Here is a 114,051-nt window from a genome sequence, read left to right as displayed (position 1 = left end):
GGTTATGAGGATCCGGCGCTCCGCATCGCGTGTGGTGTGCGCATGTTCCTGCACGCGGCGCGCGCGTATCCGCTGCTGGCGCGCTTCATTTGCGCGGCCGGCCTGCATTCCGCGGGGCCGAGCAGCCGGGCTCGCTCGCCTGGCCGGCCACCGGTGTCGTGGCGACGCCGTTCTCGGCCGGCAAGACGCGCGGCCTCGTGATCGCTGCGTCCGGGCCCGACCATTCGGTGCGGGCCGCGGCGGCCGGGCGCGTGGTGTACGCCGGATCCGGCGTCAAGGCCTACGGGCCGCTCGTGATCCTGAAGCATGAGAACGGGCTCATCACGGCCTACGGACACAACGGCAAGCTGCTCGTCAACGAAGGCGACGCGGTGCGCCAGGGCCAGCCGGTCGCCGAAATGGGCACCGACGCGAGCGGCCGTTCGACGTTCGAGTTCGAAGTCCGCCAGAACGGCAAGGTCGTCGATCCGATGAACTTCCTGCCGCGCAACGGCGGCTGATCGTCCGCTTCATCCCGTGTGCGCCGGGCGGCGCACACGCTCCCGCCTTCATCCTTTCCTGAGCGTCACCGCACCGGACGGTCTCGCGTGATTGCCGAGCCAGCGAATACCCATTGCGAGCGCCACCGCGCCCAGCGCGATCAGCGAACACTGAATCGCGACCGGCAGGTAGCCGTGCGGCCGCGGATCGACGAACGGGTAGGGGTACCAGTTCTCGAATGAGCCGCGCACGAGCGTATAGCCGAGATAGACGATCGGGAAGGCGAGCCACGCGAACGCGCTGCGCCGCGGGATCGGCAGGCGCGGCTCCACGTACAGCCAGTCGCACAGCACGACGAGCGGCACGATCCGGTGCAGCACCCAGTTGTTGAACGCCGGCGTGACGTGGTGCAGCGCATCGAGCCGCGCGAGCAGGAGTTCGTAGACGATTGCGGTGATCAATACATACAGCACCGCGGCGCCGCGCATCGATTCGTAGCGGGCCGAGCCGGGGCGCGCGATGCGCCAGAGCCCGACGGCGAGCATCGCGGCCGCGTAGAGGCTGCTCAGTTGCGTGAAGTAGCTGAGGTAGTTGCCGAGATGAAAGCCCGGCAGGTGCCAGTAGTCGGCGACGCTGTGCAGCGTGGTGGATACCGCGAGCAACGCGGCGGTCAGCCGATAGGCCGCAACGAAGAACGCCTTGCTCATGATGCCCGCGCGCCGTCGCACCAAAGCTTCATCGTGCCACAGCCGTTCTGGCGCGCGATGCGGACTTTCCATATGAAGCCCCGCTCGGCGCGGGTGGGCAATTCGTCGGATATTTGCGCGCGTCGTGCAAAACCGGACGCCCGTGCGGCTACAATCGGGGCAGTTTTGCCGGGCGCCGGCCGGTGGCTGCATGCGCTCCTCCCCGCATACAACACGAGACGAAGCATGAGAAACATCCTCGCGAAACAGACGCGCTACAGCTCGCCCGCGATCTTCTTCCACTGGGCCGTCTTCCTGCTGGTGGCGCTGGCCTACCTGGCCATCGAGATCCGCGGGCCGAAAGGCAGCGACAGCCGGGTGTTCTGGATGAACGTGCATCTCACCGCGGGCACGCTCGTGCTCGTGCTGTCGGTGCTGCGCGTGCTGTGGCGAGCCGTCAGCCGTGTGCCGCAGGCCATTCCGCAAGCGGCGCTGCTGCGCTGGCTGTCGAAGCTCGCGCATGTCGCGCTCTACGTGTTCATCATCGCGCAGCCGCTGCTCGGCATCATGATGATCAACCTGGGCGGCAAGCCGGTGTCGCTCGACTGGCTCGGCATCTCGTTCACGCTGTTCGGCCCCGACAAGGCGCTGCGGCCGACGATCAAGGAAGCGCACGAGCTGATCGGCAATGCGTTCTACTTCGTGATCGGCCTGCACGCGCTGGCCGCGCTTTACCATCATTTCATCCGGCGCGACGACGTGCTGCGGCGCATGGCGCCCTGAACGCCACGTTCCGCAAGCATGCAGCAGGCGGGGGCGCTTGGTTGTGTTGACAACCATGCGCCCCCGGTTCGTTTACCGCCATCCGCGCTGGCCATCGCGTTGAACATTCTGTAACATCTCGGCTGTTTTTACATTCCGCTTACTCGTTGCCGAGCATGCTGCACCGACATCGTCACCTGACCGCCTGGCTTGGCGTGCTCGCGATCTGGTTCGCGATCGCGGCGCCGCTGGTGTCGCAGTGGCGCGTCGCGCAGGCGGCCACGCCCGACGCAATCGTCTGCAGTACGGAGCATGGCGCGCACCCGTCGCCCGACGCGGGCCGCATGCACGATCATGCGCTGCATCTCGATGCGTGCGGCTACTGCGGTTTCTTCGCGCACAGCCCCGCGATCGGCGCGCCAGCCGCCGCGGCACTCGCTTCCATTCCCGTCGTTTCCGTTTCCGCCGTCGCGTCGCCTGCCGTCGCGGCGCGCGCCGACCGCTATCCGCGCGCATACCCGCGCGCCCCGCCCGAGCGCGCCTGACGCGCTGTTTCCGTTCCATTCATCGCCGATATCCGTGCGGCCCGTCGAGGCCGCGTGGAGGGCGTCACTCGGGCTTTCGATCATGACCATTTTCCAGTTGCGTACGCCGCGGGCGTCACGCAATGCCGGTGCGCGGCGCATGCCGCGCGTGCTGAAACTCACCGTTCCCGCGCTCGCTGTCGGCGCATTGGCCGCGAGCGCCGCGGCCGCCGAAACGGCGCGCGCATCCGGCGCGCCGACCGGCGAGACGGCCGCGCCGCTGCCGGCCATCGAAGTTGTTGCATCGCCGCTGTCGACGCCGCTCGTCGTCGTCACGGATCCGAAGACGCCGCGTCAGCCGCTGCCCGCCAGCGACGGCGCGGATTACCTGAAAACGATCCCCGGTTTCACGTCGATCCGCAGCGGCGGCACCAACGGCGACCTCGTGCTGCGCGGGATGTTCGGCTCGCGGCTGAACATCCTGGCGAACGGGATGTCGACGCTCGGCGCATGTCCGGGCCGGATGGACGCGCCGACGTCGTATATTGCGCCGGAAAGCTATGACAAGGTCACCGTCGTGAAGGGGCCGCAGACCGTGCTGTACGGTCCCGGCGCATCGGCCGGCACCGTGATGTTCGAGCGCGTGACGCCGCGCTTCGACAAGCCCGGCATGCGCTTCGACGGCAGCCTGGTCGGCGGGTCGTTCGGCCGCAACGACCAGAACATCGACGTGACGGCCGGCACGCCGGACGTCTATGGCCGCGTGACCGCGAACCACGCGCATTCGCAGGACTACAAGGACGGCAACGGCAACACCGTGCCGTCGCAGTGGGACAAGTGGAACGCCGATGCGGCGCTCGGCTGGACGCCGGACGACCATACACGCGTCGAGCTGACCGCCGGCACCGGCGACGGCTATGCGCGCTACGCGGGACGCGGAATGGACGGCGCGCATTTCCGCCGCGAGACGTTCGGCCTGTCGTTCGACAAGCAGCATCTCGGCGACGTGCTCGACCGGATCGAAGCGCGCGTGTACTACAACGAAGCCGATCACGTGATGGACAACTATACGTTGCGGCAACCGGACCCGACCAGCAGCATGCCGATGCGGATGGCGTCGGAAGTGCGGCGGCGCACGTTCGGCGCGCGCGCGGCCGCGACGTTCCGTCTTGCCGACGACTTCAAGCTCGTGACGGGCGTCGATGCGCAATCGAACCGGCTCGACTCGCGCTCGGCGATGGGGCGGCAGAACTACGGCGACAAGCCGTGGGATGCGCAGGCGACGATGTGGAACGCAGGCGTGTTCGGCGAGTTGACGTGGTACGCGAGCGACGTGTCGCGCGTGATCGGCGGCGCGCGCATCGACTATGCGAGCGCACGCGACAAGCGCGCGACGACGAGCGGCATGATGAAGCGCATGCCGAACCCGACCTTCGACGACGATCGCTCGCGCGTGCTGCCGAGCGGTTTCGTCCGCTATGAGCGCGATCTCGCGTCGCTGCCCGTCACGTGGTACGCGGGCGTCGGCCATACGGAGCGCTATCCCGACTACTGGGAGCTGTTTTCCGCGAAGCGCGGGCCGGCCGGTTCGATCAACGCGTTCTCGGCGGTGCAGCCGGAGAAGACCACGCAGCTCGACATCGGCGCGCAATACAAGAGCGAACGGCTCGATGCGTGGGTGTCGGCGTATGCGGGTTATGTTCAGGACTTCATCCTGTTCAACTACGCGGCCGGCATGATGGGCCCGACCACGCAGGCAACCAACGTCAACGCGCAGATCATGGGTGGCGAAGCGGGCGTGTCGTGGAAACCGGTTTCGCCGCTGCGCGTCGAGACGTCGCTCGCGTATGCGTGGGGGCGCAACGTCGCAACCGGCGATCCGTTGCCGCAGATGCCGCCGCTCGAGGCGCGCATCGGGCTCGAGTACACGCGGGGTGCGTGGTCGGCAGGGGGGCTGTGGCGCATCGTTGCGCCGCAGCATCGCTATGCCCTGAACGAGGGCAACGTGGTCGGCAAGGACTTCGGCCCGAGCGCCGGGTTCGGTGTGCTCTCGCTGCATACGCAATACAACGTCAGCAAGACCGTGCAGATCTCGGTCGGCGTCGACAACGTGCTGAACAAGGCCTACACCGAGCACCTGAATCTCGCCGGCAACGCGGGCTTCGGCTATCCGGCGAACGCGCCGGTGATGGAGCCGGGCCGGACCGCGTGGGTGCGCGTGAGTGCGAAGCTGTAACGCATCGCGCGTGTGCATTGCAGCATGCGCACGCATGAACGCGGCCCCGCCCGAACGGGCGGGGCGCGTCAACCGATTAGAGAACCGTGTCTAGTCAGGGCGCAAACGTTCGCGACTCGTGATTCACTCCCGCATTCGACGCACACGGTGGTCGCGATGCTGGCGATGCATAGTGCGTGTCGATCCGGCTTCATTCGCACCGGCAGCACAATAATCAGGAGAACATGCATGGCCAATACGATGCGTTCCAGGGTGGTGGCAGGGGCAGTGGCATGCGCGATGAGCATCGCGCCGTTCGCGGGGACGACTGTGGCAATGACGCTCGCGACGACGCACGCGGCGATGGCGGCGACCGCGCCCGCCGATAGCTACGCGGCGACGCGTTATCCGATCATCCTCGTGCACGGGCTCACCGGTACCGACAAGTACGCCGGCGTGCTCGATTATTGGTACGGCATCCAGGCAGACCTGCAGCAGAACGGTGCGACCGTCTACGTCGCGAACCTGTCGGGTTTCCAGAGCGATGACGGCCCGAGCGGGCGCGGCGAACAGTTGCTCGCTTACGTGAAGACGGTGCTTGCGGCGACAGGTGCGACCAAGGTCAATCTCGTCGGCCACAGCCAGGGCGGCCTCTCGTCGCGCTATGTCGCGGCCGTCGCGCCCGATCTCGTCGCGTCGGTGACGACGATCGGCACGCCGCATCGCGGCTCCGAGTTCGCCGACTTCGTGCAGAACGTGCTTGCATACGATCCGACCGGACTTTCGTCATCGGTGATCGCCGCGTTCGTCAATGTGTTCGGGATCCTGACGAGCAGCACCCACAACACGAACCAGGACGCGCTCGCCGCGCTGCAGACGCTGACGACCGCACGCGCTGCCACGTACAACCAGAACTACCCGAGTGCGGGCCTGGGTGCGCCGGGCAGTTGCCAGACCGGCGCGCCGACCGAAACCGTCGGCGGCAACACGCACCTGCTGTACTCGTGGGCCGGCACGGCGATCCAGCCGACACTCTCCGTGTTGGGTGTCACGGGCGCCACGGACACGAGCACCCTTCCAGTCGTCGATCCGGCGAACGCACTCGATCTGTCGACGCTCGCGCTGCTCGGCACGGGCACGGTGATGATCAACCGCGGCTCCGGGCAGAACGACGGGGTCGTGTCGAAGTGCAGTGCGCTGTACGGCAAGGTGCTGAGCACGAGCTACAAATGGAACCATCTCGACGAGATCAACCAGCTGCTCGGCGTGCGCGGCGCGTATGCGGAAGATCCGGTCGCGGTGATCCGCACGCATGCGAACCGTCTGAAGCTGGCGGGCGTGTAATCGATGACGGCACGTGAAGGGCGCGCGCCGCTGGCGCGGCGCGCCGTGGTCTACGGTGTCGTGGGGCTGGCGGCGATTGCCGGTGTGGCGATGTGGAGCGGCGCGGGCTGGCATCGAGGGACTGGCGCCGGCGGCGAGTCGCCGGATGCGGGGGCGGCGGTGGGTAGCGTGGCAGCTTCGCCGCCGCAGGCCGCCGTGCCGGCAAGCGCGGGCCTGCCGCCGGCGCTCGCCGGCTCCAGCGCGCCCCGGTTGCCGCTCGATGCCGGCGGCCATCTCGCGAAGTCGCGCGCGGTGCGCGATTTCTTCGACTACTGCCTGACCGCGCAGAGCGACCTGAGTGCGACCGCGCTCGATGCGTTCGTCGTGCGGGAGATTGCCGCGCAACTCGACGGCACCGTGGCGCAGGCCGAGGCGCTCGACGTATGGCACCGCTATCGCGCGTATCTCGACGCACTCGCGAAGTTGCGCGATGGCGGCGCGGTCGACAAGTCCGACCTCGGCGCGCTGCAGCTCGCGCTCGACCAGCGTGCATCGATTGCATATCGCACGCTCGGTGACTGGAGCCAGCCGTTTTTCGGCGCGGAGCAGTGGCGGCAGCGCTACGACCTCGCGCGGCTGAAGATCACGCAGGATCGGACGCTGACGGATGCGCAGAAGGCCGAACGACTCGCGGCGCTCGAACAGCAGATGCCGGCCGACGAGCGCGCCGCGCAGCAGCGCATCGATAAGCAGCGCGCCGCGATCGACCAGATCGCGCAATTGCAGAAGAGCGGGGCGACGCCCGATGCGATGCGCGCGCAACTGACGCAGACGCTCGGCGCCGAAGCCGCCGCGCGCGTCGCGCAGCTGCAGCAGGACGACGCATCGTGGCAAAGCCGCTATACGGACTATGCGGCGCAGCGTGCGCAGATCGAGTCGGCGGGCCTGTCGCCGCAGGATCGCGACGCGCAGATCGCCGCGCTGCGGCAGCGCGTGTTCACGAAGCCCGGCGAAGCCGTGCGCGCGGCATCGCTCGATCGCGGGGCGGGCAGCGCGCGGTAAGGTGAGAAGCGCGGGCGGCACGGCGCATCAGCGCCGCTATGCCGCGCGCGTGAGGTCCCGCGGCAGGTGTCGCTCGATGGTATTCGCGAGCGTGTCGAACGCGGGGCCGATGCCTTCGTGCGGGACGCACGCATAGCCGAGCAGCAGGCCGCGCCGCGCGGTGTCGAGGCTGCTGTAGTAGCTGGTGAGCGGGCGCACGATCACGCCCGCATCGAACGCGCTCTGCGTGACCGCGCGATCGTCGCAGGCGTCAGGCAGGCCGAGCACGAGATGCAGGCCTGCCTCGTCGCCCATCACGGGCAGCGCGTCGCCGAAGCGCGCGCGGATCGCGTCGATCATCAGTTGCCGGCGCTCGCCGTACAGCGTGCGCATTCGTCTGACGTGCGAAGTCAGGTGGCCGTCCATGATGAATTCGGCGAGCACGGCCTGCTGCATCAGCTGGCCCTCGCGGTACAACTCCGACAGCCCGGTGCGGAACGTGTCGACCAGATGCTCGGGCACGACCATGTAGCCCATCCGCAGCCCCGGGAACAGCATCTTGCCGAGGCTGCCGACGTAGATCACGCGGCCGCCGTCGTCGAGCCCCTGCAGCGACGCGAGCGGGCGGCTGCCGTAGCGGAACTCGCTGTCGTAGTCGTCCTCGATGATCCAGCAGCGGTGCTGGCGCGCGTATTCGAGCAGCATCCGGCGTCGCGCGAGGCTCATCACCATCCCGAGCGGGTACTGATGCGACGGCGTGACGAGCACGAGCCGCGGCGGATGCTGCATGTCGCTGGCGCGCGGGTCTAGCCCTTCCTGGTCGACCGGCACCGGCGTCAGCGTGAGGCCGGCCGCCTGCAATACGCTGCGCACGCCCCAGTAGCACGGCTCCTCGACCCATGCGCGATCGCCGATGTCGGACAGCAGCCGCACCGCGAGATCGATCGACTGGTGGATGCCCGTCGTGATGATCACCTGGTCCGGCGAGCATTTGACCGAGCGCGCGACGCGCAGGTAATCGGCGAGTGCGCGCCGCAACGGCCGGTAGCCGCCGCCCGGCGCATAGGTCAGCAGCTCGGGATTCGCTTCCTTCCACAGCCGCGCCTGCAGGCGGCTCCACGTCCGGCTCGGGAATTCCGACACGTCCGGCACGCCCGGCATGAACGCGCCCCACTGGCGCCGCGACACGCCCGCGTGCTCGATCAGTTGCCGCCCGCGCATCGACAGGCCGCCCTGCGCGTCCGGCAGCGGCGGTTCATCGGCGCTCGACGGCGGCGGCACGGCGCCCGGCACGTGGATCGCGGCGGCGTCCGGCCGCGTGTCGGCCACGTAGGTGCCGCTGCCGGTGGTCGTCAGCACGTAGCCTTCGGCCGTCAGCTGGTCGTACACGTGCAGCACGGTATTGCGCGCGATCGACAGGTCGGCCGCGAGCGTGCGCGAACTCGGCAGCTTCGTTCCTGGCCCCAATTCCCCGGTCAGGATGGCCTGCTGCATCTGCTGCAGCAACTGCCGGTACATCGGCTCGGGCGAGCTGCGGTCGAGGCGGGCGGAGAGCCAGTCGGCGAGGATCACGGTATCCAAAGTGGTCCTACTAGTAATATTGAAATGGTTCCCTATTGTAGAACCGTGGGCGCCGTATAGTGGCTCGCATCTCAAAATCAATTGTCGCGAAGCAAGGGGACAGCCACGATGAAGTCCGATGATGTGATCGTCAGCTTTCGCGGCGTGCGGAAGACCTACGACGGCGAAACGCTGGTCGTCAAATCGCTCGACCTCGATATCCACCGCGGGGAATTCCTGACGCTGCTCGGGCCGTCCGGCTCGGGCAAGACCACCTGCCTGATGATGCTGGCCGGCTTCGAATTCCCGACCGGCGGCGAGATCCGCCTCGACGGCGAGCTGCTGAACAACGTGCCGCCGCACAAGCGCAACATCGGCATGGTGTTCCAGAACTACGCGCTGTTTCCGCACCTGACGGTCGAGCAGAACGTCGCGTATCCGCTGACCGTGCGCAAGCTGCCGGCGGCCGAGCGCGCGGAACGCGTCGCGCACGCGCTGAAGATGGTGCAGATGGAGCGCTTCGCGAAGCGCTACCCGGCGCAGTTGTCGGGCGGCCAGCAGCAGCGCATCGCGCTGGCGCGCGCGCTCGTGTTCGAGCCGAAGCTGGTGCTGATGGACGAGCCGCTCGGCGCGCTCGACAAGCAGCTGCGCGAACACATGCAGTACGAACTGAAGGCGCTGCATGAAAAACTCGGTGTGACCTTCGTGTACGTGACGCACGACCAGGGCGAGGCGCTGACGATGTCCGATCGCGTCGCCGTGTTCGACAAGGGCATCGTGCAGCAGCTCGACACCGTGGACCGCCTGTACGAATCGCCATGCAACGAATTCGTCGCGAACTTCATCGGCGACAGCAACCGGCTGCGCGGCACCATCGCGCGCGTCGACGGCGAATTCTGCGAATTCCGGCTCGACGACGGCACGAAGCTCGTCGGCCGTCACATCGGCGATGCGACCGAGGGTGCGCCGGCCGTCGCGTGCATCCGCCCCGAACGCATGAGCCTCGCCGCGCACGGCGCGAACGGGCACGCGAACGGCGCGGCCGCCAACCAGTTGAGCGGCGAGGCGCGCAGCCTCATCTATTTCGGCGACCACGTGCGCATGCGCTGCGCGCTGCCCGGCCAGGACGAATGCTTCGTGAAGGTGCCGCTCGGCACCGGCGCGCTCGATGCGTTCTCGCCCGGCGCACCGGTCGCGCTCGCGTTCTCGCCCGAACACCTGCGCGTGTTCGCTTGAGCAGGGTTTCCCCCGATTTTCCGTAGCACGTCGTCAACAACAACTGCCCACTTCCACCACGAGAGGAGAGGAACCACCATGAACCGAGCACGCATTACCGCACGGCGCACCGCGCTGGCATTGGCGCTCGCCGTCGTCGGCGCATCGGCATCGGCTGCCGAACTCACGGTCGTCAACTTCGGCGGCGCGAACGGCGACGCACAGAAGGCCGCGTTCAACCAGCCGTTCGAGAAGGCGACCGGCAACAAGGTCACGGCCGTCGAATACAACGGCGAGCAGGCGAAAGTGAAGGCGATGGTCGAGGCGAAGCACGTCAACTGGGACGTGGTCGAAGTCGAATCGGGCGACCTGAACCGCGGCTGCGACGAAGGGCTGTACGAGAAGCTCGACTGGTCGAAGATCGCGAAGAAATCCGACCTGATTCCGGAAGCGCCGCAGGTGTGTGGCGTCGGCTTCTTCGTGTGGTCGACGGCGCTGTCGTACAACGCGGACAAGCTGAAATCGGCGCCTACCGGCTGGGCCGATTTCTGGAACGTGAAGAAATTCCCCGGCAAGCGCGGCATGCGCAAGGGCGCGCGCTACAACCTCGAATTCGCGCTGATGGCCGACGGCGTCGCGCCGAAGGACGTGTACAAGGTGCTCGGCACGAAGGCCGGCCAGGACCGCGCGTTCAAGAAGCTCGACGAGCTGAAGCCGAACATCCAGTGGTGGGAAGCGGGCGCGCAGCCGCCGCAGTTCCTCGTCGCCGGCGACGTCGTGATGTCGACCGCGTACAACGGCCGCATCGACGCCGCGCAGAAGGAAGGCAAGAACCTGAAGGTCGTGTGGAACGGCAGCATCTACGACCTCGACTACTGGGCGATTCCGAAGGGCTCGCCGAACAAGGCGCTGGCCGAGCAGTACATCGCGTACACGCTGACGCCGAAGCCGCAGCAGGGCTATGCGCAGCACATCGCGTACGGCCCGACGAACATCGCGGCGATCAAGTCGCTCGACGCGAAGACGCTCGCGAACCTGCCGAATTCGCCGGCCAACGGCAAGAATGCGGTGCTGGAAGACATCGGTTTCTGGACCGACCACAGCGACGAGCTCGAGCAGCGTTTCGCCGCGTGGGCGACGAAGTAACCGTCGTTCAGGCATCCTGATGCAACCGGCCGCGCGACGCGTCGATCGTGTCGCGCGGCCTTCCGCCGGATCGTGCCCGGCCGGAGAGAACCGTTGAATACGATGACGATCGCGCCTTCCTCGCCGTCGAACGCCGCGCTCAAGCGCGAGCTGAAGGCCGCCGAGGCCCGCAAGCGCACGATGGCACTGCTGCTGGTCGCGCCGCTCGCGATTTTTCTGCTGCTGATTTTCGTCGTGCCGATCGGCACGCTGCTCACGCGCGCGGTGCAGAACCCCGAGATCGCCGCAGCGCTGCCGAACACGGTCCGGGCGCTGTCGGGCTGGGACCGCAAGGCGCCGCCGGCCGACGCCGCGTATGTCGCACTCGCGGCCGACATGACGAAGGTGGCCGACAGCGAGGCGATGGGGGCGCTCGCGCGGCGGCTGAACACCGAGATTCCCGGCTATCGCTCGCTCGTCGCGAAGACGGCGCGCGCGATGCCGCTGAAGGGCGACAACGACGCGGCACTGACGCCCGCGCAGACGCGCGACAAGCTGGTCGAGCTCGATTCGCGCTGGGGCGATGCCGCCTACTGGCAGGCGATCGCGAAGAACGGCAGCGCGTATTCGCCGTTCTACCTGCTCGCCGCGCTCGACCACAAGCAGGACGGCTTCGGCCACATCGTGCAGGCCGACCCCGACCAGTCGATCTATCTCGCGATCTTCGGCCGCACGTTCGTGATCGGCGTCGCCGTCACGCTGTTCGCGCTGCTGCTCGGCTATCCGCTCGCGTACTGGATCTCGACGCTGTCGGAGCGGCGGGCCAACCTCGTGATGATCCTCGTGCTGATTCCGTTCTGGACGTCGGTGCTCGTGCGCGTCGCCGCATGGATCGTGCTGCTGCAGAGCGAAGGGCTCATCAATACGGCGCTGATCGGCAGCGGGCTGATCTCGCATCCGCTGACGCTGCTGTTCAACCGCGTCGGCGTGTACATCTCGATGACGCACATCCTGCTGCCGTTCATGATCCTGCCGCTGTACAGCGTGATGAAATCGATCCCGCCGACCTACCAGCGCGCGGCCGTGTCGCTCGGCAGCCATCCGTTCGCCGCGTTCTGGCGCGTGTACGTGCCGCAGACCTACCCGGGCGTCGGCGCGGGCGCCTTGCTCGTGTTCATTCTCGCGATCGGCTACTACATCACGCCCGCGCTGCTCGGCGGGCCGAACGACCAGATGGTCAGCTACTACGTCGCGTATTTCACGAACGTGACGATCAACTGGGGCATGGCGTGCGCGCTCGGCGGGCTGCTGCTCGCGGCGACGCTCGTGCTGTACGCGGTGTACGGGCGCTTCACGCGCACCAACGTGAGCCTCGGCTGAGCGCCGCGTGCAACGAAACGGGAAGGGGAATCCGACCATGAAACTCGCCAGGCCGCTGTTCGCGCCGCACATGTCGTTCGTCGAGCGCGCGTGGTACGTCGCATTGCGTGTGCTCGTCGTGCTGACGCTGCTGTACCTGATCCTGCCGGTGCTTGCGATCGTGCCGCTGTCGTTTTCGTCGAGCACGTTCCTCGTCTATCCGATCCCGGGTTTCTCGACGCGCTGGTACGAGAACCTGATCGCATCGGACGAATGGCGGATGGCCGCGAAGAACAGCTTCATCGTCGCACCGTCGGCAACCGTCGTCGCGACCGTGCTCGGCACGCTTGCCGCGATCGGTCTCACGAAGGCCGACTTCCGCGGCAAGGGGCTGCTGATGGCCGTGCTGCTGTCGCCGATGATCGTGCCGGTCGTCGTGGTCGGTGTCGGCATGTACCTGTTCTTCGCGCCGCTCGGGCTCGCGAACACCTATACGGGGCTGATCGCCGCGCACGCGGCGCTCGGCGTGCCGTTCGTCGTGACGACGGTGGCGGCAACCCTGCAGGGCTTCAACCAGAACCTCGTGCGCGCGAGCCTGTCGCTCGGCGCGAATCCGGTGTCGACGTTCTTCCGCGTGACGCTGCCGGTGATCGCACCGGGTGTGATGTCCGGCGCGCTGTTCGCGTTCGCGACGTCGTTCGACGAAGTCGTCGTCACGCTGTTCCTCGCGGGCGCGGACCAGACGACGCTGCCGCGCCAGATGTTCACCGGTATCCGCGAGAACATCAGCCCGACGATCGCTGCGCTCGCAACGATCCTGATCATCTTCTCGACGAGCCTGCTGCTGGCGCTCGAATGGCTGCGCGGTCGCAATGCGCGGCGCGCGGTGACCTGACGCGGCGCGCCTGCCGTGCCTGCGTTGCCGCGCGTCCTGCGCGGCCACGCATTTGCTTTCATTTCGCTGACTGACGAGGCGGCCGCCTGCACGTTCGATACGGCTCTGCAACAATACGGGGCGCGGCGGCGCGCGTTCCGTGCGGTGGGTCCGGAACGCCGCCGCGAGTCCAATCCGCGACGCGGCGCAACGCGTCGCTTGTCAGCCGAGCCTCATCTTGTCCGAATTCGCTTCCCCCGCCGGCGCGCATGAGCCGGCCGTCAACTGGCGTGCGATGTCCGCCGTGCTGCTGGCCGTCGCGCTCGCGACGCTCGACACCGCGATCGCGAACACCGCGCTGCCCGCGATCGCCGCCGACCTGCATGCATCGCCGGCCGCGTCCGTCTGGATCATCAACGCGTACCAGCTCGCGATGGTCGCGACGCTGCTGCCGTTCGCGTCGCTCGGCGACATCGTCGGCCACAAGCGCGTGTATGTCGCCGGGCTCGCGGTGTTCACGGTTGCGTCGCTCGGCTGCTCGCTCGCGTCGACGCTGCCGATGCTGACGGCCGCGCGGATCGTGCAGGGCTTCGGCGCGAGCGCGATCATGAGCGTGAACGTCGCGCTGATCCGCGGGCTGTTTCCCGCGCATCGGCTCGGGCGCGGCGTCGGCTTCAACGCGCTCGTGGTCGGCGTGTCGTTCGCGGTGGGGCCGACCATCGCGTCGCTGATCCTGTCGGTCGCCGCATGGCCGTGGCTGTTCGCGGTGAACGTGCCGCTCGGCGTGTTCGCGCTTGCCGTGGCGATTCCGTCGCTGCCGCAGACGGCGCGCGGCAAGCATGCGTTCGATCCGGTCGCGGCGTTGTTCAACGTGATCACGTTCGCGTCGCTGATCTTCGCGCTCGGCGAATTCGCGCAGCGCGGGCCACTTTCCATCGTGTTCGCGGCGGCGGCGGTCGCGCTCACCTTCGGCTGGCTGCTGATCCGTCGTCAGGCCGGGCACCCGGCGCCGATGCTGCCGGTCGACCTGTTTCGCCGGCCGGTGTTCACGCTGTCCGCGCTGACCGCGGTGTGCGCGTTTGCCGCGCAGGGGCTCGCGTTCGTGTCGCTGCCGTTCTATTTCGAAACCGTCCTGCATCGCAATGCGGTCGAGACGGGCTTCCTGATGACGCCGTGGTCGGTCATCGTCGCGCTCGCCGCGCCCATCGCGGGGCGCTTGTCGGATCGCTATCCGCCCGGCCTGCTCGGCGCGATCGGTCTGGCGTTGCTGAGCGCGGGCATGGTGTCGCTCGCCGCGTTGCCGGCGGCGCCCGGCGTCGTCGACATCGGCTGGCGGATGATGCTGTGCGGCGCCGGCTTCGGTTTCTTCCAGTCGCCGAACCTGAAGGCGCTGATGTCGAGCGCACCGCCCGAGCGCAGCGGCGGCGCGAGCGGGATCATCGCGACCGCGCGGCTGATCGGGCAGGCGACGGGCGCGGCGCTCGTCGCGCTGTCGTTCGGGATCGCGGGACGCCACGGGCCGACGCTCGCGCTGATGCTCGGCGCGGGCTTCGCCGGGGCCGCGAGCGTCGCGAGCGGATTGCGGCTCTTTGCGCCGTCGCATCGGGCCGGCGTGCCTGCCGCGTCGGAGCGCGTGGGCGAGCAGGCGACGGAGTAGGGTGGCGCGCGGTTGCGGCGCAAGCCGATGGCCGAACGACCATCGCGGGAAATTTTCGAGCCGGCGCGCAACGAACCCCCGCCACGCGCCGGCCTTCACGCTTCGCTTAGAACCCGCCCGACTTGATCAGCTGGTTGAGGTTCGCGATGTTCAGGCTGCCGAAGCCGGTCGTGTAATCCCAGCCGGTGCCTGCGTTATAGCCATACCCCTGATAGCCGTTGTTTCCCGACACCACGTCGTAGCGCACGAGCGACGGGTTCGACGGAATGTCGGCGTAGAACTTGCCGGCCGGGAAGCCGAGGCCCGTGCCGTTCGCTGCGAGCAGGCGCGCCCAGAGGCCGGTGAAGATCGGCGCGGCGAGGCTCGTGCCGCCGATCTGCTGCAACTGGCCGTAGTTGTAGATGTACGCACCCGTGCTTTGCGCGGCGTCGAACGAGACGTCCGGCAACTGGCGGTTGCTGCCCGATTGCCACGACGGCGCGGGCAGGATCGTGCTGACGCCGCCGCCCGTCGCCCACAGCTTGCCGTTGCCGTCGAGCCCTTCGTTCCACACCGTCTCGCTCGAGAACGCCCCCGACGACGTCGTGTAGAGCGTCGTGCCGCCGATCGCGAGCACGTGCGGCGACGAAGCCGGCCACGATACCGTGTAGTTCGAGCCGTCCGGATAGCCGCGGTTGTTGCACTCGTACACGCCTTCGTCGCCCGACGAAACGGAGAACGTCTGGCCTTGCGCCGCGGCGGTCGTGAAGATCTGTTCCTCGGCGTCGAGCGTGCCGTCCGCGTTCGCATCGGTTTCGCACCAGCCGAGCGATACGTTGATCACCTTCGCGGTGTTGTCCGACACCGCGCGGTTGAACGCCTGCGTGAGGCCCGTGTTGCCGCTCGCATTGAGGTCGGCCATGTAGAACACGAGCTTGCCGACCTGGCCGCCGGCCGAGCCGACGATCGACTGGCTGTCGAGATCCCACTCGCCCTGGCCGTCCTGGTCGTCGGTGTAGCTGCCGCCCGAGCCGTTGGTCTTGATGGTCTGCGTCGACACCGTGCCGTAACCGTTGCTCGACGTGAACTGCTTCAGGTCCTGCAGCGTCTGCGACACGCCGCCGATCGTGATGATGCCGACGGTGACGCCGGCTGCGGTCGGCACGCCGGTTGCGTTGTAGAGGCCCGGGAATTCCTTCGGATAGTGCCCGGTCGCCGTGCCGGCCGCGAGCGCCTGCGGCTTCGACACGTTGCCGATGCGCAGCAGCGGCCGCGCGTGGGCGACGCTCTGCAGCCCGAGCACCGAGCCGACGACGTCGCCGAGCGCGCGCGGCACCTGCGCAGTCGACGTGTTCGCGAAGCCCGAGTGACCCGCGTAGTCGAAGTGCACGAGCGACGTGTTGAATGCGGTCTTCACGGTGGCGGCCGTGCCGCTGGCGGAGACCAGCAGGCGGTTCGGCGCAACCTCGACGTTCACGAAGCCGCTCTTGTGCAGATAGTCGACGACCGACTTCACCTGCGCTTCGGTCGGCGCGTAGTTGGCGAGGAACTGCTCGTGCGTGAGGTACTGGCGGTAATGCGCGCTGCCCGGCCGGTTCACGTCGCGCGCCAGTTGCTTGAGCTGAGCGGCGTTGCGCAGTTTCAGGCTGACGACGACGTTGGTCGTTTCACCGCCTGCCAGTTCGAGCGACGGCGCCGCGCTGCGCGCCATCAACTGCGGGCCGGTCAGAAAGGCCTTCGTATGCGTATCGACCCAATCCGTCGTCGCATGCGCCGCGGCGGCGGCGAACACGAACGGTGCCACGCACGCGAGGCGGCGGGGCGACGGAAGGGGAAGGGCAAACCAGGTGTTCCTTTTCATCGGGAGTCCTTTTTTAGGAGAGGCGACGTTACTGGAACCCCCGGCCCTTGTGGGGCCGCGAGCGGTGACGAGCGTAGGGCGTCGCTGTCGTTCGGGTAGCTGCCATTTTCCATAGCTGTCAGTTCTGACATCGGCACGGGTGCACGCATGTGCTGCGTCATGCGCGTAAGCGATTTGCGGCAGCGGCGAGCGGAACCGGTTCGCGATACGGCCGCGCAGCCATGCGCGACGCTCGCACGCACGAGTCGCTCGTCGCGACGCCGGAACGTGCGCGATCGCGGAGCGGATCTCCGCGTGAACGCATCGCGCGCGACCAGTCGGTGTCGCGTGCCGCGTCGCACTATGTGGTCAAACGCAGCGACACGGCAGGAACGGATTCGCGCGTGCACAAAAATGGGGTCGCTCGACCGCAAACGTTTCCCGAACTGTGGAACGGTGCTTCCGGCAGTCTTGCAGGCGACTTTCGGATCGCATGCGGCAATTGCGGATTAGAGGAAAGGCTCGAATTCGGGGGCGTCCACACACCGGCGCGGCGGACAGCCGGCCCGCGCAAGATCGCGCGGGCGTCGTTCGCGAAATTCCGCCTTGACGTGCGTCGATCAGCGGATATGCTTCAATCCATAACCATCGGGTTATGGATTTGGACATGCAGAACGCACACGACATGCTTTTCAGGACACTTGCCGATCCCACGCGCCGCGCGCTCTTCGAGCGGCTGTGCGCCGACGGCGAGCTGACGGTTGCCGCGCTGACGGCCCATGCGGGCGTCTCGCAGCCCGCCGTCTCGAAGCATCTGGGCGTCCTGAAGCAGGCCGGGCTCGTGAGCGACCGCCACGAAGGCCGGCAGACGCACTACAGCGCGCAGCCTCAAGCGCTGGCCCCGTTGATCGACTGGACGAGCCAGATGGCCGGCTTCTGGCAGACCCGGTTCGATGCCCTCGAAGATCTTCTGAAAAGGATGGATCAGTAATGAACCAGGCCACCACCGAAACGCGCTCCGTCGTCGTCGACCGGGAGCTGCCTCATCCGCCGGAGAAGATCTGGCGCGCGCTCACGCAACCGCACCTGATCGAGGCGTGGCTGATGAAGAGCGACTTCGAGCCCGTCGCGGGCCGTGCCTTCAGCTTCCGTGCGGACTGGGGCTCGGTCGACTGCACGGTCCTGACGATCGAGCCGCCGCATGCGTTGTCCTATACGTGGGCCGCGTACGGCCTCGAAAGCGTCGTCACGTGGACGCTCACGCCGACGCCGCGCGGCACGCACCTGCGGATGGAGCAGGTCGGCTTCCGTCCCGACCAGGAGCAGGCGTACCGCGGCGCGCAGCACGGCTGGGTCCGCTTCTTCGACTCGCTCGAACAGGTGCTGGCACGCCCCGACGAAGGCACGGAGGCCCGCGCATGAGCCCAACCGACCTCACGCCGTCGGAGCGTATCGACGCGCTGATCGCCGGCATCGCCGACTGGCGCGGCAAGACCTTCGCCGACCTGCGCCAGACGATCCTCGACGCGCAGGCGGGCATCGTCGAGGAATGGAAATGGATGGGCAGCCCCGTATGGTCGTGCGACGGGATGATTGCGGTGGCGAACGCGCACAAGGGCAAGGTGAAGCTGACCTTCATGCACGGCGCGCAGTTGCCCGATCCCGACAAGCTCTTTAACGACGGCCTCGACGGCAATGCGCGGCGCGCGATCGATTTCTTCGAAGGCGACAAGCTCGACAAGCGAGCGCTGAAGAATCTGGTGCGCGCGGCGATCGACTACAACCGCACGCATCTGAAGAAGAACACCCGGCGAGTGGGCGCAGGCACGAAGGCGCGGGCCGACAAGGCGGCATGACGCGCCGCACGACCGGTCACGCGGCGTAGCGCAGGCAAAAAAAAGCCCGACACGAGGTCGGGCATCCAAATCGGCCGCAACCGCCCGCGAGGCGGCTGCGGCACCTGCAAGGTGCAGGGCGCTTACGCTGCGAGCAGCGAGCGCAGCACGAACGGCAGGATCCCGCCGTGCTTGTAGTAGTCGACTTCGATCGGCGTATCGATGCGCAGCAGCACCGGCACGCGCTGCGATTCGCCGTTCTTGCGGTGGATCACGAGCGTGACGTCCTGCTGCGGCTTGAAGTCGTCGCCGAGGCCTTCGATGTCATACGTTTCTTCACCGGTGATGCCGAGCGACTGGACGCTGTCCGCGCCCTTGAACTGCAGCGGCAGCACGCCCATGCCGACCAGGTTCGAGCGGTGGATGCGCTCGAAGCTGCGTGCGATCACGGCCTTCACGCCGAGCAGTTGCGTGCCCTTCGCGGCCCAGTCGCGCGACGAGCCCGTGCCGTACTCTTCGCCCGCGAACACGACCGTCGGCGTATCGGCGGCAACGTACTGCATCGCTGCGTCATAGATCGATTGCTGTTCGCCGCTCGGCTGGTGGATCGTCAGGCCGCCTTCGACGCGCGTGCCGTCTGCCTTCGCCGGGATCATCAGGTTCTTGATCCGGACGTTCGCGAACGTGCCGCGCATCATCACGTCGTGGTTGCCGCGGCGCGAGCCGTAGCTGTTGAAGTCGGCCTTCTGCACGCCGTTCTCCTTCAGCCACTTGCCTGCCGGCGAGTCTTCCTTGATCGAGCCTGCCGGGCTGATGTGGTCGGTCGTGACCGAGTCACCGAAGATGCCCAGTGCACGCGCGCCCTTGACCGTCGGGATCGATGCAGCCGGTTCCATCGAGAAGTCGTTGCCGAAGAACGGCGGCTCGGCGATGTACGTCGACTTCGGCCAGTCGTAGACCTGGCCCGATTCGCCCTCGATCTTGCTCCAGAGGTCGCCCTTCTTGGTCAGCTTCGAGTAGTTGTCCTCGAACTTCTTCGGGTCGAGCGCGAACTTGAGCAGCGCGTGGATTTCTTCGCTCGTCGGCCAGATGTCGCCGAGGTAGATGTCGCGGCCGCCCTTGCCCTTGCCGACCGGTTCGGTCATCAGGTCGCGCGTGATGTTGCCGGCGATCGCGTAGGCGACGACCAGCGGCGGCGACGCGAGGAAGTTCGCGCGGATGTTCGGGTGGATCCGCGCTTCGAAGTTACGGTTGCCCGACAGTACGGCCGCCGCGACGATGTCGTTCTTCGTGATCGCTTCGTTCAGCTCCGGCGTCAGGTCGCCCGCGTTGCCGATACAGGTGGTGCAGCCGTAGGCCGCGACTTCGAAACCGAGCTTCGACAGGTAGGGCAGCAGGCCCGTCTTCGTCAGGTACTCGGTGACGATGCGCGATCCCGGCGCGAGCGAGGTCTTGATCTTCGGATCGACCGTGAGGCCGGCCTCGACCGCCTTCTTCGCGAGCAGGCCGGCGGCCAGCAGCACGCTCGGGTTCGACGTGTTCGTGCACGACGTGATCGCGGCGATCAGGATGTCGCCGTTCTTCACGTCGACGCCGTTGCTCGTCGTGTATTGCGTGCCGAGGTCTTCCGCCTTCTTCGCGAAGCCGTTTTCCGCGACCGGCTTCGAGAACAGGTCGGTGAACGTCGACTTGACGTGGCCGATCTCGATGCGGTCCTGCGGGCGCTTCGGGCCGGCCAGCGACGGCGCGACCGTCGTCAGGTCCAGCGTCACGACCTTCGTGTAGTCGATGTCGCCGGCCTTCGGGATGCCGAACAGCTTCTGCGCCTTGAAGTAGTTTTCGAACGCGGCGATTTCGGCCTTCGTGCGGCCCGTGCCTTCGAAGTAGTCGATCGTCTTTTCGTCGACCGGGAAGAAGCCCATCGTCGCGCCGTATTCCGGCGCCATGTTGCCGATCGTCGCGCGGTCCGGCAGCGACAGCGATTTCGTGCCTTCGCCGAAGAACTCGACGAACTTGCCGACGACCTTCTCCTTGCGCAGCATTTCGGTGATCGTCAGCACCAGGTCGGTGGCCGTCACGCCTTCGCGCAGCTTGCCCTTCAGCTCGACGCCGACGACGTCCGGCGTCAGGAAGTACACCGGCTGGCCGAGCATGCCGGCTTCCGCCTCGATGCCGCCCACGCCCCAGCCGACCACGCCGATGCCGTTGATCATCGTCGTGTGGCTGTCGGTGCCGACGAGGGTGTCCGGGTAGTACACGGTGTCGCCGCCGTCCGCCTTCTTGTGGACGCCGCGCGCGAGGTATTCCAGGTTCACCTGGTGGACGATGCCGACGCCCGGCGGCACGACCTTGAACGTGTCGAATGCCTGCATGCCCCACTTCATGAACTGGTAGCGCTCGTTGTTGCGCTGGAATTCCAGTTTCATGTTCAGGTCGAGCGCGTCCTTCTGGCGGAAGTAGTCGATCTGCACCGAGTGGTCGACGACGAGATCGACCGGGACCAGCGGCTCGATCTTCTTCGGGTTCTTGCCGGTACGCTCCGCGACGCCGCGCATGGCCGCGATGTCGGCGAGCAGCGGCACGCCCGTGAAGTCCTGCAGCACCACGCGCGACACCACGAACGGAATCTCGTCGACGCGCTTGTCGTTCGGCTTCCAGTTCGCGAGCTGCTGGATGTGCTCTTCGGTGATTTTCTTGCCGTCGTAGTTGCGCAGCACGGACTCGAGCACGATACGGATCGACACCGGCAGGCGTTCGATCTTCGTCTTCAGTTCCTTGCCGAGCTGCGGCAGCGAGTAGAACTTGCCTTTGCCGGAACCGCTGTCGAATTCCTTGAGGGTCTTGTGGAGATTGTGGGCCATGGTGATTTTCCTGGGTTTAAGGCTAGGAAACAAAGAGTCCTGTATCTGACGGCTATATCACATACAAGTCGACGTACTCATCGACCGGCATCGCTTCGAGCTTTGCCTGGTCCAGCGACACGTCGAGAATCGCTTGTTGCTGCTTGGCCGGGAAGCGGCGGGCAAGGTTGGTCCTGAACTTCTCGACCAGGAGCGGGATGCCTTCGGCCCGGCGCCGCCGGTGGCCGAGCGGGTATTCGACCGCCACCTCGGCAAGCTTCGACCCGTCCGCGAACTCGATCGTCAGTGCATTCGCGATCGAGCGCTTGTCCGGGTCGTGGTAATCCTGCGTGAACTGCGGATCCTCGACGCACACGGTCTTCGCGCGCAGCGCGTCGATGCGGGGATCGGCGGCGGCCGAGTCTTCGTAGTCGGCCGCGGTCAGCCGGCCGTGCAGCAGCGGCACGGCGACCATGTACTGGATGCAGTGGTCGCGGTCGGCCGGATTGGCGAGCGGGCCCTGCTTGTCGATGATGCGGATCGCGGCTGCGTGCGTGCGGATCGTGATCCGGCCGATGTCGTCGGTCGTGCGGCCCGCGGCGGCGAGCTGCGCGTGCAGCTGCAGCGCGGCCTCGGCGGCCGTTTGCGCGTGGAATTCGGCGGGGAACGCGATCTTGAACAGCACGTTTTCCATCACGTACGTGCCGTACGGGCGCTGGAAGCGGAACGGCTTGCCGTCGAACAGCACGTCGTAGAAGCCCCAGGTCTTGGCGGTGAGCGCCGACGGGTAGCCCATTTCACCCGTTTTCGCGATCAGCGCGAGGCGCACCGCGCGGGAGGTTGCATCGCCGGCCGCCCAGGACTTGCGCGAGCCGGTGTTCGGCGCGTGGCGGTAGGTGCGCAGCGCGTGGCCGTCGACGAACGCGTTGGACACTGCGTTGATCAGCTCGTCGCGCGTGAGCCCGAGCAACCGGCCGACGACGGCCGTCGACGCGACCTTCACGAGCAGCACGTGGTCGAGCCCGACCGCATTGAACGAATTCTCGAGCGCGAGGCAGCCCTGGATCTCGTGGGCCTGGATCATCGCGACCAGCACGTCGCGCATCGTGAGCGGCTTCCGGCCGGCCGCGCGGGCCGTGCGGGAAAGCCAGTCGGCCGTCGCCAGGATCCCGCCGAGGTTGTCGGACGGATGACCCCATTCGGCGGCGAGCCAGGTGTCGTTGAAGTCCAGCCAGCGGATCATCGCGCCGATGCCGAAGGCGGCCTGCACGGGATCGAGCTGGAAGGACGTGCCGGGCACCTTCGCGCCGTTCGGCACGATCGTGCCGGGCACGACGGGGCCGAGCAGCTTGGTGCAGGCAGGGTAGGAGAGCGCCTCGAGTCCGCATCCGAGCGTGTCGATCAGGCAATGACGCGCCGTCTCCAGCGCGAGCGCGCTGTCGATGCCGGCATTCAGCACGTAGTCGACGATATCGACGAGTACCGTATCCGGAGCAGGGCGGACGTTGGAGACCGGGGCGGACATCGAGGGGCCGATGGGAACGCGCTTAGTTCGTTGCCGGCTTCAGCTCGTTCGACTGCGTCGGTGCCGGCGTGCCTTGCGCCATTTCCGGCGTCACGCATTCGTCCGCGAGGCGTTCGCCGCCGTTCGCGTCGGAGAACAGCATCGCCTTGCTCGGGATCACGACCAGCTTGAAGCCCGCGGCCGGATCGTAGAACGTGTCGGCGCCCGTCGTCGTGGCCTGACGCGGCAGCTTGTAGTTCTTCTTCGCCCAGTGAACCGTGACGACCTGGTCGCGCTTCATGTCACCGGCGAGGTCGAACGACAGACCTTCCTTGCAGGACCACTTGACTGCGCCGTCCGGTACCGGATCGACCTTCGCCGCGGCACGTGCCTGCGCCTTCTTGCTGCGCGGGATGATGCGCTTGGCCGGCGCCGGGCGCTTGGCCGCTGCCTTCTTCGCGGTCGTCGTGGTCGTACCCTGGGCAAACGCGCTCGGAGCCGACACCAGCATCGTGGCGGACAAGGCGCCGATGGCGGTAGCGATCAGGAGTTTCTTCATGGAGTCAGAACCTTTCGATAATCAGTTGACAAGGGCCGGCAATCTGCGCCGCCGGCCGGTTTGAAACTGCACGCGCCCCGAAAGCGCGCAGCGGCCGCTATTTTCACCTATTTGGCCGCGTGTATATCAGGTTTTCGGGCTCCGTTACGTTTTTTGTCGTTTCGCAAACCTCTATCCGGTTCGCGCCTCGTCGAATGCATGAAACTCGTGTATCGGCGCGGGCAGAACGCGCTTACGGCGCGCCGCCCTCGGCGGCCGGGCCGAACAGCGGCGCGGCCTCGGCCGGCACGGGCTGGCCGGTGGCCCGTGCGCGGCGCAGCACCGACCAGTAATAGCGGTAACTCGCGCGATCGTGCAGCGTATCACCGTGGCGCGTCGGGCCCCAGTCGGCGGCCTGCGCGGCCAGCAGGATCTCGGCGGCCAGCGCGACCTCGTCGGTGCGCGGCGCGAATGCGTCGACGATCGGGCGGATCTGCGCGGGGTGGATGCTCCACATCCGCGTGAACGCGAATTCGTCGCGCGCGCGGCGCGCATCGGCGGCGACGACGCTCATGTCGCGCACCTCGGTCGTCACGTTGTGCGACGGCGTCTTGCCGTGCGCGTGGCAGGCCGCGGCGATTTCCAGCTTCGCGCGGCGCACGAGCGGGTGCTCGAACTGGCCGGGCGAGCGCATCGCGGAATCCGGAATCGCGCCGTGGTGCGCGGAGACGAAATCCATCAGCCCGAAGCTCAGCGTGCCGACCGTCGGCAGCGCGGCGAGGGCGGCCGCCTGCGCGAGCGCGCCGTGCGTCTCGACCAGCACGTCGACGGGAATCGGCTGCGCGATGCCGAGCTCGCGGCGCGTGCCTTCGATGAACGCGGTCATTTCGGCGGCATCGGCGGCGCTGGCGATCTTCGGGAGCGTGATGTAGGCGGGGGCACGCGCCGCACGCAGCACGATGCGTACGTCGTCGCGCCAGTGCGGGTGGGAAAAGTCGTGGATGCGGACGCCGACGCGGCCGAAGCGGTTCTCGTCGCTGCCGAGGATGTCGGTGACGAGTGCCGCATGCGCGGCTTCCTGGCCGACGGCGGCGCCGTCTTCGCAGTCGAGCGTGATGTCGAACACGGGGCCCAGCTCGGCCTGCAGCGCGAGCGACTTGCGCATCAGCTTTTCGCTGCCCGCGTAATGATCGCAGCAGGGCAGGATCGCGGGCGGGGACGCCCCGTCGTACAGCACTTGTGCGGGAGTGAGCGCGGCCATCTCGTCTACGTCAGGGAAGCGGGTCAACGTGGAGAAAATCGGATTCGGGCGCGTTCTGGGCCGGTGCGCGGCAAGCGCGGGGCGGCAAAACGTGCGCGGATCGGATCGGTCGGCCGGGCCGGCGGCATGCCGGCCCGGGCCGAAACCGGGCTGCCCGAGGGCTGCCCGGCGAGTGCCTGATGCTTAGTTCTTCAGCAGGTGGGCGACGCCATCGCGCTCTTCGAGCAGCTCGGCCAGCGTGCCGTCCATCTTCTCGCGCGAGAACGCGTCGATTTCCAGGCCTTCGACGCGCTTGTACTCGCCGTTTTCGCAGGTGACCGGCACGCCGTAGATGATGTCTTCGGGGATGCCGTACGAGCCGTCCGACGGGATGCCCATCGTGACCCACTTGCCGTTCGTGCCGAGGACCCAGTCACGCACGTGGTCGATCGCCGCGTTCGCTGCCGACGCTGCCGACGACAGGCCGCGCGCTTCGATGATCGCCGCGCCGCGCTTGCCGACGGTCGGGATGAACGTGTCGCGGTTCCACACGTCGTCGTTGATCAGCTTCAGCAGCGATTCGCCTTCGGCGGTCGCGAAGCGGAAGTCGGGGTACATCGTCGGCGAGTGGTTGCCCCACACGGCGAGCTTCTCGATCGATGCGACCGGCTTGCCCGACTTCGCCGCGAGTTGCGACAGCGCGCGGTTGTGGTCGAGGCGCAGCATGGCCGTGAAGTTCTTCTTCGGCAGATCCGGCGCCGACTTCATCGCGATGTAGGCGTTCGTGTTCGCCGGGTTGCCGACGACCAGCACCTTCACGTCGCGGCTCGCGACTTCGTTCAGCGCGGCGCCCTGAACCGTGAAGATTTCGGCGTTGGCCGACAGCAGGTCCTTGCGCTCCATGCCCTTCGAGCGCGGACGTGCGCCGACCAGCAGTGCGACGTCGGCATCCTTGAATGCGACCTTCGGATCATCGGTGATCACGACGCCCGCGAGCAGCGGGAACGCGCAATCGTCGAGTTCCATCACGACGCCCTTGACGGCGCCTTGGGCTTGCGGGAGGTCGAGCAGTTGCAGGATGACCGGCTGGTCCTTGCCGAGCAGGTCGCCGTTCGCGATGCGGAACAGCAGGGAGTAAGCGATTTGACCTGCGGCGCCGGTGACGGCAACGCGCTTTGCGGGCTTAGCCATTGAAAATCTCCAGGACGGGTGAAGCGTTGGACACTCGCGAAAACGCCATTCTATGCGCGTTGTGCTGAGTGTTGCATTGAAGCAGGGCGGAGGACTCGCGATGGCAGACGCGGTGAACCTGGAGACGGCCGTGGCACGTAGCCGGGGACGCGCTTTTGCACCCGCGAACCCTTGCTCGACCCGGAGTGTAGGAGCCGTCCGGCTCAAAGTCAAACGGTATCATATGTCTTATATAAGACAGATGTTTTGCGGAAATTGAGTGGACTTAAAAGTGCGGTTTGTGATGAAATGCGCGCCATGACATCGAACCAGGCGAATACCGCGAATCAGACCGGCGCAGGCGGCCCAGGGCAGCCGGGCGCGAGCGATCCCGCACCTTCGCCCGCGGCGGCTCCGTCGCCGACGTTCAGCCCGTTATACCAGCAGATTAAGTCATTGATCACGCAAAGTCTCGAAACCGGCGAGTGGAAGCCGGGCGAGATCATCCCGAGCGAGGTGGAGCTCGCGGCCCGCTACAAGGTCAGCCAGGGCACCGTCCGCAAGGCGATCGACGAGCTGGCCGCCGAAAACCTCGTGGTCCGGCGGCAGGGCAAAGGCACTTTTGTTGCGACGCACAACGAAGATCGCGCGCAGTTCCGCTTCCTGCGGCTGCTGGCCGACGACGGGGCCGAGCATCCGCACGTGAGCCGCCTGCTCGAATGCCGGCGCCTGCGCGCGCCGGCCGAGATCGCGCGGCAACTCGACCTGAAGCCGGCCGATCCGGTCGTGCAGGTGCGCCGCCTGCTGGAGTTCGAGAACGAAGCGACGGTGCTCGACGAGATCTGGCTGCCGGGCGCGATGTTCCGAGGGCTCACGTTCGAGCGGCTGAGCGAGTACAAGGGGCCGCTCTACGCGATGTTCGAGACGGAGTTCGGCACGCGGATGATCCGCGCGACGGAAAAGATCCGCGCGGTCGCGGCGGAGCCGGCGGTGGCCGACCTGCTGCACGTGCCGGCGGGTTTCCCTTTGCTGTCGGTCGAGCGTGTGTCCTATACATACGGAGACCGGCCGGTGGAAGTGCGTCGCGGCTGGTATGTCACAACCGGGTACTACTATCAGAATGACTTGAGTTGACGGTGTATCGGCTCAAGCCGAGTGCGTTCGCGTTCCCCACGTTCGCGAAGCACGTTTCGGGCCGCCTTTGTTCTTGTTCGCGCAACTATCCAGAGCAGACTTTCGCTGCAGCGCGATATAAAAAGGCGCTAAAATCGCGGATTAGTGTGACAACATAGTAGGGGTCTAGCATGACTGATGCAGTAAGAAAGCCGAGGCCGGAATACCGGAACATCGGATTCGGCGATATCACGATGAAATATCGCATGCCGCTGGCAGCGATATTGTCGATTCTCCATCGAGTCAGCGGCGCGCTGCTGTTCTTGTTCCTGCCGTTCCTGCTGTTCCTCTTCGACCAGAGCCTCACGTCCGAGCTCAGCTTCGAAGTCTTCAAGGCTTTCCTCTCCAACATCATCGTCAAGCTGATCGTCCTCGCACTGTCGTGGGCCTTCTTCCACCATTTCTGCGCCGGCATTCGCCACCTGCTGATGGACGTCAACCACGACGCCGTCACGAAGGAAGGCGGCAAGCGGACGGCAGTCGTCGTCTTTGTCGTCTCGATCGCGCTGACGATCGCCATGGCACTCAAACTGTTCGGAGCATTCTAAGAAAATGGCAGCCAATAACCGAATCGGCTCGAAGCGCCTCGTCGTCGGCGCTCATTACGGCCTGCGCGACTGGCTTGCGCAGCGCATCACCGCCACGATCATGGCGGTCTACACGGTCATTCTGCTCGTCCTGTTCTTCGGCGCGCACGATTTCTCGTACGAAGGCTGGGCATCGATCTTCGCCGCGCAATGGATGAAGCTCGCGACCTTCGTGATGCTGCTTTCCCTCTTCTACCACGCATGGGTCGGCGTGCGCGACATCTGGATGGACTACGTGAAGCCCGTCGGTGTGCGCCTGCTGCTGCAATCGCTGACCATCGTCTGGCTGCTCGCATGTGCGGGCTACGCCGCGCAGATTCTCTGGAGAGTGTAAAGAATGGCTGCAATCAAAACTAATCTCCCGCGCCGCAAGTTTGACGTAGTGATCGTCGGCGCGGGCGGCTCCGGCTTGCGCGCGGCGCTGCAACTGTCGCGCGCGGGCCTGTCGGTCGGCGTGCTGTCGAAGGTGTTCCCGACCCGTTCGCACACGGTGGCCGCGCAGGGCGGTATCGGCGCGTCGCTCGGCAACATGAGCGAAGACAACTGGCACTTCCACTTCTACGACACGATCAAGGGCTCCGACTGGCTCGGCGACCAGGACGCGATCGAATTCATGTGCCGTGAAGCGCCGAACGTCGTGTACGAACTCGAGCACTTCGGCATGCCGTTCGACCGTAACGCGGACGGCACGATCTACCAGCGCCCGTTCGGCGGCCACACCGCGAACTACGGCGAGAAGCCGGTTCAGCGCGCCTGCGCGGCCGCCGACCGTACCGGTCACGCGCTGCTGCACACGCTGTACCAGCAGAACGTCGAAGCGAAGACGCAGTTCTTCGTCGAATGGATGGCGCTCGACCTGATCCGCGACGCGGAAGGCGACGTGCTCGGCGTGACGGCCCTCGAGATGGAGACGGGTGACGTCTACATCATGGAAGGCAAGACGACGCTGTTCGCGACGGGCGGCGCAGGCCGGATCTTCGCGGCATCGACCAACGCGTTCATCAACACCGGCGACGGCCTCGGCATGGCTGCGCGTTCGGGCATCGCGCTGCAGGACATGGAGTTCTGGCAGTTCCACCCGACCGGCGTGGCCGGCGCGGGCGTGCTGATCACCGAAGGCGTGCGCGGCGAAGGCGGTATCCTGCGCAACGCGAACGGCGAGCGCTTCATGGAGCGCTACGCGCCGACGCTGAAGGATCTGGCGCCGCGTGACTTCGTGTCGCGTTCGATGGACCAGGAAATCAAGGAAGGCCGCGGCGTGGGTCCGAACAAGGATCACGTGCTGCTCGACCTGTCGCACATCGGCGCCGAGACGATCATGAAGCGTCTGCCGTCGATCCGCGAAATCGCGCTGAAGTTCGCGAACGTCGACGCGATCAAGGAACCGATCCCGGTCGTCCCGACGATCCACTACCAGATGGGCGGCATCCCGACCAACATCCACGGCCAGGTCGTCGGCACGTCGCGCGGTCACAAGGATCCGGTCAACGGCTTCTACGCAGTGGGCGAATGCTCGTGCGTGTCCGTGCACGGCGCGAACCGCCTCGGCACGAACTCGCTGCTGGACCTCGTGGTGTTCGGCCGTGCGGCCGGCAACCACATCGTCGAGCACGTGAAGAACCAGAAGGAACACAAGCCGCTGCCGGCCGATGCGGGCGAATTCTCGCTGGCACGCCTGGCGAAGCTCGACAAGTCGACCTCGGGTGAATACACGCAGGACGTCGCGAACGACATCCGCTCGACGATGCAGAAGCACGCAGGCGTGTTCCGCACGTCGGAACTGCTGAAGGAAGGCGTCGAGCAGATGGCCGGCCTGGCGGCGCGCGTGGAAAACATCCACCTGAAGGACAAGTCGAAGATGTTCAACACCGCGCGCGTCGAAGCGCTCGAGCTGGAGAACCTGATCGAAGTTGCTCGCGCAACGATGGTGTCGGCGGAAGCGCGCAAGGAAAGCCGTGGCGCACACGCCCACAGCGACTACGAACACCGCGACGACGAGAACTGGCTGCGCCACACGCTGTGGTACAGCGAAGGCGATCGCCTCGACTACAAGCCGGTACAAATGAAGCCGCTGACGGTCGAATCCGTGCCGCCGAAGCCGCGCACGTTCTAAGCCGAGTCAAAGGAATCCGAAATGGCAAAACGCATTTTTGAAGTCTACCGCTACGATCCGGACAAGGACGCAGCGCCGCGCATGCAGACGTACGAGCTGGAGCTCGAGCACGAGCGCATGCTGCTCGACGCACTGGTCAAGCTGAAGGCCGTGGACGAGACGCTGTCGTTCCGCCGTTCGTGCCGTGAAGGCGTGTGCGGTTCGGACGCGATGAACATCAACGGCAAGAACGGTCTCGCGTGCCTGACGAACCTGAACGACCTGCCGCAGAAGATCGTGCTGCGTCCGCTGCCGGGCCTGCCCGTCGTGCGTGACCTGATCGTCGACATGACGCACTTCTTCAACCAGTACCACTCGATCAAGCCGTACCTGATCAACGACGCGCCGCCGCCGGAGAAGGAACGCCTCCAGTCGCCGGAAGAGCGCGACGAGCTCGACGGCGTGTACGAGTGCATTCTGTGCGCGAGCTGCTCGACGTCGTGCCCGAGCTTCTGGTGGAACCCGGACAAGTTCGTCGGCCCGGCCGGCCTGCTGCAGGCTTACCGCTTCATCGCGGACAGCCGCGACACGGCCACCGGCGAGCGTCTCGACAACCTGGAAGACCCGTACCGCCTGTTCCGTTGCCACACGATCATGAACTGCGTCGACGTTTGCCCGAAGGGCCTGAACCCGACGAAGGCGATCGGCAAGATCAAGGAACTGATGGTTCGCCGCGCTGTTTAAGGTTGAGATGAGCGATTCGCATCAATCCGACCCGCACCGTCGCGCACGCCTTCGCTGGCGTGCGCGGCGGGGTCTGCTGGAGAACGACATCATTTTCGAGCGTTTCTTCAGCAGATACGAGCATGACCTCACCGATGCAGACGTAGGCGCGTTGTCGCGCCTGCTCGATCTGAGCGACAACGACCTGATGGACTTGCTCCTCGCGCGCAAGGAACCAGAAGGCGACCTAGACAGCCCGGATATTCACCGGCTGTTGGAGATGCTGCGCAACGTGTAACGCCAAGGTGTAACGCGTTGTGCCCGTTATCGAATCCCGTTTCTTTATTTCGATTGAGGATGTGCCATGACTCCGTCTGATGTTAAAGCCACGCTATCGTTCAGCGACAACTCGCCGAGCGTCGAACTGCCGATCTACAAGGGCACGATGGGCCCGGACGTGATCGACATCCGCAAGCTGTACGGCCAGACCGGCAAGTTCACGTACGACCCGGGCTTCATGTCGACGGCAGCTTGTAATTCGGCGATCACGTACATCGACGGCGACAAGGGCGAGCTGCTGTACCGCGGCTACCCGATCGACAACCTCGCGCAAAACGCCGACTTCCTCGAAAGCTGCTACCTGCTGCTGAAGGGCGAACTGCCGAACGCAGCGCAGAAGAAGGAATTCGTCGACACCGTCACGAAGCACACGATGGTGCACGAGCAGATGCACTTCTTCTTCCGTGGCTTCCGTCGCGACGCGCACCCGATGGCGATCCTGGTCGCTGCAGTCGGCGCGCTGTCGGCGTTCTACCACGACTCGCTCGACATCAACGATCCGCGTCACCGTGAAGTGTCGGCGATCCGCATGATCGCGAAGCTGCCGACGCTCGTCGCGATGGCGTACAAGTACAGCATCGGCCAGCCGTTCGTGTATCCGAAGAACTCGCTGTCGTACAGCGCGAACTTCATGCACATGATGTTCTCGAACCCGTGCGAAGAGTACAAGGTCAACGACGTGCTCGTCCGCGCGCTCGACCGTATCCTGATCCTGCACGCCGACCACGAGCAGAACGCATCGACGTCGACCGTCCGCCTGGCCGGCTCGTCGGGCGCGAACCCGTTCGCGTGTATCGCTGCCGGTATCGCCTGTCTGTGGGGCCCGGCGCACGGTGGTGCGAACGAAGCCGCGCTGAACATGCTCGAGCAGATCGGTTCGCCGGACAACATCCCCGAATTCATCAAGCAGGTGAAGGACAAGAATTCGGGCGTGAAGCTGATGGGCTTCGGTCACCGCGTGTACAAGAACTACGACCCGCGTGCGAAGCTGATGCGCGAAACGTGCTACGAAGTGCTGAACGAACTGGGCCTGCACGACGACCCGCTGTTCAAGCTCGCGATGCAGCTCGAGAAGATCGCGCTGGAAGACGAATACTTCGTGTCGCGCAAGCTGTACCCGAACGTCGACTTCTACTCGGGCATCGTCCAGCGCGCGCTGGGCATCCCGACGTCGATGTTCACGTGTATCTTCGCGATGGCACGTACGGTCGGCTGGATCGCACAGTGGAACGAAATGATCGGCGATCCGGAACAGAAGATCGGCCGTCCGCGTCAGCTGTTCATCGGCGATACGCCGCGCGAAGCGAAGCCGCTCAACGCACGTTAAGTCGTGCGCGGCGCGAACGGCCGGCTGGCTGCTCGCGTCGGGCGATCGCAACGCCACGACACCCCGACGGGTCATCCCGTCGGGGTGTTTTCATTTGTGCGGCCGAGGATCGCTCCGGCCCGCGCGGCGTTCCAGCGACGGCGGGCGCGTGTCGAGTGCGGGTGCGTCGTGATCGGGCGCGTGGCCGTGCTGCACGAAGAACTGCCGGTATGCGCCGGGCGTCATCCCGCGTGCGGCGAGGAACTGGCGATTGAAGTTCGCGGCATTCGGAATGCCGCAGCGCGCCGCCACCGTCGCGATCGGCCAGTCGGTGCCGACGAGATGTCGGCACGCGTGCGCGAGCCGCAGCCGCTGCACGTAGCGGCCGACGCTTTCGCCGAGATGCCGGACGAACAGGCGCTGCAAAGTGCGTTCGGACATATGCGCGGTGGCGGCGAGCGCGTCGATGCGCAACGGCTCGTGGAAGTGCCGGTCGATTGCGTCGAGCACGCGGTCGAGGCGTTCGGCTTCGGGGGCGGCTGCGTCGGTTTGGCGTGTCGTGCCGTCGGTGCGCTCGTACGCGTGTGCGGTGGCGAGCGGTTCGCCGCCGGCTTCCGCGAGATCGGCGAGCGTGTCGAGCGCGGCCGCGAGCCGGGTGCGCGGCGACGGATCGAGCAACTGCGGCAGCCGCACGCGCATCGCGCGGGCTGCATCCGCGTCGAAGCGCAGGCCCGGTGCGGCACGCCGCAGCAGCGAGCGCAGCGGTGCGTATTCGGGGCAACAGTCGGCCAGACGCCGCGCCCAGTCGCCGTCGAACCAGATGACGAGCGCGACTTCAGGCGCATCGCGATCGATGCGTGCATTCGACGACCACGTATGCGGCAGGTTGGGCGGCACGAGCACCAGGTCGTCGTCCGCGTAGTGCGCGACGTGATCGCCGATGAAGCGCCGGCCGCGGCTGTTGAGCGTCAGCGTCAGTTCGTATTCGGGATGGCGATGCCATTCGAACGGGATGCGCGCGAGCTGACGGTGATACACGCGGATCGAACAGCCGGGGGCGAACGTCACGTGCTCGTACTGCGGTTTCATTGCGGCCTCCGGGGGAGAGCCGGCATCGCGCCGTGGCATGATCGTGAGCGATCGTCACGACGGAGCGATGCCATGTTTTCACATGTTTGCGTGGGGGTGGCCGACACCGCGCGCGCCTACGATTTCTACGCGCCGCTGTTCGCGGAACTCGGGCTGCGCCTGAAATTCCGCGAGCCGGACGGCTGGTCGGGCTGGATGCCGGCCGACACCGACCGGCCGCTGTTCTTCTTCGGCCACCCGCTCGACGGCCGCGCGCCCGAACCGGGCAATGGCCACACGATCGCGTTCGTTGCGCCGACCCGCGCGCACGTCGATCGCTGCCACGTGCTCGCGCTGCGCCACGGCGGCACCTGCGAAGGGCCGCCGGGCCTGCGGCCGGACTATCACCGCGACTACTACGGCGCGTATTTCCGCGATCCGGACGGCAACAAGCTGTGCGTGGTCTGCCATCATCCGGCGTGACGCTCGGTTGTCCGGATTGTATCGATAGTTGGCCGGATAGTGGTAATCGCGGTCGTGCGCCGGTCGTACGCTGACAGCACATCACGACACCTGTCAGCGAGGAGACCACGATGCAACTGACGATTGACGACCTGCCTGCCGCGATTCGCGACGCGAAAAGGGCGCTGCGCGCCGACCTGCCTGGTCATGCGGCCACGTTCCGTGAGCTGGAGGGCGACATCGCGCGGCAGGTCGATGTGATTCGCCGCGCGCATGCGCATGGTCGTGACGTGATTCCGGTGGTGCCGTTCGCGGACATCGCGAGCGGGGCCGTCGATCCGCACGCGGTTGCCGCGATCCGCACGCATGGCGCGGTCGTGATCCGTGGCGTATTCGATCCGCAGCAGGCGCGCGACTGGAACGACGAGATCGGTGCCTACCTGGAAGCGAACCGCTTCACCGACCGGCTGCACGCACGTGCCGAGGACCGTTATTTCGGCAACCTCGCGTCGGGCAAGCCGCAGATCTACGGCGTCTACTGGTCGAAGCCGCAGGTGGCTGCGCGCCAGTCGCCGGCCCTGACCCAGGCGCGCGTGTTCCTGAACCGGCTGTGGCGGCACGCGGACGGCGGCCGCACGCACTTCGATCCCGACCAGGTGCCGGCCTATGCGGACCGGATTCGTCGCCGCCCGCCCGGCTCGACGTCGCTCGGGCTGTCGCCGCATGTCGACGGCGGTTCGGTCGAACGCTGGCTCGGCGCGAATTTCCGCCGGGTCTACCGTCACGTGCTGGCCGGTCGCTGGCGCGATTACGACCCGTTCGACGCGGCGTTCCGTCCCGACGTCGAGGAGATTCCGTCGTCGGCCGTGTGCTCGATGTTCCGCACCTTCCAGGGCTGGACCGCGCTGACGCCGCAGGGGCCAGGCGACGGCACGCTGCAGTTGATCCCGGTGGCGAACGCGATGGCCTACGTCGTGCTGCGTGCGCTGCAGGACGACGTGGCCGACGACGACCTGTGCGGCGCGCGCCCGGGCCGCGCGCTGTCGATCCGGCCCGAATGGCACGCGCTGCTGCTCGACGCGCTGGTGCCGATCCCGCACATGGAGCCGGGCGATGCGGTGTTCTGGCACGGCGACGTCGTGCACGCGGTCGAGGATGCGCACCGCGGCAGCGGCGACAGCAACGTGATGTACATCGCCGCCGCGCCCGGTTGCGCGAAGAACGACGCGTACCTGCAGCGCCAGCGCGCTGCGTTCCTGCGCGGCGAGAGCCCGCCCGATTTCCCGGCCGATCATTTCGAGGTCGAATTCGACGGACGGGGCGGGGAGGGCGATCTCACGGCGCTCGGCCGTTCGCAGATGGGGTTCGGGGCGGGCGCGTAGCCAGCGTGCCGTCCGTGAAAGCGACGGCTCGCCGGGTGGCGAACGGCGGGCTGCCGAATCCGCTGCGTGTCGAGCGCAATTCGACGCAATCGGCTGTCGGCGCAGCCGAAATCGACGCGAATTGCGCAATTTGGCTTCCGATAATGGTCCGGACACAACGCAGCCGCCCCGTGTGAAGCACGGGTGCGGCGCTGACCATGGAGGAGTCGATGCAATTCACGCAAGCGATCGTTCGCCGCCCCGCGCCGTCCTGTGGCGCGGGCCTGACCACCGCCGAACTCGGCGCGCCCGATTACGACAAGACGCTCACCCAGTTCCACGCGTATTGCGACGCGCTGCGCACGCTCGGCGTCGCGCTGACCGAACTGCCGCCGCTGGAGGCATTCCCCGATTCGCACTTCGTCGAGGACACCGCGGTCGTGACGCCCGAATTCGCGGTGATCACGCGCCCCGGTGCGCCGGCGCGGCGTGGCGAGACGGTGCACATCGAAGCGGCGCTGGCCGCGCATCGCGACCTGCTGCCGATGCAGGCGGGCCGGCTCGACGGCGGTGACGTGATGCAGGTCGGCAAGCGCTTCTACATCGGCCTGACGGGCCGTACCGACGCCGAAGGCATCGCCGCATTCGACTCGCTCGTGTCGCGCTACGGCTATTCCGTCGTCGCGGTGCCGGTGGGCGCCGGCCTGCATCTCAAGTCGGTCGTCAACGCGCTCGGCGACGACACGCTGCTCGTCACCGAAGCGCTGGCCGCGCATCCGGCTTTCGCCGACTATCGCCGGATCGCGATCTCGGCCGCTGACGAATACGCGGGCAACACGCTGCGCGTGAACGGCACGCTGATCACGCCGGCCGGCTACCCGCGCGTGCACGATGCGATCGCGTCGCTGGGGCTGCCGCTGCACGTGATCGATACGAGCGAGTTCCGCAAGATGGACGGCGGCCTGACCTGCCTGTCGCTGCGGTTCTAGCCGATTGGCGCGCGGCCGCTTCGGCCGGATAATGTGGCCCCCGCGCGGAACCGGAGACGTTCCGCGCACCAGCCACGACCCGACCGGAGCGAACGCGGATGACCGACAAGAAGATGCAGCTCGACAAGATCGACCTCCGGATCCTCGACATCCTGCGCACCGACGGGCGGATTTCCTACCGGAAGCTGTCCGAGCTCGTGAACCTCACGCCGCGGCCGTGCCAGGCGCGCGTGGAGCGGCTCGAGGCGCTTGGGGTGATCGAAGGGTACCGCGCGGTGATCAAGGCGCCGCGCGCGACCAAGCCGATCGTCGTGATCGCGCAGATCACGCTGGCCGACCACGGGCGTTCGCAGGCGCCGTTCGAGGACGAAATGCGCGCGAATCCGGCGGTGCTCGATTGCTGGCTCGTCAGCGGCACGTTCGATTTTCTCGTGCGGCTCGCGTGCGAGGATCTCGACGAGTACCGGCGAATCGCGAACCTGTGGCTGGAAAGCCCGCGGTTCCGGATCGAGAAGATCGTGACGACGGCCGAACTGCAGGCGATCAAGCGCAGCGTCGTGTGATGCGGCCGGCCGGGAAGGGCCGGCTCCGACGCGAATGACCCGGCCTGACGATTTGCATTCCGAATCAAATCGTCAGGCCTGAATCCAATCAGGGTGAACACTATGGATGCTTTGCAAGCGGCAGCGGAGACGGCCGCACCGTCCGGAACGACGCTGAAGCGCCGTCTGCAGGGCCGCCACATCGCGATGATCGCGATCGGCGGCTCGATCGGCACGGGGTTGTTCGTCGCGTCGGGGGCGTCGGTCGCGCAGGCGGGGCCGGGCGGGGCGATCGCCGCGTATATCGCGATCGGGCTGATGGTGTACTTCGTCGTCACGGGCCTCGGCGAGATGGCCGCGCTGATGCCGGTATCGGGCTCGTTCGCGATCTACGGCGAGAAGTACGTCGACGAAGGCTTCGGCGTCGCGCTCGGCTGGACCTACTGGTACAGCTGGGCCGTGACGATCGCGATCGAGCTGGTCGCCGCGCAGATCGTGATGCGCTACTGGTTTCCAACCGTACCCGGCATCTGGTGGGGCGCCGGTTTCCTCGTGCTGATCTTCCTGCTGAATACGCTGTCGGTGCGCGGCTTCGGCGAATCGGAATACTGGTTCTCGCTGATCAAGGTCGTCACCGTGGTCGCGTTCATCGCGGCCGGGCTGCTGATCGCGGCCGGCCTGATCGGGAACGGGCATCCGGTCGGCTTGCGCAACTTCACGACGGGCGATGCGCCGTTCGTCGGCGGCGTGCACGCGATGATGAGCGTCGCGCTGATCGCGGGCTTCTCGTTTCTCGGCACCGAGCTGGTCGGGATCACGGCCGGCGAATCGGAAAACCCGCGCAAGACGATCCCGCGTGCGGTCAAGCAGATCTTCTGGCGGATCATGCTGTTCTACGTGTTCGCGATCTTCGTGATCGGGCTGCTGGTGCCGTACACGGATCCGAACCTGCTGAAGAGCGACGTGACCGACATCGGCGTGAGCCCGTTCACGCTGGTGTTCAGCCACGCGGGTTTCCGGCTCGCGGCCGGCGCGATGAATCTCGTGATCCTGACGGCCGTGCTGTCGGCCGGCAATTCCGGGACTTACGCGGCCACGCGGATGCTGTACAACCTCGCGGCGGAAGGGCGCGCGCCGGCGATGTTCGCGACGCTGTCGCCGGGCGGCGTGCCGCGCAACGCGCTGTACGCGACGATGGCCGTCGGCGGGCTGTGCTTCCTCACGTCGTTGACCAACAACCAGAGCATCTATCTGTGGCTGCTGAATACGGTCGGCATCACCGGCTTCATCGCGTGGCTCGGCATCGCGGTCTGCCATTACCGGTTCCGCAAGGGGTTCCTGAAGCAGGGCTACCGGCTCGATCAGCTGCCGTACCGCGCGAAATGGTTCCCGTTCGGGCCGCTGTTCGCGATCGCGATCTGCATCGTGATCTCGCTCGGGCAGGATTACCAGGCGTTCTTCGCGGCCCGCATCGACTGGATGGAAGTGCTGTCGATCTACGTGTGGATTCCGCTGTTCGTCGCGATCTGGTGGGCGTATCGCCGTGCGCGCAAGAGCCGGCTCGTGCGCTACGAGGAGATGGACATCGGGCCGTGGCTGACGCGTTCGGTCGAAGCCGTCGATGCGGCGGCCACGCAGCACGGGCAGTCGCTCTGACTGCCTGGTCCTGAAAGCGCGGTAACGGGCGCCGGATGTGCTTTACGGCCGGCTCCGATACGGCGCCCTGCGCGCGGCGGGTGACGCGCGCAAGCCGCGCTCAGTGAACGGGCTGCAACTGCGCTTTCATGAAATCCACCCACGCGCGCACTTTCTGCGGCACGTGCCGCGTCGCGACGTACAGCGCGTAGACGTTCTGCTGCGGAAACCGGTACGCGGGCAGTGCATCGACCAGTGCGCCGCTTTCGAGATCGTCGCGCACGAGCCATTCCGGCAGCAGCGCGACGCCGCTGCCCTGGCGCGCCAGTTCGCTCAACACCGATGCGTTGTCGACGACGATGTGAGGCTTCGTCGCCGGTCGAAACGCATGTTCGTTGCCCGCGCGATCGGTGAGCGTCCATTCGGCGATCCGCTCGAGCCGGCTGTGGCCGAGCTGCGGCAGGCGGGCCAGATCGCCGGGTGACGCCGGCGGCGGGAGCCCGGCCTTCGCGGGCAGGTCGGGCGCCATCACGGCGAGCACGTCGCAGGTGGCGAGGCAGACACCGCGATAGGGCAGGTCGAGAAAATGCTCGTGGCGTCCGAGCCGGATCGCGACGTCGAAGCGGTCGCGCACGAGATCGGCCTGCGACGTGTGCGTTTCGAGCCGCACCCGCAACGCGGGATGCCGCGCGGTGAACGCATGCAGCATCGGTGCGAGGACGCGCGCCGCATACTCGACCGTCGACGTCACGCGCAGGATGCCCTGCATGCCGCCATGCTCGCCGCGCACCTCGTCGATCGCGCCTTCGGCTTCTTCGAGCACGCGCAGGCAGCGCTGGTAGAAGCGCTCGCCGGCGTCCGTCAGCTCGACGCGCCGGGTCGTCCGCGTGAGCAGCGTGACGCCGAGCTCGGCTTCGAGCTGCTTCACGTTGAAGCTGACGGCTGCCCGCGCCTGGTTCAGCGTGGTGGCGGCGGCCGTGAACGAACCGGCCTCGACCACGGCACGGAAGACGGCAAAACGATCGAGGCTCACCATGGTCGGGGCGGGGGTCCTGTCTATGCATTGGATCGCTCGAAGGTTACCCGAATGTGCGGCACCCGTGCGGCGTGCGGCGCGTTGCAACGGACGCGCGACGTAGCCGCGGCCCGAGCCGATTGTCAAAAAATTTCGACGGGACCCGTCGAATCCGGCCGCTTACCGATGCGCGTGCCGGCTTCTACACTGCGGCGCTTCATGATGTTTCCGCCGCCATGCCAGACCGCTCCAGAATCGCCATCGTCTACCTGCTCGGCTTCGCGATCGATCTCGCGAACATGTTCATGCTGAACGCCGCGTATCCGGCGCTGCAGCGCGAACTGCACGCGTCGGTCGCGCAGCTTGCGTGGGTCGGCAACATGTACGTGCTCGGCCTGACCGTCGTGATCCCGCTCGGCACGTGGCTCGCGCGCCGCTGCGGCGAGCGGCGCGTGTTCGCCGCATCGTTGCTGCTGTTCGGGCTCGGCAGTGCGGGCGTCGGCGCGTCGCCTTCGATCGAGGCGCTGCTCGCATGGCGGCTGGTCCAGGGGCTCGGCGGCGGGCTGCTGATCCCGGTCGGGCAGACGATGGCCTATCGCGCGTATCCGCCGCAGGCGCGGGCGCGGCTCACGTCGATCGTGATGATGGTCGCGCTGCTGGTGCCCGCGTTGTCGCCTGCGATCGGCGGGGCCATCGTCGATCGCGGGTCGTGGCGCGCGATCTTCTTCGCGATGTTGCCGATCGCGGCCGCGACCTGCGCGCTCGCGTTCGCGTGGCTGTCGCGCGACGGTGCGCGTGACCGGCCGCCGCGGCTCGACTGGCCGGGGCTCGGGCTGAGTGCTGTGGCGCTCGTCGCGTTGCTGCTCGGGCTGACCGCCGCGGGGCAGCCCGGCGGCGCGGCATTCCCGCTGGCGATGCTGGTGGTGGCCGTCGCGGCAGGCGCCGGCTATGCGGCGCATGCGCGTCGGGCCGTGGCGCCGGTGGTCGACCTGCGCCTGCTTGCGCAGCCGCTGCTGAGGGCCGGCGTGGTGGTCTATCTGTGCGTGCCGGGCATCTTTACCGGCGTCAACCTCGTCGCGTCGCTCTATCTGCAGAATGCGCTCGGATTGAGCGCCGCGCATGCCGGCGCGCTGATGCTGCCGTGGGCGATCGCGGCGTTCTTCGCGATCGCGACCACGCGCCGCTGCTTTCCGCGCCACGGCGCGAAGCCGCTGTTCACGTGCGGCATCGCGATCGATTGCGTCGGCGTCGCGTTGCTCGCGACGCCGTGGGCCAGCGTCGAAGCCGTGCGCATCGCGGCGTTCGCGGCGATGGGGTTCGGGGCGAGCCTGTGCACGAGCACGTCGCAGAGCGCGGCGTTCGTCGAGGTGCCGGCCGACCGGATGAGCGACGCGAGCGCGCTGTGGAACATCAACCGGCAGTTGAGTTTTTGTGTCGGCGTGGCCGCGCTCGGCAGCGCGCTCAATGCGTTGCTGGCGCTCGATGCGGGCGGCCCGTCGCTTGCACCGTACCGCTGGTGCTTCGGGCTGGCGGTCGTGTTGACGTTGCTGCCGCTCGGCCTGATCGCGCGGCTTCCCGCGCACCATGCGCCGGTCGCGCAACCCGTTTCATCCCATTCCTGAGAACCTGAGAGCGTTATGAATCTGCCGAATCCGTATTTCAAGGAAGTCGTCGACACCATCGCCGACATCGAGTGCTGGTTGTCCGGCCGTGCCGGCCCCGAGCGGCTCGCGACGCTGATGGCGCGCTTCTCGCCGGGTTTTTCGATGATCACGATGTCGGGTACGGTGCTTGATTACGCGGGCGTCGATGCGCTGTTTTCACACGGGCACGGCGCGCGGCCGGGGCTGGTGATCGACATCGACGAGTTGCGCGGGCTCGCCGTATGGTCCGATGGCGCGACGATCGGTTATCGCGAGACGCAGACCGACGCGCAAGGGCGGCGCACGGTGCGTCGCGCGACGGCCGTGTTCCGGCGCGAGGCGGATGGGCTGATCGTGTGGCGTCATCTGCACGAGACGCCGGTCGCCGCGTGAGCAGGGGGTAGGGGGCATCCGCCAGTTTGCAAGAAGCGGTGCGGATGCCGTGCCGGCGTTACTTGTCCAGCTCCGGATAGTGCCGGAAGATGCCCATGTCGTTGAACGGGATGCGGCGTTCCGACTCGAGATAGAGCGCGACAGGCGGATGCAGTGCAACGCGGTCGTGCAGTGCGACCAGCGCCGCGATCTTCCGCTCCTCACGCTTCATCGCTTTCGGAAATGCGTAGCGCAGGCCCTCGATCAACTGGAACAACGACAGGTCCGCATAGCTGAGTGCGTTGCCGGCGAGGTAGCCGCTCTCGTGCGGATTCTGTTCGAGCACACGATCGAAGTAGCCGAGGAATTTCGGCAGCCGGTTTTCGAGGAAATCGGCTGCACGCTCGGCGGCTTCCGCCTGCTGATCCTCGTAGTAGAGGCCGCTTGCGATCGGATGGTGCGTGTCGTGGATCTCGGTGACGAAATCGGCGACGGTCAACTGAAGCTGGTGCACCCACAGCCGGCAGGCTTCGTCGGCGGGCGCGAGCCCCAGCCGCGCGCCGAGAAACAGCAGGATGTTCGCGGTCTGCCCGATGACGACGTCGCCGGCTTTCAGGAACGGCGGCGCGAACGGCACGCATTCCGCCTTCGAGCTGTCCATCATCCGCATCATTGCCGGCACGCCCATGCCGCGCCCCGATTCACGCGCGACGTCGACATAGTCGGCTTCGGCCGCTTCGAGCGCGAGCCGCACGTACTCGCCTCGGCCCTGGATCTCGGGCCAGTAATACAGTTCGTATCGCATGCTGTCTTCCCGTTCGTTGAACCGGCTGCCGCCGGCATCGTGACGACCGGGCGGCCACGCGTCGCGTGCCACCCGTTGCGAATAGACAGTCTAGGCGATCGCAGGAAAAGTGCCGCGTGCGTCGTGCGTGCGTCGTGCGTGCGTTACGCGCCGCGCTCGCCGCCTTCGGGGCCGTAGAAGAACACCCACGTCGAGAAGTCGTCGGAGAAGCCGATGAAGCGGTGCTCGGCGTGTGCCGGGACGAACAGCACGTCACCGGCCGCGACTTCGCATTCGCGTCCGTCGACGACGAAGCGTGACGAGCCCGTGGCGATCGCGTAGACCTCGTCGCGCGCGTGCGGCTTCTGCTTGTCCTCGATGCGCGGCCGGTACAGCTCGACGTCGAGCGTGCCGTGACGAAACAGCGTCGTGAACAGCGTGCCTTCTTCGTCGAGGCGGGCGAGCGATTCGTTCAGGCCGAGCTTCATGGCGGGGGCTCCGGGTCTGGATCATGGGGATCGGGCCATACGGGTCGTGCCATCGTAGCGCGAAATGCCGGGGCGTCACACGGCGCGCACGGGGCGCGCGATCGCCATCCGTGGAACGAGTCACGCGGCGCTCGCCATGCATGAAACACCGGTGTCCATCCGTGAAACGACGATGCGATTGCGCGGATTCCATCGCGAGCTTCACCGCAATTTAATAAACGACGACTACGATCCGGCCTCGTCAATCGACAGCGACGCAGTGATTCGATCCGCGCTGCGGCACTGCCGTCCGTCGCCCACCTGCGCGACTCGCCCGATTGCCCTTTCCCGTGACCGTGAACGCGACACCGAGGTAACCCGTCGACGCCATTCACATCATTTCGTATTTCTTATGAAACTGAATCCGCTGGCTGCTTCACGCAGAAAATTCCTGGCCGCCGCACCGGCCGTCGCGGCGGTGCCGCTGCTGAGCGCATGTGGCGGCGACGACGTCACGTCGGCGCCCGTTACCGACGCGGCGCTGGCCGCGCAAATGTCCGCGAAGCTGAACGCGCAGCTCGGCGATGCCGCGACGGTCGGCGCGATCCAGCCGGCGCTGACCGACGTCGGCTTTACCTGGGACTTGCCGTCGATGCCGGCGGCCCAGGCCGGCGCGATCGTCGCATACAGCTTCGGCAATCGCCCGAACGCGGCAAGCGGCAATACGTCGAGCACGGGCGGCAACCAGTCCGCGCTGCCCGATCCGGGGCCCGTCAACGAAGCGCTCGCGGACGCCGTCTACCGTATTCGGCAACTGAAACCGGTCAAGGTCTACGCGCAGTGGAGATTGCGCGCTTTCTCGTGTCGAAATACGGGATGGGCACCGACGTGCTGTCGTCGATCGAGCCCGTGATCGCGACCGACGGCACGATCGTGTACCTCAGTACGGCCGGCGTGGCCGCCGAGGCCGTGTCGCGCGCGGGCGGCGCGGCCGCGATGGGCAGCGTCGCGGTGGTCGGTCATCGGGATCACGCGAAGCGCTGCATCCAGACCTCGCAACAGGCGGGCATGAAGGCGGCCGCGGTTGCCGAGGTGTCGTTGCCGACGCTCTACGACCCGCAGTCGGGCCAGCCGTGGACGCGTAACCGCAGCCTGTACCTCGTGCACGACATGTATGCGCAGATGCTCGGCCGCGCGATCGGCGCGACGATGCAGGCGTTCCCGAAGGGCTGACGCACTTTCTCTTTCCCGACTCCGATGACCATGCAGACCCGCCGCCATTTTCTCGCTTCCGTTTCCGCTTCCGCGCTGGCCGCGACCGGTGCCGCCAGTGCGCCGGCCTTCGCGAGCGACGCGCCTGTTTCAGACGCCGAACTGCAACGCCAGATGCTCGGCAAGCTGACGAACGAACTGAACGACCGCGCCGCCGCCACCGACGAGACCGGTTACCTGTTCGAACCGTTTTTCTCGTGGCTGCCGCCGACCGTCCAGACCACGGCCATCAACACGATTGCCGCCTTCAGCTTCGGCAGTCGCGCCGCGGCGGTGCCGGGCCCGGTGAACGAGGCGATTGCCGACGCCGTGTTCCTGCTGCACCAGAAGGTTGCCGTGCGGATCTTCGCGCAGCAGGAAGTCGCGAGCGTGCTCGCGTCGAAATACGGGCTGACGGCCGGCGTGACGTCGATCGCAACGCCGGCCCTGGCCGCCGGCAGCCCGATACCGACGCCGGACAGCGTCGCTGCCGCGATCGTCAAGCAGGCCGGCTCGGCTGCGGCGCTCGGCAACGTCGGTGTCGTCACCCATGCGGATCAGGCGTCGCTTGCCGTGCGCGTGTCGAATGCCGCGGGGATGCAGGCCGCGGTGCCGGCGGGCCTGGCGCTGCCGTCGCTTTACGACGCGTCCGCGCAGATGCCGGCATTGCGGCGCCGCGATCTCTACCTGCTGAGCAACGTCGGCGTGCAACTGGGCATGCTGCGGCTCGACCTGATCAACCGCGAATACCCGAACGGCTGACGCTGCCGGGTGTTTGCGGAACATCTCCCGTTCATCAAGCTCTTCCATTCCGGAATCGTCATGTCCTTTCGCGTGTCGCCGTGACATGCGCAGCGCGGTGGCGGCCGTGGTGTCCGCGTTGCCGGGTAATGCTTATCCGGGTATCGCCTGTACCACCCAACTCACTGTTTTTATTCACTTTTTTCGTTATCGTGGTACTCCGTGGGCCGATTTTGCGTGGCATAATCGATCACATCCGCAAGGCTTGTAGTCACAACGACCCCGCATACCCATGGCACAGACTCTTTACGACAAACTGTGGAACACCCACGTGGTCCACACCGAGGAAGACGGCACGACCCTGCTCTACATCGACCGTCAGCTGCTGCATGAAGTCACGAGCCCGCAGGCGTTCGAAGGGCTGAAGATGGCGCAGCGTCCGGTGTGGCGCATCAGCGCGAACCTGGCCGTGTCGGACCACAACGTGCCGACCACCGATCGCAGCCACGGCATCGCCGATCCCGTCTCGAAGCTCCAGGTCGACACGCTCGACGCGAACTGCGATGCGTTCGGCATCACGCAGTTCAAGATGAACGACGTGCGCCAGGGCATCGTCCACATCATCGGGCCGGAACAGGGCGCGACGCTGCCGGGCATGACGATCGTGTGCGGCGATTCGCATACGTCGACGCACGGCGCGTTCGGTGCGCTCGCGCACGGCATCGGCACGTCGGAAGTCGAGCACGTGCTCGCCACGCAAACCCTGCTGCAGAAAAAGAGCAAGAACATGCTCGTGAAGGTCGAGGGCACGCTGCCGCGCGGTTGTACCGCGAAGGACATCGTGCTCGCGATCATCGGCAAGATCGGCACGGCCGGCGGCACGGGCTACGCGATCGAATTCGGCGGCTCGACGATCCGCGCGCTGACGATGGAAGGCCGCATGACCGTCTGCAACATGGCGATCGAGGCCGGTGCGCGCGCCGGCATGGTTGCCGTCGACGACACGACGATCGACTACCTGAAGGGCCGCCCGTTCGTGCCGACCGGCGCGGAATGGGACCAGGCCGTCGAATACTGGCGCCAGTTCAAGTCGGACGACGGCGCGCAGTTCGATCGCGTGGTCGAGCTGAACGCCGCCGAAATCGTCCCGCAGGTCACGTGGGGCACATCGCCGGAAATGGTCACGTCGATCGACGGCCGCGTGCCCGATCCCGAGCGCGAGAAGGATCCGGTCAAGCGCGATGCGATGGAGCGTGCGCTGGCCTACATGGCGCTCGAGCCGAACACGCCGATCGAATCGATCAAGGTCGACAAGATCTTCATCGGCTCGTGCACGAACGCGCGAATCGAAGACATCCGCGCAGCCGCGTATGTCGTGAAGAAGCTGAACCGTCGCGTCGCGTCGAACGTGCGGCTCGCGATGGTCGTGCCGGGCTCGGGCCTCGTGAAGGCACAGGCCGAGCGCGAAGGGCTCGACAAGGTGTTCACGGACGCCGGCTTCGAATGGCGCGAGCCGGGCTGCTCGATGTGCCTCGCGATGAATGCCGACCGGCTCGAGCCGGGCGAGCGCTGCGCGTCGACGTCGAACCGCAACTTCGAAGGCCGGCAGGGCGCGGGCGGTCGCACGCACCTCGTGAGCCCCGCGATGGCGGCGGCCGCGGCGATCGAAGGCCATTTCGTCGACATTCGCCAGCTGGGGTAACGCGTGACGGCATCGAAGATCATTGCGCGGCTGGTTGCCGCGCTGGCGCTGGCGGGGCTGGGCTTCGGCCTCGCGGGCTGCAATACCGTCCAGGGCTTCGGGCAGGACGTCAACGCCGCCGGCAGCGCGCTGAAGCGCGCCGCGGAGTGACGTCCCCCACCGAGAATTTGTCGATGTGCGCCGGCTGAACGCCGGCCCTTCAACCGGATAGACGGATCATGGAAAAATTCACAGTGCATACCGGCGTCGTGGCGCCGCTCGATCGCGAAAACGTCGACACCGACGCGATCATCCCGAAGCAGTTCCTGAAGTCGATCAAGCGCACCGGCTTCGGTCCGAACGCGTTCGACGAATGGCGTTATCTCGATCACGGCGAGCCGGGCCAGGACAACTCGAAGCGTCCGCTGAATCCCGACTTCGTGCTGAACCAGCCGCGCTACCAGGGCGCATCCGTGCTGCTCGCACGCAAGAACTTCGGCTGCGGCAGCTCGCGCGAGCACGCACCGTGGGCGCTGCAGCAGTACGGCTTCCGCGCGATCATCGCGCCGAGCTTCGCCGATATTTTCTTCAACAACTGCTACAAGAACGGCCTGCTGCCGATCGTGCTGACCGAGCAGCAGGTCGATCACCTGTTCAACGAGACGGTCGCGTTCAACGGCTTCGAAGTCACGGTCGACCTCGACGCGCAGGTGGTGCGCACGGGTGACGGCCGCGAGTATCCGTTCGAGATCGCCGCGTTCCGCAAGTACTGCCTGCTGAACGGCTACGACGACATCGGCCTCACGCTGCGCCACGCGGACAAGATCCGCCAGTTCGAGGCCGAGCGCCTCGTGAAGCAGCCGTGGCTCAACACCAAGCTGGTCGGCTGAGATCGCCTTTCGGGCGGGCGCGCCGGCGGCGCGTTCGCCGGCCTGCCTCCATAAAAACCTACCCAGTCAGGAATTTCGCATGAAGATTGCAGTGCTGCCCGGCGACGGCATCGGTCCGGAAATCGTCAATGAAGCGGTGAAGGTGCTGAACGCACTCGACGAGAAGTTCGAACTCGAACAGGCGCCGGTCGGCGGCGCGGGCTACGAGGCGAGCGGCCATCCGCTGCCCGACGCGACGCTGAAGCTCGCGAAGGACGCCGACGCGATCCTGTTCGGCGCCGTGGGCGACTGGAAGTATGACTCGCTCGAGCGCGCGCTGCGCCCCGAGCAGGCGATCCTCGGGCTGCGCAAGCACCTCGAGCTGTTCGCGAACTTCCGCCCGGCGATCTGTTATCCGCAGCTCGTCGATGCGTCGCCGCTGAAGCCCGAGCTGGTCGCGGGCCTCGACATCCTGATCGTGCGCGAACTGAACGGCGACATCTACTTCGGCCAGCCGCGCGGCGTGCGCGCCGCACCGGACGGCCTGTTCGCGGGCGAGCGCGAAGGCTTCGACACGATGCGCTATTCGGAACCGGAAGTGCGCCGCATTGCGCACGTCGCGTTCCAGGCGGCCCGCAAGCGCGCGAAGAAGCTGCTGTCGGTCGACAAGGCGAACGTGCTCGAGACGTCGCAGTTCTGGCGCGACATCATGATCGACGTGTCGAAGGAATACGCGGACGTCGAGCTGTCGCACATGTACGTCGACAACGCGGCGATGCAGCTCGCGAAGGCGCCGAAACAGTTCGACGTGATCGTCACCGGCAACATGTTCGGCGACATCCTGTCGGATGAAGCGTCGATGCTGACGGGCTCGATCGGCATGCTGCCGTCGGCGTCGCTCGACAAGAACAACAAGGGCCTGTACGAACCGTCGCACGGTTCGGCGCCGGACATCGCGGGCAAGGGCATCGCGAACCCGCTCGCGACGATCCTGTCGGCCGCGATGATGCTGCGCTACTCGCTGAATCGCGCCGAGCAGGCCGATCGCATCGAGCGTGCGGTGAAAACGGTGCTCGAACAGGGCTACCGCACGGGCGATATCGCGACGCCGGGTTGCCAGCAGGTCGGCACGACGGCGATGGGCGACGCGGTGGTCGCGGCGCTGTAACGCGATCATGTAGAAAGGGCGCGAACAGGCCGCGAAATCGGCCGGTTCGCATGCGGTTGGCCGTTGTGCGGGCCACCGGCTTTGTGTAGACTCGAACGATGGCGCATCTTTCCCTGATCTCCCCGGTCTTGAAACTCCACGGCAACACAGCCCGTGTGGGTGCGCGCGCCATCGTCATCACGAAAACCATTACCACGAAAACGATCATTAAACGCTGATCGTCCGTCGTGCCCGCCTATTTCCCCGCGCGGTCACACCGGGGACGGAATGGCGGGGAAGCTCCATCAAAGGGTTAGTCATGAACGTAGGTCTCGTAGGTTGGCGCGGCATGGTCGGCAGCGTCCTGATGCAGCGCATGCAGGAAGAGGGCGATTTCGACCTGATCGAACCGGTGTTTTTCAGCACCAGCAACACGGGCGGCAAAGCGCCGTCGTTCGCGAAAAACGAGACTACGCTCAAGGACGCGACCAACGTCGACGAGCTGAAGAAGTGCGACGTGATCATCACGTGCCAGGGCGGCGACTACACGAACGACGTGTTCCCGAAGCTGCGCGCGGCCGGCTGGAACGGCTACTGGATCGATGCGGCATCGTCGCTGCGGATGAAGGACGACGCGGTCATCATCCTCGATCCGGTCAATCTCGACGTGATCAAGGACGCGCTGGTCAAGGGCCAGAAGAACTTCATCGGCGGCAACTGCACGGTCAGCCTGATGCTGATGGCGCTCGGCGGCCTGTTCCGCGAGAACCTCGTCGACTGGATGACGGCGATGACCTACCAGGCCGCATCGGGCGCGGGCGCGCAGAACATGCGCGAGCTGCTGGCGCAGATGGGCACGCTGAACGGCGCGGTTCAGGCGCAGCTCGCCGATCCGGCTTCCGCGATCCTCGACATCGACCGCCGCGTGCTGGCCGCGATGAACAGCGACGCGATGCCGACGAGCAACTTCGGCGTGCCGCTCGCCGGTTCGCTGATCCCGTGGATCGACAAGGATCTCGGCAACGGGATGTCGAAGGAAGAGTGGAAGGGCGGCGCGGAAACCAACAAGATCCTCGGCAAGCCGGCGATGGGCGAGCCGGGTTCGATTCCGGTCGACGGCCTGTGCGTGCGAATCGGCGCAATGCGCTGCCACTCGCAGGCGCTGACGATCAAGCTGAACAAGGACGTGCCGCTCGACGAGATCAACGGCATCCTCGCATCGGCGAACGACTGGGTGAAGGTCGTGCCGAACGAGCGTGAAGCGTCGATGCGCGACCTGTCGCCGGCGAACGTCACGGGCACGCTGACGGTGCCGGTCGGCCGCCTGCGCAAGCTCGCGATGGGCGGTGAATACCTGTCGGCGTTCACGGTCGGCGACCAGCTGCTGTGGGGCGCGGCCGAGCCGCTGCGCCGCATGCTGCGCATCCTGCTCGACAAGTAAGTGGCATGTCCGGCCCGCGAGATGCGGGCCGCGGTGCACAAGAATGCGCGCCGCGTCGGCCTTGACGATATCAAGGCCGGCGCGGCGCGTTTTTCATGTGCGGGTCAGCGCATGTTCAGGAGCGTCTGGTCGACGGCCTGCTGGGTCTTGATCGTCTGCGCATTGGCCTGGTAATCGCGCTGCGCCTTGATCAGGTTCACGAGCTCGGTCGTCAGGTTGACGTTCGAGTTTTCCAGTGCGCTCCCCTGCAGCGTGCCGTGGTTCGTGCTGCCCGGCGCGGAGATCTGCGGCACGCCGGACGCGGTGGTTTCCACATACTGGTTGCCGCCGATGTTCTCGAGCCCGTTCGGGTTGTTGAAGTTCGCGAGCGCGATCAGGCCGAGCACCGCGCTCTGGCCGTTCGAGTAATTGCCGGTGAGCTTGCCGTCGGTGCCGATCGAGAACGTCGTCAGCGTGCCGCTCGCGAAGCCATCCTGTGCGAGGTTGTTCACGCCGCTTTTCCCGCCGAACTGCGTCGTGCCGGTCAGGTCGAGCGTCAGGTTTTGCGGATTGGCGCCGCCCGACGCGTTGGGGATCGAGAACGCGAACTGGCCGAGGCTCGGCGTCGGCTGGCCGGTTGCGGCCGACGTCGTCGAGCTGATCCGGCCCGATGCGTCGAACGTGACGGTGCCGAGATTCGTCGGCGTCTGGCCCTGCACGCCCGCGTAGGCCTGCCAGGTACCTGCCGCGTTCTTCGCGAAATACATCGACACCTGTTGCGAGCCACCGAGCGTGTCGTACACCTGGATCGACGAATTGTAGTTGTACGTGGTGTTGTCGCCCGCGTTGAACGGCGTCTTGGCCGGCACCTTGTCCTGCGAGTTCAGGTTGAACTGGCCGGTGATCTTCGTCGTCGCCTGCGGCGCGATGTTGGTGGTCGGCGCTTGCAGCGGCACGGTCGCCGCGGTGTTGATCGCGCCGCCCGGCCCTGCCGCATAGCCCATCAGGTTGCGGTTCTGCGCGTCGACGATGGCGCCGCTCTTGTCGCGGTGGAATACGCCGTCACGCGAGTACGTCGTCACGCCGTTGTTCGACATCTGGAAGAAGCCGTTGCCGTTGATCGCGATGTCGAGCGACGACTTCGTCGTGTTGATCGTCCCCTGGCCGAATTGTTGCTGCACCGACGCGAGCCGCGTGCCGATGCCGATCTGCGTGTTGGTCGACGTCGCGACCGAGTTCGCGTACATGTCGGCGAAGTTCGCGCGCCCCTGCTTGTAGCCAACCGTGTTTGCGTTCGCGATGTTGTTGCCGATCACGTCGAGATGGTTCGCCGCGCCGGCCAACCCGCTCAAGCCCTGTTGATAGCCCATGTTCGATCCCCGTAACGAGCTGGTGAGTAAATGCAGTCGTGCGACTGCGCGATGCCTCCCTGGCACCTCACGGCGTCAGCCAGGCCGACCGCGTTCCCGCTGTTCCGGCGGGTGCGGGCGCGATGGTCGAACTGCGCCGATTCTTGTTTGAAGACGATCGTAGCGACGGCAATTATTTGATCTGTGTAATTTTGTGTAATGAAATTGAATTGATGTCGAAATGATTGATTTCGTATGAGAAATGAAGCTGCGGCGAGGCTGGAAAGCCTTGTGGGACGGGGATTTGGCGGAAGGGGTGTTCAATTCGACGATCAGAGAGGGGAATTGGCCTCTTATCGATCAATTGAAATTCATTTGAATGGGGTGGTGGCCGACTGGATTTATTTTGATTGGCGCTTGTTAATCCATTAACGGCAAGCAGCGCGAATTATTGAGCAAACGTGCCTGATTCTCTGGTCGTGGTTCTGTGTCGGATCTCGGGTTGTGCTGATTGCATCGTTGAGTGAACAAGGGCATGTGGCACGCGTTCGGCGGGCGATGCGGCCGGCCGGCTTTGCATCCAAGAGAGGCGCACTTCCGGTCGATCGGGGCGCGGGTCGCAGCGTGCGCAACCGGACATCCACGCGGCCCGATCGCGGGATGCCCCGACGCGCGCACGCAGTCGGTTGCGCCTGTCGGCGATGAATTCGGCCCGAACCTGATCACGTGAAGTAAACTACGCGGTTACGACGCACAGACCCGCCGAAAGCGTCGCGTTCCACGCGACGCTTTTGCATTTCTGCGGCAACCTTATTGACGCTTTCAACCGCGAATCCGAGCCGCGCCCGCGCGCGGCGATAGAGCCAACGATGTCCCGAATTTCCTTGTTTCCGCGTCAGTCCCGTCTGTCGCGCGCCGTGCGTGGCGCGCTGGCGATCCTGGCGCTCGGCGCAACCGCATCGGCCTGGGCGGCCGGCACCGGCGAACTGCCGGCGTCCGCTGCCGACGGCGCAGCGCCGCTTACCGTGACGGTCCAGCCGGGCCAGTCGCTGAACGACATCGCGAAGGCGGCCACGCAGTCGCGCGATCCCGGGGTGCTCGCGCGCGCCGGCCGCGCGCTGTTCGACGCCAATCCGCAGGCGTTCATGAAGCACGACGCGAGCCGCCTGAAAGTCGGCGCGACGCTGACCGTGCCGGCGCTCGATGCGACAGGCGCGGCAGTCGTGCCGGCCGCTGCATCCGCTGCATCAGCGGCGTCCGGGGCGGCGGCAGCGTCCGCACCCGCCGCCGCATCGGGCGGCACGGCAGTCGCGCAGCATGGTGCGTCCGCACCGCATCCGGGGTCGACCGTGCAATCCGCGCCGGTGGCGCCGGCCGTGCATGCGGCGCCTGTCAGCGGTGCGAGCGTCGCGACGGCCGCCGGCGCGTCGGCATCCGTCGGTGCTTCGGCTGCCCACGGCGCATCGGCTGTCGAAAGCATGCAGCCGGCGGCACCCGTGGCCGGTGCAAGCGGTCCGCATGTGTGGAGCGGGACGATCCAGTCAGTGCCGTCGTCCGCGAGCGGGGCCGTGACCCCGCCTGTGTCGGGCAGCCAGGTTCCGGGCATGAACGAACCGGCTGGCGCGGCACCGGTCACGGGCGCGTCGCAGCCGCGGCCGTCGAGCCTGCAGCAACTGCTGGCGCTGAAGAACCGCGTGCTGATGGAATTGCAGAAGCACGGTATCGGCAAGCCGGCCACGACGAACGAGCTCAAGCCGGCGCCGGCACCGGCACCTGTCGCGCCGCGTCCGGCCGCGAGCGATGCGGGCACGTCCGCGGCTGCGGCTGCGTCAGCGACCGGCGAAGCGGCATCCGGCGTTGCTGCCAGCGCGGCGCAGCCGGCATCGGTGTCGGCACCCGCGCAGCCGGCCGCGCCGGTGGTGGCGCCTGCGCGCAGTCACGAGCAGATGGACTGGCGTCCGGCCGCGGTGGCCGGTGCGGCCGTGATCGTCCTCGCCGCAGGTTTCGCATGGCGCAAGCGCAGGAAGAGCCGACGCACGGACGATGCGGGGACGGACACGGTGGCGACCGCTACGACAGCGGGCGGTGTCGCGGCAGCCGCTGCTGCTGCGCAAGCCGAGGCCGTGCCGTCCGTCGAACCGGAACTGCCGATCCGGCCCGAGATGCCGGTCGCGCGTGATGCCGCTTCCGACCTGAACCTTGCCGCGGCGACTGCCGCAGCGGCGGAGCCGGTCGAGACACCGGATACGGATCTGTCGCCGTCGTCGGATGTAGCGAAGCCGCATGTCGAGCAGCCTGAATTGCCGACCGCACACGCGGCAGTGCCGCCCGCGAGCGAGCCGGCTCCGGTTTCGCACGCGGCCGAGCCGATCGAAAAGGTCGCGGCCGAAACGTCGGTCGAAACGTCGTCAGAGACGCCGATCGAGACGTCGGTGGAGACACGGGTAGCGACGCAGGTGGAAACGCCGGCCGCACCCGCGGCCACCGATGCGCAGCACGCGGCGCTGATGCAGAACGCAATCAGCGCGCTCAGCAGCCTCGACATGCCGCTGCCGCCGCGCACGCCGGACGAGCCGTCGCTGGCGGCGGATGAGCCGGCTGCGCAAGCAGGGCAGTCCGACATCGATAAAATCGCAACTAACGGTCAAGCCGTCCAGCGTCTCCCGATTGGCTCGACCGATCCGGCCCCGGAACATCCGGCCGATCAGGACGACGAGTTCGATTGGGATCCGGACGCGGCGACGCCGGCGAGCCAGGCGGGCAGCCCGTTCGCGACGTCGTCGCTGCCGCCGCTCGGCGGCGCGCAGTTCGGCGCGCTGAAGCTCGATTTCGATCTCGACCTGCCGGCCGCGCCGGGCGCTGCGTTGCCGGCGCTGACGCCGGACGAACTCGCCCGCATCGCGCGCAACAAGCTCGACCTCGCGTCCGAGTATGTCGAGCTGGGCGACCTGTCCGGCGCGCGGACGCTGCTGCAGGAAGTGGTCGACGCGAACGACGCCGCGACGCGCGACGATGCGCGCGCGCTGCTCGCGAAACTGGCGGACGAGGCGTGATGCGGATCGCGCTCGGCATCCAGTACGACGGCGCGGCGTTCTGCGGCTGGCAGGCGCAGCCGCACGGCAAGACCGTGCAGGATCGGCTCGAGCACGCACTGGCCGAGTTCGCGCGCGTGCCGCTGCATACGACGGTGGCCGGGCGGACCGATACGGGCGTGCATGGGCTCGGGCAGGTCGTGCACTTCGATACCGACCTCGATCGTGAGGTTTTCTCGTGGGTGCGCGGCACCAACGCGTTCCTGCCGCCGACCGTGGCGGTGCAATGGGCGAAGCCGATGCCGGACACGTTCCACGCGCGTTTCTCGGCGTTCGAGCGCACCTATTACTACACGCTGTACGTGCATCCCGTGCGCTCGCCGATGCTGGCGGGGCGCGCGGGCTGGATCCATACGCCGCTCGACGACGACGCGATGCGCGCCGCCGCCGCGCATCTGATCGGCGAGCATGACTTCTCGTCGTTCCGGTCGTCGGAATGCCAGTCGAAGACGCCGGTCAAACACCTGTATCAGATCGACGTGCGGCGCGTGGGCCATTTCATCCATTTCCGGTTCCGCGCCAACGCGTTTCTGCACCACATGGTGCGCAACCTGATGGGCTGCCTCGTCGCGGTCGGTCGCGGCCGCTATCCGGCCGACTGGCTCGCCGACGTGCTGGCCGGGCGCGATCGCAAGCTTGCGGCGCCCACGTTCATGGCCGACGGGCTGTATCTCGCCCACGTCGGCTACCCGGCGGAATTCGCCGTCCCGCCCGCGCAGCTCGGCAGTGTGCCGTGGAGCAGCGTCTGGGCCGATCTGGACCCGCAATCATGACGGATCACGCCGTGTCTTCCTCGATTCCCGCCGCGGCCGGCCTGCCGCCGCGCACGCGCATCAAGCTGTGCGGGCTGTCGAAGCCCGACGACGTGCTGCACGCGGCCGCGCTCGGTGCCGATGCGATCGGCCTCGTGTTCTACCCGAAGAGCCCGCGCGCGGTGTCGATCGCGCAGGCGGCGGAACTCGCACGCCTCGCGCCGCCGTTCGTGTCGGTGGTCGGGCTGTTCGTGAACGCGACCGAGGCCGAGATCGAGGCCGTCGTGCGCGACGTGCCGCTCACGCTGCTGCAGTTCCATGGCGACGAGACGCCCGAGCAGTGCGACGCACTTGGCCGCGCGGCACGCCTGCCGTGGCTGCGCGCGGTGCGCGTGGGCCCCTCGACGCAATCGGCCGATTTGGTAGAATCGGGGCTTCATTATTCGAAAGCGCGCGGCCTCCTGTTCGACACCCTGGTGCCGGATTACGGTGGTAGCGGCAAGGTCTTCGATTGGTCTCTTATTCCCGCAGAGCTCGCGCATCGGGCCGTTTTGAGTGGTGGCTTGAGCGCGCAAAACGTCGGTGATGCGATTCGCCAGTTGCGCCCGTTTGCTGTCGATGTCTCGAGTGGCATCGAAGTGGAGGGCGCGAAGGGCGTGAAGGATCACGCCCGGATGGCGGCGTTCGTACGCGCGGTGCGCGAAGCGGACGCCGGGTGATGCAAGCCGGTGCGGCCCGACAAGCGGGGCGCGCCGACCGATCGAGAGAGACACCATGTACAACCTTCCTGATGATCGCGGCCACTTCGGCCCGTATGGCGGCACGTTCGTCGCCGAGACGCTGATCCACGCGCTGGACGAACTGCGCGCGGCGTATGAAAAATTCCAGAACGATCCCGATTTCGTCGCCGAATTCGAGCGCGAGCTGAAGCATTTCGTCGGCCGCCCGTCGCCGATCTATCACGCGCAGCGCTGGAGCGAGACGCTCGGCGGCGCGCAGATCTACCTGAAGCGCGAAGACCTGAACCACACCGGTGCGCACAAGATCAACAACGTGATCGGCCAGGCGCTGCTCGCGAAGCGCATGGGCAAGAAGCGCGTGATCGCCGAGACGGGCGCCGGCCAGCACGGCGTCGCGACCGCGACGATCTGCGCGCGCTTCGGGATGGAGTGCGTCGTCTACATGGGTTCGGAAGACGTGCGTCGCCAGGCCGCGAACGTCTACCGGATGAAGCTGCTCGGCGCGACGGTCGTGCCGGTCGAATCGGGTTCGCGCACGCTGAAGGACGCGCTGAACGAAGCGATGCGCGACTGGGTCACGAACATCGAGAACACGTTCTACATCATCGGCACGGTCGCGGGCCCGCACCCGTACCCGATGATGGTGCGCGACTTCCAGCGCGTGATCGGCGACGAGTGCAAGGTGCAGATGCCCGAGCTCGCCGGCCGGCAGCCTGACGCCGTGATCGCCTGCGTGGGCGGCGGTTCGAATGCGATGGGCATCTTCTACCCGTACATCGACGACACCTCGGTGCAGCTGATCGGCGTCGAAGCAGCCGGCGACGGCCTCGACACGGGCCATCACGCGGCGTCGCTGATCGCCGGCAGCCCGGGCGTGCTGCACGGCAACCGGACCTACCTGCTGCAGGACGACAACGGCCAGATCATCGAGACGCATTCGGTGTCGGCGGGCCTCGACTATCCGGGCGTCGGCCCCGAGCACGCGTGGCTGAAGGACAGCGGCCGTGCGCAGTACGTCGGCATCACCGACGAGGAAGCGCTGAAGGCGTTCCACGACTGCTGCCGGATCGAGGGGATCATTCCCGCGCTCGAGTCGAGCCACGCGATCGCGTATGGTGTGAAGCTCGCGCCGACGTTGCCGAAGGACAAGATCCTGCTCGTCAACCTGTCGGGCCGCGGCGACAAGGACATGCACACGGTCGCCGAGCGATCGGGCATCGAGCTCTGACCCCGACCGATGCGTGACCTGATCGAAGAACCGGGCGGCGGTGCCGCGAGCGAGGCGGGGGCGGTTCAGCCCGCCGCTGCCGAGCCGCGCGCGCTGCCGTCCGGTATCGAACTGCATAACCGCGATTTCCTGACCCATGCCGCGCACCTGCCGGACGCGTCGATCGACCTGATCGTCGCCGATCCGCCGTACGGGCTCGGCAAGGACTACGGCAACGACTCGGACAAGCGTTCGGGCGACGACTTTCTCGCGTGGACGCGCGAGTGGCTCGAGCTCGCGATTCCGAAGCTGAAGCCGAGCGGGTCGATGTACATCTTCTGCACGTGGCAGTACGCGCCGGAAATCTTCAGCTTCCTGAAGACGCAACTCACGATGGTCAACGAGATCATCTGGGACCGGCGCGTGCCGAGCATGGGCGGCACGACGCGCCGTTTCACGTCGGTGCACGACAACATCGGCTTTTTCGCGGTTTCCAGGGCGTATTACTTCGATCTCGATCCGGTCCGCATCCCGTACGACGCCGACACGAAGAAGGCCCGCTCGCGCAAGCTGTTCGAAGGCAGCAAGTGGCTGGAGATGGGCTACAACCCGAAGGACGTCTGGTCGGTCTCGCGCCTGCATCGGCAGCACGCGGAGCGCGTCGATCATCCGACCCAGAAGCCGCTGGAAATCATCGAGCGGATGGTGCTCGCAAGCTGCCCGCCGGGCGGCCGCGTGCTCGATCCGTTCATGGGCAGCGGCACGACCGCGGTGGCCTGCGCACGGCAGGGGCGCGACTTCGTCGGCTACGAGATCAACGAAAGCTATTGTGCGATCGCGCACGAGCGCGTGAACGCGCTCGTCGCGCCGGCGTGCGCGTGAATCGCGCCGCCGCATCGCTGAACGCAACGCATACTTTGTATGGGACCGGAGTAAGCGCTAAAGCGCAAACTCCGGATCGACACAGGAAAATTGCCATGTCCCGTATTCAGCAGACCTTCGCCGCGCTCGCCGAACAAGGCCGTAAGGGCCTGATCCCGTTCATCACGGCCGGCGACCCCGATCCGGCCAAAACCGTCGAATTCATGCACGCGCTCGCCGAAGGCGGCGCGGACGTGATCGAACTCGGCGTGCCGTTCTCGGACCCGATGGCCGACGGCCCCGTGATCCAGCGCTCGTCGGAGCGCGCGCTCGCGCGCGGCGTCACGCTCACGAGCGTGCTCGCCGACGTGAAGCGCTTTCGCGAAACCGACCCCAAAACCCCCGTCGTGCTGATGGGCTATGCGAACCCGATCGAGCGGATGGGCGTCGACACGTTCGCGGCCGAAGCACAGGCGGCCGGGGTCGACGGCGTGCTCGTCGTCGACTATCCGCCGGAGGAGGCGGGCGTGTTCGCCGAGAAAATGCGCGCCGCGCAGATCGATCCGATCTTCCTGCTCGCGCCCACGTCGACCGACGAACGCATCGCCGACGTCGGCAAGATCGCGAGCGGCTACGTGTATTACGTGTCGCTCAAGGGCGTGACCGGCGCAGGAAATCTGGATGTTTCGAGCATTGCGGGTAAAATCCCGGCCATCAAGTCGCGCGTGCCGGTTCCGGTCGGCGTCGGCTTCGGTATCCGCGACGCCGAAACGGCGCGCGCGGTGGCCGAGGTGTCGGACGCCGTCGTGATCGGCAGCCGCCTCGTGCAGCTGCTCGAAAGCGCGGCGCCCGAGGGTGCCGCCGCCGCGCTGAAGACGTTCATTGCCGAGCTGCGTGCCGCCCTGGACGGCGCGGGCAAGACGGCGCGATAAACACAACACAGGAAGCGGGAACGGGCCGGTTGGCCCGCCCCGCCACGGAACAGGAAACCATACGATGAGCTGGCTCGACAAACTGTTGCCGCCGAAGATCAAGCAGACCGACCCGAAAAGCCGCAAGGGCATTCCGGAAGGCCTGTGGGTCAAATGCCCGTCCTGCGAGGCCGTGCTGTACCGCAACGACGTGGACGCGAACCTGCACGTGTGCCCGAAGTGCGATCACCACATGCGCATCGGTGCGCGTGAGCGCCTCGACGGGCTGCTCGATCCGGAAGGCCGCTACGAGATCGGCCAGGAAATCGTGCCGGTCGATACGCTGAAGTTCAAGGACAGCCGCAAGTACCCCGATCGTCTGAAGGAAGCGATGGACGATACGGGCGAGACCGACGCAATGGTCGTGATGGGCGGTGCGATTCACACGCTGCCGGTGGTCGCGGCGTGCTTCGAGTTCTCGTTCATGGGCGGCTCGATGGGGTCGGTGGTCGGCGAGCGCTTCGTGCGCGGCGCGCAGAACGCGCTCGAACAGCAAGTGCCGTTCATCTGCTTCACCGCTTCGGGCGGTGCGCGGATGCAGGAAAGCCTGCTGTCGCTGATGCAGATGGCGAAAACCACCGCGATGCTGACCAAGCTGTCGGAAGCGAAGCTGCCGTTCATTTCGGTGCTGACCGACCCGACGATGGGCGGCGTGTCGGCGAGCTTTGCGTTCCTCGGCGACGTCGTGATCGCCGAACCGAAGGCGCTGATCGGCTTCGCCGGCCCGCGCGTGATCGAGCAGACGGTTCGCGAGAAGCTGCCGGAAGGCTTCCAGCGCGCCGAATTCCTGTTGAAGACGGGCGCGATCGACATGATCGTCGACCGTCGCAAGATGCGCGATGAGATCGCCCAGCTGCTGGCCCTGCTGCAGCGGCAACCGGCCGACGCGCTGGCCTGACCGGCGCGAGGTCGTGAACACTGCGCGTCGCCTGGCTTCAGCGTCAGGCGGCGCGCTTCGTTTTTTGGCGTAGTGGCGGCACCGATCCAGATTTGAACCGATGAGCACTTTTCCCACTCTCGACGCGTGGCTTTCGCATCTCGAACTCGCGCACCCGGTCGGCATCGACATGGGCCTGACCCGCATCGGGCAGGTCAAGGCGGCGCTGCAGCTCGAATTCGCGTGCCCCGTCATCACCGTCGGCGGCACGAACGGCAAGGGCTCGACCTGCGCGTTCCTCGAGACGATCCTCGTGCGCGCCGGCTATAAGGTCGGCTGCCACACGTCGCCGCACCTGCTCGAATTCAACGAGCGCGCGCGCGTGAACGGGCAGAACGTCACCGATGACGAACTGCTGCCGCACTTCGAGGCCGTCGAAGCCGCGCGCACGTCGCTGCCCGAGCCGGTGTCGCTCACGTACTTCGAATTCACGACGCTCGCGATCCTGCACCTGTTCGCATCGCGCGGGCTCGACGCGGTGATCCTCGAAGTCGGCCTCGGCGGCCGGCTCGACGCGGTCAACATCATCGATACCGATTGCGCGATCGTCACGAGCATCGACATCGACCACACCGAATACCTCGGCGACACGCGCGAGAAGATCGCGTTCGAGAAGGCCGGGATCTTCCGCGCCGGCAAGCCGGCGATCTGCGGCGATCCGGCCGCGCCGCAAACGCTGATCGACCACGCCGAAGCGATCGGCGCCGATCTGTGGCTGGTCGGCCGCGATTTCCGCTACGAGGCGCAGGCAGGCGCGGAGCGCCAGCAGTGGAGCTACCTCGGCCGCGAGAAGCGCTATCCGGCGCTTGCGTACCCGGCGCTGCGCGGGGCGAATCAGCTGATCAATGCGTCGGCCGCGCTCGCCGCGCTCGAAGCGCTGCGTCCGCTGCTGCCGGTGTCCGCGCAGGACATCCGGCTCGGCCTCGCGAACGTCGAGCTGCCGGGGCGCTTCCAGGTGCTGCCCGGCAAGCCGGCGATCGTGCTCGACGTCGCGCACAACCCGCATGCGTCGGCCGTGCTCGAGCAGAACCTCGGCAACATGGGCTTCTTCCCGTACACGTACGCGGTGTTCGGCGCGATGCACGACAAGGACATCGACGGCGTGCTGCAGCACCTGAAGGGCGAGATCGACCACTGGTGCGTGACCGACCTGCCGCTGCCGCGCGCGGCCTCCGCGGAGCAGCTCGAAGCCGCGCTGCGCAAGGCCGGCGTGGAGGAGGGGCCCGATTCGAGCGTCACGCGTTACACGTCGCCTGCCGAAGCGTTTCGCGATGCACTAAAAAGAGCATCCGAGAATGATAGAATCGTGGTTTTCGGCAGTTTCCATACGGTTGCCGGCGTGCTGGCCTACCGTAAATCGCAGCAACACTGACTGACGGGCAGTTTCGGACTCAGCCATTCATGGGAATTTTCTCGTTCGGCAAGAAAGACGACGACGCGCCCCCGCGGCGCGGCGGTCGCACCGGGACCTCCCGGAACGTGCGCACGGAGCGCATTACTGAACGCGTCGAGCGACGCTCGCGCCGCACCGAGCGTCCGGAATCGGACGCACTGCTCCTCGATCCGACCCTTCCAGAAAAGCAACGCGCGCGCCGTCGCCTCGTCGGCGCGATCGCGCTCGTCGTCGCCGCCGTGATCGTGTTGCCGATGGTGCTCGACTCGCACCCGAAGCCGGTCACGGACGACATCGCCATCGACATTCCGAACCGGCCCGCGCACCAGGCGGTCGCACCGCGCGACGATGACGCGTCCGACGTGCAGGCAGGCGTCGCGCACGACGAACCGCCGGCATCCGATGTCGCCGTTGCGGCTGCACCGGCGCCCGCGCCGAAGGATGCCGACAAGCCGGCCGCGAAACCCGATACCACGAGCACGGCGAGCGTGACGCCGCCGAAGCCCGCGCCGAAACCGGCCGCCCCCGTGGCGAAGCCGGCCGCGCCGAAGCCTGCGCCCGCGCCCGCGGCCGTCGCGCATGCCGACGCCGCCAGCCCGGACAGCAGCGACGCTTCGTCGCCGTCGTCGCCGGCCGGTGCGCGTTTCGCGGTGCAGCTCGGTTCGTTCAAGGACGACGCGACGGCCCGTTCGTGGGCCACCAAATTGAAATCGGCGGGTGTGCCCGCATATGTCGAGCATCGCAAGCAGGCAGACGGCAGCACGGCTACACTGTTGCGTGCGGGCCCGTTCGCGGATCGTGCGGCGGCTTCCGCCGCGATCGCGAAGGTGCGCGAAGCCGGTCTGACGCAGTAACGCACGATGCTGACGGCTTTCGACTACGCTGTATTGGCGGTGATCGCGTTGTCTGCGCTGCGTGGCGCGTGGCGTGGTCTCGTGTCCGAGATTTTCGGGCTGATCGGCTGGATCGCGGCGATCGTGATCGCGGGCCGCTACGTCGGACTGGTCGTGCCGTATATCCCGGCGAACTGGCCGGGTGGTGCGCTGACGCAGTGGGTGATCGCCTTCGCGTTGGTCGTGATCGGCGTGGTGCTGGTCGCCGGCGTGGCGAACGCGCTGCTGTCGCGGATCGCGCAGGCGAGTGGCCTGGGCGGCGTCGACCGCTCGCTGGGCATGATGTTCGGGCTCGTCCGCGGCTGCGTGCTGGTGGTGCTGCTGGTCGCGGCGGCGGGGCTGACCGAGCTGCCCAAACAGGAATTCTGGCGCAATGCGCTATTGCGTCCTTTCGCCGAACAGGGCGTGCACGAGCTGAAGCAGCTCCTGCCCGACGGCATGGCCCAGTACGTACGCGTGTGACGACGCGGCCGGGCAGGACGGAACCGATTTTGTCATTCTGAAGGACATGCCATGTGCGGCATCGTAGGCGTTATCTCCCAATCCCCGGTCAACCAGCTGATCTATGACAGCCTGCTGCTCCTGCAGCATCGCGGTCAGGACGCGGCGGGCATCGCGACGGCGGACGGCAGCAATTTCCACATGTACAAGGCGAACGGCATGGTGCGCGACGTGTTCCGCACGCGCAACATGCGCAGCCTGCCCGGCACCTACGGCATCGGCCAGGTGCGCTACCCGACCGCCGGCTCGGCGTCGAGCGAAGCCGAGGCGCAACCGTTCTACGTGAACGCGCCGTTCGGGATCATCCTCGCGCACAACGGCAACCTGACGAACTGGCAGCAACTGAAGGACGAGATGTTCCGGATCGACCGCCGGCACATCAACACCAATTCCGACAGCGAAGTGCTGCTCAACGTGTTCGCACACGAGCTGCAACTGTCGACCACGGGCCTCGAGCTCGATCCGGCCTCGGTGTTCAAGGCCGTCTCGGGCGTGCATCGCCGCCTGCAGGGCTCGTATGCGATCGTGTCGCTGATCGCCGGCTACGGCCTGCTCGCGTTCCGCGATCCGTTCGGCATCCGCCCGCTGTGCATCGGCAAGCTCGAGACCGAAAACGGCACCGAATGGATGGTCGCATCGGAGTCGGTGGCCGTCGAAGGCATCGGTTTCGAATTCGTCCGCGACGTGCAGCCGGGCGAAGCGATCTTCATCGATCCGGCCGGCAACTTCCACAGCCAGCAGTGCGCGGAGCAGCCGACGCTGAATCCGTGCATGTTCGAATACGTGTACCTCGCGCGTCCGGATTCGTGTCTCGATGGCGTGCCGGTCTACAACGTGCGCCTGCGCATGGGCGACTATCTCGCCGAGAAGATCAAGCGCGAGCTGCCGAACGTGCCGATCGACGTCGTGATGCCGATTCCCGATTCGTCGCGCCCGGCTGCGATGCAGGTCGCCGCGAAGCTCGGCGTCGAGTATCGCGAAGGTTTCTTCAAGAACCGCTACGTCGGCCGTACCTTCATCATGCCGGGCCAGGCCGTGCGCAAGAAGTCGGTGCGCCAGAAGCTCAATGCGATGAGCATCGAGTTCAAGGACAAGAACGTGCTGATCGTCGACGATTCGATCGTGCGCGGCACGACCTCGCATGAAATCGTGCAGATGGCGCGCGATGCGGGCGCGAAGTCGGTGATCTTCGCGTCGGCCGCGCCGCCCGTGAAGTTCCCGAACGTGTACGGCATCGACATGCCGACGCGCGGCGAACTGGTCGCCCATGGCCGCACCGACGAAGAAGTCGCGAAGATCATCGGCGCCGACCACCTGATCTATCAGGACGTCGACGACCTGCGCCGCGCGGTGCGCGACATCAACCCGAAGCTTGAACGCTTCGAGGCGTCGTGCTTCGACGGCAACTACATCACCGGCGACGTGACGCCCGAGTATCTCGATGCGATCGAGCGCGCGCGCCTCACGCCGGCATCGCAGGCCGATCGCGACACGGCCGGCGACACCGAACGCTCGCAGATGAACCTGCAGTTGTCGGTCGAGTGACACCGGCGCACGCTTTTGACGAAGCGTGATAGGATGTGGCCTTGCGTCGATTTGATATCAGCTTGCGGACGCGGGGCGACTTCCCAAAACAGCTAAAGCGAAGGCCGGTGGCAACCGGCCCGAGTCGATCGCTGTCGTACCGCACCGAAGCCCGCTGATGCCGACGCATAGCGGGCTTTTTGTTTTGGCCTGGTTTTGACTGGGTTCGCGCCACCCGCGCGACCATCGAATACGGAAAACGGAACATGGACGACTCCCTCAACTTCGACACGCTTGCCGTGCGCGCGGGCACGCTGCGCAGCGACTTCAACGAGCACTCGGAAGCGCTGTTCCTCACGTCGAGCTTCTGCTTCCAGAGCGCGGCCGACGCGGCCGAGCGCTTCGCGAATTCGGAAGACTACTTCACCTATTCGCGCTTCACGAACCCGACCGTCACGATGTTCCAGGAGCGTCTCGCGGCGCTCGAGGGCGGCGAGGCGTGCATCGCGACGGCGTCGGGGATGGCCGCGATCATGTCGGTCGTGATGGCCGCGCTGCAGGCCGGCGACCACCTCGTCAGCTCGCGCAGCCTGTTCGGCTCGACGCTCGGGATGTTCTCGCAGATCTTCAGCAAGTTCGGGATCACGACGACCTTCGTCGACCCGACCGACCTGAACGCATGGAAGGAAGCCGTGCGTCCGGAAACGAAGATGTTTTTCCTCGAGACGCCGTCGAACCCGCTGACCGAACTCGCGGACATCGAGGCGATCGGCAAGATCGCGAAGGCATCGAATGCGCTGTTCGTCGTCGACAACTGTTTCTGCAGCCCGGTGCTGCAGCAGCCGCTGAAGCTCGGCGCGGATGTCGTGATGCACTCGGCGACGAAATTCCTCGACGGGCAGGGCCGCGTGCTCGGCGGCGCGCTGGTCGGCTCGAAGGAATTCATCATGGGCAAGGTGTTCCCGTTCGTGCGCAGCGCGGGCCCGACGCTGTCGGCGTTCAACGCGTGGGTGCTGCTGAAGGGGATGGAGACGCTGTCGCTGCGCGTCGAGAAGCAATCGGCGAATGCGCTGGAAATCGCACGCTGGCTCGATACGCATCCGGCGGTTGCGCGCGTGTTTCACCCGGGCCTCGAGTCGCATCCGCAGCACGAACTCGCGAAGCGTCAGCAGAAGGCGGGAGGGTCGATCCTGTCGTTCGAGCTGAAGGGCGACACGCCCGAGCAGCAGCGCGCGAATGCGTGGCGCGTGATCGACAACACGAAGCTGATCTCGATCACCGGCAACCTCGGCGATACGCGCACGACCATTACGCATCCGGCGACGACCACACACGGCCGCATCACGCCGGAAGCACGCGCGGCGGCAGGGATCAGCGAAGGGCTGATCCGGTTGTCGGTCGGCCTCGAAGACGCGGGCGACCTGCGCAAGGATCTCGCGCGCGGGCTGGAAGGCTGAGCGCGGCACGTCACGCATGTCGTGACGTGATTTGACGTGACACATGGACGAAGGGCCGGTCGCTTGCGTGACCGGCCCTTCGTTTTGGTGTCGATGCAAATCGCCCGGCTTACCCGGCGGGATGCCCGTCCGCATGCGCGTCGTTGCGCATCGCCTCCACCATCCATCGCAGCGTTTCGTCGAGCGGCGTGACGGGCAGCTCGCCCACCGCGCGCCGCAGCTTGTCGCGCGACCCGCTCAGGCGCTTCACCTCGTTGTGCCGCACGAAACGCGGATCGATCGTCACGTCGATCACGTAACCGGCGATGCGCGACAGCATCGCCAGCACTTCCTTCAGCGAATACGCGCGCTCCGAGCAGACGTTGAACGTCTCGCCGGCCGGTGCGGCCTCGACCAGCTTCAGGTACGCGGCCGTCACGTCGCGCACGTCGGAGAAATCGCGGCTCACGTCGAGATTGCCGAGCGAGATGCGCGGTGCGTTGCGCGCGTAGTGCGCGACGAGCTTCGGCAGCAGGTACGCATCGCTCTGGCCGACGCCCGTGTAGTTGAACGGCCGCGCGATCACGATCGGCAGCCGGTCGGCCCACAGCTTCGCCGCGTATTCCATCGCGAGCTTGCTGACCGCGTAGTCGTTCGCCGGGGCCGGGGCGACGGTTTCGTCGAGCACGCCGGCCGTCGAGTTGCCGTAGATGTTCGCGCTGCTGGCGAGCAGCACGGCCGACGGGCGGCGGTCGAGGCCCGCGAGCGCGGCCAGCAGGTTGCGCGTGCCGACGATGTTGACCGCGTAAGTTTGCGACGGCTCGTCCTGCGCGACGTGCGCGCGGGCGGCGAGATGCACGACCGCATCGGGCCGCGCGTCGGCGGCCGCCGCGCGCATCGCATCCGCATCGAGCAGGTCGACGGGCAGCAGCGTGCAGTGCGCGAAAGCCGGATCGTCGGGCCGTGCCGTGCCGGGCGCGACCGTGCCCCAGACCTCATAGCCGGCCGCCTGCAGGCGTTCGGCCATGTAGCGGCCGGTGAAGCCCGTCAGGCCGGTGACGAATGCACGGCGCGACGGGCGTCCGGCTTCAGAACGTGTCATGGTGTTGATTCCGCGTCAAATCCGCTTCGACCATCATCTGGCAAAGTTGTTCTAGCGTCGTCTTCGGTTCCCAGCCGAGTTTGGCTTTAGCCTTGTCCGCGCAGCCGATCAGCAGGTCGACCTCGGCAGGGCGGTAGAACTTCGGATTCACTTCCACGAGCACATTGCCGGTCGCCGCGTCGAGGCCGCGCTCCTGCTCGCCCTTGCCGGTCCACTCGATCTGATAGCCAGCCGCCGCGAACGCCATCCGCACGAAGTCGCGCACGGTTTCGGTCCGGTTGGTTGCCAGCACATAGGTATCGGGTTCGTCGGCCTGCAGCATGCGCCACATGCCTTCGACGTACTCGAGTGCGAAGCCCCAGTCGCGCTTCGCGTCGAGGTTGCCGAGCTCGAGGCGGGTCGCCTTGCCGAGCTTGATCTTCGCGATGGTGTCGGTGATCTTGCGCGTGACGAACTCGCGACCGCGCAGCGGCGACTCGTGGTTGAACAGGATGCCGCTGCTGCCGAACAGGCCGTACGACTCGCGGTAGTTCACCGTCATCCAGTGCGCGTACAGCTTCGCGACGCCGTACGGGCTGCGCGGATAGAACGAGGTCGCTTCCGTCTGCGGAATCGACTGCACCTTGCCGAACATCTCGGAGGTCGACGCCTGGTAGAAGCGCGTCTTCGGGCTCACGACGCGGATCGCCTCGAGCAGGTTCAACGGACCCAGGCCGGTCACTTCGGCGGTCGTCGCCGGCTGGTCGAACGACACGCCGACGAAGCTCTGCGCGGCGAGGTTGTACAGCTCGTCGGGCTGCGTGCGTTCGAGCAGGCGCAGGCTCGAGCCGGCGTCGGTCAGGTCGTGCTCGACGAGCGTGAGATTCGGGTGCGTGTCGACGCCGAGCTCGGCGATGCGCCAGAAATTCACCGAGCTGGTGCGGCGGTAGGTGCCGGTGACTTCATAGCCCTTGTCGAGCAGCAGCTTGGTCAGATAGGCGCCGTCTTGCCCCGAGATCCCGGTGATGATGGCCTTCTTGCGAGTTTGGCTCATGACGTTGTCCTGGTAGAAACGATGGATGATGAAATTCAGGCGGTCGTGCCGGCGGCGGCCGGCAGCGCGCGGCGTGCGGGGCCGCGCGTCAGGCGCCGTTCGAAGCCGTACCAGCTCACGGTCGCGTACGCGAGCGTGATCGCGAGCGCCAGCGCGGCCGTGACGAAGCGGTTCAGGTGCAGCGGCCACAGCGCGTACAGCACGCTGAGGTGGATCAGGTACACGGTGTAGCTGACGGTGCCGACGTAGACGAGCATCGGGTTCGTCAGCACGCGCTGCACGAGGCCGCGGCCGCGCAGCGCGATCACGACGATCGACGTGCACAGCAGCAGCGAGATGCTGTAGAGCGCGGCATTCGACAGCGGCGTGTTCGCGGCGCGAAAGCGCGGGAACGACAGGTGCAGCCAGCCGAGGATCGCGAGCGATACGAGCGCGCCGACGATCGCGAGCGGATAGAACGGCTCGAGCGCGCGCCGGTCGCGGCGCAGCACGATCGCGAGCAGCGCGCCCGCGGCGAGCAGGTCCATGCGGAACGGCGTCAGGTAGTAGATCGGCCAGAACGAGTCGAACCACGGCGTCGCGATCGCGCGCAGCACCGGGGCCGCGACGATCAGCGCGGCGGCGACCCACAGCAGCGCGCGCTCCGAGCACCACAGCACGACGAACGGCCAGAAGATATAGAACTGCTCCTCGACCGCGAGTGACCACAGCACGTTCAGGCTGTCATGGCCGATGCTGCCGAGCGACAGCCCGATGTTGGTCGAGAAGAACGCGAACCACGGCCAGTGCGGCAGCCAGCCCGCGCCGAACAGGAGCGTCGACACCACCAGCAGCAGCACGTACGGCGGCAGGATGCGACGCACGCGGCGTGCGTAGAAGTGGCTGAAGTACGACTGCCCGCGCGCCTTGCGATCGAGCAGGATGCCGGTGATCAGCAGCCCGCTCAGCACGAAGAACAGGTCGACGCCCATCCAGAGCGGCGCCTTCAGCGCGTGCTGCAGGAACACGGCGCCCACCGCGATCGCGCGCAGCCCGTCGAGCTGAACGATGCGGCCGTGTTGCGGCGGGGTGAGGTCCGCGGGTCGCGAGATGCCCGTCATCGCGCCGCTCCTTCGCGACGCGCGGCGTGAGCCGGGGCGTGTCGCACATCCGATGCGTAAACGTGAACGTAATGCATGCCATTAAATGAAATATCGAATCGAAATCGATTCTAGGGAAAAGAAATCGGCAAAAAAACGCGCGTCATTTATCTGACGGCAAATATTCAAATGCCGATTATTCCTGTCGCGGGATGAAAGGTCGGCGCCCGGGCGGCCCCGTCAGGCGGTGGAAGGCGGCATTTTCTACGGGACGGAAACCGAAGGGCGGTCGTTATTGCCGCTTTCGGGCGCCTTTTCGGCTCTGTTCCGGTTCGATATTTCGGGCGGAAACATCCCCAAATATTTCCAAATTTCTTGTGATTATTTTTGCTTGTAACCTGCATCGCGACGTTTGAAACCCATTTAGCGACAGGGTGCGCTGGCGGCAGTCCTTGCGGCGGCCCGGTCGCTGTTGCATCAAGTATGGAGAAGCGCATTGCGACGTCTGATTCTGGTAGGCATGACGGTATGCGTGACGCTGCTGACGAGCGCCGCACCGGCCGAAACGGTGTTGCCCGCGACGACGTCGTGGATCGGCAATACGTTCGGCTATGGCGACGGCAGCTGGACGCAGATCGACATCCGCGCGATCGCGGTGACGCCTGAAGGCAAGGTGTATACGAATGCGCCGTGGGACGAGAGCGGGGCCGAGGCGAGCGTCTACCAGGACGGGAAGATGCTCGGCTTCGCCGGCGGCACGCACGGCTGGGGCAACCTCGGCGGCAGCGCGATCGCGGTGAACAGCAAGTACGCGTATGTCGCGATCGGTGTCGGCAACGAGCGCGGCCACCTGCAGTCGCCCGGCATCTGGCCGGACAAGGGCAAGCAGTGGTTCGGCATCTCGCGTCGCACGATCGGCGACCTGAAGCAGCCCGCGCCGTTCCGTGCGGCGCCGCAGGTCGCGCCGGGCGGCCGCGCGGACACCGGCCGCGCGCGGATGGCCGCGAGCTTCATGATGATGAACGAGGTCGCGGCGCCCGCGCGCTCGGAAGTGGGCGAGCAGAAGGCGGAAGTCGGCGGCCTCGCGGCCGACGACAAGACGCTGTTCGCGACGAATCCGTCGCGCGACGCGGTGAACGTGTACGACGCGGAGACCATGCAGCAGAAGGGCACGTGGAGCGCACACGAGCCGGGCCGCCTCGCGCTCGCGGGCGACGGCACGCTGTGGCTGCTCACGGATACGCTCAACGGGCCCGCGCACCTCGTGCACGTGCGCGCGGACGGCCGCAAGCTCGACGACGCGCCCGCGCTGCCGGAAGGCACCGACGCGGTGGACGTGGCCGTCGACGCGAAAGGGCGCGTGCTGGTGGCGGACAACGGCCCGCGCCAGCAGATCCTGATCTTCTCGAAAGGCGGCAAGGGCTATGCGCCGTCGGGCACGCTCGGCGAGCGCGGCGGCATCTTCGCGGGCCCGGTGCCGGGCCGGCCGGGGCCGCAGCGTTTCAACGGGCTGACGGGCGTCGGGGTCGACCGCGCGGGCAACATCTACGTGTCGATGAATGGCATCGGGCCGCGCCACGACACGATCGGCGCGGGGCTCGGCGCGGTGCTCGAAAGCTACACGCCGGACGGCAAGCAGCGCTGGCAGGTGCAGGGGCTGCTGTTCGTCGACGGCGCGTGGCTCGACCCGGCGCGGCCGAACAGCGTGTACACGGGCAACAAGCGCTTCGAGCTCGACCTGTCGAAACCGCCGGGCCAGGACTGGAAATACGTCGGCTTCCTGTCGAACCGCTTCAAGTATCCGGACGATCCCGTGTTCCACACGGACCAGTATCCCGGCATGCCGTTCGCACGGCGCCTCGACGGCCGCACGTTCCTGTACCTGACCGACATGTACGCCGATCACCTGAAGATCTACCGCTTCGACGCGAAGCGCGACGGCGAGGTCGCGATTCCGTCGGGCCTGATCGCGGGGCGTGCGCGACCGGTCGACAAGGTGCCGAACAAGCCGCCGGGCGGCGACTGGCTGTGGCGCGACGCGAACGGCAACGGCCGGATCGATGCCGACGAGGCCGAGATCAACACGACGGGCAAGGCGAAGGCGGGCGGCTGGGGCTGGTGGGTCGACACGAAGGGCGACATCTGGCGCACCAGCGACGTGCGCGGCATCCACCGCTTCCAGTACGGCGGCGTCGACAAGGCCGGCAACCCGATCTACTCGTACGACAAGGTCACGACCTATCCGATGCCGCAGCCGTTCACGCAGTTGCGCCGTGCGATCTACGAGCCGCAGACCGACACGCTGTACGTGACCGGCTACACGGCCGACGCGCCGCCGCAGCCGGGCATCAACAAGGAAGTGGGGCGCGTGCTGATCCGCTTCGACAAGTGGTCGACGGGTTCGCCGGTCGTGCGTTACCAGGTCGCGCTGCCGTGGCAGCTCGACGCGAAGCCGATCTTCGACCTGATCGGGCTCACGGCCGAGGGCCGCTACCTGTTCGGGGTGGAGCCGGTCGGCAAGATCCACGTGTACGACAAGGAAACCGGCAAGGAAGTGGGCGTGATGAGCCCGGGCGCCGAGGTCGGCAAGGCCTCCGGCTGGGTCGACGTGCCGTTCGGCATCAGCGCGTTCCGGCGCGAGAACGGCGAGTACCTCGTGTTCGTCGAGGAAGACGCACGCGGCAAGGTGCTGATGTATCGCTGGAAACCGTGACGGGCGACGTCACACAAGGCAGAAGCATGGACAAAGGCATACTCAAGAACGTTTCGATCAACTTCATCGGGCTGATCCTGCCGACCTTCGTGTCGCTGGTGACGGTGCCCGCCTATATCCACGCGCTCGGCGTCGAACGCTACGGCGTCGTCAGCCTCGTGTGGACGCTGATCGGCTATTTCGGGATCCTCGATCTCGGGATGAGCATGGCCGCGCAGAACCACATCTCGAAGGCGCTCGCGAGCGGCAACGCCGACGAAAGCGCGCGCGTGTTCTGGAGCGCGTTCTGGCTGAATCTCGGCACCGGCATCGTCGGCGGGCTGCTGATCTATTTCGGCGCGTTCGTCTACACCGCGTACTTCACGAAGGTGTCGGCGGCGATGCAGCACGAGGTGTATCTCGCGCTGCCGTGGCTCGCGCTCGCGATTCCGCTGGCGAACGTGTCATGGGTGTTCGCCGGCGCGATCAACGGTGCCGAACGCTTCGGCGTGTTCAACACGAACCAGACGATCGGCACGTTCCTGTTCCAGCTGCTGCCGCTCGGCGCCGCATGGTGGATCGCGCCGAACCTGCAGACGGTGCTCGCGGCAGCGGTCGTCGCGCGGCTGATCGCGGCGGTGATGCTCGGCCAGGCCAGCATCAAGGTGCTCGGGATCCGGCGCATCGATCCGCCGCAGTGGGGCACCGCGAAAGGGCTGTTCAACTTCGGCGGCTGGATGCTGATCGCGAGCACGACGAGCATGATCGCCGACACGCTCGACCGCGTGATGCTCGGCGCCGGCATGGGCGCGAAGTTCGTCACTTATTACACGGTGCCGCAGAACCTCGTCACGCGCCTGAACATGCTGCCGAACGCGCTGGTGCGCACGCTGTTCCCGCGCCTGTCGGCGGTGGGCCGCGACCATGCGGACACGCTCGCGCGCCAGTCGCTCGAATTCCTGAACGGCGTGTTCACGCCGGTCGGCATCGTCGCGATCTTCGCGCTCGCGCCGTTCCTCACGCTGTGGGTGGGCGCGGATCTCGCCGCGCATTCGGCGCCGGTCGGCCGCGTGCTGGTGATCAGCGTGTGGCTCGTCGGCCAGGCGAGCGTCACGCGGATCCTGATCCAGTCGCAGGTCAACCCGGCCCGCGCGGCGTTCGCCGGGCTCGTCGAGATGCCGTTCTTCGTCGGCGGCCTGTGGTTCGGCATCCATCACTTCGGGCTGATCGGCGCGGCGGTGGTCGTCGCGGCGCGCGCGCTCGTCGACTACGGCGTGCTGCTGTACCTATCGGCGATCCGGATGCGCGCGATCGTGCTCGACATGCTCGCGCACCTGGCCTTCCTGCTCGCGAGCCTGTTCCTGGCGCAGGCGTGGTCGGGGCTCGTCGAGTCGATCGGCATGTGCGCGGTCGTGCTGCTGTTGAATGTTGCGTGGTCGCTCACGATGACACCGGGGCTGCGTGCGCTGGTGCGCGACCTGTTCGTCCGTCTCAATGCGAGGAGAACCGTTTGACGTTCTCCGCTGCCTAGAGGCAGCGGATTCCCACACCTGGCGATGCACGTCCGCATCGGAGAATGTTCAACGCCGCATTGGTATCACGATCATGTACGACACCACAGCTACTACATGTCCATTCCCTTATTCGCAGTCCCGCGATACCTTTCGGCCGCGTCGTGCTATCTCTCGATCCGCACGCCGAACAGGACTGGGTAGAACCGCTTTCGTCGACTTCCTCGAACGTGGCTCCGTGCGTGATCGCCTTGTAGCGGAGCTTGTTTCGGAAGGACGACCAGGACGCGTCGTAGACGCTCTTCGCCATTCTGGTTCTGGCGAGCTTGGCAGCCGACACGTTGCCGACAGCGATGTAATCGAAACGCCGCACCAGATCGAGCGCGAGCTTGTTCTGGAAGTCGGCACGGGCATTCGCGACCTTGGCGTGCAGCTTCGCGATATGCCGTTTGTGTTTTCGCGCCCGTTGCGCTTGCGCGAGCTTCTCGGCCGCGCGTTGGCCGAACTGATCGTTAGGCAGCTTCTCGCCCGTCGAAAGTGTGGCGAAGTCTTTCAGACCAAGATCGATGCCGACGCCGGAACGGATCGGGCGCGCCTGAACATCGGGCATCTCGATCACGATGTTGAGAAACCAGTTGCCGCGCGCATCCTGCGCAAAGTTGGTGCCGTCCTTGATCTTGCCTTCAGGAAGCGACCTGCTATTGAACACACGAAAGGTGTTGCTGGCGAAGCGAAACGCGTCGCCTTCGCGTTTAAGATCGCGGCCTTTCAGCGGCACCCAGCCCAGCGATTTCTTGCCGCGATAACGCAGGTAAGGCCGACGGTGTTGGCTGCGCGACTTCGCGTATTGCTCGCACGTTGCGTTGACGGTGCCCGAGTGGATGCCGAGTTCCTTGCTGGCACCGGTCGTCAACACGTTCAGGTCGAAACCCGTCGGCCACTTCTTGCACCACTTGAGCGCGTGCTTTTGCGTGTCGTTGCAGAAGTTCCAGACGTAGTTCACTGCGCGGCTTTGCTTGTTAAGCAGTCCGTTGAGCGACTTAACCCGGTAGCGATAGACAAGGATCATGCCGGCCATCCTAGCCTGCAGACCAAGCTGGCTGTCAAGGACACACCTGTCCTCCCCGCCGTCAATGGCACCGTTTCTTGGAGCGACTGATGAATCGCGATCTGGCGGAACACGCCGTATTGAATCTCGCCACCGCCGATGCGGCCGTGGCCGAAGCGGGCGACGCCGCCGCGCTGCGCCGGGCGCTGCCGGCCGAACGGGCCAGCGCGCGCCATCCGACGCGCGCGCTGCGCGTGGCGATCGTCCACGACTGGCTCGTCACCTATGCGGGTGCCGAACGCGTGCTCGAGCAGATCGTCGCGTGCTTTCCCGACGCGGACCTGTTCAGCCTCGTCGATTTCCTCGACGATCGCGCGTTCGTGCGCGGCAAGCCGGTGACGACGTCGTTCATCCAGAAGCTGCCGTTCGCGCGCACCAAGTACCGCAGCTACCTGCCGCTGATGCCGCTCGCGATCGAGCAGCTCGACGTGTCGGAGTACGACCTGGTGATCTCGAGCAGCCATGCAGTCGCGAAAGGCGTGCTGACGGGTCCGGACCAGGTGCACATCAGCTACGTGCATTCGCCGATCCGCTATGCGTGGGATCTGCAGCACCAGTATCTGGAACAGTCGAACCTCACGCGCGGGCCGAAGTCGCTGCTCGCGCGGATGATCCTGCATTACATCCGCAACTGGGACACGCGCACCGCGAACGCGGTGGACGGTTTCGTCGCGAACTCCGCGTTCATCGCGCGGCGCATCAAGAAGGTCTACCACCGCGACGCGGCGGTGATCTTCCCGCCGGTCGACGTCGACGCGTTTTCGCTGAACGCGGAGAAGGAGGATTTCTACCTGACCGCTTCGCGGATGGTGCCGTACAAGAAGATCGACCTGATCGTCGAAGCCTTTTCGCGCACGCCCGAGCGCAAGCTCGTCGTGATCGGCGACGGCCCCGAGATGCAGAAGATCCGCGCGAAGGCCGGCCCGAACGTCGAGATCATGGGCTACCAGCCGTTCGCGGTGCTGCACGACCGGATGCGGCGCGCGAAGGCGTTCGTATTCGCGGCCGAGGAGGATTTCGGGATCTCGGTGGTCGAGGCGCAGGCGTGCGGCACGCCGGTGATCGCGTACGGCAAGGGCGGCGCGCTCGAAACCGTGCTCGACCCGCAATCGGACCTGAACCCGACCGGGCTGTTCTTCGACGAACAGACGCCGCTCGCGATCGTCGCGGCCGTCGACGATTTCGAGCGTGCGCCGCAGCGCTTCACGCCGACCGCCTGCCGCACGAACGCGGAGCGGTTTTCCGCCGATACGTTCCGGCGGCGTTTCCTCGACTATGTGGAGGCGGCGCTGCCCGGCTCGACCGCGCAGCGCGGTACGGCCATCGCGCCGATGCCGGCCGCGCGCGGCCCGGCGACACTCGTGCTCGACCAGAGCGGCGTGCTCGGCGGCGCCGAGCTGTCGCTGCTCGAGATCATGAAGCACATGCGCGCGAACGCCGACGTCCTGCTGTTCGACGACGGCCCGTTCCGTGCGGCGCTCGACGAGATCGGCGCGCGCGTCGACGTGGTCGACCAGGGCGCGCTCGCGGGCGTGCGCAAGCAGGGCGGCGTGTCGGTCGGGGCGGTGAAACAGCTCGTGCGGCTGGTGCGCGACGTCGCGCGGCGCGCGCGCCGTGCCGAGGTGATCTACGCGAACACGCAGCGCGCGATGGTGGTCGCCGCGCTGGCCGGGCGGCTCGCGCGCAAGCCGGTGGTGTGGCACCTGCGCGACATCGTCAGCACCGACCATTTCGGCAGCAAGCAGTTGCTGGCGATCAAGTACTGCGCGCGGCTCGGCGTCACGCGCGTGATCGCGAACTCCGATGCGTCCGCGCAGGCGTTCCGGGCGCTGACGGGCTTCACGCCGCAGCACGTCGACGTCGTGTTCAACGGCATTTCGGCCGAGCCGTTCGACGCGCTGGAAGGCGTCAGCCAGGCCGCGCTGCGCACGCGCCTCGGGTTGCCCGAAAACGCGTGGCTCGTCGGTTCGTTCAGCCGCCTCGCGCACTGGAAGGGGCAGCACGTGCTGCTGGAAGCCGCCGCGCGGCATCCCGACATGCACGTGGTGCTGGTCGGCGCGCCGCTGTTCGGCGAGGACGAATACGCGGCGCAGCTGCACGAATACGTCGCGCGGCACGGGATGGACGAGCGCGTGCATTTCCTCGGGTTCCAGCGCGACGTGGCCGCCTGCATGACGGCGGTCGACGTCGTCGCGCACACGTCGATCACGCCCGAGCCGTTCGGGCGCGTGATCGTCGAGGGGATGCTCGCGCGCCGGCCGGTCGTCGCGGCCCGTGCGGGCGGCGTCGTCGAGATCATCGAGGACGGCGACAACGGGCTGCTCTGCGCGCCGGGCGACGCGGCCGCGCTGGCCGATGCGCTGGCTGCGCTGAAGCGCGACGGCGCGCTGCGCGAGCGGCTCGTCGCGAGCGGGCGGGCGACGGCGGTGCGCCGGTTCGGCACCGAAACCTACGTGGAGCGGGTCGAGAAGATCCTCGCGGATACGGCGAAGGCCGCGAAGGCGAAGAAGCGGTAAGCGGCGCGAGCCGGCGGGAAACGGGCCCTCATGCGGCGGTGTGCTGCGTGAGGGCTTTGTTTTTCAGCGCCGGGGCATTTGTCGGGCGGGTGGTGGGCAGGTTGTTGTGCGCCGCGTGGGGCGCGTGCTTGGCCGGTCGTTGATTGGGACGGCGCGGTTGGCGACGCGAGAAGGCGACGCCAGAAGGTGACGCCAGAAGGTGACGCCAGAAGGTGACGCCAGAAGGCCGCGCCCAGGCAGTCCCGATGGTGAAAGGCGGTCGAGGGCGGCTCATGCGGGCCGTAGCGCGGCCCGACGCCAAAAGACTACCCACCCCCCGCCAACCCGGCATGCCGGCGCGCTCAGGCCATGAAAAAGCCCCCGCGCAGCGCACCGCCGCGCGAGGGCTCGGGAAAGCGTTCCGGCCGGATCAAACAGCCCGTTCGGGTGCCGTCGTCACGACCCGAGCGGGGCGAGCCGGCTTGAAGCTGGCCGACCACGTCATCGCGGGCCGTTCGAACATCCGGTAGAACACATACGCGACCGGGATCGCGGCGGCCATGAACGCGAACGACGGCCAGATCGACAGCTGCAGCTCGGAATGGAACAGCACCGAGCCGAGGCAGACGAACAGCGGCAGGTGGATCAGGTACAGCGAGTAGCTGAAGTCGCCGAACCAGCTCAGCACGCGCAGCGGCGGCGTCGGGCGCGGAGGACGGGCGAGCGCGCGGTACAGGAAGCACGCGAAGCCGGCCGACCACAGCTGGAACGCGCCGTACTGGCCGAAATGGAACGCGCCGCAGCCGGCGGCCAGCAGCACGGCGGCCGCGCCGTACCACGCGCGCGACGGCACGGCGGCCGCGCCGCGGGCCGGCTGCGCGCGCACGTCGGCGATCCACGCGCCGATCGTCCAGGACAGCCAGTACGACGTGAAGAACTGCAGGTCGTGCCGTTCGAGCAGCCACGCCGACGCGACGTTGACGAGCGCGACCGCGGCCACGACCGCCGGCATGCCGATGCGCCGGCGGATCGCGAACAGCAGCGGGTAGATCGCGTAGAACTGCACTTCGAGCGACAGCGTCCACAGCGCGCCGTTCGACCCGTACGTGTAGCCGGCAACGCCCTGCAGCGAGAACAGGTTCACGAGGAACGCGACGAGGCCGACGTCGCGGATCTTGTGGCTGACGGGCTCGATCTGCAGGCTGACCGAGTCGAGGGCGAGCGTAAACAGCAGCGCGGCGAGCAGCACCGGGTAGATGCGGGCGAACCGGCGCACCCAGAAGTTCGGCGCGTCGAGCCGGTAGGCGGGATCGGCCGCGAGCTTGAGCGCCGCGTTGCGATGGATGCAGTAGCCGCTGATCACGAAGAAGATCGGCACGCCGGCGGAGCCCCACGCGAACGGGAAGGTCAGGTAGCCGGCGATCGCGCCCGGGGTGAGCGCGTGGCCGTAAGCGTGATGGAAGCTTTGCATGCCGACCCAGACGACCTGGCGGCAGTGGAAATAGGCGACGAGCAGCGCCGCGAAGCCGCGCATCGCGTCGATCACGTGTTCCTTGTGATCGGCGACGGGCGGCGCGGTCAGAGACGATCCGCTGAAAGCTTGCATGCGATTCGATTCCTTGCGACGGATGGACGGGAAGTTTCATCCAATCGTAATGCGCAAGAATTCGATCAATGAATAAAAAAATCTCGCCGGGAAATATCGCAATTCCACATCATGGTTTTATCGCGATCAGAAAGCGGTTCCGCGAGGCGGGTCAATTATTTACCGATTTTTTTCTGATAGTTTGAAGCTCCAGTTGATTGATGCAAGGAGCGGCAAGATGGACATGCATTGGATCGCGAGCGCTGCAGTACTGCTGGTCATGGCCGTGCTGTCGGCGTACCGTGAGGCGCTGAAGAACGAACCGATTCGCCCGGGTCTCGAACGGGGCGGCGTGCCCTATATCGAGGAATTTGAATCGTAAGAATTTGTATCTGGAAAATCGGTAATTTGTTTCTGCCTCGGCACTCGGTTCGGCAATATCGACCGGGTTGAAAGGATTATATTTTTTCCGGAATCATTGGGCAATCAGTCCATATCGAAAATGAGCGGAGTCGAATTGGCAGTACCGTCGATTCTCGATATGCCGTTCGGAACACAATCGCGCCGGGTCGCTGGTCGACGCGGCGCAGTCAACGCAATCAGGATGTGAACATGTTGAAAGTCACCAAGGCCGTGTTCCCCGTCGCCGGTCTCGGCACGCGGTTCCTCCCGGCAACGAAGGCGAGCCCGAAGGAAATGTTGCCCGTCGTCGACAAGCCGCTGATCCAGTACGCGGTCGAGGAAGCGATCAACGCAGGTATCACCGAGATGATCTTCGTCACCGGGCGCAGCAAGCGCGCGATCGAGGATCACTTCGACAAGTCCTACGAGATCGAGGCCGAGCTCGAGGCGCGCGGCAAGGAAAAGCTGCTCGAACTGGTGCGCGGCATCAAGCCGAGCCACGTGAACTGCTTCTACGTGCGCCAGCCGGAAGCGCTCGGCCTCGGCCACGCGGTGCTGTGCGCGGAGAAGCTGGTGCACGGCGAGCCGTTCGCGGTGATTCTCGCCGACGACCTGCTGCACGGCGAACAGCCGGTGCTCAAGCAGCTCGTCGACGTGTTCGACCACTATCACAGCTCGGTGATCGGGGTCGAGACGATCCCGCGCGAGGACAGCCGCTCGTACGGCGTCGTCGAAGGCCGCGAATGGGAAGAGGACATCATCAAGCTGTCGGGCATCATCGAGAAGCCGGCGCCGGAAGATGCGCCGTCGAATCTCGGCGTGGTCGGCCGCTACGTGTTCATGCCGACGATCTTCGATCACCTGCGCAAGCTCAAGCCGGGCGCCGGCGGCGAGCTGCAGCTGACCGATGCGGTCCAGTCGCTGCTCGCGAACGAGCAGGTGCTCGCGTATCGCTACTACGGCACGCGCTTCGACTGCGGCAGCAAGATCGGCTATCTCAAGGCCACCGTCGAGCTCGCGCTCCAGCATCCGGAAGTGAGCCGCGAATTCGAGGCCTACCTGCGTACCTGCTTGCCCGCGCTGGCTGCTGTCGCCTAAGCAGCCGCGCGCTCCGTTGTTTCAGGTGGTGGTTGTTCCGTTGGCCCCGGCCGCTCGCGCGCCGGGGCTTTTTTGCGTGTGCGGGTGCACCGTTGCGCGATCACTGCGCGTGCGGTCGGTGTGGGTGTCGTGGCGGATCGGCTTCAGGATCGGGGCTGCGTGCGGAGCGGGGCGCGCCGACGAGCGCGGACGTCACGGCTGAAACCGGTGCCGCGACGGGCGCCCGGATGACAGGATCGGCGGTTCGATTGCGCGATGCGCATCGACGTTCGTGACCGCATCGGTTTTGCCGGCGCCGGTCGATGACGCGACGGCTCGAGTGTTGAGCGTCAGCGCCGGGATGTGGCGTGAAGCACCGCTTCCCCGCTCGGCCGTTGCCGCGTCCGTGCCGTGTTCAACGCGCCGACGTGCTCGGCCGTGCGACGAAATACCGGGCCAGCATCGCGGCGACCGGCTTCTTGAAATCGAGCAGCCGCTTTTCCAGATAGCGCCACGACAGGTGCGCGAGCAGCACGGCGAGCGCGAACTGCAGCATCTCGGGTAGCGTGTCGCGGACGATTTCAGGGATGGCCACGTGCCCGACGTGCGCCGGCAGCACGCCGAAACGCGCCGGAATCAGGTTGTGGAACAGGTAGAAGCCGTAGCTGATCGTGCCGAGATAGGCGAGCGGCGCCCAGTCGAGCAGCGCCACGACCGGATGCTCGGGTTCGCTGACGATCCACAGCAGCAGCGCGCCGAGCGATGCGGACAGGCCGAGATCCGCGAGCCCCGCGAGCGCGTCGGGCAGGGGCATGCAGGCAGGCAGCACGAGGAAGAACACGACGCCGGCCGCGCCGAGCCAGCCGGGCGGAACGCGGCGCACGGCGGCCGCGCCGCGATCGGCGAGCGCCATCGCGCCGACGCCGCCGAGCGCGATCAGCGCGAAATTCCACGGGGAAAACGCATAGATCAGCACCGGCGACGCGTCGCACAGGTAGAGCGCGAGATGCGCGAGCGCGCACAGTGCGATGGCTCCGATGCCGAGCGCGACGTGTCGCGCGGCGGGCACCGCGAGCAGCGCGAGCGGCGCGATCAGATAGAACTGCTGTTCAACCGCGAGGCTCCAGAAGTGCGACGTGGAGCCTGGCCAGCCGTCCTTGACGGCGCCGATCCAGTAATTCGACAGGAACGCCGCGTGCCACGCGAGCCCGAGATTGACGCCGCGCTGGTAGAACAGCGCGTGCGCGATCGCGAGCGCGGCGAGCAGCAGGTAATAGACGGGAAAGATCCGCAGCGCGCGTTTTGCGAGGAACAGCGCGAGCGCGTGGCGGCGCGTCATGGTGTCGCGCTCGACCGCCTGGCGGTTGCGATGCAGCTCGCCGACGATCAGGAATCCGCTGATGAGGAAAAACGTCCACACGCCAAGCTTGCCGACGTCGACGGCAAGGACGTGGCCCTTGTGGGACAGGAAAACGAGGATGACGGCGAGGGCTCGCAGGCCGTCGAGTCCTTTGACGTATCTGGCTTCGCGCATGGAGGCATCCGGGCATTGAGCGAGCCCAGTATAGGTGCGCAAATATCGAACGTAATTCGCATTCGGGTGCCTACGTGAAGGCGTTTTTTGATGCTGGAGCGTCGATGAAATCGGTCGCATGCAAAAAAACCTGCGGGAAACCCCGCGAAAACGCATAAAAGTACTGCACGAAGCGTCAAGGCGCTTGTAGAATCCGGCGTTGAAGCGCGCGCGTTGCACGCTTCGTGTATCCAACGACCACACCTGGTAGGAGAAACATGGCGACTTCCGCAAAAAAGGTGGCCAAGAAGGCTGCCGCACCGGCCACCAAGAAAGTGGCTGCCAAAAAGGCTGCGCCCGCGAAGAAAGTAGTGGCCAAGAAGGTTGTCGCGAAGGCGGCACCGGCCGCTCCGACGCCGCTGAAGGACAAGTTCACGAAGGCATCGCTCGCAACGCACATCGCTGAGCGCGCAGCTGTCGAAGTGAAGGCTGTCAAGGCAGTGCTCGTCGCACTCGAGAACGTCGTGCTGGGCTCGGTCCACAAGAAGGGCGCGGGCGAGTTCACGCTGCCGGGTCTGCTGAAGATCACGGCGCAAGTCGTGCCGGCGAAGAAGAAGCGCTTCGGCAAGGATCCGTTCACGGGCGAAGAGCGTTGGTTCCCGGCGAAGCCGGCCAGCGTGCGCGTGAAGGCACGTGCGCTGAAGAAGCTGAAGGACGCGGCAGCGTAATGCTGCGCAGCGGCTGCCGAATGCATGTCGGCAGCCGCTGCGATGTCCGACGATCCCCGCACGCGAAAGCGTGCGGGGATTTTTATTGCGCTGCGCAAATCGTGCGGCAGCGAAGCAGCGAAATGGCGGAAGGCCCGGTTCGACGCGTGACGCACGATCGAAGACGCGCCGCGCACGCGCGATGACGAACGGCAATCCGCCGCGCGCTTGCAGCAGATCCGCCGCTGCCCGTCGCGCGCGCTGTGCCGGTTGCGTGCGCATCGCGAGGCACGTGCATCGTGACTGAATGCATTCCCGACGAAATCGCAGCCCAGGTCACCGCCGCGTGCGGCACGATCGAGCGGCATCTCGGCGCGACGCTCACGGCAATCCATCTGTTCGGATCGGCGCTCGACGGCGGACTGAAGCCGCGTAGTGACATCGACCTGCTGGTGACGGTGTCGACCCGGCCGGACGAATCGACACGGCACGCACTGATGCTCGACCTGCTGGCCTTATCGGCGCCGCCTGGTCGCGCCGGCGGCATGCGTGCACTGGAAGTGACCGTCGTCGCACACGATGCGGTCGTGCCGTGGCGTCATCCGGCGCGTCGCGAACTGCAGTTCGGCGAGTGGCTGCGTCACGAGCTCGAGGCCGGCATCGTCGAACCGGCGCGTGTCGATCACGATCTGGCGATCCTGTTGACGAAGGTGCGGCAGCACAGTGTCGTGCTGGTTGGCGCGCCGGCGGCGGTGCTTTTCGAGCAAGTGCCCGCACGGGATTTTGTCGCCGCGCTACTGGCGACGGTCGCGCAGTGGAATGCCGAACCGGACTGGCGCGGCGACGCGTGCAACGTGGTGCTCGCGCTCGCGCGCATCTGGTACAGCGCCGCGACCGGCAGGATCGCGCCTAAGGACGTCGCGGCGACATGGGTTCTGGAACGCTTGCCGCAAGCCTGCCGGCCGGTCGTCGCGGCGGCGCGTGCCGCCTATCTCGGCGGCGAGGAAGACGCGGCGATCCTGTCGGGCGAACCCCTTGCCGCATTCATCGGCTACGCGCGGCGAACGGTCGAGTCGATGCTGTCGACGTAGCGGCGGATGCCGCGCGCGTGGCCGGCTTGGCGGCGACGCCGATGAAGATTCTCTGCAATGGCGCGGCAGTCGCACGCGCATGCGGTCGAGCCGGATGCCTGTCGGCGACCCGGCGCGTCATCGCGCATGCGCCGTGCGACGTGCTGCTTCGTCAGCCCGCCGTGCCGGCGTAGGCGGCCTTCAATGCGGCGTCGTCGAGCTTGATCATCTGCATCATCGCGGCGGCCACGCGCGTGGCCTTGACCGTGTCCCGGTCGGACACCATCGGGATCAGCGTTTCCGGAACGATTTGCCACGACACGCCGTAGCGGTCTCTCAGCCAGCCGCAGGCGTCGGCCGTGCCGCCGTTGTCGAGCAGGGCATGCCAGTAGCGGTCGAGTTCCGCCTGGTCGGCGCAGCTGACCAGCAGCGAGATCGCGTGGTTGAACGTATCGGTGCGCGGATGGCTCATCGCGAAGAACGGTTGCCCGAACAGCTCGAACTCGACCATCCGCGTGCCGTCGGTGCCGGGCACCGTCGTGACGCGCACGACGCGCGAATCCGGAAAGATGCCCGCATAGAAGGCGGCGGCTTCTTCCGCTTCCGCCGCGTACCAGAGGAAAGGCGTGATCTTCTGAATCGTCATGGCGTATCTCCTGTATGAATGGGGCGATGCGCGAACTGCGTGCCGCCATCGAGACGACGGATGACGATTGCCGAAATCGACACGCGTCGGCACATTGCGATCGCACCGGACGAGCGGTGCCGGCAGTGCGGATGGTAGTCGCCCGGCGGACGGATGGCGACCGGCGCGGCGCTTCGCAAACGGTGTTCCCGGCGCTTTGCAGCCGCCAGGCGCCGCTGCTGGCCGGCAGGCATGGGTCGGCCCGGGTTCCGGTTGCCGGCCGGTGCGGGCGCTGCCGGCACGCGGGAGACGGACGAAAAAAAGCCAGCCGCGGCCGAAACCGGGGCTGGCTTTCCAGGTCGGCGGCAAGGCGTCGGAGACGCCATGCACGCCGGAAACGTACTTCTTAGAACTTGTGACGCAGGCCGAGCGCGACGATTTCCTGCGAGCTCTTGCCGGCGATGCCGTACGAGCCCACCGATGCCTGAGCATCGCTGCCGTCGGCGTTCTTGCCGCTTGCGTGCTGATATGCGCCAACCAGGTAGACGTCGGTACGCTTCGACAGCGAGTAGTCGGCGCCGAGCGAAACCTGATGGTACTTGGCGTCGGTCTGGCCGCTACCCTTCGTGTAGATGTAGCCGAGGCCGAGCAGCAGCGGTGCCGATGCCTGGTACGTGACGAATGCGCGACCCGTGTTGTACTTCTGGTTCGTGCCGAATGCCGAGTTCGCGTCCGCCTTGTACTGCGCGTTGCTGTAGCCGAGGCCGAACGTCACCGGGCCGAATGCATACTGGCCAGCCACTTGAGCGATACCGATCGACGACGACGACGTGTAGGCGTTGTTGATGAACGCGCCCGAACCGTCGAAGATCGCGTCCGACGTGCCGGCCCAGCCGGTGCGCACGCCTGCGGTGCTCAGCGGAGCCGAGTTGTTGGCGTGGAAGTAACCGGCGGCCAGGCCGAGGGGGCCGTTGTTGTAGGCTGCGGCTGCGGCCCACGTCTGACCCTTGCCCGTTGCGCCGGCGACACCGCCGAGTGCGTACATGCCTTCGAACTGGAGGCCGCCCCAGACCGGCGACGTGTACTTGATCGCGTTGCTGACGCGCAGGCTGTTGTCGTTGTTGTCGACGTCGCCCGGCGTGGCGAACACGCTGCCGAAGTAGTTGTCAGCCGTGACTGCCTGAACCAGGTCGACCAGCGGGTCGTACTGGCGGCCCAGCGTCAGCGTACCGTACTGGTCGCTTTGCAGGCCGACGAAAGCCTGGCGACCGAACATGCGGCCACCCTGGCCCAGTGCACCCGATGCCGAGTTGAAGCCGTTTTCCAACTGGAAGATCGCCTTCAGGCCGCCACCGAGGTCTTCCGAACCCTTCAGGCCGAAGCGGCTACCTTGCAGGTTGCCGCTACCCATCGACCACGAATTGTTACCTTGACCGTCGTTACCGTGAACATAGGTGATCGACGTATCGATCACGCCGTACAGCGTCACGCTCGATTGAGCGTGAGCAGCGCCAGCGGCGCCCAGCAGGGCGAGCGAGAGGGTCGAGAGAGCGAGTTTCTTCATCGTTGAGTATCTCCACGCAAGTGATTCATCGTTTTTTGTTGCGGATTGGAGAATAGCTCAGTGCCATCGACGCAAGAAAGCTTAAAAAATAAAGTGTCTCGAAAAGGTAACAGCGAGAAAAAGTCCATATATATCAAGTACATCAACGACTGTTTCTGTTTTTGAAAAAGTTGACAATTGCTGCGATGCGATTGTTTCACTAGTTGATGCGCATCGCGGCAGGAAGCCTGTTTCGGCCCGTCCGCACACCGAAACGGAAGCGTGCAAACGTTTGCGGTGGCGACAACGAATGCGCACGCATGCAAAGAACGTGTCAACGCCGCGCGAATGCGCGCGGGCAGCGTGGTTGCAAAGGGCAGACGCGTGTGCGGGGGCGTGCCGCGATGTTGCGGAAGCGGCGCCTCAGTCGTCGTGCGCGCGACCGGTGGGGCGATCGGATTGCGCGGAAGCGCTCGGCGCGGCGGTACCCGGGAGCCGATGCGCGTTGCCGCGGGCGGCCGCAAATTCCGCACCCAGCAGCAGCACGATCGCGGAGAAGTACAGCCACATCAGCAGGACCGCGAACGATCCGGCTGCGCCGAATGCACTTGCGGTGCCCGCACGCGCAAGGTACAGCGCGAACAGCTTCTTGCCGCCGGAGAACAGGATCGCGGACACGATGCCGCCGATCGCGGCGTCACGCCAGGCGACGCGCGCATCGGGCAGGAACTTCATCAGCGACGCGAACGCGCCCGCGAGCACCGCGATCCCGACGAAGAACTGCACGAGGTTCGTGACGATCACGTACGGCGAATTGCCGAGCAGCCAGGTGCCGACGAACGTGATCGCGGTGTCGAGCACGAGCGACACGATCAGCAGGAACGCGACGCCGAGCACGAGCCCGAACGAGATCAGCCGCACGCGCACGAGCCCGAGCATGCTCGACCAGCGGTTCTCGGTGGCCGGCCAGATCACGCTGAGCGCGGCGCTGAGCGACGCGAAGGTGGCCGACGCGCCGATCGCGAGCGCGGCGAACGAGATCAGGGTGGCCAGGCCGCCGCGCTCGCCCGCGCGGTGCGCGTTCTGCACGATCGTCTGGATGCTGGCCGCCGCGTCGTCGCCGATCAGCTGGTGCGCTTGTTCGAACACCTGGCCGCGCGCGGCATCGTCGCCGTAGAACCAGCCGGCCACGGCGATCACCATCACGAGCATCGGCGCGAGCGAGAACGCGGAGAAAAAGGCGATGCCCGCGGCCATCGCGGAGCAGCGGTCGGACGAGAAGCGCTTGAACGCGGTGAGGGCCCAGTTGGCCTGTTCTTGCGCGAGACGGGTGGCTTCGGAGGTGATCTGTCGTTTCATGACGGTTCGGTGGCGCGGGGAACGCGGATCATCGTTGGTAATCAGACAATTCAGTATTGATCCGAGGATTCGAACATAGTTGCGCGAACTGTCTATAATTCCTTTCAGTTTCCTCACCCCCACAATAACGCCGAGACCAGCCATGCTACAAATGTCCCGGCGCCAGTTCCTGAAGGTGACGGCTACGTCGCTTGCCGGATCGAGTCTAGCCCTGATGGGCTTCTCTCCGTCCGAAGCGCTTGCCGAAGTCCGACAGTACAAGCTGGCGCGCACCGTCGAAACGCGCAACACCTGTCCTTACTGTTCAGTGGGTTGCGGCATCCTGATGTACAGCCTCGGAGACGGCGCGAAAAACGCCCAGCCGAGCATCATCCACATCGAAGGCGATCCCGACCATCCCGTCAATCGCGGCACGCTGTGCCCGAAGGGCGCGAGCCTGATCGACTTCATCCACAGCCCGAATCGCCTGACGCACCCCGAGTATCGTGCGCCCGGCTCGGACAAGTGGGAACCGATTTCGTGGAATGACGCGCTCGACCGCATCGCGAAGCTGATGAAGGCCGACCGCGACGCGAACTTCGTCGAGACGGCGGAAGACGGTGCGAAGGTCAACCGATGGCTGACCACCGGCATGCTGGCCGCGTCGGCGGGCAGCAACGAGGTCGGCTACCTGACGCACAAGACCATCCGCAGTCTCGGGATGCTCGCATTCGACAATCAGGCGCGTGTCTGACATGGCCCGACGGTGGCAGGTCTTGCCCCGACGTTTGGCCGTGGAGCGATGACGAACCATTGGGTCGACATCAAGAACGCGGACGTGATTCTCGTGATGGGCGGCAATGCAGCCGAGGCCCATCCGTGCGGTTTCAAGTGGGTAACGGAGGCGAAGGCGCACCGCAAGGCGCGGCTGATCGTCGTCGACCCGCGCTTTACGCGTACGGCCTCGGTGGCCGATTACTACGCGCCGATCCGCACCGGCACCGACATCGTCTTCCTGGGCGGCGTCATCAACTATCTGCTGACGAACGACAAGATCCAGCATGAGTACGTGAAGAACTACACGGACTTCTCGTTCATCGTGCGCGAGGATTTCGCGTTCAACGACGGCATCTATTCCGGCTACGACGCGGAGAAGCACGCGTACCCGGACAAATCGAGCTGGGACTACGAGCGCGGCGACGACGGCTTCGTGAAGGTCGACCCGACGCTGCAGCATCCGCGTTGCGTGTACAACCTGCTGAAGCAGCACTACGCGCGCTATACGCCGGACATGGTCCAGCAGACGTGCGGCACGCCGAAGGAGAAATTCCTGAAGGTGTGCGAGATGCTCGCGACCACGGCCGTTCCCGGCCGCGCCGGCACGGTGCTGTACGCGCTCGGCTGGACGCACCACTCGATCGGCGCGCAGATCATCCGCACCGGTGCGATGGTGCAGCTGCTGCTCGGCAACATCGGCATCGCCGGCGGCGGGATGAACGCGCTGCGCGGCCACTCGAACATCCAGGGGTTGACCGACCTCGGGCTGATGTCGAACCTGCTGCCGGGCTACATGACGCTGCCGATGCAGGCCGAGCAGGATTTCGACGGCTACATCAAGAAGCGCGTGCAGCTGCCGCTGCGGCCGAACCAGTTGAGCTACTGGAAGAACTACAAGGCCTTCCACGTGAGCTTCATGAAGTCCTGGTGGGGCGATGCGGCGACCGCCGAGAACAACTGGGGTTATGACTACCTGCCGAAGCTGGACAAGCAGTACGACCTGCTGCAGGTGATCGAGCTGATGAATGCCGGCAAGATGAACGGCTACATCTGCCAGGGCTTCAACCCGCTTGCGGCGTCGCCGTCGAAGGTGAAGACGGCGGCCGGGCTCGCGAAGCTGAAGTGGCTCGTGATCATGGACCCGCTCGCCACCGAAACCTCCGAGTTCTGGAAGCATCACGGCGACTACAACGACGTCGATTCGTCGAAGATCCAGACCGAGGTGTTCCGTCTGCCGACCACGTGCTTCGCGGAGGAAAACGGCTCGCTCGTGAGTTCGAGCCGCGTGCTGCAATGGCACTGGAAGGGCGCGGAGCCACCGGGCGAGGCGCGCAGCGACCTCGAGATCATGTCCGGGCTGTTCCTGCGCATGCGCAAGATGTACCAGACGGACGGCGGCAAGTATCCGGATCCGATCGTCAACCTGACCTGGCCGTACGCGAACCCGGAAAGCCCGACGCCCGAAGAGCTGGCAATGGAGTTCAACGGCAAGGCGCTCGCCGATCTGCCCGATCCGAAGGATCCGGCCAAGACGCTCGTGAAGAAGGGCGAGCAGCTGGCCGCGTTCGCGCAGTTGAAGGACGACGGCACGACCGCGAGCGGCTGCTGGATCTTCTGCGGTGCGTGGACGCAGGCCGGCAACCAGATGGGGCGGCGCGACAACTCTGACCCGACCGGCATCGGCCAGACGCTGAACTGGGCGTGGGCCTGGCCGGCGAACCGGCGGATCCTGTACAACCGCGCGTCGTGCGACGTTGCCGGCAAGCCGTTCGACCCGACCCGCAAGCTGATCGGCTGGAACGGCAGCGCGTGGAAGGGGGCCGACATTCCCGACTTCAAGGCGGACGAATCGCCCGAAAACGGGATGGGGCCGTTCATCATGAACCCGGAAGGTGTCGCACGCTTCTTCGCCCGGGCGGGGATGAACGAAGGTCCGTTCCCCGAGCACTACGAGCCGTTCGAGACGCCGCTCGACGCGAACCCGCTGCACCCGAACAACCCGCAGGCGCTGAACAACCCGGCTGCCCGCGTGTTCCCGGACGACCGCGCGTCGTTCGGCAAGGTGGCGGAGTTCCCGCACGTGGCGACGACGTACCGGCTCACCGAGCACTTCCACTACTGGACCAAGCATGCACGGCTGAACTCGATCATCCAGCCCGAGCAATTCGTCGAGATCGGCGAAGACCTCGCGAAGGAAGTCGGCGTCGCGCATGGCGAGCGCGTGAAGGTGTCGTCCAAGCGCGGCTACATCATCGCGGTCGCCCTCGTCACGAAGCGGATCAAGCCGCTGACGGTCGACGGCAAGAAGGTCCAGACGGTCGGCGTCCCGTTGCACTGGGGCTTCAAGGGTCTGACGAAGCCCGGCTATCTCGCCAATACCCTGACTCCGTCCGTGGGTGACGGCAACTCCTATACACCGGAATTCAAGTCGTTCCTGGTGAAGGTCGAAAAGGCGTAAGGGGAAAGAGATGGCATTGCAATCGCTGGATATCAAGCGCGTCTCGGCCACCACGACGCCACCGCCCACGGTGCGCGAACCGGTGACCGGGAGTGTCGCCAAGCTGATCGACGTATCGAAGTGCATCGGCTGCAAGGCATGCCAGACGGCATGCATGGAGTGGAACGACCTGCGTGACGAGGTCGGCACCAACGTCGGCGTGTACGACAACCCGGCCGACCTGACCGAGCATTCGTGGACGGTGATGCGGTTCTCCGAATACGAGAACCCGGCCGGTGACCTCGAGTGGCTGATCCGCAAGGACGGCTGCATGCACTGCGAGGATCCGGGCTGCCTGAAGGCGTGTCCGTCGCCGGGCGCGATCGTGCAGTACAACAACGGGATCGTCGATTTCCACGAGGAGAACTGCATCGGTTGCGGCTATTGCGTGACCGGCTGCCCGTTCAACGTTCCTCGGATCTCGAAGAAGGATCATCGCGCGTACAAGTGCACGCTCTGTTCCGACCGCGTCGCGGTCGGCCAGGAACCGGCCTGCGTGAAGACCTGCCCGACGGGCGCGATCGTGTTCGGCACCAAGGAGGACATGAAGCAGCACGCGGCCGAGCGGATCGAGGACCTGAAGGAGCGCGGCTTCGAGCATGCGGGGCTGTACGACCCGCAGGGCGTCGGCGGCACGCACGTGATGTACGTGCTGCACCACGCGGACAAGCCGTCGCTGTACCACGGGCTGCCCGACAATCCGTCGATCAGCCCGATGGTGAAGCTGTGGAAGGGCATCGCGAAACCGCTCGCGGTGGCCGGCATCGCGCTGACCGCGCTTGCCGGGTTCTTCCACTATGTCCGGGTCGGTCCGAACGAGGTGAGCGACGAAGAGGAACAGGCCGCGCGCGACGAGGCGCGACGCATCAAGGAGGACGCGAAATGAACCACGACGACCCCAACCTGATCGTCCGCTACTCGGCGAACGAGCGCACGAACCACTGGATCACCGCGATCACGTTCGTGCTGCTCGCGCTGTCCGGGCTCGCGCTGTTTCATCCGTCGATGTTCTGGCTGACCGCGCTGTTCGGCGGCGGCCAGTGGACGCGGATCCTGCATCCGTTCGTCGGCCTCGTGATGTTCGTGTCGTTCGCGATCCTGGTGGTGCGCTTCTGGCACCACAACGCGCTCGACGCGGACGATCGCCAGTGGCTCAAGCAGATCGGCGACGTGCTGACCAACCAGGAAGACAAGCTGCCGCCGGTCGGGCGCTATAACGCCGGGCAGAAGCTGCTATTCTTTACGTTGGTCGCGTGCCTGCTGTTGCTCCTGCTGTCGGGAGTCGTGATCTGGCGGCGCTACTTCTCGTTCTACTTCCCGATCGGGGTGATCCGCGCGGCCGCTGTCGTGCATGCCGTGGCGGCCTTCGTGCTGATCGCGAGCATCATCGTGCACATTTACGCGGCGTTGTGGGTGAAGGGCTCGATCGGCGCGATGGTGCGCGGCACCGTCACGCTGGGCTGGGCTCGCAAGCATCACCCGAAGTGGTTCCGTGAAAGCGTGAAATAACGCACCGGAGCGGGGCGGCTCGCCGAATCGCGGCGGGCTGCTCCGCTCCTTCGCCGGAACTGCCCGAAAGCGCCGATGCGTCGGCGCTTGTTTTTTTGGAAGATATTTTTGTGACACAACGCATCCTCGAACCGACCGAGATCTCGACCCTCGATCATTCGGCCATCCCGCGCTTTCGCCTGCCGGAGCGCGCCACCGCGTTCTCGGCGCGCGCCGCGCGGCTGCGCAAGCTGGCCGACCTGAACCCGATCAGCGGCTACCTGCGGCTGATGGCCACCGTCGCCGATGCGCAGCACGCGACGCTGCAAACGCTCGAACTGCCGCTGCCGTCGAAGGAAGCGATCGCGCGTGCGCAGGAGCATTCGATGCCGCTCGTGCCGGCGCTCGACGGCGAGCGCGATCCGCGCTGGCGCGCCGTGCTGTACGAACTGCTCGACCGCGTCGAAGGCGCCGGGCTCGTCAATCCGCAGCTCGCGAAGCTGCTCGACCGGCTGCGCCTGATGGCGCCCGCCGAACTCGACGCGCAAGCCGACGCGATCCTCGCGCTGCGTTTCGCCGAAGTCGACCCGGCTACCGCGCCGTTCCTGATGGCCGCGCTGCAGGTCGTCTGGACGGATCTCGCCAGCCGCGTTCCGCCGGCCGACGTCCCGTATCTCGACCAGCCGGGGCTGTGCCCCGTGTGCGGCACGCATCCGGTCGCGAGCGTCGTGCGGGTCGGCGGCCAGTACCAGGGCTACCGTTTCCTGCAATGCGGGCTGTGCACGACCGAGTGGCACATGGTGCGCACGAAGTGCTCGCACTGCGATTCGACGAAAGGCATCGCATATCACGGGATCGAGGGCGGCAGCGAAGCCGTCAAGGCCGAATCGTGCGACGAGTGCAAGACCTATCGCAAGATCGGCTATCAGGACAAGGACTACGAGTTCGAGCCGCTGGCGGACGATCTCGCGAGTCTCACGCTCGACCTGCTGATGAACGAAGCCGGCTACCAGCGCAGTTCACCGAACCCGCTGCTGTGGCCGGATGTTTCGCGGGAAGCGGATTGACGGCAGGGGCCGGGCCAGCGCGCGAGCGCCGGCGCCGGCCCACTGCGAAGCATGAGACTGGAGCCACCACTACGTGACCGAACCGGGTGTGAATGAACTGAATGCCGTGCTGGCGCGCGTGCCGTCCGTCGAGCGCGTGCTGTCGTCGGCACCGCTGCAACCGCTCATCGCGGACTATGGCCGCACGCGCGTGCTGGGCGCGGTGCGCGCCGAGCTCGAGCGCTGGCGTACCGCCGCGCAGCACGATCCGGCGGGGGCCGAGCCGCTCGACGAGCCGCGCATCGCCGCGGCCGTCGCGCGCACGCTGGCCGCGCAGAGCGCGGGCGCGGTGCGCGCCGTGTTCAACCTGACCGGCACCGTGCTGCACACGAACCTCGGGCGCGCGCTGTTGCCCGACGACGCGGTGCGCGCGGTGGTCGACGTGCTGACGCGGCCGGTCAACCTCGAATTCGATCTCGCCACGGGCCGCCGCGGCGATCGCGACGACCTGATCGACGATCTGCTGTGCGAACTGACGGGCGCGGAAGCCGCGACCGTCGTCAACAACAACGCGGCGGCCGTGCTGCTGGCGCTGTCGGCGCTGGCGACGAAGCGGGAAGTCGTCGTGTCGCGCGGCGAGCTGGTCGAGATCGGCGGCGCATTCCGGATTCCCGACATCATGAGCCGCGCGGGCGCCAGGCTGCGCGAGGTCGGCACCACCAACCGCACCCATCTGCGCGACTACGCGGAAGCCATCGGCCCGCGCACCGCGCTGCTGATGAAGGTGCACTGCAGCAACTACGCGATCAGCGGCTTCACGAAGGAGGCGACGCTCGCCGAACTCGCGCCGCTCGCGCGCGAGCACGGGCTGCCGGTGGCCGTCGATCTCGGCAGCGGCACGCTCGCCGACCTGTCGCAATGGGGCCTGCCGCACGAGACGACCGTGCAGGAAACCGTCGCCGCCGGCGCAAACGTTGTCACGTTCAGTGGCGACAAGCTGCTCGGCGGGCCGCAGGCCGGCCTGATCGTCGGCGATCGCGCGCTGATCGCGAAGATCAAGAAACATCCGCTCAAGCGCGCGCTGCGCGTCGGCAAGCTGACGCTCGCGGCGCTCGAGCCGGTGCTGCGCCTCTACCAGTCGCCCGAGTTCCTGCGTGACCGGCTCACGACGCTGCGGCTGCTGACGCGCCCGCAGCGCGAGATCGCCGAGGCCGCCGAGCGCGTGCGTCCGGCGCTGCAGGCCGCGCTCGGCAGCGGTTTCGACGTGACGGTCGAGCCGATGTTCAGCCAGATCGGCAGCGGTGCGCTGCCGGTCGACCAGTTGCCGAGCGCCGGGCTCGTCGTGCGCACGGCGGACGGCAAGCGCGGCGGCCGTGCACTGGCGCAGCTCGAGAAACGGCTGCGCGAATGGCCGCGCCCGGTGATCGGCCGCGTCGCCGACAATGCACTGCGGCTCGACCTGCGCTGCCTCGAAGCCGCCGACGAGGCGGTGTTCGTCGCGCAATGCGTGCCGCTCGCGGGGCCTGCTGCATGATCGTCGGTACCGCGGGGCACATCGACCACGGCAAGACGACGCTGGTGCGCGCGCTGACGGGCGTCGATACCGATCGCCTGAAGGAAGAGAAGGCGCGCGGCATCTCGATCGAGCTCGGTTACGCGTATACGCCGCTCGACAACGGCGACGTGCTCGGCCTGATCGACGTGCCGGGCCACGAGAAGCTGATTCATACGATGGCGGCCGGCGCATGCGGGATCGACTTCGCGCTGCTCGTGATTGCCGCCGACGACGGCGTGATGCCGCAGACGCGCGAGCATCTCGCGATCCTGCAGCTGCTCGGCGTCACGCATGGCGCCGTCGCGCTGACGAAGTGCGATCGCGTCGATGCCGCACGCGTGGCCGAAGTGCGTGACGAGATCGCCACGTGGCTGAACGACTCGACGCTGGCCGGCGTGCCGATTTTCGAAACGCGCGCGACGGCTGCGGACGATCCGGGCGTCGCCGCGTTGAAGCGTTACCTGGCGGACGCGGCGATCGCGTGGCGCGCCCGCCGCGACGACGGGCTGTTCCGGCTCGCGGTCGATCGCGTGTTCACGCTCGCGGGGCAGGGTACCGTCGTGACGGGCACCGCGTTCGCGGGCCGCGTCGCGACCGGCGACACGCTCGCGATCGTGCGCACGGGCGGCGCGGCGCGCGTGCGCAGCATCCACGCGCAGAACCGGCCGGTCGAGGCCGGCCGGGCGGGCGAGCGTTGCGCGCTGAATCTGGCCGGGGTCGACAAGGCCGATGTCGAGCGAGGCGACACCGTCGCCGATGCGCGGCTCGTCGCGACGTCGCCGCGTCTCGACGTCGAGCTGACGCTGCTCGCGGATGCGGGGCTCACGCTGACGCACTGGGCGCCGCTGCACGTGCATCTCGGCACGTTGCATCGCGTCGCGCATGTCGCGCTGCTCGACGGCGATACGCTCGCGGCCGGCCAGCGGATGCGCGTGCAACTCGTATTCGACGAGCCGGTGTTTGCGCTGCCGGGCGACCGGTTCATCGTCCGCAATCCGCAGGCGACGCGCACGGTCGGCGGCGGCCGCGTGCTCGATCCGTTCGGGCCGGCGCGCAAGCGTCGTACGCCTGCGCGCCGCGCATGGCTCGACGCGCTGGCCGAATGGCTCGATGCGGGCCGCCTCGATGCGCTGCTCGCGCAGGCGCCGCTCGGCATCCCGCGCGCGATGCTCACGCACCTGACGGGTTTCGCGCCGAATGCGCTGGCGCTGCCGGAAGACGCGCTGGCGATCGGGCAGCGCGACGCCGCGTCGAACGACGGCGCGGTGATTGCCCGGGCGCACTGGCGCGCACTGCAGACGCGGGCGATCGATACGCTGCGCGCGTATCACGAGCGCATGCCCGACGAGCAGGGGCTCGACGCCGCGCGGTTGCGGCGGATGGCCGCGCCGCTCGCCGGCGATGCGCTGTGGCGCGCGCTCGTCGATGCGCTGGTGGCCGGCGGCGAAGTCGCGCGAAGCGGGCCGTGGCTGCATCTGCCGTCGCATTCGGTGAGCCTCGAGCCGCGCGAGGAGGCGCTGGCGCAGCAACTGTTGCCGCTGATTCATGCGGGGCGCTTCGATCCGCCGTGGGTGCGCGACCTGGCCCGTGACACGGGCGCGGCCGAGGACGCGGTGCGCGCGTTGCTGCGCAAGCTCGCGCGGCGCGGCGACGTGCACCAGGTCGTGCGCGACCTGTTCTATCACGCGGGTGTCGTGCGCGAGCTGGCGGAACTGGTCGCGCATCTCGCGCCGTCGCGCGCCGGCGGGCTCGATGCCGCGACGTTCCGCGATGCGACGGGGCTCGGCCGCAAGCGCGCGATCCAGATTCTCGAGTTCTTCGACCGGGTTGGGTATACTCGCTTCCACCGCGATCTTCACCTCCTGCGGCCTGACAGCGGTTGGGCGGGTATTCAGGCGTAGGCGCTCGTTGTTCTTTGGGTTCTTTTCCCCACGGAAGGCATTCGTATCCGGTGGTACGGCTGGACTTCAAATCCAGTTGGGGGTGTCAGACACTCCCGGGTAGGTTCGACTCCTGCTGCCTTCCGCCACCCCGATTTTCTTGTCGACCCGACACGCTTCAATCAACGTGCAATTGCACGACAGCACCGGCGATTGCAATCGCCAAAACTTGATCGGGAAAAGCACTAAAAGTTTGCGATTTTTTTTCGGGCTATAGTCGAATCACTGAAGGTAGACGCGGCGTCCCTTGCCGATACCGTTCAGGTAATGACTGTAGACGGGTGCTGTATGAAAAATAAAATCGACAAGACCGCCGGACCGATCTGGGGCGTGGCTGCAGGACTGCTTCTTGCTGTTGCAGGATTGAGTCTCGGCATTTTCCCGACGTCCCTGCAAAGCTCGGGAAGCGCGAACGACTTCATGGCGTCCGGTATTGCGATGCTCGGCATCTTCCTGGTCGTCTATGCGACACACGAGTTGCGAAGAAGGCGTCCGCACTGAGCGCTCATGCGCTGCTGATTCACACAGGATGATCCGGGCCGGTTTGCCGGCTCGCGTATACGCACGTCCGTCGCGGGCTATGTCTTGCTGATTTCGTGTTGATAAACGAGTTCGACGATGCGCTTCGTCGGAATGCTGGCGCGCAACCCGTCGACGCTGTCGATCGGAAACCACTTGCATTTCTCGATCTCGTTGTTCGCTTGCGGCGTCTGGTCCGGGCCGACTTCCGCGAAGAACACGTGATGGATCTTGGCGAGGCCGGTGAACTGCATCGAGTAGACGAGATGCTGGCCGGTCATGCCGGTTTCTTCGGATAACTCGCGATGTGCGGCTTCGAGCGGCGTTTCCCCGCGCTTGATCGTGCCGCCGGGAAGGGCCCAGCGCGACGCCGCACGGGCAACGAGCAAGACTTGCTCGCCGCGGTAGCAGACGACGGTCGCACGTTCCTTGACCGGGACGGTGCTCGCTTCGGGGGCGTTGGTGGGGGCGGGGGTTTGAGGCATGAAGCAATTCTAACCATCGCGGATCGATCGGCAAAGCAGGTCTGACTTGGTTTGACGATCGATCGTCACCGTCGCGTCCCCGGCCAGGCCGCCGCTGCGTTTCGCAGATTCGAATCCGTGCCCGGCTGGCGCCCGGCGTCCGCGCCCAGGGGGCGGGACGATGGCATGAAGTGCGCGATGGGCTCGCCCTTCGCTTCGAATCGGGCGACGTTATCCCTCGATGCGGGACACACTCGTCCGCCATGAAAAAAGCCGCGCATCCCGATGCACCGGGAGCGCGGCTTGCGGGGGCGCCGGTCAGGCGTCGCGCCGTTACTTCTTTTCCGGCAGGAACCAGTTCATCACGAGCGCGCAGATGCCGCCCGTTGCCACGCCCGATTCCAGCACGTTCTTCAGCGCGTGCGGCAGGCTGTTGAGGATGTCCGGCACTTGCGACACGCCGAGGCCGAGCGCGAGCGACACCGCGATGATCAGCAGTGCGCGACGATCGAGATGGACGCCGGCGAGGATGTTGATGCCCGATGCGGCCACCGCGCCGAACATCACCATCGCCGCGCCGCCGAGCACGGGCTCCGGCACGGCCTGCAGCACGCCGGCGACGACCGGGAACAGGCCGAGCACCACGAGCATCCCCGCGATCCAGATGCCGACGTAGCGGCTGGCGACGCCGGTGATCTGGATCACGCCGTTGTTCTGCGCGAACACCGAGCTCGGGAACGTGTTGAACACGCCGGCCAGCAGCGAGTTCGCGCCGTTCACGAGCACGCCGCCCTTGATCCGTTGCATCCACACCGGGCCTTCGACCGGCTCGTTCGAGATCTTGCTTGTGGCCGTGACGTCGCCGATCGCTTCGAGCGACGTGACGAGGTAGATGATCAGCATCGGCACGAACAGCGCCCACGAGAAGCCGATGCCGAAGTGCAGCGGCGTCGGGACCTGGAACAGCGCGGCCTGGTGCATACCGGTGAAATCGAGGCGGCCGAGGAACGCGGCCGCGAGATAGCCGATCACGAGTGCGATGACGAGCGCGGTGCTGCGCACCCACACGATCGGCACGCGGTTCAGCAGGATGATCGTGCCGAGCACGAGGCCGGACAGCGTCAGGTTCTCCGCGCTCGCGAAGGTGCCATTGGCCATTGCGCCAAAGCCGCCGCCCATGCTGATCAGGCCGACCTTGATCAGCGTGAGGCCGATCAGCAGCACGACGATGCCGGTGACGAGCGGCGTGATCAGGCGCTTCACGAACGGCAGGATGCGCGACACGCCCATCTCGACGAACGACCCGGCAATCACGACGCCGAAGATCGCGGCCATCACGGTCTCGACCGGCGTGCCTTGCTTGACCATCAGGCTGCCGCCGGCGATCAGCGGGCCGACGAAGTTGAAGCTCGTGCCCTGGACGATCAGCAGGCCGGCGCCCAGCGGGCCGAAGCGCTTGCACTGGACGAAGGTGGCGATCCCGGAAATCACCAGCGACATCGACACGATCAGGGTCGTATCGCGGCTGGACACGCCGAGCGCCTGGCAGATCAGCAGGCCGGGCGTGACGATCGGCACGATGATCGCCAGCAGGTGCTGCAGCGCGGCGACGAAGGCGACCATCGGCGCCGGCCGGTCGTTCGGGCCGTAGACGAGGTCGCGGGCCGAATCTGCGGCGTCGGCGCCATGGGCGGCGGGTTGGGCGGGGGAGGCGGGTTGCATGGCGAGCGGGCCGGACAAGGTGGAAAGTGCGGCATTTTAGCCGAACGGCCCGCCGGCGCCGCTGCAATAGCGGGGATTCGGCGGATCGGGAAAACGGTGGCGGATCGACGCCCGGGCCGGCCGTGGCCGCGGCGAGCGTCGATTAGCGGGCCCGCCGCGGTGCGGGCGCGGTCGGGGTACGGGTCGGGGCGGTGGTCGCATGGAACCCGGGCAGCTCGGGAATCCGCTGCTCCATGAACTGCAGGAACGTGCGGGTTCGCAGCGGCAGATACCGGCGCGACGCATAGACGAGGTGCAGCGCATGCGGCGGCACCATGTCCCACTTCGGCAGCAACCGGACGAGGCGACCGCTGTCGATCAGGTCCTGAACGAGCCACGCGGGCCCGCTGCCCACCGCGTTTCCGGCAAGAAAGCATTCCCGCAGCGCCATCGAGCTGTTCACGCGATACCGGCCGCGCACCGGAACGACGACTTGCTCGCTGCCGCGCGCGAAGGCCAGTTCGTTGCCGATGTCCGCGCGCGCGTAGCCGACATACTCGTGCTTCGCGAGGTCGTCCGGCCGGCGGAGCTTCGGCGCCCGCGCCACGTACGCCGGCGTGGCGACCAGCAGGCGCGGCGACGACGCGATATGGCGCGCCACGGCATCCGGCGGCAGCAGCTGGCCGAGGCGAATGGCGACGTCGACGCCTTCTTCGACGAGGTCGATCACGCGGTCGGTCAACTGGAGCTCGACCTCGATCTCCGGCCACGCGGCGAGGAATTCGAGCACGAGCGCGTTCAGTCTCAGCTCGCCCAGCCCCAGCGGCGCGTTGACGACCAGCTTGCCGACCGGCCGCACCGTTTGCCCGCGCACCTCGGCCACCGCGCTCGCGTATTCGTCGATCACGCGCTTGCAGCGATCGTAGAACCGGCGGCCTTCGTCGGTAGGCGCGAGGCTCGTGGTCGAGCGTTCGAGCAGGCGAACGCCCAGTTCCTTCTCGAATGCGGCGACGATCTTGCTGATCGTCGGCTGGCCGGTGCCTTCCTCCCGCGCGACCGCCGAGAAATTGCCGAGCTCGATCGCGCGGACGAACACGCGCATGGATCGCAGCGAATCCATCTCATTCCTTTATGGCATGACCTTTATTCAAGTCTCCCATATTCCTGCGCAATGGAGAATGACCTAACGTTCGCGAACCTTCAATCCCTGATGAGGCGTCGACATGAACGAGGCAACGCAATCTTCGGCACTGGACGGTGCGCACGTCGTGTTATTCGGCGGGAGTTCCGGAATCGGCCTCGAGGCCGCGGCCGCCGCGAAGGCAAAAGGCGCCAGTGTCACGCTGGTCGGCCGGACCCGCGCGAAACTCGAATCCGCCGCACAGGCGATCGGCGGCGCGCGCGTCGCGGTGGCCGACATCGCGGACCGCCATGCCGTGCAGGCCGTATTCGACACGATCACGCGCGTCGATCACCTGGTCGTCACGGCCGGCCGGTTCATTGCCGGCAAGCTGCACGAGACCGATCCCGATCTCCTGCTCGCCGCGTGGCAGGAGCGTATCGCCGGGCCGGTCTACGCGATCCGCGCTGCGTTGCCGCTGATGCCCGCGACCGGCTCGATCGTGCTGACCGGCGGGCAACTGTCGGATCGTCCGGCCGCGCAGGGCACGTCGGTCATTGCCGCCGCCGTGCGCGGGGTCGAGGCGCTGGCGCAGTCGCTCGCGCTGGAGCTGAAGCCGATTCGTGTGAACGTCGTCGCGCCCGGCTTCGTCGAGACGCCGCTTTACGACGCGTTCGGCCCGGAAGCGCGCGATGCGATCCTCGCGGGCGCGGCGGCGGCATTGCCGGGCGGCCGCGTCGGGCGCGCCGATGAAGTGGGGGAAGCGATCGCGTTCCTGCTGGGCAACGGCTTCATGAATGGCGAGATCCTGCACATCGACGGCGGCGGGCGGCTGGTCTGAGCCGCACGTCAGCCTGCCGCGCGCGTGCCGGTGCGACGTGCCGGCGGGCGCGGCGCGCGGCCGTCTGGATACGCGCGCTGGCAGACGGCGATGACCGCATCGCGCAGGCGACGGTGCACGGGGTCGCCGTGCATGCGCGGATGCCACAGCGCGGACACGAGTATCTCGGGCAGGCGCACCGGGATCTCGAAGCTGCGCAGCCCGAGGGCCTCCGTGAGCCCCGGCGAGAACGCGTTGCCGAGGCTCGAGCGCGGCACGAGCGCGATCAGGTCGGTGCTGGCCGCGACCCGCATCGCATCGGGGTAGCCCGGTACGACGACGTGCACGGCGTGGCTCGGGCCGGCCTTGTCGGTCGAGTCGTCAGCCGGACCGCCGAAATCGCCCAGCTGCGACGCGATCACGTGACGGCAGGCCGCATAGCGCGCGGGCGTGATCCTGCCCGATGCGAACAGCGGGTGCCCGGCGCGCGCCACGGCGACGTGCCAGTCGTGAAACAGCATGCGGGTGTGCAACTCGGGGGCATCGTCGCCGCGTTTGCCGATTTCCAGGTCGACGGTGCCGTCGCGCAACGCTTGCGGATCGCGGTCGGGCTTCGGGACGAAGCGGATGCGCACCTGCGGCGCGATTTCGCCGAGTGCGGCGACCACCGGGCCGGACAGCATTTCCATGAACGAGGCGGCCGCGCGGAGGGTGAACGTGGATGTGTGCGTCGCCATGTCCACGTCGGCCGTCGCCGGCCGCAGCACCGCGCGTGCATCGCTGGCGATCGCATGCACGCGGTCGCGCAACGCGGCGGCGTGCGGTGTCGGCACGAGCTTGCGCCCGGCGCGCACGAGCAACGGATCGCCGGTGGACATTCGCAGCCGCGTGAGCGTGCGGCTCATCGCGGACGTGCTCAGGCCAAGCCGGCGCGCGGCGCCGGTCACGCTGCCTTCCGACAGCAGCACGTCGAGCGCGGTGACGAGATTCAGGTCGATGTCTTCCATGGCGACAGGATACGCTTCCGTGCGATTAGCCATGGCGTTTGATGCAACTATAAGTTGAATCTGGTGCGTCTGGCGCCTTTCGTGATGCGCACCTATAGTGGCTGCATGACGAAACCCGGCAAAGGCGGAAACCATGCAATCCACTGAATCGAACCGAAACGTCCCGGCGCTCCTGCTCGTCGCGGCCTCGCGCGGCCTCGGGCTCGCGATGGCGGAGGCGTTCCTGGACAAAGGCTGGCACGTAACGGGCACCGTGCGCGCAGGATCGGGACGCACGAAGCTGCACGACCTCGCCGACCGGTTCGACGGCCGGCTCGACATCGAGACGCTCGACATCTGCGAACCGGTGCAATTGGCCGCGCTGCGCGAGCGGCTGTCGGGCCGGCGCTTCGACATGCTGTTCGTGAATGCGGGCACGACGAACGAGCCCACCGAAACGATCGGCGAAGTGACGACCGACGAGTTCGTGCGCGTGATGATCACGAATGCACTGGCGCCGATGCGCGTGATCGAGACGCTGCAGGATCTCGTGACCGACGATGGCCTGATCGGTGCGATGTCGTCGGGGCAGGGCAGCGTCGCGAACAACGTCAGCGGGATGCGCGAGGTCTATCGCGGCAGCAAGGCCGCGCTGAACCAGTTCATGCGCAGCTTCGCGGTGCGCCAGGCCGATACGCGGCGTGCGATGGTGCTGATGGCGCCCGGCTGGGTCCGCACGGAACTCGGTGGGCCGGATGCGCGCCTGACGATCGAGGAAAGCGTGCCGAGTCTCGTCGACGTGCTGGTCGCAAAGCGTGGGCGCCCGGGGCTCGAGTATCTCGACTATCTGGGGCGGACGGTGCCGTGGTAGTCGGCGCGTCGCACGAGTAGAGGCCAATGGCGATCGGCCCTGTTGTTCGTGGCGCGGTGGCGTCGCTGCGAAGGCCGCGCCGATTCAATACAATGCGACGACCCGCCAGTGACACGTCGCGTTCGAATCCTTCCGGTTCGCCGCGCATTGCGTGAGTCCCTTCGTGACGGCCCCCCCTCGAACCCGGAGCGCAACATGAACGAACCTTACCTGCAGGTCATCGCGCATTTCCACGCCAAGCCCGGCAACGGCGACCGCGTGGTTGCATTGCTCGCGGAGCTCGCGCCCTTGACGCGCGCCGAGCCGAAGAATCTCGACTACGCGTATTTCCGGTCGCCGGAGGACCCCGACCACATCGTGATCCTCGAACGCTACCGCGACGCGGACGGCCTCGACGTGCATCGGGAAACGCCGCATTTCCAGCGGATCGGGTTCGGCGCGATCATACCGTTGCTCGATCGCCGCGAAGTGTCCAGCTACATGGTGCAGCCGGGCACCGGCACGGCGACGCCACCGGGAGGCGCCCGATGAACCCGTTTCAATTCCGTACCGTTCCGACGCAGGTCGTCGAATTCGGCGCCGCGCGCCGGCTCGGTGCATTGTTGCGCGAACGCTTTCCGGCGCTCGTGCGGCTATGTGTCGTCACCGACGCGTTCCTGCATCGCAGCGGCGTGCTCGCGCCCGCGCTGGAGAGCCTCGCCGCGCACGGCTGGCAGGTCACCGTGATCGACGACGTGATCGCCGATCCGCCGGAGCACGTGGTGCTGGAAGCGACCGAACGGGCCGTCGCGGCCGATGCCGAGATCGTGCTCGGCCTGGGCGGCGGATCGTCGATGGACGTTGCGAAGCTGATCGCGGTGCTCGCGCCGGGGCAGCAGGCGCTGGCCGACATGTACGGCGTCGACAAGGTCACGAGCGCGCGGCTGCCGCTCGTGCAGATGCCGACGACGTCCGGCACCGGTTCGGAAGTCACGGCCGTGTCGATCATCACGGTCGGCGAGGCGCGCAAGATGGGCGTCGTGTCGCCGCACCTGTTCGCGGACGTCGCGATCCTCGACGCCGAACTGACGCTCGGCCTGCCGCGTGCGGCCACGGCCGCGACGGGCATCGACGCGATGGTGCATGCGATCGAGGCCTACACGTCCGCGCGGCTGAAGAACCCCATATCCGACATGCTGGCCGTGCACGCGCTGACGCTGCTGTCGCGCAACCTGCTCACGGCATGCGACGACGGCCAGAACCGTCACGCGCGCGAGGCGATGCTGGTCGGCGCGATGTTCGCGGGGCAGGCGTTCGCGAATGCACCGGTCGCGGCCGTGCACGCGCTGGCCTATCCGGTCGGCGGGATCTTCCATGTGCCGCACGGGCTGTCGAATGCGCTCGTGCTGCCGCACGTGCTGCGTTTCAACGCGCCGGCCGCCGCGCCGCTGTATGCGGAACTCGCGGCGATCGTCGCGCCGTCGGCGACGGGCAGCGATGAAGCGCGCACGCACGCGCTGATCGCCGAGATCGACCGGCTGATCGTCGCGACGGGCATTCCGCGCACGCTGCGCGAGGTCGGCATCGGGGAAGGCGACCTGCCGAGGATGGCATCGGATGCGATGCTGCAGACGCGCCTGCTCGTGAACAATCCGCGCGAGGTGACGGAGGCCGACGCGCTGGAGATCTACCGGCAGGCGTGGTGAGGCGGCAGGCGGGCGCGCCGCCCGTCATGCATTCACGATGCGCTCGCGGCCTGCCGCGCGGGCCATGCCGCGATGCATGCGCATGCGAGCGCCACGGCCACGAGCCCGCATCCGGCCCACGGCGTGACGCGCAGCGCGTCGCGTTCGACGAGCACGCCGCCGAGCGCCGAGCCGAGTGCGACACCCGCATGCATGGCCGACACGTTGATGCCGACGCTCGCATCGGCCAGTGACGGCTCGGTGTGGATCAGGTAGTTCTGCACGATCGGCGAGATCGACCAGCTGATGGCGCCCCACAGCATCATCGCGGGCACGAACGCGAGCGGCGATACGCCGGCCGCCGGCAGCACGGCCATCGCGACGAGAAACATGGCCGGGCATGCCCACAGCGCGCGCGACGCGCCGAGCCGGTCCGAGAAGAGTCCGCCCAGCCATGCGCCGGTCACGCCGGCGATTCCAAACGCGACGTACAACCCTTCGAGCGCGGCCGCGCCGGGTGACAGCACGGCCTGCAGATACGGCGTGAGATACGCGAACAGCGTGAAATGTCCGCCGATCATCGCGATGGAGACGAGTTGCGCGGCCATCAGCCGCGGGCGCGCGAGCACCGCGCGATATGACGGCGTGCCTGCTGCATCCGCGGCAGCGATGACAGCGGACGGCGCCATGCGCGGCAATCGCCGGCCAAGCCAGATCGCGAGCGGCAGCGCAGGCACGGCGATCGACACGAACACCGCGCGCCAGCCGGCCCAGTCGGCGATCCGCATCCCGATCGGCACGCCGAGCACGAGCGATGCGCTGATGCCCATGAACACGATGCCGATCGCGCGGCCGCGTTGCGACGCCGGCGCGAGCTCGGCCGCGAACCGCGTCGCGACGAGGATCAGCGTCGCGCAGCTCGCGGCCATCAGCACGCGTGCGGCAAACAGGCTCGCATAGCCGGGGCTGGCCGCGGCGCACAGGTTCGCGGCCGCGAACACGCCGAGCGACGCGAGCAGTGCGGTGCGCCGCTCGATACGCGCGACGCAGGCCGCCGCGACGAGCGCGGCCAGCGCGAAGACGGCGGAGAAGATCGTGGTGAGCTGGCCGGCGGCGGCGATCGACACGTGCAGGCCGGCGGCGATGGCCGGCAGGATGCCGACGCAGATGTTTTCGGCGACGCCGGCCAGGAACACGGCGGCGGCCAGCAGATAGATGCGAACGTCCAACGGAACCCCTCCTGTACGCGCGACGCGGCAGCGCCGGGCAGGGGGCGGGCCGCATCGGAACGAATCGACGGATGGGTTTCGAGGCGAGGCTTCGGTTATCCCGGAAAGCAGGACGGTACCGCACGGTCAGGCGGTGCGCAAGTGCGGATGCTTGCGCACGCGCCGGTGCCGGTGCCGTGCTGCAGCCTGGTAGAAACGCCGAGAATGCCCGCCAGGCCGCCGTTACGCGGTAGACGCGCCGGCACCGGCCGCCACCACGTACGCCGAAGCCTGCTTCGTGCCGTCCGGCCGCGTTTGCAGATAGACGCCCTGGATTTCCGGCTCGAAACCCGGCAGCGCGTTGATCCCGGCTTCGAGCGCACGGAAGTAGTCGAGCGCCGGGCCGCCCCACCTTTCGCCGGGCACCACGCAGAAGATGCCGGGCGGATAGGGCAGCGCGCCTTCCGTCGCGATCCGGCCTTCGATGCGATCGAGCGTGACGAGCTCGACGTTGTTGCGGATCAGCTCGGCGTTCGCGGCCTGCGGCAGCATCGCCTGCTTCGGGAACTGCGCACGCCGGAACATCAGCTTCTGCAGATGCTTCATGTCGTGGCTGCGATAGAAGTCGTGCATCCGCTGGCACAGCTGCCGCAGGCGCATGTCGCCGTACAGCTCAGGATACGCTTCGCACAGCGATGGAATCGCTTCGCGCAGCGGCGTGTCCTGGTCGAGATGGCGTTCGAACTGCGCGAGATGCGCGACCAGATGCTGCAGCTTGCCGAAACTTTCGGAAGGCGTGAGCAGGAACAGGATCGTGTAAAGGTCGGCCTTCTCGGGCACGACGCCGTGCTCGCGCAGGTAGCGCGCCAGGATCGGCGCCGGCGCGCCGAACGCCGCGTATTCGTGCGTGTCGCGATCGATGCCGGGCGTCGTCAGCAGCAGCTTGCACGGGTCGACGAAATACTGGTCGTCCGCATAGCCTTCGAAGCCATGCCACGTGTCGGCCGGATGAAAGCGGAAGAAGCGCAGGTCGTCGACGATCTGTTCGGTCGGGTAGTCGGCCCACGGGCGGCCGTCGATAGTCTGGGGAACGAACGGTCGGATCTGGCGGCAGGTCTTCAGCAGCAGCTTGCGCGCATCGACGCCATGCGCGACGCAGTCGCGCCACAGGCGCTTGCCGGCCGGGCCCGCATGCATCTGCGCGTTGACGTCGAGCGCGGCGAACATCGGGTAGAACGGGCTCGTCGACGCATGGATCATGTACGCGTTGTTGAAGCGCCGGTGATCGCAGAAGCGCTTCTGGCCTTCGATGTGGCGGTCCTTCTTGTGGATCTGCGACGTCTGCGAGAAACCGGCCTGCTGCTTGTGCACCGACTGCGTGACGAAGATGCCGGGATCGTCGGGGCCGAGCGTGAGCATCAGCGGCGAGCAGTCCTGCATCATCGGGATGAACTGCTCGTAGCCGACCCACGCCGAATCGAACAGGATGTAGTCGCACAGATGCCCGATCCGGTCGACGATCTCGCGCGCGTTGTAGATCGTGCCGTCGTAGGTGCCGAGCTGGATCACCGCGAGCCGGAACGGGCGCGGCAGGCCGGCGCGCTCCGGTGCGACGTCGCGGATCGCGTCGCGAATGCGGGTTTCGTCGAGCGCCGCGCTGTCGACGCCGCCGATGAGGCCCCACGCGTTGCGCGCGGTCTCGAGGTAGACCGGCCGCGCGCCCGACAGCACGAGCGCGCCGAGGTGCACCGACTTGTGGTTGTTGCGGTCGAACAGCACGAGATCGTCGGGCGCGAGCAGCGCGCTCGTGACGACCTTGTTCGACGTCGACGTGCCGTTCAGCACGAAGTACGTCTTGTCCGCGTTGTAGATCCGCGCGGCATTGCGCTGCGCTTCCAGCGCGGGGCCTTCGTGGATCAGCAGGTCGCCGAGCCGGACATCGGCGTTGCAGAGGTCGGCGCGAAAGATCGTCTCGCCGAAGAAGTCGAAGAACATCCGGCCGAGCGGGTGGTTCGAGAAGAACTGGCCGCCCTGGTGGCCGGGGCAGTCGAATTCGACATAGCCGCGCTGCACGTATTCGCGCATCACCTTGAAGAACGGCGGCAGCAGGTTCTCGCTGTAGATGTCGGCGGCGGCGGAGATCTGCCGGCCGTAGTAGTGGCGTCCGCCGTGGCGGAGCTGGATCACGCCGCTCGCGCTCGGCAGGATCGACGGCGGTACTTCCTGGTCGGGCTCGACCGCGACGAAAAACGGAATCGCGAATCCGGTTCTTTCGACGGTTTCAAGCACCTGTTGCGCCGAATCGATTCCGACGACGATTGCCGCGATATTCGTGAAATCGGTCTGGAATACGTCGACCTGTTCGTGCGTGGTGAGGAAGGCGCCAATCAGCGCCGGCTCGACTGCGATTTTCAACAGGCTCACGCGAACTCTCCCGTAAATGTGCGGAAAACGAGAGCCGCATTCGCACGGGCGCGCAATCCGCGTCATCCGACACGCGCTGCAGCCGATTGAAACGCTCCCGCGAATGCTGAATGCCGAACGGCGCGCCGCACGAAAACACCTTGCGCGGCGCGGCGCAGCCGCCATCGGTCAACGCACGGCGCAGCCGATCGTAGCAACAAAACCCGGCGAATTCAATCGACCGGAATCGCCAATCCGATTGGTGGGCGAAACCAATCCAATAATCGGAAATCGGCGTGCTGCAATGCACATCAAAATGAACCGATTGTGAAAGGCGATTTGAAAACGTTCGACCGTTTCGCCGATTCGTCTGCTTTTCATCAAAAGGCATCTATGGCATAGTCGGCTCCGAATTGGATGGCGAATCAAACCGGATTTGCGAGCGTCTCATGCCGCCGCCCGTGGCCTGCTGTCCGCGTGCTCGTGAGACGAATTAAACCCAACGAAGCATCGGAACAACGAGGGCAAAAACATGAATACGTCCGTCGGTGGCATTCGTCGTCTCGGCCTGCGCGCGTTATTGATCGACGACGAGATCACGCAGGAAACCGCGACCGGGCGTGCGGTCCGCACGCTGAGCGCGGAGCTCGTGCAGCGCGACATCGACGTGCTCACGGCCACCTCGGCCGACGACGCGATCATGCTGATCCGTTCCGATCCGTCGATCCAGTGCGTGCTGCTCGACTGGGATCTCGGCGTGGACGGCCACGGGCCGTCCGAGGCCGTGGTCGACGCGATCCGGCATCGCAACGCCAACGTGCCGATCTTCCTGCTGGCCGACCGCAGCGTCGCGTCGTCGGTGCCGTCCAGGGTGATGGGGCAGGTCGACGATTTCGTATGGCTGCTCGAGGACACGGCCGACTTCATCGGCGGGCGCATCCACGCGGCGATCGAACGCTATCGCGCCACCGTGTTGCCGCCGATGTTCGGCGCGCTCGCGAAATTCTCGCGCGTCTATGAATACTCATGGCATACGCCCGGCCACACGGGCGGCACGGGCTTCCTCAAATCGCCGGTCGGCCGCGCGTTCTTCGAATACTTCGGCGAAGCGCTGTTCCGTTCCGACCTGTCGATCTCGGTCGGCGAACTCGGCTCGCTGCTCGACCACTCGGGCCCGATCGGCGAAAGCGAGCGCTACGCGGCCCGCGTGTTCGGCGCGCATCGTACGTATCACGTGACGAACGGCTCGTCGACGTCGAACCGCATCATCCTGATGGCGAGCGTGAGCCGCGACCAGATCGCGCTGTGCGACCGCAACTGCCACAAGTCGGCCGAGCACGCGATGACGATGTCGGGCGCGATCCCGACCTACCTCGTGCCGACGCGCAACCGCTACGGGATCATCGGGCCGATCGCGTCGGAGCGCCTCACGCAGGCGGCGATCCGCGAGGCGATCACGTCGAACCCGCTCACGGCCGGGTTGGCCGATCGCCAGCCGAAGCACGCGATCGTCACCAACTCGACGTACGACGGCCTGTGCTACAACGTCGCGCGCGTCGAGGAGCTGCTCGGCGCGAGCGTCGATCGGCTGCATTTCGATGAAGCGTGGTATGGCTACGCGCGTTTCAACCCGATCTACCGCGATCGCCATGCGATGCACGGCGACCCGCGCGACCATCGTGCGGACCGCCCCACGGTGTTCGCGACGCAGTCGACGCACAAGCTGCTGACCGCGCTGTCGCAGGCGTCGTACATCCACGTGCGCGACGGCCGCAACCCGATTCCGCATGGCCAGTTCAACGAAACATTCATGATGCACGCGTCGACGTCGCCGAACTACGCGATCATCGCGTCGAACGACGTCGCGGCCGCGATGATGGACGGCCCCGGCGGCGCGGCGCTCACGCACGAGTCGATCGAGGAGGCCGTCGCGTTCCGGCAGATGATCGCGCGGATGAACAGCGAATTCGGCGCGAAGGGCGACTGGTTCTTCGAGTGCTGGCAGCCCGACACCGTGCTCGAGACGCGCACCGGCCGCACGCTGCCGTTCCACGATGCGCCGCCCGAGCTGCTCGCGAGCGACCCGTCGTGCTGGGTGCTGCGCCCCGGCGCGCAATGGCACGGCTTCGGCAATATCGAGGACGGCTACTGCATGCTCGATCCGATCAAGGTGTCGATCGTCACGCCGGGCGTCGCGCCGGCCGGCGGGCTGATGCCGGTCGGCATTCCGGCGAGCGTCGTGACCGCGTACCTCGATGCGCGCGGGATCGTCGTCGAGAAAACCACCGACTTCACGATCCTGTTCCTGTTCTCGATCGGCATCACGAAGGGCAAGTGGGGCTCGCTTGTCAGCGCGCTGTGCGACTTCAAGCGCGACTACGACGCGAACCTGCCGCTCGACATGGCGATTCCGTCGCTCGCGAAGGCGCATGGCGCGCGCTATGCGGGCATGGGCCTGAAGGACCTGGCCGACACGATGTTCGCGGCGATGGAGCAGCTCGGCACGACGCGGCTGATGTCGGAGGCGTTCTCGATCCTGCCGAAGCCGGAGATGAGCCCGGTGCGCGCCTACGAGCATCTGGTGCAGGGCCGCGTCGAGCAGGTCACGCTCGAGGAACTGGCCGGACGCACGGTCGCCACCGGCGTCGTGCCGTATCCGCCGGGCATTCCGCTGTTGATGCCGGGCGAGAACGCGGGGCCGGCGGACGGCCCGGTGCTCGGTTACCTGAAGGCGCTCGAAGCGTACGACCGGCGCTTCCCGGGCTTCGCGCACGATACGCACGGCGTGGAGGTCGAGGACGGCACGTACCGCGTGTATTGCCTGACGGCCTGAACGCGCGACCGGCCGTGCAACGGCCTTACATCGAGGGATCGACATCATGGAAAACACAGCGCGCATGTCCGACGCGGCCGCCGCGGCCGCGCCGAAGAACCGGATGAACGTCTGGCAGCTGACCATTCTCACGGCGGTCAACATGATGGGCTCCGGCATCATCCTGCTGCCGTCGAAGCTCGCGCAGGTCGGCACGATCTCGCTGCTGTCGTGGATCGTCACGGCCGGCGGCTCGCTCGCGCTGGCCTATGCGTTCGCGCGCTGCGGGATGCTGAGCCGCAAGCCGGGCGGGATGGGCGGCTACGCGGAATACGCGTTCGGCAAGGCCGGCAACTACATGGCGAACTACACGTACGGGCTGTCGCTCGTGATCGCGAACGTCGCGATCGGCGTCACGGCGGTCGGCTACGGCACCGTGCTGTTCGACGCGACGCTGTCGCCGCTGCAGACCGGCCTGTGGACGATCTTCCTGCTCGTGCTGACGACGGTCGCGAACTTCGGCGGCTCGCGCATCACCGGCCGGATCGGCGCGGTGACGGTGTGGGGCGTGATCATTCCGGTCGTCGTCGTGTCGCTGATCGGCTGGTTCTGGTTCAGCGGCGCGACCTGGGGCGCCGCATGGAATCCTAACAACCTGCCGTTCGGCCCGGCCGTCGGCAGCTCGATCGCGGTGACGCTGTGGGCGTTCCTCGGGCTCGAATCGGCGTGCGCGAACTCGGACGCCGTCGAAAACCCGGAGCGCAACGTGCCGATCGCCGTGCTCGGTGGCACGATCGCGTCGGCGATTTTCTACATCGTGTCGACCAACGTGATCGCGGGGATCGTGCCCAACGCGCTCCTCGCGAAGTCGAATGCGCCGTTCGGCATCGCGTTCGCGACGATGTTTACGCCGACGGTCGGCACGATCGTCACCGCGCTGATGGTGATCGCGTGTATCGGCTCGCTGCTCGGCTGGCAGTTCACGGTCGCGCAGGTGTTCAAGAGCTCGGCGGACGTCGGCTACTTCCTGCCGGTGTTCGCGCGTGCGACGCGCACCGGCACGCCGATCGTCGGGATGGTGATCCTGCTGGTCGCGCAGGTCGCGCTGGCGCTGATGACGATCAGCCCGGAGCTGAGCAGCCAGTTCCAGAAGATCGTCGATCTCGCGGTCGTCACGAACCTCGTGCCGTACGTGATGTCGATGGCCGCGCTGATCACGATCCAGAAGGTCGCGAAGGTGCCGCCGGCGAAGGCGCTGCTGACCAACGTGATCGCGATGGTGGCCACCGCGTACAGCTTCTATGCGCTGTTCAGCTCGGGCGAGCAGGCGCTGATGCTCGGCGGCCTGTGCGTGTTCCTCGGCTGGACGCTGTTCGGCTTCGTCAGCGCGCGCTTCTACCAGATGGAAGTCGATGCCCACGTGAAGGAGCCGGGGAAGTCGCTGCAGGCGTGACGGGGGCGGCGCTCGCCGCCGTTATCGGGCAGGGCGGGCCAGCAGCGGCGGGAGGTCCTGCTTCAGCAGGCTGACGACGGCCCGCACGCGCGGCGGCAGCGGCCGCTGCGCATGCACGAGCACGTTGAGCGCGAAGTCGGGAATCACGTAGTGCGGCAGGAGCTCGACGAGCGTGCCGGACGCAAGCGCGTCGGCGCAGGCCGGCTGCTGGACCACGCCGATGCCGCCGCCAGCCACGATCGTGTCGAACATCGGGCGCCAGTGGCTGGTCGTCATGATCGTGCGGATGCGCGCGTAGTCGAGCGCGTTGCCGTCGCGCCGCAGCGGCAGCCGTTCGCTGGCGAAGACGCCTTTCACGCGGACGAACGGATGGTTCGCGAGATCGGCCGCCGTGTCGATCGGGCCGTGTCGCTCGAGATACGACGGCGCGGCAACGAGCCGGCGGCCGACCGCGCCGACCGGATGCGCGACGAACCCGCCGTCGCCGAGCTGGCCGACGCGGATCGAGATGTCGACGCCTTCCGTGACCGGATCGACGATGTCATCGTTCAGGACCAGGTCGATGTGCAGGTTCGGATACGCGCTGCGGACATGCATCAGCACACCCGGCAGCACGACCTCGCCGATGCACTGCGGCGCCGCGAGTCGGATCGTGCCGTCGAGTGCGTTCTCCGTCTTCGACACCGACGCGACCGCGTCGTCGGCCGCTTCGAGCAGCGCCTTGCTGCGTTCGTAGAAGATCCGGCCTTCTTCGGTGCACGTGAGGGTGCGGGCACTGCGCAACAGCAGCCGTGTGCCGAGATGCTTCTCGAGCCGCTCGATGCGCTCGCTGACGGCCGGCTGGCCCATGTCCAGATCGCGCGCCGCGCCGGACATCGTGCCGCGCTCGACGACCCTCACGTAGATGCGCATCGTCGCCAGCAAATCCATGAAGTCGCGCCCCTTGTCCGGTTCCGGTTGATGCCGATCGACGGATGTTACCAAAGCGAGAACGCCCGAAGGTACGCGACGAACCGATACTGACCATCGGTCGGCGAAGCCGCGTGTGTTCGCCGGTGCGATGGGGGACAATCGGCATCCGTGCGATCGACGGGAGACGACGACATGACGCAACAGGATGACGCGGTGCGCACGCGCTGCGTCGCATGGCAGATCGTGCAGACGTGGCAGGCAGCCGAATGGTGCCGGCTCGTCGAATCGCGAACGGGAATCGATCTGTCGGGATCGGTGTCGGGTGCGATCGACGGCTCGCCGTTTCGCATCGACTACGCGATCGCATGCGACGCCGACTGGCTCACGCGCTCGGCACGCATCACGCAGTGGGACGGCACGCAGCCGCCGCGGCAGTGGGATATCCGATGTGACGCAGGGCGATGGACGATCGACGGCGTCGACGTCCCGGCCCTCGTGGGCGCGACCGATCTCGATCTCGGCTTCAGCCCGTCGACGAATACGCTGCCGATCCGCCGGCTCGGGCTGGCCGTCGGCGACGCGGCGGTGATCCACACCGCGTGGCTGCGTTTTCCGGATGTCGCGTTCGTGCGCGGCGAGCAACGCTATACGCGTACGGCGGAGCGCGTGTACCGCTACGAAAGCGGCACGTATGCGGCCGATATCGCGGTCGACGAAGCGGGCCTCGTCACCGACTACGACGAATGGCGGCGCATCGGCGCGGCCGCCGCACGTTGATTCGTGCGTACCGCCGCGCCGCGCGTCGGCGGCAGCGGCACCGGCGCGTCAGCGTGCGCTCGCGACCGACAGCTTGCCCGGAATCAGCTTCAGCGCGCTGAATGCGTCCGCGATGTTCTGCTGATACGCGAGCGTCGCGTCGCTGATCGGCTGCACGCCGTAGCCGGCGCGCTTGAGCGCGACTTCGAGCGTCGGCGCATCGAGGCCGACGAGCGGCGACAGTTGCGTCGCGACTTCGGGCACGTGGTCGCGCGCCCAGCGGTCGACCGCGTCGACTTCGTCGAGCAGCGCGCGTATGACCTGCGGGTGAGCCGCCGCGTATTTGCGCGCGGCGAGGTAGTACTGCGTATTGCGCACGAGCCCTTCGCCGTTCGCGATCACGCGCGCGCCGATCTGCCGCTCGGCGGCGGCCAGGTACGGATCCCAGATCACCCATGCATCGACGTTGCGCTGCACGAACGCGGCGCGTGCGTCGGCGGGCGTCAGGTAGATCGGCTGGATGTCGGCATACGTCAGCCCCGCATGTTCGAGCGCCTTCACGAGCAGGTAATGGACGTTCGAACCCTTGTTGAACGCGACCTTCTTGCCGCGCAGCTGCGCGACGTTGCGGATCGGCGAATCGGGCAGTACGACGATCGCCTCGCCCTGCGGCGCGGGCGGCTCGTTGCCGATGTAGACGAAATCGACGCCGCCCGCCTGGGCGAAGATCGGCGGCGTTTCGCCGACCGTGCCGACGTCGATCGCGCCGGCGTTCAGGCCCTCGAGCAATTGCGGGCCGGCCGGAAATTCGAGCCACTGCACGGTGACGCCCTGGCTCGCGAGCCGTTTCTCCAGCGTGCCGCGCGCCTTGAGCACGACGAAGTTGCCGTATTTCTGGAAACCGACGCGCAGCCGCGTGCCGCTGTCTTGCGCATGAGCCGGCAGGCCCGCGAGCGGGCCGAGCGCGAGCCCGGCCAGCCCGGCGGCCGCGCCTTGCAGCCACTGGCGGCGATGCGGGTTCGCCGGTGTCGGTTCAACGTCTGCGTGCGGTGTGTCGTTCATCGAGGCGTCCTGCGTGCGGGTTCACGG

Annotated in this window: 98 protein-coding genes, 1 tRNA gene and 2 pseudogenes; 71 read left to right on the top strand and 30 right to left on the bottom strand. The window is 66.7% G+C overall.

The window, feature by feature from the left end; all coding sequences use genetic code 11:
* Positions 1-122 precede the first annotated feature (122 nt).
* Positions 123-500, top strand: a pseudogene (locus G3N98_RS03625) (peptidoglycan DD-metalloendopeptidase family protein); the annotation flags it as partial.
* Positions 501-548: 48 nt separating this feature from the next.
* Here G3N98_RS03625 and G3N98_RS03620 read toward each other — a convergent pair.
* Positions 549-1,187, bottom strand: coding sequence for a Pr6Pr family membrane protein (locus tag G3N98_RS03620; RefSeq protein ID WP_206147242.1), 639 nt, complete (start codon positions 1,185-1,187; stop codon positions 549-551).
* 225 nt (positions 1,188-1,412) lie between these two features.
* Here G3N98_RS03620 and G3N98_RS03615 point away from each other — a divergent pair, with 225 nt between their 5' ends.
* The 5 genes from G3N98_RS03615 (at position 1,413) to G3N98_RS03595 (ending at position 7,052) form a co-directional block, all read left to right on the top strand.
* Positions 1,413-1,949, top strand: a complete 537-nt coding sequence (locus tag G3N98_RS03615) for a cytochrome b (RefSeq protein WP_046549930.1) — start codon at positions 1,413-1,415, stop codon at positions 1,947-1,949.
* A gap of 155 nt (positions 1,950-2,104) precedes the next feature.
* Positions 2,105-2,473, top strand: coding sequence for a DUF2946 domain-containing protein (locus tag G3N98_RS03610; protein ID WP_175237047.1), 369 nt, complete (start codon positions 2,105-2,107; stop codon positions 2,471-2,473).
* 82 nt (positions 2,474-2,555) lie between these two features.
* Positions 2,556-4,688, top strand: coding sequence for a TonB-dependent copper receptor (locus G3N98_RS03605; protein ID WP_206147241.1), 2,133 nt, complete (start codon positions 2,556-2,558; stop codon positions 4,686-4,688).
* A 228-nt stretch (positions 4,689-4,916) separates the two neighbouring features.
* Positions 4,917-6,011, top strand: a complete 1,095-nt coding sequence (locus tag G3N98_RS03600) for a triacylglycerol lipase (RefSeq protein ID WP_206147240.1) — start codon at positions 4,917-4,919, stop codon at positions 6,009-6,011.
* Positions 6,012-6,014: 3 nt separating this feature from the next.
* Positions 6,015-7,052, top strand: coding sequence for a lipase secretion chaperone (locus G3N98_RS03595; protein ID WP_206147239.1), 1,038 nt, complete (start codon positions 6,015-6,017; stop codon positions 7,050-7,052).
* A 36-nt stretch (positions 7,053-7,088) separates the two neighbouring features.
* Here the strand turns inward: G3N98_RS03595 and G3N98_RS03590 are convergent, their stop codons facing one another.
* Positions 7,089-8,612 carry a PLP-dependent aminotransferase family protein gene (locus G3N98_RS03590; RefSeq protein ID WP_206147238.1) on the bottom strand — a complete coding sequence of 508 codons (1,524 nt, stop codon included), beginning with the start codon at positions 8,610-8,612 and terminating at the stop codon, positions 7,089-7,091.
* 108 nt (positions 8,613-8,720) lie between these two features.
* Here G3N98_RS03590 and G3N98_RS03585 point away from each other — a divergent pair, with 108 nt between their 5' ends.
* The 5 genes from G3N98_RS03585 to G3N98_RS03565 all read left to right on the top strand — a co-directional run bounded on the left by G3N98_RS03585 (position 8,721) and on the right by G3N98_RS03565 (position 14,821).
* Positions 8,721-9,827 (top strand): ABC transporter ATP-binding protein, encoded by a 1,107-nt coding sequence (locus tag G3N98_RS03585; protein ID WP_206147237.1) that lies wholly within the window; start codon positions 8,721-8,723, stop codon positions 9,825-9,827.
* A 78-nt stretch (positions 9,828-9,905) separates the two neighbouring features.
* The gene (locus G3N98_RS03580; protein ID WP_089427970.1) at positions 9,906-10,952 is read left to right on the top strand and encodes an ABC transporter substrate-binding protein; all 1,047 of its coding nucleotides are present in this window, start codon (positions 9,906-9,908) and stop codon (positions 10,950-10,952) included.
* 102 nt (positions 10,953-11,054) lie between these two features.
* Positions 11,055-12,311, top strand: coding sequence for an ABC transporter permease (locus tag G3N98_RS03575; RefSeq protein ID WP_206147245.1), 1,257 nt, complete (start codon positions 11,055-11,057; stop codon positions 12,309-12,311).
* Positions 12,312-12,348: 37 nt separating this feature from the next.
* Positions 12,349-13,185 carry an ABC transporter permease gene (locus G3N98_RS03570; RefSeq protein WP_011355761.1) on the top strand — a complete coding sequence of 279 codons (837 nt, stop codon included), beginning with the start codon at positions 12,349-12,351 and terminating at the stop codon, positions 13,183-13,185.
* 217 nt (positions 13,186-13,402) lie between these two features.
* Positions 13,403-14,821 carry an MFS transporter gene (locus G3N98_RS03565; protein ID WP_089474461.1) on the top strand — a complete coding sequence of 473 codons (1,419 nt, stop codon included), beginning with the start codon at positions 13,403-13,405 and terminating at the stop codon, positions 14,819-14,821.
* Between the two features lie 106 nt (positions 14,822-14,927).
* On the opposite strand, the gene G3N98_RS03560 is transcribed toward G3N98_RS03565, so the two are convergent.
* A complete protein-coding gene (locus tag G3N98_RS03560) occupies positions 14,928-16,661 on the bottom strand; it encodes a S53 family peptidase (protein WP_206147236.1) in 1,734 nt (577 codons plus the stop codon).
* A 646-nt stretch (positions 16,662-17,307) separates the two neighbouring features.
* Between G3N98_RS03560 and G3N98_RS03555 the strand changes: the two genes are divergently transcribed.
* From G3N98_RS03555 to G3N98_RS03545, 3 genes are read left to right on the top strand one after another with little or no spacing between them, the layout of a single operon-like run.
* Positions 17,308-17,631 (top strand): metalloregulator ArsR/SmtB family transcription factor, encoded by a 324-nt coding sequence (locus G3N98_RS03555; RefSeq protein WP_069252885.1) that lies wholly within the window; start codon positions 17,308-17,310, stop codon positions 17,629-17,631.
* Positions 17,631-18,062, top strand: coding sequence for an SRPBCC domain-containing protein (locus G3N98_RS03550; RefSeq protein WP_089427966.1), 432 nt, complete (start codon positions 17,631-17,633; stop codon positions 18,060-18,062). The genes G3N98_RS03555 and G3N98_RS03550 overlap by 1 nt, the downstream gene beginning before the upstream one ends.
* A complete protein-coding gene (locus tag G3N98_RS03545) occupies positions 18,059-18,496 on the top strand; it encodes a DUF1801 domain-containing protein (protein WP_206147235.1) in 438 nt (145 codons plus the stop codon). Before G3N98_RS03550 ends, G3N98_RS03545 begins: the two co-directional genes overlap by 4 nt.
* A 122-nt stretch (positions 18,497-18,618) precedes the next feature.
* Here the strand turns inward: G3N98_RS03545 and acnA are convergent, their stop codons facing one another.
* The 5 genes from acnA to G3N98_RS03520 form a co-directional block, all read right to left on the bottom strand.
* On the bottom strand, positions 18,619-21,336 hold the full coding sequence (acnA, locus tag G3N98_RS03540) for an aconitate hydratase AcnA (protein ID WP_206147234.1): 2,718 nt from the start codon (positions 21,334-21,336) through the stop codon (positions 18,619-18,621).
* Positions 21,337-21,388: 52 nt separating this feature from the next.
* Positions 21,389-22,840 (bottom strand): bifunctional 2-methylcitrate dehydratase/aconitate hydratase, encoded by a 1,452-nt coding sequence (locus G3N98_RS03535; RefSeq protein ID WP_206147233.1) that lies wholly within the window; start codon positions 22,838-22,840, stop codon positions 21,389-21,391.
* A 22-nt stretch (positions 22,841-22,862) separates the two neighbouring features.
* Complete coding sequence (locus G3N98_RS03530) at positions 22,863-23,378, bottom strand: hypothetical protein (RefSeq protein WP_089432390.1); 516 nt, start codon at positions 23,376-23,378, stop codon at positions 22,863-22,865.
* 232 nt (positions 23,379-23,610) lie between these two features.
* Positions 23,611-24,618: an aldolase/citrate lyase family protein gene (locus tag G3N98_RS03525; RefSeq protein WP_089474466.1), complete on the bottom strand. Its 1,008-nt coding sequence runs from the start codon at positions 24,616-24,618 to the stop codon at positions 23,611-23,613.
* Between the two features lie 183 nt (positions 24,619-24,801).
* Positions 24,802-25,788 carry a malate dehydrogenase gene (locus G3N98_RS03520; RefSeq protein WP_006479357.1) on the bottom strand — a complete coding sequence of 329 codons (987 nt, stop codon included), beginning with the start codon at positions 25,786-25,788 and terminating at the stop codon, positions 24,802-24,804.
* A 288-nt stretch (positions 25,789-26,076) separates the two neighbouring features.
* Between G3N98_RS03520 and G3N98_RS03515 the strand changes: the two genes are divergently transcribed.
* The 7 genes from G3N98_RS03515 (at position 26,077) to gltA (ending at position 32,008) form a co-directional block, all read left to right on the top strand.
* On the top strand, positions 26,077-26,901 hold the full coding sequence (locus tag G3N98_RS03515) for a GntR family transcriptional regulator (protein WP_124576438.1): 825 nt from the start codon (positions 26,077-26,079) through the stop codon (positions 26,899-26,901).
* 170 nt (positions 26,902-27,071) lie between these two features.
* Positions 27,072-27,488, top strand: coding sequence for a succinate dehydrogenase, cytochrome b556 subunit (gene sdhC, locus G3N98_RS03510; RefSeq protein WP_034185792.1), 417 nt, complete (start codon positions 27,072-27,074; stop codon positions 27,486-27,488).
* A gap of 4 nt (positions 27,489-27,492) precedes the next feature.
* Positions 27,493-27,861, top strand: coding sequence for a succinate dehydrogenase, hydrophobic membrane anchor protein (gene sdhD, locus G3N98_RS03505; RefSeq protein ID WP_011355745.1), 369 nt, complete (start codon positions 27,493-27,495; stop codon positions 27,859-27,861).
* A 3-nt stretch (positions 27,862-27,864) separates the two neighbouring features.
* Positions 27,865-29,640 carry a succinate dehydrogenase flavoprotein subunit gene (sdhA, locus tag G3N98_RS03500; protein ID WP_206147232.1) on the top strand — a complete coding sequence of 592 codons (1,776 nt, stop codon included), beginning with the start codon at positions 27,865-27,867 and terminating at the stop codon, positions 29,638-29,640.
* A gap of 21 nt (positions 29,641-29,661) precedes the next feature.
* Positions 29,662-30,363, top strand: coding sequence for a succinate dehydrogenase iron-sulfur subunit (locus tag G3N98_RS03495; protein WP_011355743.1), 702 nt, complete (start codon positions 29,662-29,664; stop codon positions 30,361-30,363).
* A 7-nt stretch (positions 30,364-30,370) separates the two neighbouring features.
* On the top strand, positions 30,371-30,640 hold the full coding sequence (locus G3N98_RS03490; RefSeq protein ID WP_039358259.1) for a succinate dehydrogenase assembly factor 2: 270 nt from the start codon (positions 30,371-30,373) through the stop codon (positions 30,638-30,640).
* A 66-nt stretch (positions 30,641-30,706) separates the two neighbouring features.
* On the top strand, positions 30,707-32,008 hold the full coding sequence (gltA, locus tag G3N98_RS03485; RefSeq protein ID WP_011355741.1) for a citrate synthase: 1,302 nt from the start codon (positions 30,707-30,709) through the stop codon (positions 32,006-32,008).
* 90 nt (positions 32,009-32,098) lie between these two features.
* Here the strand turns inward: gltA and G3N98_RS03480 are convergent, their stop codons facing one another.
* Positions 32,099-33,076: an AraC family transcriptional regulator gene (locus G3N98_RS03480; RefSeq protein ID WP_206147231.1), complete on the bottom strand. Its 978-nt coding sequence runs from the start codon at positions 33,074-33,076 to the stop codon at positions 32,099-32,101.
* Positions 33,077-33,148: 72 nt separating this feature from the next.
* Between G3N98_RS03480 and G3N98_RS03475 the strand changes: the two genes are divergently transcribed.
* The 5 genes from G3N98_RS03475 (at position 33,149) to G3N98_RS03455 (ending at position 38,065) form a co-directional block, all read left to right on the top strand.
* Positions 33,149-33,538: a VOC family protein gene (locus G3N98_RS03475; RefSeq protein WP_206147230.1), complete on the top strand. Its 390-nt coding sequence runs from the start codon at positions 33,149-33,151 to the stop codon at positions 33,536-33,538.
* A gap of 110 nt (positions 33,539-33,648) precedes the next feature.
* Positions 33,649-34,899 (top strand): DUF1479 domain-containing protein, encoded by a 1,251-nt coding sequence (locus G3N98_RS03470; RefSeq protein ID WP_206147229.1) that lies wholly within the window; start codon positions 33,649-33,651, stop codon positions 34,897-34,899.
* Positions 34,900-35,108: 209 nt separating this feature from the next.
* Positions 35,109-35,867, top strand: coding sequence for an arginine deiminase family protein (locus G3N98_RS03465; RefSeq protein ID WP_089474471.1), 759 nt, complete (start codon positions 35,109-35,111; stop codon positions 35,865-35,867).
* Between the two features lie 98 nt (positions 35,868-35,965).
* Positions 35,966-36,430 (top strand): Lrp/AsnC family transcriptional regulator, encoded by a 465-nt coding sequence (locus tag G3N98_RS03460; RefSeq protein WP_089427955.1) that lies wholly within the window; start codon positions 35,966-35,968, stop codon positions 36,428-36,430.
* 102 nt (positions 36,431-36,532) lie between these two features.
* Positions 36,533-38,065 carry an amino acid permease gene (locus G3N98_RS03455; protein WP_206147228.1) on the top strand — a complete coding sequence of 511 codons (1,533 nt, stop codon included), beginning with the start codon at positions 36,533-36,535 and terminating at the stop codon, positions 38,063-38,065.
* 100 nt (positions 38,066-38,165) lie between these two features.
* Here the strand turns inward: G3N98_RS03455 and G3N98_RS03450 are convergent, their stop codons facing one another.
* Positions 38,166-39,080, bottom strand: coding sequence for a LysR family transcriptional regulator (locus G3N98_RS03450; RefSeq protein WP_206147227.1), 915 nt, complete (start codon positions 39,078-39,080; stop codon positions 38,166-38,168).
* A 215-nt stretch (positions 39,081-39,295) separates the two neighbouring features.
* Here G3N98_RS03450 and G3N98_RS03445 point away from each other — a divergent pair, with 215 nt between their 5' ends.
* The gene (locus G3N98_RS03445; RefSeq protein ID WP_206147226.1) at positions 39,296-40,681 is read left to right on the top strand and encodes an MFS transporter; all 1,386 of its coding nucleotides are present in this window, start codon (positions 39,296-39,298) and stop codon (positions 40,679-40,681) included.
* Between the two features lie 15 nt (positions 40,682-40,696).
* Positions 40,697-41,095, top strand: a complete 399-nt coding sequence (locus G3N98_RS03440; protein ID WP_206147225.1) for a DUF4440 domain-containing protein — start codon at positions 40,697-40,699, stop codon at positions 41,093-41,095.
* Positions 41,096-41,153: 58 nt separating this feature from the next.
* Here G3N98_RS03440 and G3N98_RS03435 read toward each other — a convergent pair whose 3' ends face one another.
* Together G3N98_RS03435 and G3N98_RS03430 are read right to left on the bottom strand one after the other, a co-directional pair.
* A complete protein-coding gene (locus tag G3N98_RS03435; protein ID WP_206147224.1) occupies positions 41,154-41,879 on the bottom strand; it encodes a glutathione S-transferase in 726 nt (241 codons plus the stop codon).
* 143 nt (positions 41,880-42,022) lie between these two features.
* A complete protein-coding gene (locus G3N98_RS03430; RefSeq protein ID WP_089474477.1) occupies positions 42,023-42,346 on the bottom strand; it encodes a cupin domain-containing protein in 324 nt (107 codons plus the stop codon).
* Positions 42,347-42,737: 391 nt separating this feature from the next.
* On the opposite strand from G3N98_RS03430, the pseudogene G3N98_RS03425 reads away from it, so the two are divergent.
* The 7 genes and pseudogenes from G3N98_RS03425 to asd all read left to right on the top strand — a co-directional run bounded on the left by G3N98_RS03425 (position 42,738) and on the right by asd (position 49,455).
* Positions 42,738-43,558: pseudogene (locus G3N98_RS03425) on the top strand (hypothetical protein).
* 30 nt (positions 43,559-43,588) lie between these two features.
* Positions 43,589-44,338: a Tat pathway signal protein gene (locus G3N98_RS03420; RefSeq protein WP_206147244.1), complete on the top strand. Its 750-nt coding sequence runs from the start codon at positions 43,589-43,591 to the stop codon at positions 44,336-44,338.
* 271 nt (positions 44,339-44,609) lie between these two features.
* On the top strand, positions 44,610-46,019 hold the full coding sequence (gene leuC, locus G3N98_RS03415) for a 3-isopropylmalate dehydratase large subunit (protein WP_039358286.1): 1,410 nt from the start codon (positions 44,610-44,612) through the stop codon (positions 46,017-46,019).
* Positions 46,020-46,022: 3 nt separating this feature from the next.
* Positions 46,023-46,169, top strand: a complete 147-nt coding sequence (locus tag G3N98_RS03410) for an entericidin A/B family lipoprotein (RefSeq protein WP_089474479.1) — start codon at positions 46,023-46,025, stop codon at positions 46,167-46,169.
* Positions 46,170-46,237: 68 nt separating this feature from the next.
* The gene (leuD, locus tag G3N98_RS03405; protein WP_089442933.1) at positions 46,238-46,888 is read left to right on the top strand and encodes a 3-isopropylmalate dehydratase small subunit; all 651 of its coding nucleotides are present in this window, start codon (positions 46,238-46,240) and stop codon (positions 46,886-46,888) included.
* Positions 46,889-46,967: 79 nt separating this feature from the next.
* Positions 46,968-48,035 carry a 3-isopropylmalate dehydrogenase gene (leuB, locus tag G3N98_RS03400; RefSeq protein WP_089497362.1) on the top strand — a complete coding sequence of 356 codons (1,068 nt, stop codon included), beginning with the start codon at positions 46,968-46,970 and terminating at the stop codon, positions 48,033-48,035.
* A gap of 298 nt (positions 48,036-48,333) precedes the next feature.
* The gene (asd, locus tag G3N98_RS03395; RefSeq protein WP_069251145.1) at positions 48,334-49,455 is read left to right on the top strand and encodes an aspartate-semialdehyde dehydrogenase; all 1,122 of its coding nucleotides are present in this window, start codon (positions 48,334-48,336) and stop codon (positions 49,453-49,455) included.
* A gap of 104 nt (positions 49,456-49,559) precedes the next feature.
* On the opposite strand, the gene flgE is transcribed toward asd, so the two are convergent.
* Positions 49,560-50,804, bottom strand: coding sequence for a flagellar hook protein FlgE (gene flgE / locus G3N98_RS03390; protein WP_206147223.1), 1,245 nt, complete (start codon positions 50,802-50,804; stop codon positions 49,560-49,562).
* Positions 50,805-50,842: 38 nt separating this feature from the next.
* On the opposite strand from flgE, the gene G3N98_RS03385 reads away from it, so the two are divergent.
* The 13 genes from G3N98_RS03385 (at position 50,843) to G3N98_RS03325 (ending at position 65,111) form a co-directional block, all read left to right on the top strand.
* Positions 50,843-51,028: a hypothetical protein gene (locus G3N98_RS03385; protein ID WP_144025228.1), complete on the top strand. Its 186-nt coding sequence runs from the start codon at positions 50,843-50,845 to the stop codon at positions 51,026-51,028.
* Positions 51,029-51,652: 624 nt separating this feature from the next.
* Entirely contained in the window at positions 51,653-53,836 is a 2,184-nt protein-coding gene (locus tag G3N98_RS03380) for a FimV/HubP family polar landmark protein (protein WP_206147222.1), read from the top strand.
* Positions 53,836-54,648, top strand: a complete 813-nt coding sequence (truA, locus tag G3N98_RS03375) for a tRNA pseudouridine(38-40) synthase TruA (RefSeq protein WP_039358302.1) — start codon at positions 53,836-53,838, stop codon at positions 54,646-54,648. Before G3N98_RS03380 ends, truA begins: the two co-directional genes overlap by 1 nt.
* Complete coding sequence (locus G3N98_RS03370) at positions 54,645-55,346, top strand: phosphoribosylanthranilate isomerase (RefSeq protein ID WP_206147221.1); 702 nt, start codon at positions 54,645-54,647, stop codon at positions 55,344-55,346. Before truA ends, G3N98_RS03370 begins: the two co-directional genes overlap by 4 nt.
* A 55-nt stretch (positions 55,347-55,401) precedes the next feature.
* Entirely contained in the window at positions 55,402-56,595 is a 1,194-nt protein-coding gene (gene trpB / locus G3N98_RS03365) for a tryptophan synthase subunit beta (protein ID WP_089474483.1), read from the top strand.
* Between the two features lie 9 nt (positions 56,596-56,604).
* Positions 56,605-57,456 carry a site-specific DNA-methyltransferase gene (locus G3N98_RS03360; protein ID WP_206147220.1) on the top strand — a complete coding sequence of 284 codons (852 nt, stop codon included), beginning with the start codon at positions 56,605-56,607 and terminating at the stop codon, positions 57,454-57,456.
* A gap of 95 nt (positions 57,457-57,551) precedes the next feature.
* Entirely contained in the window at positions 57,552-58,367 is an 816-nt protein-coding gene (trpA, locus tag G3N98_RS03355; RefSeq protein ID WP_089427939.1) for a tryptophan synthase subunit alpha, read from the top strand.
* A gap of 64 nt (positions 58,368-58,431) precedes the next feature.
* Complete coding sequence (gene accD / locus G3N98_RS03350; protein ID WP_089427938.1) at positions 58,432-59,304, top strand: acetyl-CoA carboxylase, carboxyltransferase subunit beta; 873 nt, start codon at positions 58,432-58,434, stop codon at positions 59,302-59,304.
* A gap of 100 nt (positions 59,305-59,404) precedes the next feature.
* Positions 59,405-60,715 carry a bifunctional tetrahydrofolate synthase/dihydrofolate synthase gene (folC, locus tag G3N98_RS03345; protein WP_206147219.1) on the top strand — a complete coding sequence of 437 codons (1,311 nt, stop codon included), beginning with the start codon at positions 59,405-59,407 and terminating at the stop codon, positions 60,713-60,715.
* A gap of 29 nt (positions 60,716-60,744) precedes the next feature.
* Entirely contained in the window at positions 60,745-61,590 is an 846-nt protein-coding gene (locus G3N98_RS03340) for an SPOR domain-containing protein (RefSeq protein ID WP_206147218.1), read from the top strand.
* A 6-nt stretch (positions 61,591-61,596) separates the two neighbouring features.
* Positions 61,597-62,091: a CvpA family protein gene (locus G3N98_RS03335; RefSeq protein ID WP_089474487.1), complete on the top strand. Its 495-nt coding sequence runs from the start codon at positions 61,597-61,599 to the stop codon at positions 62,089-62,091.
* A 51-nt stretch (positions 62,092-62,142) separates the two neighbouring features.
* Positions 62,143-63,675 (top strand): amidophosphoribosyltransferase, encoded by a 1,533-nt coding sequence (gene purF, locus G3N98_RS03330; protein ID WP_089427935.1) that lies wholly within the window; start codon positions 62,143-62,145, stop codon positions 63,673-63,675.
* A 245-nt stretch (positions 63,676-63,920) separates the two neighbouring features.
* Positions 63,921-65,111: an O-succinylhomoserine sulfhydrylase gene (locus G3N98_RS03325; RefSeq protein ID WP_175237071.1), complete on the top strand. Its 1,191-nt coding sequence runs from the start codon at positions 63,921-63,923 to the stop codon at positions 65,109-65,111.
* A 109-nt stretch (positions 65,112-65,220) separates the two neighbouring features.
* Here G3N98_RS03325 and G3N98_RS03320 read toward each other — a convergent pair whose 3' ends face one another.
* From G3N98_RS03320 to G3N98_RS03310, 3 genes are read right to left on the bottom strand one after another with little or no spacing between them, the layout of a single operon-like run.
* Entirely contained in the window at positions 65,221-66,192 is a 972-nt protein-coding gene (locus G3N98_RS03320) for an NAD-dependent epimerase/dehydratase family protein (protein ID WP_089427933.1), read from the bottom strand.
* Entirely contained in the window at positions 66,179-67,225 is a 1,047-nt protein-coding gene (gmd, locus tag G3N98_RS03315) for a GDP-mannose 4,6-dehydratase (RefSeq protein ID WP_089427932.1), read from the bottom strand. The genes G3N98_RS03320 and gmd overlap by 14 nt, the downstream gene beginning before the upstream one ends.
* 35 nt (positions 67,226-67,260) lie before the next feature.
* Complete coding sequence (locus G3N98_RS03310) at positions 67,261-68,325, bottom strand: acyltransferase (protein ID WP_089474490.1); 1,065 nt, start codon at positions 68,323-68,325, stop codon at positions 67,261-67,263.
* A 499-nt stretch (positions 68,326-68,824) separates the two neighbouring features.
* On the opposite strand from G3N98_RS03310, the gene G3N98_RS03305 reads away from it, so the two are divergent.
* Together G3N98_RS03305 and G3N98_RS03300 are read left to right on the top strand one after the other, a co-directional pair.
* Positions 68,825-71,017: a hypothetical protein gene (locus G3N98_RS03305; RefSeq protein ID WP_174972103.1), complete on the top strand. Its 2,193-nt coding sequence runs from the start codon at positions 68,825-68,827 to the stop codon at positions 71,015-71,017.
* 26 nt (positions 71,018-71,043) lie between these two features.
* Positions 71,044-72,510, top strand: a complete 1,467-nt coding sequence (locus G3N98_RS03300) for a flippase (protein ID WP_206147217.1) — start codon at positions 71,044-71,046, stop codon at positions 72,508-72,510.
* Between the two features lie 13 nt (positions 72,511-72,523).
* Here the strand turns inward: G3N98_RS03300 and G3N98_RS03295 are convergent, their stop codons facing one another.
* Complete coding sequence (locus G3N98_RS03295) at positions 72,524-73,576, bottom strand: RNA-guided endonuclease TnpB family protein (RefSeq protein WP_206147216.1); 1,053 nt, start codon at positions 73,574-73,576, stop codon at positions 72,524-72,526.
* Positions 73,577-73,665: 89 nt separating this feature from the next.
* Here G3N98_RS03295 and G3N98_RS03290 point away from each other — a divergent pair, with 89 nt between their 5' ends.
* On the top strand, positions 73,666-76,131 hold the full coding sequence (locus G3N98_RS03290) for a glycosyltransferase family 4 protein (protein WP_206147215.1): 2,466 nt from the start codon (positions 73,666-73,668) through the stop codon (positions 76,129-76,131).
* Between the two features lie 409 nt (positions 76,132-76,540).
* On the opposite strand, the gene G3N98_RS03285 is transcribed toward G3N98_RS03290, so the two are convergent.
* Complete coding sequence (locus tag G3N98_RS03285; protein ID WP_206147214.1) at positions 76,541-77,716, bottom strand: acyltransferase; 1,176 nt, start codon at positions 77,714-77,716, stop codon at positions 76,541-76,543.
* A gap of 217 nt (positions 77,717-77,933) precedes the next feature.
* Between G3N98_RS03285 and G3N98_RS03280 the strand changes: the two genes are divergently transcribed.
* Positions 77,934-78,077 carry a hypothetical protein gene (locus tag G3N98_RS03280; RefSeq protein ID WP_006479318.1) on the top strand — a complete coding sequence of 48 codons (144 nt, stop codon included), beginning with the start codon at positions 77,934-77,936 and terminating at the stop codon, positions 78,075-78,077.
* A 230-nt stretch (positions 78,078-78,307) separates the two neighbouring features.
* A complete protein-coding gene (galU, locus tag G3N98_RS03275; protein WP_011548079.1) occupies positions 78,308-79,195 on the top strand; it encodes a UTP--glucose-1-phosphate uridylyltransferase GalU in 888 nt (295 codons plus the stop codon).
* Positions 79,196-79,589: 394 nt separating this feature from the next.
* Here the strand turns inward: galU and G3N98_RS03270 are convergent, their stop codons facing one another.
* Positions 79,590-80,708: an acyltransferase gene (locus G3N98_RS03270; RefSeq protein WP_089474495.1), complete on the bottom strand. Its 1,119-nt coding sequence runs from the start codon at positions 80,706-80,708 to the stop codon at positions 79,590-79,592.
* A gap of 257 nt (positions 80,709-80,965) precedes the next feature.
* Between G3N98_RS03270 and G3N98_RS03265 the strand changes: the two genes are divergently transcribed.
* Together G3N98_RS03265 and G3N98_RS03260 are read left to right on the top strand one after the other, a co-directional pair.
* Positions 80,966-81,415: an HU family DNA-binding protein gene (locus tag G3N98_RS03265; RefSeq protein WP_011355701.1), complete on the top strand. Its 450-nt coding sequence runs from the start codon at positions 80,966-80,968 to the stop codon at positions 81,413-81,415.
* A 278-nt stretch (positions 81,416-81,693) separates the two neighbouring features.
* Positions 81,694-82,485: an AadA family aminoglycoside 3''-O-nucleotidyltransferase gene (locus G3N98_RS03260; protein WP_206147213.1), complete on the top strand. Its 792-nt coding sequence runs from the start codon at positions 81,694-81,696 to the stop codon at positions 82,483-82,485.
* Between the two features lie 151 nt (positions 82,486-82,636).
* On the opposite strand, the gene G3N98_RS03255 is transcribed toward G3N98_RS03260, so the two are convergent.
* The 3 genes from G3N98_RS03255 to G3N98_RS03245 all read right to left on the bottom strand — a co-directional run bounded on the left by G3N98_RS03255 (position 82,637) and on the right by G3N98_RS03245 (position 85,991).
* On the bottom strand, positions 82,637-83,110 hold the full coding sequence (locus tag G3N98_RS03255) for a VOC family protein (protein ID WP_089427924.1): 474 nt from the start codon (positions 83,108-83,110) through the stop codon (positions 82,637-82,639).
* 385 nt (positions 83,111-83,495) lie between these two features.
* A complete protein-coding gene (locus tag G3N98_RS03250) occupies positions 83,496-84,653 on the bottom strand; it encodes a porin (RefSeq protein WP_089427923.1) in 1,158 nt (385 codons plus the stop codon).
* 402 nt (positions 84,654-85,055) lie between these two features.
* Positions 85,056-85,991 carry a YihY/virulence factor BrkB family protein gene (locus G3N98_RS03245; protein ID WP_089474498.1) on the bottom strand — a complete coding sequence of 312 codons (936 nt, stop codon included), beginning with the start codon at positions 85,989-85,991 and terminating at the stop codon, positions 85,056-85,058.
* A 142-nt stretch (positions 85,992-86,133) separates the two neighbouring features.
* Between G3N98_RS03245 and fdnG the strand changes: the two genes are divergently transcribed.
* The 8 genes from fdnG to G3N98_RS03205 all read left to right on the top strand — a co-directional run bounded on the left by fdnG (position 86,134) and on the right by G3N98_RS03205 (position 95,774).
* Entirely contained in the window at positions 86,134-89,205 is a 3,072-nt protein-coding gene (gene fdnG, locus G3N98_RS03240) for a formate dehydrogenase-N subunit alpha (RefSeq protein WP_144030301.1), read from the top strand.
* 10 nt (positions 89,206-89,215) lie between these two features.
* Entirely contained in the window at positions 89,216-90,130 is a 915-nt protein-coding gene (gene fdxH / locus G3N98_RS03235; RefSeq protein WP_011355694.1) for a formate dehydrogenase subunit beta, read from the top strand.
* Positions 90,127-90,753, top strand: a complete 627-nt coding sequence (locus G3N98_RS03230; protein WP_011355693.1) for a formate dehydrogenase subunit gamma — start codon at positions 90,127-90,129, stop codon at positions 90,751-90,753. The genes fdxH and G3N98_RS03230 overlap by 4 nt, the downstream gene beginning before the upstream one ends.
* Positions 90,754-90,863: 110 nt before the next feature.
* The gene (gene fdhE / locus G3N98_RS03225) at positions 90,864-91,799 is read left to right on the top strand and encodes a formate dehydrogenase accessory protein FdhE (protein ID WP_206147212.1); all 936 of its coding nucleotides are present in this window, start codon (positions 90,864-90,866) and stop codon (positions 91,797-91,799) included.
* A 73-nt stretch (positions 91,800-91,872) separates the two neighbouring features.
* Positions 91,873-93,312: an L-seryl-tRNA(Sec) selenium transferase gene (gene selA / locus G3N98_RS03220; RefSeq protein ID WP_206147211.1), complete on the top strand. Its 1,440-nt coding sequence runs from the start codon at positions 91,873-91,875 to the stop codon at positions 93,310-93,312.
* Entirely contained in the window at positions 93,309-95,234 is a 1,926-nt protein-coding gene (gene selB / locus G3N98_RS03215; RefSeq protein ID WP_206147210.1) for a selenocysteine-specific translation elongation factor, read from the top strand. Before selA ends, selB begins: the two co-directional genes overlap by 4 nt.
* Positions 95,235-95,266: 32 nt before the next feature.
* Positions 95,267-95,362 (top strand) — tRNA-Sec (locus tag G3N98_RS03210).
* 199 nt (positions 95,363-95,561) lie between these two features.
* Positions 95,562-95,774 (top strand): hypothetical protein, encoded by a 213-nt coding sequence (locus G3N98_RS03205; RefSeq protein ID WP_175239513.1) that lies wholly within the window; start codon positions 95,562-95,564, stop codon positions 95,772-95,774.
* Positions 95,775-95,851: 77 nt separating this feature from the next.
* On the opposite strand, the gene G3N98_RS03200 is transcribed toward G3N98_RS03205, so the two are convergent.
* The 3 genes from G3N98_RS03200 to G3N98_RS03190 all read right to left on the bottom strand — a co-directional run bounded on the left by G3N98_RS03200 (position 95,852) and on the right by G3N98_RS03190 (position 99,077).
* Positions 95,852-96,277: an NUDIX hydrolase gene (locus G3N98_RS03200; RefSeq protein ID WP_206147209.1), complete on the bottom strand. Its 426-nt coding sequence runs from the start codon at positions 96,275-96,277 to the stop codon at positions 95,852-95,854.
* Positions 96,278-96,589: 312 nt separating this feature from the next.
* Entirely contained in the window at positions 96,590-97,978 is a 1,389-nt protein-coding gene (locus G3N98_RS03195; RefSeq protein ID WP_206147208.1) for a nucleobase:cation symporter-2 family protein, read from the bottom strand.
* 142 nt (positions 97,979-98,120) lie between these two features.
* A complete protein-coding gene (locus G3N98_RS03190) occupies positions 98,121-99,077 on the bottom strand; it encodes a LysR family transcriptional regulator (protein ID WP_206147207.1) in 957 nt (318 codons plus the stop codon).
* Between the two features lie 103 nt (positions 99,078-99,180).
* Here G3N98_RS03190 and G3N98_RS03185 point away from each other — a divergent pair, with 103 nt between their 5' ends.
* Positions 99,181-99,918: an SDR family oxidoreductase gene (locus G3N98_RS03185; RefSeq protein ID WP_206147206.1), complete on the top strand. Its 738-nt coding sequence runs from the start codon at positions 99,181-99,183 to the stop codon at positions 99,916-99,918.
* 8 nt (positions 99,919-99,926) lie between these two features.
* Here the strand turns inward: G3N98_RS03185 and G3N98_RS03180 are convergent, their stop codons facing one another.
* Positions 99,927-100,904 (bottom strand): LysR family transcriptional regulator, encoded by a 978-nt coding sequence (locus tag G3N98_RS03180; RefSeq protein ID WP_206147243.1) that lies wholly within the window; start codon positions 100,902-100,904, stop codon positions 99,927-99,929.
* Positions 100,905-101,037: 133 nt separating this feature from the next.
* Between G3N98_RS03180 and G3N98_RS03175 the strand changes: the two genes are divergently transcribed.
* The 3 genes from G3N98_RS03175 to G3N98_RS03165 all read left to right on the top strand — a co-directional run bounded on the left by G3N98_RS03175 (position 101,038) and on the right by G3N98_RS03165 (position 103,439).
* On the top strand, positions 101,038-101,754 hold the full coding sequence (locus G3N98_RS03175; protein ID WP_206147205.1) for an SDR family oxidoreductase: 717 nt from the start codon (positions 101,038-101,040) through the stop codon (positions 101,752-101,754).
* A 195-nt stretch (positions 101,755-101,949) separates the two neighbouring features.
* Complete coding sequence (locus G3N98_RS03170; protein WP_089427904.1) at positions 101,950-102,285, top strand: putative quinol monooxygenase; 336 nt, start codon at positions 101,950-101,952, stop codon at positions 102,283-102,285.
* Positions 102,282-103,439 (top strand): iron-containing alcohol dehydrogenase, encoded by a 1,158-nt coding sequence (locus G3N98_RS03165; RefSeq protein WP_206147204.1) that lies wholly within the window; start codon positions 102,282-102,284, stop codon positions 103,437-103,439. Before G3N98_RS03170 ends, G3N98_RS03165 begins: the two co-directional genes overlap by 4 nt.
* A 32-nt stretch (positions 103,440-103,471) precedes the next feature.
* On the opposite strand, the gene G3N98_RS03160 is transcribed toward G3N98_RS03165, so the two are convergent.
* Both G3N98_RS03160 and G3N98_RS03155 read right to left on the bottom strand, forming a co-directional pair.
* Positions 103,472-104,647, bottom strand: a complete 1,176-nt coding sequence (locus G3N98_RS03160) for an MFS transporter (RefSeq protein ID WP_206147203.1) — start codon at positions 104,645-104,647, stop codon at positions 103,472-103,474.
* A gap of 222 nt (positions 104,648-104,869) precedes the next feature.
* A complete protein-coding gene (locus tag G3N98_RS03155) occupies positions 104,870-107,050 on the bottom strand; it encodes an ornithine decarboxylase (protein ID WP_206147202.1) in 2,181 nt (726 codons plus the stop codon).
* Between the two features lie 103 nt (positions 107,051-107,153).
* Between G3N98_RS03155 and G3N98_RS03150 the strand changes: the two genes are divergently transcribed.
* The 3 genes from G3N98_RS03150 to potE all read left to right on the top strand — a co-directional run bounded on the left by G3N98_RS03150 (position 107,154) and on the right by potE (position 111,294).
* Entirely contained in the window at positions 107,154-107,360 is a 207-nt protein-coding gene (locus G3N98_RS03150) for a hypothetical protein (RefSeq protein ID WP_241025721.1), read from the top strand.
* A gap of 201 nt (positions 107,361-107,561) precedes the next feature.
* Positions 107,562-109,862: an Orn/Lys/Arg decarboxylase N-terminal domain-containing protein gene (locus G3N98_RS03145; RefSeq protein WP_206147201.1), complete on the top strand. Its 2,301-nt coding sequence runs from the start codon at positions 107,562-107,564 to the stop codon at positions 109,860-109,862.
* 46 nt (positions 109,863-109,908) lie between these two features.
* Positions 109,909-111,294 (top strand): putrescine-ornithine antiporter, encoded by a 1,386-nt coding sequence (gene potE / locus G3N98_RS03140; protein ID WP_089427898.1) that lies wholly within the window; start codon positions 109,909-109,911, stop codon positions 111,292-111,294.
* Positions 111,295-111,315: 21 nt separating this feature from the next.
* On the opposite strand, the gene G3N98_RS03135 is transcribed toward potE, so the two are convergent.
* Positions 111,316-112,224: a LysR family transcriptional regulator gene (locus G3N98_RS03135; protein WP_206147200.1), complete on the bottom strand. Its 909-nt coding sequence runs from the start codon at positions 112,222-112,224 to the stop codon at positions 111,316-111,318.
* Positions 112,225-112,398: 174 nt separating this feature from the next.
* On the opposite strand from G3N98_RS03135, the gene G3N98_RS03130 reads away from it, so the two are divergent.
* Entirely contained in the window at positions 112,399-112,983 is a 585-nt protein-coding gene (locus tag G3N98_RS03130) for a putative glycolipid-binding domain-containing protein (RefSeq protein ID WP_206147199.1), read from the top strand.
* Positions 112,984-113,031: 48 nt separating this feature from the next.
* Here the strand turns inward: G3N98_RS03130 and G3N98_RS03125 are convergent, their stop codons facing one another.
* Positions 113,032-114,024: a sulfonate ABC transporter substrate-binding protein gene (locus G3N98_RS03125; RefSeq protein WP_206147198.1), complete on the bottom strand. Its 993-nt coding sequence runs from the start codon at positions 114,022-114,024 to the stop codon at positions 113,032-113,034.
* Positions 114,025-114,051: the final 27 nt, after the last annotated feature.

It is taken from the genome of Burkholderia sp. Tr-20390, from assembly GCF_017104595.1.
In the GTDB taxonomy this organism is placed as follows: Bacteria; Pseudomonadota; Gammaproteobacteria; order Burkholderiales; family Burkholderiaceae; genus Burkholderia.
Note: the sequence above shows the minus strand (reverse complement) of the source record. Positions and strands in the feature narration are given on the sequence as shown.

Excerpts from the sequence above, each read along its gene's own strand:
- G3N98_RS03620 (WP_206147242.1), bottom strand. The coding sequence starts at position 1,187 with ATGAGCAAGGCGTTCTTCGTTGCGGCCTATCGGCTGACCGCCGCGTTG.
- G3N98_RS03615 (WP_046549930.1), top strand. The coding sequence starts at position 1,413 with ATGAGAAACATCCTCGCGAAACAGACGCGCTACAGCTCGCCCGCGATC.
- G3N98_RS03610 (WP_175237047.1), top strand. The coding sequence starts at position 2,105 with ATGCTGCACCGACATCGTCACCTGACCGCCTGGCTTGGCGTGCTCGCG.
- G3N98_RS03605 (WP_206147241.1), top strand. The coding sequence starts at position 2,556 with ATGACCATTTTCCAGTTGCGTACGCCGCGGGCGTCACGCAATGCCGGT.
- G3N98_RS03600 (WP_206147240.1), top strand. The coding sequence starts at position 4,917 with ATGGCCAATACGATGCGTTCCAGGGTGGTGGCAGGGGCAGTGGCATGC.
- G3N98_RS03595 (WP_206147239.1), top strand. The coding sequence starts at position 6,015 with ATGACGGCACGTGAAGGGCGCGCGCCGCTGGCGCGGCGCGCCGTGGTC.
- G3N98_RS03585 (WP_206147237.1), top strand. The coding sequence starts at position 8,721 with ATGAAGTCCGATGATGTGATCGTCAGCTTTCGCGGCGTGCGGAAGACC.
- G3N98_RS03580 (WP_089427970.1), top strand. The coding sequence starts at position 9,906 with ATGAACCGAGCACGCATTACCGCACGGCGCACCGCGCTGGCATTGGCG.
- G3N98_RS03575 (WP_206147245.1), top strand. The coding sequence starts at position 11,055 with ATGACGATCGCGCCTTCCTCGCCGTCGAACGCCGCGCTCAAGCGCGAG.
- G3N98_RS03570 (WP_011355761.1), top strand. The coding sequence starts at position 12,349 with ATGAAACTCGCCAGGCCGCTGTTCGCGCCGCACATGTCGTTCGTCGAG.
- G3N98_RS03560 (WP_206147236.1), bottom strand. The coding sequence starts at position 16,661 with ATGAAAAGGAACACCTGGTTTGCCCTTCCCCTTCCGTCGCCCCGCCGC.
- G3N98_RS03555 (WP_069252885.1), top strand. The coding sequence starts at position 17,308 with ATGCAGAACGCACACGACATGCTTTTCAGGACACTTGCCGATCCCACG.
- G3N98_RS03550 (WP_089427966.1), top strand. The coding sequence starts at position 17,631 with ATGAACCAGGCCACCACCGAAACGCGCTCCGTCGTCGTCGACCGGGAG.
- G3N98_RS03545 (WP_206147235.1), top strand. The coding sequence starts at position 18,059 with ATGAGCCCAACCGACCTCACGCCGTCGGAGCGTATCGACGCGCTGATC.
- acnA (WP_206147234.1), bottom strand. The coding sequence starts at position 21,336 with ATGGCCCACAATCTCCACAAGACCCTCAAGGAATTCGACAGCGGTTCC.
- G3N98_RS03535 (WP_206147233.1), bottom strand. The coding sequence starts at position 22,840 with ATGTCCGCCCCGGTCTCCAACGTCCGCCCTGCTCCGGATACGGTACTC.
- G3N98_RS03530 (WP_089432390.1), bottom strand. The coding sequence starts at position 23,378 with ATGAAGAAACTCCTGATCGCTACCGCCATCGGCGCCTTGTCCGCCACG.
- G3N98_RS03525 (WP_089474466.1), bottom strand. The coding sequence starts at position 24,618 with ATGGCCGCGCTCACTCCCGCACAAGTGCTGTACGACGGGGCGTCCCCG.
- G3N98_RS03520 (WP_006479357.1), bottom strand. The coding sequence starts at position 25,788 with ATGGCTAAGCCCGCAAAGCGCGTTGCCGTCACCGGCGCCGCAGGTCAA.
- G3N98_RS03515 (WP_124576438.1), top strand. The coding sequence starts at position 26,077 with ATGCGCGCCATGACATCGAACCAGGCGAATACCGCGAATCAGACCGGC.
- sdhC (WP_034185792.1), top strand. The coding sequence starts at position 27,072 with ATGACTGATGCAGTAAGAAAGCCGAGGCCGGAATACCGGAACATCGGA.
- sdhD (WP_011355745.1), top strand. The coding sequence starts at position 27,493 with ATGGCAGCCAATAACCGAATCGGCTCGAAGCGCCTCGTCGTCGGCGCT.
- sdhA (WP_206147232.1), top strand. The coding sequence starts at position 27,865 with ATGGCTGCAATCAAAACTAATCTCCCGCGCCGCAAGTTTGACGTAGTG.
- G3N98_RS03495 (WP_011355743.1), top strand. The coding sequence starts at position 29,662 with ATGGCAAAACGCATTTTTGAAGTCTACCGCTACGATCCGGACAAGGAC.
- G3N98_RS03490 (WP_039358259.1), top strand. The coding sequence starts at position 30,371 with ATGAGCGATTCGCATCAATCCGACCCGCACCGTCGCGCACGCCTTCGC.
- gltA (WP_011355741.1), top strand. The coding sequence starts at position 30,707 with ATGACTCCGTCTGATGTTAAAGCCACGCTATCGTTCAGCGACAACTCG.
- G3N98_RS03480 (WP_206147231.1), bottom strand. The coding sequence starts at position 33,076 with ATGAAACCGCAGTACGAGCACGTGACGTTCGCCCCCGGCTGTTCGATC.
- G3N98_RS03475 (WP_206147230.1), top strand. The coding sequence starts at position 33,149 with ATGTTTTCACATGTTTGCGTGGGGGTGGCCGACACCGCGCGCGCCTAC.
- G3N98_RS03470 (WP_206147229.1), top strand. The coding sequence starts at position 33,649 with ATGCAACTGACGATTGACGACCTGCCTGCCGCGATTCGCGACGCGAAA.
- G3N98_RS03465 (WP_089474471.1), top strand. The coding sequence starts at position 35,109 with ATGCAATTCACGCAAGCGATCGTTCGCCGCCCCGCGCCGTCCTGTGGC.
- G3N98_RS03460 (WP_089427955.1), top strand. The coding sequence starts at position 35,966 with ATGACCGACAAGAAGATGCAGCTCGACAAGATCGACCTCCGGATCCTC.
- G3N98_RS03455 (WP_206147228.1), top strand. The coding sequence starts at position 36,533 with ATGGATGCTTTGCAAGCGGCAGCGGAGACGGCCGCACCGTCCGGAACG.
- G3N98_RS03450 (WP_206147227.1), bottom strand. The coding sequence starts at position 39,080 with ATGGTGAGCCTCGATCGTTTTGCCGTCTTCCGTGCCGTGGTCGAGGCC.
- G3N98_RS03445 (WP_206147226.1), top strand. The coding sequence starts at position 39,296 with ATGCCAGACCGCTCCAGAATCGCCATCGTCTACCTGCTCGGCTTCGCG.
- G3N98_RS03440 (WP_206147225.1), top strand. The coding sequence starts at position 40,697 with ATGAATCTGCCGAATCCGTATTTCAAGGAAGTCGTCGACACCATCGCC.
- G3N98_RS03435 (WP_206147224.1), bottom strand. The coding sequence starts at position 41,879 with ATGCGATACGAACTGTATTACTGGCCCGAGATCCAGGGCCGAGGCGAG.
- G3N98_RS03430 (WP_089474477.1), bottom strand. The coding sequence starts at position 42,346 with ATGAAGCTCGGCCTGAACGAATCGCTCGCCCGCCTCGACGAAGAAGGC.
- G3N98_RS03420 (WP_206147244.1), top strand. The coding sequence starts at position 43,589 with ATGCAGACCCGCCGCCATTTTCTCGCTTCCGTTTCCGCTTCCGCGCTG.
- leuC (WP_039358286.1), top strand. The coding sequence starts at position 44,610 with ATGGCACAGACTCTTTACGACAAACTGTGGAACACCCACGTGGTCCAC.
- leuD (WP_089442933.1), top strand. The coding sequence starts at position 46,238 with ATGGAAAAATTCACAGTGCATACCGGCGTCGTGGCGCCGCTCGATCGC.
- leuB (WP_089497362.1), top strand. The coding sequence starts at position 46,968 with ATGAAGATTGCAGTGCTGCCCGGCGACGGCATCGGTCCGGAAATCGTC.
- asd (WP_069251145.1), top strand. The coding sequence starts at position 48,334 with ATGAACGTAGGTCTCGTAGGTTGGCGCGGCATGGTCGGCAGCGTCCTG.
- flgE (WP_206147223.1), bottom strand. The coding sequence starts at position 50,804 with ATGGGCTATCAACAGGGCTTGAGCGGGTTGGCCGGCGCGGCGAACCAT.
- G3N98_RS03380 (WP_206147222.1), top strand. The coding sequence starts at position 51,653 with ATGTCCCGAATTTCCTTGTTTCCGCGTCAGTCCCGTCTGTCGCGCGCC.
- truA (WP_039358302.1), top strand. The coding sequence starts at position 53,836 with ATGCGGATCGCGCTCGGCATCCAGTACGACGGCGCGGCGTTCTGCGGC.
- G3N98_RS03370 (WP_206147221.1), top strand. The coding sequence starts at position 54,645 with ATGACGGATCACGCCGTGTCTTCCTCGATTCCCGCCGCGGCCGGCCTG.
- trpB (WP_089474483.1), top strand. The coding sequence starts at position 55,402 with ATGTACAACCTTCCTGATGATCGCGGCCACTTCGGCCCGTATGGCGGC.
- G3N98_RS03360 (WP_206147220.1), top strand. The coding sequence starts at position 56,605 with ATGCGTGACCTGATCGAAGAACCGGGCGGCGGTGCCGCGAGCGAGGCG.
- trpA (WP_089427939.1), top strand. The coding sequence starts at position 57,552 with ATGTCCCGTATTCAGCAGACCTTCGCCGCGCTCGCCGAACAAGGCCGT.
- accD (WP_089427938.1), top strand. The coding sequence starts at position 58,432 with ATGAGCTGGCTCGACAAACTGTTGCCGCCGAAGATCAAGCAGACCGAC.
- folC (WP_206147219.1), top strand. The coding sequence starts at position 59,405 with ATGAGCACTTTTCCCACTCTCGACGCGTGGCTTTCGCATCTCGAACTC.
- G3N98_RS03340 (WP_206147218.1), top strand. The coding sequence starts at position 60,745 with ATGGGAATTTTCTCGTTCGGCAAGAAAGACGACGACGCGCCCCCGCGG.
- G3N98_RS03335 (WP_089474487.1), top strand. The coding sequence starts at position 61,597 with ATGCTGACGGCTTTCGACTACGCTGTATTGGCGGTGATCGCGTTGTCT.
- purF (WP_089427935.1), top strand. The coding sequence starts at position 62,143 with ATGTGCGGCATCGTAGGCGTTATCTCCCAATCCCCGGTCAACCAGCTG.
- G3N98_RS03325 (WP_175237071.1), top strand. The coding sequence starts at position 63,921 with ATGGACGACTCCCTCAACTTCGACACGCTTGCCGTGCGCGCGGGCACG.
- G3N98_RS03320 (WP_089427933.1), bottom strand. The coding sequence starts at position 66,192 with ATGACACGTTCTGAAGCCGGACGCCCGTCGCGCCGTGCATTCGTCACC.
- gmd (WP_089427932.1), bottom strand. The coding sequence starts at position 67,225 with ATGAGCCAAACTCGCAAGAAGGCCATCATCACCGGGATCTCGGGGCAA.
- G3N98_RS03310 (WP_089474490.1), bottom strand. The coding sequence starts at position 68,325 with ATGACGGGCATCTCGCGACCCGCGGACCTCACCCCGCCGCAACACGGC.
- G3N98_RS03305 (WP_174972103.1), top strand. The coding sequence starts at position 68,825 with ATGACGGTATGCGTGACGCTGCTGACGAGCGCCGCACCGGCCGAAACG.
- G3N98_RS03300 (WP_206147217.1), top strand. The coding sequence starts at position 71,044 with ATGGACAAAGGCATACTCAAGAACGTTTCGATCAACTTCATCGGGCTG.
- G3N98_RS03295 (WP_206147216.1), bottom strand. The coding sequence starts at position 73,576 with ATGATCCTTGTCTATCGCTACCGGGTTAAGTCGCTCAACGGACTGCTT.
- G3N98_RS03290 (WP_206147215.1), top strand. The coding sequence starts at position 73,666 with ATGAATCGCGATCTGGCGGAACACGCCGTATTGAATCTCGCCACCGCC.
- G3N98_RS03285 (WP_206147214.1), bottom strand. The coding sequence starts at position 77,716 with ATGCAAGCTTTCAGCGGATCGTCTCTGACCGCGCCGCCCGTCGCCGAT.
- G3N98_RS03280 (WP_006479318.1), top strand. The coding sequence starts at position 77,934 with ATGGACATGCATTGGATCGCGAGCGCTGCAGTACTGCTGGTCATGGCC.
- galU (WP_011548079.1), top strand. The coding sequence starts at position 78,308 with ATGTTGAAAGTCACCAAGGCCGTGTTCCCCGTCGCCGGTCTCGGCACG.
- G3N98_RS03270 (WP_089474495.1), bottom strand. The coding sequence starts at position 80,708 with ATGCGCGAAGCCAGATACGTCAAAGGACTCGACGGCCTGCGAGCCCTC.
- G3N98_RS03265 (WP_011355701.1), top strand. The coding sequence starts at position 80,966 with ATGGCGACTTCCGCAAAAAAGGTGGCCAAGAAGGCTGCCGCACCGGCC.
- G3N98_RS03255 (WP_089427924.1), bottom strand. The coding sequence starts at position 83,110 with ATGACGATTCAGAAGATCACGCCTTTCCTCTGGTACGCGGCGGAAGCG.
- G3N98_RS03250 (WP_089427923.1), bottom strand. The coding sequence starts at position 84,653 with ATGAAGAAACTCGCTCTCTCGACCCTCTCGCTCGCCCTGCTGGGCGCC.
- G3N98_RS03245 (WP_089474498.1), bottom strand. The coding sequence starts at position 85,991 with ATGAAACGACAGATCACCTCCGAAGCCACCCGTCTCGCGCAAGAACAG.
- fdxH (WP_011355694.1), top strand. The coding sequence starts at position 89,216 with ATGGCATTGCAATCGCTGGATATCAAGCGCGTCTCGGCCACCACGACG.
- G3N98_RS03230 (WP_011355693.1), top strand. The coding sequence starts at position 90,127 with ATGAACCACGACGACCCCAACCTGATCGTCCGCTACTCGGCGAACGAG.
- selB (WP_206147210.1), top strand. The coding sequence starts at position 93,309 with ATGATCGTCGGTACCGCGGGGCACATCGACCACGGCAAGACGACGCTG.
- G3N98_RS03205 (WP_175239513.1), top strand. The coding sequence starts at position 95,562 with ATGAAAAATAAAATCGACAAGACCGCCGGACCGATCTGGGGCGTGGCT.
- G3N98_RS03200 (WP_206147209.1), bottom strand. The coding sequence starts at position 96,277 with ATGCCTCAAACCCCCGCCCCCACCAACGCCCCCGAAGCGAGCACCGTC.
- G3N98_RS03195 (WP_206147208.1), bottom strand. The coding sequence starts at position 97,978 with ATGCAACCCGCCTCCCCCGCCCAACCCGCCGCCCATGGCGCCGACGCC.
- G3N98_RS03190 (WP_206147207.1), bottom strand. The coding sequence starts at position 99,077 with ATGGATTCGCTGCGATCCATGCGCGTGTTCGTCCGCGCGATCGAGCTC.
- G3N98_RS03185 (WP_206147206.1), top strand. The coding sequence starts at position 99,181 with ATGAACGAGGCAACGCAATCTTCGGCACTGGACGGTGCGCACGTCGTG.
- G3N98_RS03180 (WP_206147243.1), bottom strand. The coding sequence starts at position 100,904 with ATGGAAGACATCGACCTGAATCTCGTCACCGCGCTCGACGTGCTGCTG.
- G3N98_RS03175 (WP_206147205.1), top strand. The coding sequence starts at position 101,038 with ATGCAATCCACTGAATCGAACCGAAACGTCCCGGCGCTCCTGCTCGTC.
- G3N98_RS03170 (WP_089427904.1), top strand. The coding sequence starts at position 101,950 with ATGAACGAACCTTACCTGCAGGTCATCGCGCATTTCCACGCCAAGCCC.
- G3N98_RS03165 (WP_206147204.1), top strand. The coding sequence starts at position 102,282 with ATGAACCCGTTTCAATTCCGTACCGTTCCGACGCAGGTCGTCGAATTC.
- G3N98_RS03150 (WP_241025721.1), top strand. The coding sequence starts at position 107,154 with ATGCTGAATGCCGAACGGCGCGCCGCACGAAAACACCTTGCGCGGCGC.
- G3N98_RS03145 (WP_206147201.1), top strand. The coding sequence starts at position 107,562 with ATGAATACGTCCGTCGGTGGCATTCGTCGTCTCGGCCTGCGCGCGTTA.
- potE (WP_089427898.1), top strand. The coding sequence starts at position 109,909 with ATGGAAAACACAGCGCGCATGTCCGACGCGGCCGCCGCGGCCGCGCCG.
- G3N98_RS03135 (WP_206147200.1), bottom strand. The coding sequence starts at position 112,224 with ATGGATTTGCTGGCGACGATGCGCATCTACGTGAGGGTCGTCGAGCGC.
- G3N98_RS03130 (WP_206147199.1), top strand. The coding sequence starts at position 112,399 with ATGACGCAACAGGATGACGCGGTGCGCACGCGCTGCGTCGCATGGCAG.
- G3N98_RS03125 (WP_206147198.1), bottom strand. The coding sequence starts at position 114,024 with ATGAACGACACACCGCACGCAGACGTTGAACCGACACCGGCGAACCCG.